100 protein-coding genes, 2 tRNA genes, 3 rRNA genes and 2 pseudogenes (1 of these 107 only partly in view) are annotated in these 112032 nt (G+C 69.0%); 57 read left to right on the plus strand and 50 right to left on the minus strand.

Annotated elements, in window-relative coordinates:
* The first annotated feature begins 135 nt into the window (after positions 1–135).
* The 10 genes from dnaA to E5843_RS00050 all read left to right on the plus strand — a co-directional run bounded on the left by dnaA (position 136) and on the right by E5843_RS00050 (position 11357).
* A complete protein-coding gene (gene dnaA, locus E5843_RS00005; RefSeq protein ID WP_136411447.1) occupies positions 136–1464 on the plus strand; it encodes a chromosomal replication initiator protein DnaA in 1329 nt (442 codons plus the stop codon).
* A gap of 243 nt (positions 1465–1707) precedes the next feature.
* Positions 1708–2808: a DNA polymerase III subunit beta gene (gene dnaN / locus E5843_RS00010; RefSeq protein ID WP_134674529.1), complete on the plus strand. Its 1101-nt coding sequence runs from the start codon at positions 1708–1710 to the stop codon at positions 2806–2808.
* 126 nt (positions 2809–2934) lie between these two features.
* Complete coding sequence (gene recF, locus E5843_RS00015; protein ID WP_141065530.1) at positions 2935–4065, plus strand: DNA replication/repair protein RecF; 1131 nt, start codon at positions 2935–2937, stop codon at positions 4063–4065.
* 79 nt (positions 4066–4144) lie between these two features.
* Complete coding sequence (gyrB, locus tag E5843_RS00020) at positions 4145–6592, plus strand: DNA topoisomerase (ATP-hydrolyzing) subunit B (protein WP_134674531.1); 2448 nt, start codon at positions 4145–4147, stop codon at positions 6590–6592.
* A 143-nt stretch (positions 6593–6735) separates the two neighbouring features.
* Positions 6736–7545, plus strand: a complete 810-nt coding sequence (locus E5843_RS00025) for a M48 family metallopeptidase (RefSeq protein ID WP_136411449.1) — start codon at positions 6736–6738, stop codon at positions 7543–7545.
* Between the two features lie 77 nt (positions 7546–7622).
* Positions 7623–8819 carry a tetratricopeptide repeat protein gene (locus tag E5843_RS00030; RefSeq protein ID WP_136411450.1) on the plus strand — a complete coding sequence of 399 codons (1197 nt, stop codon included), beginning with the start codon at positions 7623–7625 and terminating at the stop codon, positions 8817–8819.
* A gap of 164 nt (positions 8820–8983) precedes the next feature.
* Positions 8984–9646 carry an energy transducer TonB gene (locus E5843_RS00035; RefSeq protein ID WP_134674534.1) on the plus strand — a complete coding sequence of 221 codons (663 nt, stop codon included), beginning with the start codon at positions 8984–8986 and terminating at the stop codon, positions 9644–9646.
* A gap of 77 nt (positions 9647–9723) precedes the next feature.
* Entirely contained in the window at positions 9724–10482 is a 759-nt protein-coding gene (locus E5843_RS00040) for a MotA/TolQ/ExbB proton channel family protein (protein ID WP_134674535.1), read from the plus strand.
* Between the two features lie 29 nt (positions 10483–10511).
* Positions 10512–10931: an ExbD/TolR family protein gene (locus E5843_RS00045; protein WP_134674536.1), complete on the plus strand. Its 420-nt coding sequence runs from the start codon at positions 10512–10514 to the stop codon at positions 10929–10931.
* 12 nt (positions 10932–10943) lie between these two features.
* Entirely contained in the window at positions 10944–11357 is a 414-nt protein-coding gene (locus tag E5843_RS00050) for an ExbD/TolR family protein (RefSeq protein WP_134674537.1), read from the plus strand.
* A 131-nt stretch (positions 11358–11488) separates the two neighbouring features.
* Here E5843_RS00050 and E5843_RS00055 read toward each other — a convergent pair whose 3' ends face one another.
* The 3 genes from E5843_RS00055 to cls all read right to left on the minus strand — a co-directional run bounded on the left by E5843_RS00055 (position 11489) and on the right by cls (position 14072).
* A complete protein-coding gene (locus tag E5843_RS00055; protein ID WP_136411451.1) occupies positions 11489–12232 on the minus strand; it encodes a pyridoxine 5'-phosphate synthase in 744 nt (247 codons plus the stop codon).
* A gap of 14 nt (positions 12233–12246) precedes the next feature.
* Positions 12247–12519, minus strand: a complete 273-nt coding sequence (locus E5843_RS00060) for a hypothetical protein (RefSeq protein WP_134674539.1) — start codon at positions 12517–12519, stop codon at positions 12247–12249.
* A gap of 107 nt (positions 12520–12626) precedes the next feature.
* Positions 12627–14072, minus strand: coding sequence for a cardiolipin synthase (cls, locus tag E5843_RS00065; RefSeq protein WP_136411452.1), 1446 nt, complete (start codon positions 14070–14072; stop codon positions 12627–12629).
* Between the two features lie 285 nt (positions 14073–14357).
* On the opposite strand from cls, the gene E5843_RS00070 reads away from it, so the two are divergent.
* The 6 genes from E5843_RS00070 (at position 14358) to E5843_RS00095 (ending at position 20292) form a co-directional block, all read left to right on the plus strand.
* Positions 14358–14861 carry a hypothetical protein gene (locus E5843_RS00070; protein ID WP_134674541.1) on the plus strand — a complete coding sequence of 168 codons (504 nt, stop codon included), beginning with the start codon at positions 14358–14360 and terminating at the stop codon, positions 14859–14861.
* A gap of 65 nt (positions 14862–14926) precedes the next feature.
* A complete protein-coding gene (locus E5843_RS00075) occupies positions 14927–15511 on the plus strand; it encodes a hypothetical protein (protein ID WP_134674801.1) in 585 nt (194 codons plus the stop codon).
* Between the two features lie 35 nt (positions 15512–15546).
* On the plus strand, positions 15547–17295 hold the full coding sequence (locus E5843_RS00080; protein WP_134674542.1) for an adhesin: 1749 nt from the start codon (positions 15547–15549) through the stop codon (positions 17293–17295).
* A gap of 181 nt (positions 17296–17476) precedes the next feature.
* The gene (locus E5843_RS00085) at positions 17477–18127 is read left to right on the plus strand and encodes a C39 family peptidase (RefSeq protein WP_425480751.1); all 651 of its coding nucleotides are present in this window, start codon (positions 17477–17479) and stop codon (positions 18125–18127) included.
* 12 nt (positions 18128–18139) lie between these two features.
* Positions 18140–18892 (plus strand): hypothetical protein, encoded by a 753-nt coding sequence (locus E5843_RS00090; RefSeq protein WP_243733087.1) that lies wholly within the window; start codon positions 18140–18142, stop codon positions 18890–18892.
* 128 nt (positions 18893–19020) lie between these two features.
* Positions 19021–20292, plus strand: a complete 1272-nt coding sequence (locus E5843_RS00095) for a transporter family protein (protein ID WP_243733142.1) — start codon at positions 19021–19023, stop codon at positions 20290–20292.
* 78 nt (positions 20293–20370) lie between these two features.
* On the opposite strand, the gene E5843_RS00100 is transcribed toward E5843_RS00095, so the two are convergent.
* Positions 20371–21642, minus strand: a complete 1272-nt coding sequence (locus E5843_RS00100) for a sigma-54 interaction domain-containing protein (protein ID WP_243733143.1) — start codon at positions 21640–21642, stop codon at positions 20371–20373.
* Between the two features lie 230 nt (positions 21643–21872).
* On the opposite strand from E5843_RS00100, the gene E5843_RS00105 reads away from it, so the two are divergent.
* From E5843_RS00105 to E5843_RS00115, 3 genes are all read left to right on the plus strand, one after another.
* A complete protein-coding gene (locus E5843_RS00105; RefSeq protein ID WP_141065531.1) occupies positions 21873–22988 on the plus strand; it encodes a PA0069 family radical SAM protein in 1116 nt (371 codons plus the stop codon).
* 100 nt (positions 22989–23088) lie between these two features.
* Entirely contained in the window at positions 23089–23871 is a 783-nt protein-coding gene (locus E5843_RS00110) for a sensor histidine kinase (protein WP_166432779.1), read from the plus strand.
* Complete coding sequence (locus E5843_RS00115; RefSeq protein WP_134674547.1) at positions 23864–24301, plus strand: response regulator; 438 nt, start codon at positions 23864–23866, stop codon at positions 24299–24301. Before E5843_RS00110 ends, E5843_RS00115 begins: the two co-directional genes overlap by 8 nt.
* Before the next feature lie 27 nt (positions 24302–24328).
* Here the strand turns inward: E5843_RS00115 and E5843_RS00120 are convergent, their stop codons facing one another.
* The 4 genes from E5843_RS00120 to E5843_RS00135 form a co-directional block, all read right to left on the minus strand.
* Positions 24329–25045 (minus strand): 2OG-Fe(II) oxygenase, encoded by a 717-nt coding sequence (locus E5843_RS00120; protein WP_136411456.1) that lies wholly within the window; start codon positions 25043–25045, stop codon positions 24329–24331.
* A 61-nt stretch (positions 25046–25106) separates the two neighbouring features.
* Positions 25107–26135 carry a class 1 fructose-bisphosphatase gene (locus E5843_RS00125; protein ID WP_136411457.1) on the minus strand — a complete coding sequence of 343 codons (1029 nt, stop codon included), beginning with the start codon at positions 26133–26135 and terminating at the stop codon, positions 25107–25109.
* A 90-nt stretch (positions 26136–26225) separates the two neighbouring features.
* Positions 26226–26858: a response regulator transcription factor gene (locus E5843_RS00130; protein WP_141065532.1), complete on the minus strand. Its 633-nt coding sequence runs from the start codon at positions 26856–26858 to the stop codon at positions 26226–26228.
* A complete protein-coding gene (locus tag E5843_RS00135) occupies positions 26855–28051 on the minus strand; it encodes a sensor histidine kinase (protein ID WP_244240800.1) in 1197 nt (398 codons plus the stop codon). The genes E5843_RS00130 and E5843_RS00135 overlap by 4 nt, the downstream gene beginning before the upstream one ends.
* Positions 28052–28107: 56 nt before the next feature.
* Here E5843_RS00135 and E5843_RS00140 point away from each other — a divergent pair, with 56 nt between their 5' ends.
* The gene (locus E5843_RS00140; RefSeq protein ID WP_136411459.1) at positions 28108–28365 is read left to right on the plus strand and encodes a hypothetical protein; all 258 of its coding nucleotides are present in this window, start codon (positions 28108–28110) and stop codon (positions 28363–28365) included.
* On the opposite strand, the gene E5843_RS00145 is transcribed toward E5843_RS00140, so the two are convergent.
* The 3 genes from E5843_RS00145 to phhA all read right to left on the minus strand — a co-directional run bounded on the left by E5843_RS00145 (position 28362) and on the right by phhA (position 32826).
* Complete coding sequence (locus E5843_RS00145; protein WP_136411460.1) at positions 28362–29561, minus strand: amino acid aminotransferase; 1200 nt, start codon at positions 29559–29561, stop codon at positions 28362–28364. The two genes, E5843_RS00140 and E5843_RS00145, sit on opposite strands and share 4 nt — an antisense overlap.
* Before the next feature lie 120 nt (positions 29562–29681).
* A complete protein-coding gene (locus tag E5843_RS00150) occupies positions 29682–31814 on the minus strand; it encodes a TonB-dependent receptor family protein (RefSeq protein WP_134674553.1) in 2133 nt (710 codons plus the stop codon).
* 112 nt (positions 31815–31926) lie between these two features.
* Positions 31927–32826 (minus strand): phenylalanine 4-monooxygenase, encoded by a 900-nt coding sequence (phhA, locus tag E5843_RS00155; protein ID WP_134674554.1) that lies wholly within the window; start codon positions 32824–32826, stop codon positions 31927–31929.
* Between the two features lie 128 nt (positions 32827–32954).
* Between phhA and E5843_RS00160 the strand changes: the two genes are divergently transcribed.
* Positions 32955–33431 carry an Lrp/AsnC family transcriptional regulator gene (locus E5843_RS00160; RefSeq protein ID WP_134674555.1) on the plus strand — a complete coding sequence of 159 codons (477 nt, stop codon included), beginning with the start codon at positions 32955–32957 and terminating at the stop codon, positions 33429–33431.
* Here the strand turns inward: E5843_RS00160 and E5843_RS00165 are convergent.
* The 7 genes from E5843_RS00165 to E5843_RS00195 form a co-directional block, all read right to left on the minus strand.
* Positions 33403–34269, minus strand: a complete 867-nt coding sequence (locus tag E5843_RS00165; protein ID WP_134674556.1) for a calcium-binding protein — start codon at positions 34267–34269, stop codon at positions 33403–33405. The two genes, E5843_RS00160 and E5843_RS00165, sit on opposite strands and share 29 nt — an antisense overlap.
* A gap of 67 nt (positions 34270–34336) precedes the next feature.
* On the minus strand, positions 34337–35431 hold the full coding sequence (locus tag E5843_RS00170; protein ID WP_425478403.1) for a patatin-like phospholipase family protein: 1095 nt from the start codon (positions 35429–35431) through the stop codon (positions 34337–34339).
* Positions 35432–35495: 64 nt separating this feature from the next.
* Complete coding sequence (locus E5843_RS00175) at positions 35496–35807, minus strand: AzlD domain-containing protein (RefSeq protein WP_134674558.1); 312 nt, start codon at positions 35805–35807, stop codon at positions 35496–35498.
* Complete coding sequence (locus E5843_RS00180) at positions 35807–36511, minus strand: AzlC family ABC transporter permease (RefSeq protein WP_134674559.1); 705 nt, start codon at positions 36509–36511, stop codon at positions 35807–35809. The genes E5843_RS00175 and E5843_RS00180 overlap by 1 nt, the downstream gene beginning before the upstream one ends.
* 34 nt (positions 36512–36545) lie before the next feature.
* A complete protein-coding gene (locus tag E5843_RS00185; protein ID WP_136411461.1) occupies positions 36546–38255 on the minus strand; it encodes a M28 family peptidase in 1710 nt (569 codons plus the stop codon).
* Positions 38252–39334 (minus strand): serine hydrolase domain-containing protein, encoded by a 1083-nt coding sequence (locus tag E5843_RS00190; RefSeq protein WP_136411462.1) that lies wholly within the window; start codon positions 39332–39334, stop codon positions 38252–38254. Before E5843_RS00190 ends, E5843_RS00185 begins: the two co-directional genes overlap by 4 nt.
* Before the next feature lie 56 nt (positions 39335–39390).
* Positions 39391–40158: a rhomboid family intramembrane serine protease gene (locus E5843_RS00195; protein WP_243733089.1), complete on the minus strand. Its 768-nt coding sequence runs from the start codon at positions 40156–40158 to the stop codon at positions 39391–39393.
* Positions 40159–40290: 132 nt separating this feature from the next.
* Between E5843_RS00195 and E5843_RS00200 the strand changes: the two genes are divergently transcribed.
* The 7 genes from E5843_RS00200 (at position 40291) to E5843_RS00230 (ending at position 48780) form a co-directional block, all read left to right on the plus strand.
* On the plus strand, positions 40291–41463 hold the full coding sequence (locus E5843_RS00200; RefSeq protein WP_134674563.1) for a class I SAM-dependent rRNA methyltransferase: 1173 nt from the start codon (positions 40291–40293) through the stop codon (positions 41461–41463).
* A 484-nt stretch (positions 41464–41947) separates the two neighbouring features.
* A 16S ribosomal RNA gene (locus tag E5843_RS00205) occupies positions 41948–43494 on the plus strand.
* Positions 43495–43583: 89 nt separating this feature from the next.
* Positions 43584–43659: transfer RNA gene (locus tag E5843_RS00210), tRNA-Ala, on the plus strand.
* A gap of 20 nt (positions 43660–43679) precedes the next feature.
* Positions 43680–43756 (plus strand) — tRNA-Ile (locus E5843_RS00215).
* A gap of 230 nt (positions 43757–43986) precedes the next feature.
* Positions 43987–46863: ribosomal RNA gene (locus E5843_RS00220) — 23S ribosomal RNA — on the plus strand.
* Between the two features lie 159 nt (positions 46864–47022).
* A 5S ribosomal RNA gene (gene rrf / locus E5843_RS00225) occupies positions 47023–47136 on the plus strand.
* Together the 16S, 23S and 5S rRNA genes with 2 tRNA genes alongside form the textbook arrangement of a ribosomal RNA operon.
* A gap of 87 nt (positions 47137–47223) precedes the next feature.
* Positions 47224–48780: a DNA recombination protein RmuC gene (locus E5843_RS00230; protein ID WP_136411464.1), complete on the plus strand. Its 1557-nt coding sequence runs from the start codon at positions 47224–47226 to the stop codon at positions 48778–48780.
* Positions 48781–48806: 26 nt separating this feature from the next.
* On the opposite strand, the gene E5843_RS00235 is transcribed toward E5843_RS00230, so the two are convergent.
* The 6 genes from E5843_RS00235 to E5843_RS00260 all read right to left on the minus strand — a co-directional run bounded on the left by E5843_RS00235 (position 48807) and on the right by E5843_RS00260 (position 52984).
* Entirely contained in the window at positions 48807–49868 is a 1062-nt protein-coding gene (locus E5843_RS00235) for an MlaA family lipoprotein (protein ID WP_136411465.1), read from the minus strand.
* Positions 49869–49908: 40 nt separating this feature from the next.
* A complete protein-coding gene (locus E5843_RS00240) occupies positions 49909–50205 on the minus strand; it encodes an STAS domain-containing protein (RefSeq protein WP_134675367.1) in 297 nt (98 codons plus the stop codon).
* Positions 50189–50845: an MlaC/ttg2D family ABC transporter substrate-binding protein gene (locus E5843_RS00245; RefSeq protein ID WP_136411466.1), complete on the minus strand. Its 657-nt coding sequence runs from the start codon at positions 50843–50845 to the stop codon at positions 50189–50191. Before E5843_RS00245 ends, E5843_RS00240 begins: the two co-directional genes overlap by 17 nt.
* A complete protein-coding gene (gene mlaD, locus E5843_RS00250; protein WP_134675365.1) occupies positions 50842–51360 on the minus strand; it encodes an outer membrane lipid asymmetry maintenance protein MlaD in 519 nt (172 codons plus the stop codon). The genes E5843_RS00245 and mlaD overlap by 4 nt, the downstream gene beginning before the upstream one ends.
* An 89-nt stretch (positions 51361–51449) precedes the next feature.
* Positions 51450–52199 carry an MlaE family lipid ABC transporter permease subunit gene (locus E5843_RS00255; protein ID WP_134675364.1) on the minus strand — a complete coding sequence of 250 codons (750 nt, stop codon included), beginning with the start codon at positions 52197–52199 and terminating at the stop codon, positions 51450–51452.
* Positions 52199–52984, minus strand: coding sequence for an ABC transporter ATP-binding protein (locus E5843_RS00260; protein ID WP_134675363.1), 786 nt, complete (start codon positions 52982–52984; stop codon positions 52199–52201). Before E5843_RS00260 ends, E5843_RS00255 begins: the two co-directional genes overlap by 1 nt.
* Positions 52985–53189: 205 nt before the next feature.
* Here E5843_RS00260 and recC point away from each other — a divergent pair, with 205 nt between their 5' ends.
* From recC to mgtE, 4 genes and pseudogenes are all read left to right on the plus strand, one after another.
* Positions 53190–56561 carry an exodeoxyribonuclease V subunit gamma gene (gene recC, locus E5843_RS00265; RefSeq protein ID WP_141065533.1) on the plus strand — a complete coding sequence of 1124 codons (3372 nt, stop codon included), beginning with the start codon at positions 53190–53192 and terminating at the stop codon, positions 56559–56561.
* Between the two features lie 17 nt (positions 56562–56578).
* Positions 56579–60387, plus strand: a pseudogene (locus tag E5843_RS00270) (UvrD-helicase domain-containing protein).
* A 41-nt stretch (positions 60388–60428) separates the two neighbouring features.
* Entirely contained in the window at positions 60429–62573 is a 2145-nt protein-coding gene (gene recD / locus E5843_RS00275) for an exodeoxyribonuclease V subunit alpha (protein WP_136412978.1), read from the plus strand.
* Between the two features lie 70 nt (positions 62574–62643).
* Positions 62644–64011 carry a magnesium transporter gene (gene mgtE, locus E5843_RS00280; protein ID WP_208542757.1) on the plus strand — a complete coding sequence of 456 codons (1368 nt, stop codon included), beginning with the start codon at positions 62644–62646 and terminating at the stop codon, positions 64009–64011.
* Between the two features lie 183 nt (positions 64012–64194).
* Here the strand turns inward: mgtE and E5843_RS00285 are convergent, their stop codons facing one another.
* The 3 genes from E5843_RS00285 to E5843_RS00295 all read right to left on the minus strand — a co-directional run bounded on the left by E5843_RS00285 (position 64195) and on the right by E5843_RS00295 (position 65921).
* Positions 64195–64707, minus strand: a complete 513-nt coding sequence (locus tag E5843_RS00285) for an SRPBCC family protein (protein ID WP_136411468.1) — start codon at positions 64705–64707, stop codon at positions 64195–64197.
* A gap of 220 nt (positions 64708–64927) precedes the next feature.
* Positions 64928–65329, minus strand: a complete 402-nt coding sequence (locus E5843_RS00290; RefSeq protein ID WP_141065534.1) for a hypothetical protein — start codon at positions 65327–65329, stop codon at positions 64928–64930.
* Positions 65330–65369: 40 nt separating this feature from the next.
* Positions 65370–65921, minus strand: coding sequence for a DUF6630 family protein (locus E5843_RS00295; RefSeq protein ID WP_136411470.1), 552 nt, complete (start codon positions 65919–65921; stop codon positions 65370–65372).
* Between the two features lie 230 nt (positions 65922–66151).
* Here E5843_RS00295 and E5843_RS00300 point away from each other — a divergent pair, with 230 nt between their 5' ends.
* From E5843_RS00300 to E5843_RS00335, 8 genes are all read left to right on the plus strand, one after another.
* The gene (locus E5843_RS00300; RefSeq protein WP_134675358.1) at positions 66152–66370 is read left to right on the plus strand and encodes a polyprenyl synthetase; all 219 of its coding nucleotides are present in this window, start codon (positions 66152–66154) and stop codon (positions 66368–66370) included.
* A gap of 206 nt (positions 66371–66576) precedes the next feature.
* Complete coding sequence (locus E5843_RS00305) at positions 66577–66858, plus strand: type II toxin-antitoxin system RelE/ParE family toxin (protein ID WP_141066112.1); 282 nt, start codon at positions 66577–66579, stop codon at positions 66856–66858.
* Positions 66859–66876: 18 nt separating this feature from the next.
* Complete coding sequence (locus E5843_RS00310; protein WP_134675356.1) at positions 66877–67167, plus strand: HigA family addiction module antitoxin; 291 nt, start codon at positions 66877–66879, stop codon at positions 67165–67167.
* 33 nt (positions 67168–67200) lie between these two features.
* A complete protein-coding gene (locus E5843_RS00315; RefSeq protein ID WP_136411471.1) occupies positions 67201–68112 on the plus strand; it encodes a restriction endonuclease in 912 nt (303 codons plus the stop codon).
* Between the two features lie 235 nt (positions 68113–68347).
* On the plus strand, positions 68348–69565 hold the full coding sequence (locus E5843_RS00320; protein WP_136411472.1) for an RtcB family protein: 1218 nt from the start codon (positions 68348–68350) through the stop codon (positions 69563–69565).
* A gap of 158 nt (positions 69566–69723) precedes the next feature.
* On the plus strand, positions 69724–70734 hold the full coding sequence (locus E5843_RS00325) for a zinc-dependent alcohol dehydrogenase family protein (RefSeq protein WP_136411473.1): 1011 nt from the start codon (positions 69724–69726) through the stop codon (positions 70732–70734).
* 64 nt (positions 70735–70798) lie between these two features.
* Positions 70799–71371: a YdeI/OmpD-associated family protein gene (locus E5843_RS00330; RefSeq protein ID WP_244240801.1), complete on the plus strand. Its 573-nt coding sequence runs from the start codon at positions 70799–70801 to the stop codon at positions 71369–71371.
* A 104-nt stretch (positions 71372–71475) separates the two neighbouring features.
* On the plus strand, positions 71476–71799 hold the full coding sequence (locus E5843_RS00335; RefSeq protein ID WP_141065535.1) for a hypothetical protein: 324 nt from the start codon (positions 71476–71478) through the stop codon (positions 71797–71799).
* Positions 71800–71835: 36 nt separating this feature from the next.
* Here the strand turns inward: E5843_RS00335 and E5843_RS00340 are convergent, their stop codons facing one another.
* The 7 genes from E5843_RS00340 to E5843_RS00370 form a co-directional block, all read right to left on the minus strand.
* Positions 71836–72312: a hypothetical protein gene (locus E5843_RS00340; RefSeq protein WP_136411475.1), complete on the minus strand. Its 477-nt coding sequence runs from the start codon at positions 72310–72312 to the stop codon at positions 71836–71838.
* A 2-nt stretch (positions 72313–72314) separates the two neighbouring features.
* Entirely contained in the window at positions 72315–72893 is a 579-nt protein-coding gene (locus E5843_RS00345; RefSeq protein WP_136411476.1) for a hypothetical protein, read from the minus strand.
* Positions 72890–73408, minus strand: a complete 519-nt coding sequence (locus E5843_RS00350; protein WP_141065536.1) for a PAAR domain-containing protein — start codon at positions 73406–73408, stop codon at positions 72890–72892. Before E5843_RS00350 ends, E5843_RS00345 begins: the two co-directional genes overlap by 4 nt.
* 134 nt (positions 73409–73542) lie before the next feature.
* The gene (locus E5843_RS00355; protein ID WP_141065537.1) at positions 73543–74403 is read right to left on the minus strand and encodes a type II toxin-antitoxin system RelE/ParE family toxin; all 861 of its coding nucleotides are present in this window, start codon (positions 74401–74403) and stop codon (positions 73543–73545) included.
* 218 nt (positions 74404–74621) lie between these two features.
* Positions 74622–76775 (minus strand): peptidyl-dipeptidase Dcp, encoded by a 2154-nt coding sequence (gene dcp, locus E5843_RS00360; protein ID WP_136411479.1) that lies wholly within the window; start codon positions 76773–76775, stop codon positions 74622–74624.
* A 280-nt stretch (positions 76776–77055) separates the two neighbouring features.
* Positions 77056–77283 (minus strand): DUF378 domain-containing protein, encoded by a 228-nt coding sequence (locus E5843_RS00365; protein ID WP_134675351.1) that lies wholly within the window; start codon positions 77281–77283, stop codon positions 77056–77058.
* A gap of 37 nt (positions 77284–77320) precedes the next feature.
* Positions 77321–77854 (minus strand): fasciclin domain-containing protein, encoded by a 534-nt coding sequence (locus E5843_RS00370; protein WP_136411480.1) that lies wholly within the window; start codon positions 77852–77854, stop codon positions 77321–77323.
* An 80-nt stretch (positions 77855–77934) separates the two neighbouring features.
* Between E5843_RS00370 and E5843_RS00375 the strand changes: the two genes are divergently transcribed.
* Positions 77935–78849 carry a MerR family transcriptional regulator gene (locus E5843_RS00375; RefSeq protein ID WP_136411481.1) on the plus strand — a complete coding sequence of 305 codons (915 nt, stop codon included), beginning with the start codon at positions 77935–77937 and terminating at the stop codon, positions 78847–78849.
* Positions 78850–79099: 250 nt separating this feature from the next.
* Positions 79100–79528: a hypothetical protein gene (locus E5843_RS00380; RefSeq protein ID WP_136411482.1), complete on the plus strand. Its 429-nt coding sequence runs from the start codon at positions 79100–79102 to the stop codon at positions 79526–79528.
* Between the two features lie 128 nt (positions 79529–79656).
* Here the strand turns inward: E5843_RS00380 and E5843_RS00385 are convergent, their stop codons facing one another.
* The 3 genes from E5843_RS00385 to E5843_RS00395 all read right to left on the minus strand — a co-directional run bounded on the left by E5843_RS00385 (position 79657) and on the right by E5843_RS00395 (position 82611).
* The gene (locus E5843_RS00385) at positions 79657–80418 is read right to left on the minus strand and encodes a porin family protein (RefSeq protein WP_136411483.1); all 762 of its coding nucleotides are present in this window, start codon (positions 80416–80418) and stop codon (positions 79657–79659) included.
* Positions 80419–80843: 425 nt separating this feature from the next.
* Entirely contained in the window at positions 80844–82043 is a 1200-nt protein-coding gene (locus E5843_RS00390) for a glycosyltransferase (RefSeq protein ID WP_136411484.1), read from the minus strand.
* Between the two features lie 76 nt (positions 82044–82119).
* A complete protein-coding gene (locus E5843_RS00395; RefSeq protein ID WP_134675345.1) occupies positions 82120–82611 on the minus strand; it encodes a DUF421 domain-containing protein in 492 nt (163 codons plus the stop codon).
* 132 nt (positions 82612–82743) lie between these two features.
* Between E5843_RS00395 and E5843_RS00400 the strand changes: the two genes are divergently transcribed.
* Positions 82744–86175, plus strand: coding sequence for an amidohydrolase family protein (locus E5843_RS00400; protein WP_244240802.1), 3432 nt, complete (start codon positions 82744–82746; stop codon positions 86173–86175).
* 213 nt (positions 86176–86388) lie between these two features.
* Here E5843_RS00400 and E5843_RS00405 read toward each other — a convergent pair whose 3' ends face one another.
* The 3 genes from E5843_RS00405 to E5843_RS00415 are packed head-to-tail and all read right to left on the minus strand — an operon-like array spanning position 86389 to position 88382.
* A complete protein-coding gene (locus E5843_RS00405; protein ID WP_136411487.1) occupies positions 86389–86880 on the minus strand; it encodes a VOC family protein in 492 nt (163 codons plus the stop codon).
* Positions 86877–87680 (minus strand): VOC family protein, encoded by an 804-nt coding sequence (locus tag E5843_RS00410; protein WP_136411488.1) that lies wholly within the window; start codon positions 87678–87680, stop codon positions 86877–86879. The genes E5843_RS00405 and E5843_RS00410 overlap by 4 nt, the downstream gene beginning before the upstream one ends.
* 33 nt (positions 87681–87713) lie before the next feature.
* A complete protein-coding gene (locus E5843_RS00415; RefSeq protein WP_136411489.1) occupies positions 87714–88382 on the minus strand; it encodes a glutathione S-transferase family protein in 669 nt (222 codons plus the stop codon).
* 117 nt (positions 88383–88499) lie between these two features.
* Between E5843_RS00415 and E5843_RS00420 the strand changes: the two genes are divergently transcribed.
* Positions 88500–89201: a winged helix-turn-helix transcriptional regulator gene (locus E5843_RS00420; protein ID WP_136411490.1), complete on the plus strand. Its 702-nt coding sequence runs from the start codon at positions 88500–88502 to the stop codon at positions 89199–89201.
* Positions 89202–89270: 69 nt separating this feature from the next.
* Positions 89271–90938, plus strand: coding sequence for a M28 family metallopeptidase (locus E5843_RS00425; protein WP_141065538.1), 1668 nt, complete (start codon positions 89271–89273; stop codon positions 90936–90938).
* 147 nt (positions 90939–91085) lie between these two features.
* Here E5843_RS00425 and E5843_RS00430 read toward each other — a convergent pair whose 3' ends face one another.
* The 3 genes from E5843_RS00430 to E5843_RS14280 are packed head-to-tail and all read right to left on the minus strand — an operon-like array spanning position 91086 to position 91889.
* Complete coding sequence (locus tag E5843_RS00430) at positions 91086–91295, minus strand: hypothetical protein (RefSeq protein ID WP_134675339.1); 210 nt, start codon at positions 91293–91295, stop codon at positions 91086–91088.
* Positions 91296–91310: 15 nt separating this feature from the next.
* Positions 91311–91556: a hypothetical protein gene (locus E5843_RS00435; protein WP_134675338.1), complete on the minus strand. Its 246-nt coding sequence runs from the start codon at positions 91554–91556 to the stop codon at positions 91311–91313.
* A 12-nt stretch (positions 91557–91568) separates the two neighbouring features.
* Positions 91569–91889 carry a YkgJ family cysteine cluster protein gene (locus E5843_RS14280; protein ID WP_243733172.1) on the minus strand — a complete coding sequence of 107 codons (321 nt, stop codon included), beginning with the start codon at positions 91887–91889 and terminating at the stop codon, positions 91569–91571.
* A gap of 235 nt (positions 91890–92124) precedes the next feature.
* Between E5843_RS14280 and E5843_RS00445 the strand changes: the two genes are divergently transcribed.
* Positions 92125–92670, plus strand: a complete 546-nt coding sequence (locus tag E5843_RS00445) for a YaeQ family protein (protein WP_134675336.1) — start codon at positions 92125–92127, stop codon at positions 92668–92670.
* Between the two features lie 51 nt (positions 92671–92721).
* On the opposite strand, the gene E5843_RS00450 is transcribed toward E5843_RS00445, so the two are convergent.
* Positions 92722–94587: a DUF885 domain-containing protein gene (locus E5843_RS00450; protein ID WP_136411492.1), complete on the minus strand. Its 1866-nt coding sequence runs from the start codon at positions 94585–94587 to the stop codon at positions 92722–92724.
* A gap of 216 nt (positions 94588–94803) precedes the next feature.
* On the opposite strand from E5843_RS00450, the gene E5843_RS00455 reads away from it, so the two are divergent.
* The 8 genes from E5843_RS00455 to E5843_RS00490 all read left to right on the plus strand — a co-directional run bounded on the left by E5843_RS00455 (position 94804) and on the right by E5843_RS00490 (position 101171).
* A complete protein-coding gene (locus E5843_RS00455; RefSeq protein ID WP_134675334.1) occupies positions 94804–95172 on the plus strand; it encodes a hypothetical protein in 369 nt (122 codons plus the stop codon).
* Positions 95169–95645: a hypothetical protein gene (locus tag E5843_RS00460; protein ID WP_136411493.1), complete on the plus strand. Its 477-nt coding sequence runs from the start codon at positions 95169–95171 to the stop codon at positions 95643–95645. The genes E5843_RS00455 and E5843_RS00460 overlap by 4 nt, the downstream gene beginning before the upstream one ends.
* 47 nt (positions 95646–95692) lie before the next feature.
* Positions 95693–96298 carry a GTP cyclohydrolase I FolE gene (folE, locus tag E5843_RS00465; RefSeq protein ID WP_134675332.1) on the plus strand — a complete coding sequence of 202 codons (606 nt, stop codon included), beginning with the start codon at positions 95693–95695 and terminating at the stop codon, positions 96296–96298.
* A complete protein-coding gene (locus E5843_RS00470) occupies positions 96298–96675 on the plus strand; it encodes a YchJ family metal-binding protein (protein ID WP_134675331.1) in 378 nt (125 codons plus the stop codon). The genes folE and E5843_RS00470 overlap by 1 nt, the downstream gene beginning before the upstream one ends.
* A 53-nt stretch (positions 96676–96728) precedes the next feature.
* Positions 96729–98009 carry an ergothioneine biosynthesis protein EgtB gene (gene egtB / locus E5843_RS00475; RefSeq protein WP_134675330.1) on the plus strand — a complete coding sequence of 427 codons (1281 nt, stop codon included), beginning with the start codon at positions 96729–96731 and terminating at the stop codon, positions 98007–98009.
* Positions 98010–98012: 3 nt separating this feature from the next.
* Positions 98013–98975 carry an L-histidine N(alpha)-methyltransferase gene (gene egtD, locus E5843_RS00480; protein WP_141065539.1) on the plus strand — a complete coding sequence of 321 codons (963 nt, stop codon included), beginning with the start codon at positions 98013–98015 and terminating at the stop codon, positions 98973–98975.
* Positions 98976–99051: 76 nt separating this feature from the next.
* Positions 99052–100278: a lytic murein transglycosylase gene (locus E5843_RS00485; protein ID WP_136411494.1), complete on the plus strand. Its 1227-nt coding sequence runs from the start codon at positions 99052–99054 to the stop codon at positions 100276–100278.
* Positions 100275–101171: a D-hexose-6-phosphate mutarotase gene (locus tag E5843_RS00490; RefSeq protein ID WP_244240803.1), complete on the plus strand. Its 897-nt coding sequence runs from the start codon at positions 100275–100277 to the stop codon at positions 101169–101171. The genes E5843_RS00485 and E5843_RS00490 overlap by 4 nt, the downstream gene beginning before the upstream one ends.
* A gap of 120 nt (positions 101172–101291) precedes the next feature.
* Here E5843_RS00490 and E5843_RS00495 read toward each other — a convergent pair whose 3' ends face one another.
* Positions 101292–101621 (minus strand): RodZ family helix-turn-helix domain-containing protein, encoded by a 330-nt coding sequence (locus E5843_RS00495; RefSeq protein ID WP_134675327.1) that lies wholly within the window; start codon positions 101619–101621, stop codon positions 101292–101294.
* Positions 101622–101710: 89 nt separating this feature from the next.
* Positions 101711–102028 (minus strand): I78 family peptidase inhibitor, encoded by a 318-nt coding sequence (locus E5843_RS00500; RefSeq protein ID WP_136411496.1) that lies wholly within the window; start codon positions 102026–102028, stop codon positions 101711–101713.
* Between the two features lie 63 nt (positions 102029–102091).
* On the opposite strand from E5843_RS00500, the gene E5843_RS00505 reads away from it, so the two are divergent.
* Both E5843_RS00505 and E5843_RS00510 read left to right on the plus strand, forming a co-directional pair.
* On the plus strand, positions 102092–103291 hold the full coding sequence (locus tag E5843_RS00505; RefSeq protein ID WP_208542758.1) for a DNA topoisomerase IB: 1200 nt from the start codon (positions 102092–102094) through the stop codon (positions 103289–103291).
* A gap of 64 nt (positions 103292–103355) precedes the next feature.
* Positions 103356–104834, plus strand: a complete 1479-nt coding sequence (locus E5843_RS00510) for an alpha/beta hydrolase family protein (RefSeq protein WP_134675324.1) — start codon at positions 103356–103358, stop codon at positions 104832–104834.
* Here the strand turns inward: E5843_RS00510 and E5843_RS00515 are convergent.
* Both E5843_RS00515 and E5843_RS00520 read right to left on the minus strand, forming a co-directional pair.
* The gene (locus E5843_RS00515; protein WP_136411500.1) at positions 104778–105314 is read right to left on the minus strand and encodes a methyltransferase family protein; all 537 of its coding nucleotides are present in this window, start codon (positions 105312–105314) and stop codon (positions 104778–104780) included. The two genes, E5843_RS00510 and E5843_RS00515, sit on opposite strands and share 57 nt — an antisense overlap.
* Positions 105315–105391: 77 nt before the next feature.
* Positions 105392–109216 (minus strand): annotated as a pseudogene (locus E5843_RS00520) (indolepyruvate ferredoxin oxidoreductase family protein).
* A 224-nt stretch (positions 109217–109440) separates the two neighbouring features.
* Between E5843_RS00520 and E5843_RS00525 the strand changes: the two are divergent.
* Positions 109441–110079, plus strand: coding sequence for a tetratricopeptide repeat protein (locus E5843_RS00525; protein ID WP_134675321.1), 639 nt, complete (start codon positions 109441–109443; stop codon positions 110077–110079).
* A gap of 274 nt (positions 110080–110353) precedes the next feature.
* Here the strand turns inward: E5843_RS00525 and E5843_RS00530 are convergent, their stop codons facing one another.
* Together E5843_RS00530 and E5843_RS00535 are read right to left on the minus strand one after the other, a co-directional pair.
* Positions 110354–111016, minus strand: a complete 663-nt coding sequence (locus E5843_RS00530; protein WP_166815800.1) for an ankyrin repeat domain-containing protein — start codon at positions 111014–111016, stop codon at positions 110354–110356.
* Positions 111017–111134: 118 nt separating this feature from the next.
* Positions 111135–112032: the 3' portion of a Tle-like phospholipase domain-containing protein gene (locus E5843_RS00535; RefSeq protein ID WP_166815803.1), read on the minus strand. It continues 704 nt past the right edge of the window; only the last 898 of its 1602 coding nucleotides appear in the window; the start codon falls outside the window, past its right edge; the stop codon is at positions 111135–111137.

A 112032-nucleotide genomic window follows, 5' to 3' on the forward strand; every position in this document is an offset into this window, starting at 1 on the left:
ACGTAGGGGCCCCGCCCCGTGCGCGGATGTTTCCCGGGGGGCGCGGTGGTAGTCTGCCGGCCCACTCCCGCGCATCGTGCGCGCTGCCCGTGACCGGCGGCGCGCGGGTCGCCTGCTGAAAAAAGTTCACACCCGATGGATGTCTGGCCCCGCTGTCTCGAACGCCTCGAAGCCGAATTCCCGCTCGAGGACGTGCATACCTGGCTGAAGCCCCTGCAGGCCGCGCGGCGCGAGGACATCACGGTGCTGTACGCACCCAACGCGTTCGTCCGCGACGAGGTGCGTGCACGCTACCTGGCGCGCATCCGCGAGCTGCTGGCGCATTTCGCCGGTAACGGCGAGGTCTCGCTGGAGATCGGCTCGCTGCCGCGCGCGGCGCCGGAGACGATGGCCGAAACCCCCATCAGCGTGGTGCCGCCGCAGGCGCCGAGCGAGCCGTTCGCCGGCAACCTCGACAGCCACTACACCTTCGAGAACTTCGTCGAGGGCCGCAGCAACCAGCTCGGCCGCGCCGCGGCCCTGCAGGCCGCGCAGAAGCCAGGCGACCGGTCGCACAACCCGCTGTTGCTCTACGGCAGCACCGGCCTGGGCAAGACCCACCTGATGTTCGCCGCCGGCAATGCCATGCGCGCCGCCAACCCGTCGATGCGGGTGCTGTACCTGCGCTCGGAGCAGTTCTTCAGCGCGATGATGAAGGCGCTGCAGGAAAAGGCGATGGAGGGCTTCAAGCGCCAGTTCCAGCGCGTCGACGCGCTGCTGATCGACGACATCCAGTTCTTCGCCGGCAAGGACCGCACGCAGGAGGAGTTCTTCCACACCTTCAATGCGCTGTTCGACAGCCGCCAGCAGATCATCATGACCTGCGACCGTTTCCCGCGCGAAGTCGAAGGGCTGGAGCCGCGGCTCAAGTCGCGGCTGGCCTGGGGCCTGTCGGTGGCCATCGATCCGCCCGATTTCGAGACCCGCGCGCAGATCGTGCTATCGAAGGCGCGCGAGCGCGGGGCACAGATCCCCGAGGATGTCGCCTTCCTGATCGCCAAGAAGATGCGCTCCAACGTGCGCGACCTCGAAGGCGCGCTCAACACGCTGGCGGCGCGTGCCAACTTCACCGGCCGCGCCATCACCCAGGAGTTCGCCCAGGAGACCCTGCGCGATCTGCTGCGCGCGCAGATGCACAGCGTCGGCATCCCCAACATCCAGAAGACCGTGGCAGACTACTACGGCCTGCAGATCAAGGACTTGCTGTCGAAACGGCGTACCCGTTCGCTGGCCCGCCCGCGCCAGATGGCGATGGCACTTGCGAAGGAACTCACCGAACACAGCCTGCCCGAGATCGGGGACGCTTTTGCGGGGCGCGACCATACCACCGTGCTGCATGCCTGCCGGCAGATCCGGACCCTGATGGAGACCGACGGCAAGCTGCGCGAGGACTGGGACAAGCTGCTGCGCAAGCTCAGCGAGTAGCCCGCGGAGCCGGTGTACGGAACGGGTACAAGATGTGGATAAGTCGGACGCCGATCCGCGGCGCCAAAGTTGTCCACAGGTTGTCTCCATCCCGCAGCGACTTGTCCACCCGCTTCACCGGTCAGATTTCTTCATAGAATTCAATGGGTTGACCCACTAGCCCACCGATTTCCGCGACACCATCACCACCGCTTTTGATATTTATCCAATCCTTGATACATGGGCATGGGGGTTAGCGCAGGCATGCGATTCAGTCTTCAACGAGAGGTATTCCTGCGACCGCTGGCCCAGGTGGTCAACGTCGTCGAACGTCGGCAGACGTTGCCGGTACTGGCCAACCTGCTGGTGCAGGTGCAGGACGGGCGGGTGTCGCTGACCGGCACCGATCTCGAGGTCGAGATGGTCGCGCGCTCGGCAGTCGACGACGCCGTCGATGGCGAAACCACGATCCCGGCACGCAAGCTGTTCGAGATCGTCCGTGCCCTGCCCGACGGCAGCAAGGTCACGGTGTCGCAGACCGGCGACAAGATCACCGTGCAGGCCGGCCGCAGCCGCTTCACCCTGGCCAGCCTGCCGGCGAACGACTTCCCGTCGATCGACGACGTCGAGACCACCGAGCGCGTGCAGGTGCCAGAAGCGACGCTCAAGGAGCTGATCGAGCGCACCGCGTTCGCGATGGCCCAGCAGGACGTCCGCTACTACCTCAACGGGCTGCTGTTCGACCTGGGTGAGAGCCGGCTCCGCTGCGTGGCCACCGATGGCCACCGCCTGGCGCTGTGCGAAGCCGAGCTGGAGACGCCGGTCGTGACCAAGCGGCAGATCATCGTGCCGCGCAAGGGCGTGCAGGAGCTGCAGCGGCTGCTCGAGGGCGGCGACCGTGCGCTGGAACTCGAGATGGACCGCAGCCACCTGCGGGTCAAGCGCGACGATGTCACGTTCACCTCGAAGCTCATCGACGGCAAGTTCCCGGATTACGCCGCGGTGATCCCGATCGGCGCCGACCGCGAGGTGCGCGTGGATCGAGAGGTGCTGCGCGCCGCCCTGCAGCGGGCGGCGATCCTGTCCAACGAGAAGTACCGCGGCGTGCGGGTCGAGGTCTCCCCGGGCCAGCTGAAGATCAGCGCGCACAACCCCGAGCAGGAAGAGGCGCAGGAAGAGATCGAGGCGCTGACCACCGTCGACGACCTCGCGATCGGCTTCAACGTCAATTACCTGATGGATGCGCTCAGCGCCCTGCGCGACGAGGAAGTCGTGCTGCAGCTGCGCGACGCCAACTCGTCAGCGCTGGTACGCGAGGCCGGTAGCGAGAAATCGCGCCATGTGGTGATGCCGCTGCGTCTCTGACGGCGCACGATGTTCCACGTGAAACAGTACCCGGCTCCGGCCGGGTATTTTCTTTCCGGGATGATGGCGGGTAAGCCAGTCCCGGGCTCGCCCTGACTTCACCCTCCAATCCGGAACGCCACTGCTGTGCGCATCACCCGTCTCCTGATCCGAGATTTCCGTCGCCTGCATGAGGTCGACGTCCTGCCGGCCGGCGGGATCAATCTGCTGGTCGGGCCCAACGGTGCCGGCAAGACCAGCGTGCTGGAAGCGGTTCACCTGATGGCGTATGGGCGCAGCTTTCGCGGACGGGTGCGCGACGGCCTGATCCGCACCGGCGCGCCGGCGGTGGAAGTCTTCGTGGAATGGGAGCAGGGCGATCGGACGCGTCGCGCCGGCCTGCGCCACGCCGGGGACCGCTGGGAGGGCCGCCTGGATGGTGCGCCGGTGGCCCAGCTGGGTGACCTGTGTGCCGCGCTCGCGGTGGTCAGCTTTGAACCCGGCAGCCATGCGCTGGTGGCCGGAGGTGGTGAGCCAAGACGGCGCTTCCTGGATTGGGGCCTGTTCCACGTGGAACATGAATTCCTGCCCGCCTGGCGCCGCTATGCACGCGCGTTGCGGCAGCGCAACGCCCTGCTGAAAGCGCAGCGCGGCGATGCCGAGCTTGACGGGTGGGAGCAGGAGATGGCGACGACGGGGGAAACGATGACCCGGTTGCGTGCGGACTATGTCGAGACTCTTCAGGCCTCGCTGACGCAGGTGGTGCCGGGGATCGCGCCGGCACTGGGCGCTGCCAGCGTCGAGTTCCTCCCCGGATGGAAGCGGACCGAACTGAGCCTGCGCGACGCGTTGCTGCTGGCGCGCGATCGTGACCGGCTGTCCGGGCACACCACGGTGGGACCGCATCGGGCGGACTGGCGTGTCGGGGTCGCCGCAGCCCCGCAGGGCGAGGCGCTGTCGCGCGGGCAGGCCAAGCTGGTCGCGCTGGCGTGCCTGCTGGCCCAGGCGCAGGACCTCGCCCGCGAGCACGGCCACTGGCCAGTCGTGGTCTTGGACGACCTCGCCTCCGAATTAGATGCCGGCCACCGGGAACGTGTGCTGGCAATGCTGGGCAGCACCGGTGCACAGGTGTTCGTCACCGGGACCGACCTGCAGCCGCTGGCCAGCGTGCTGGACGCCGGCGCCACCGTGTTCCACGTGGAACATGGGGCTGTACGCATCGCGGCTCCCGCGTCGGCCGCCATGGCGCGGCCGGTCGACCCCCCCGAAATGCTATAATTCGTCGATTGTCGAGCCTGCTTCTTGCCCCTTCCGGCCGCCTTGGCCTGGCGCAGGCCGCGTCCGTACAGAGGAACGCATGACCGAGCAGACCCCCGAGTCCACCGCTGCCGGTGGCACCAGTGCCTACGACTCCAGCAAGATCACCGTCCTGCGCGGCCTCGAGGCCGTGCGCAAGCGGCCGGGCATGTATATCGGTGACGTCCACGACGGCACCGGCCTGCACCACATGGTGTTCGAGGTGGTCGACAACGCGGTCGATGAGGCCCTCGCCGGTCACGCCAACGACATCGTGGTGACGATCCACGTCGACGGCTCGGTGTCGGTGTCCGACAACGGCCGCGGCATCCCGGTCGACATCCACAAGGAAGAAGGCGTGTCGGCGGCCGAGGTGATCCTCACCGTGCTCCACGCCGGCGGCAAGTTCGACGACAACAGCTACAAGGTGTCCGGCGGCCTGCATGGTGTCGGCGTGTCGGTGGTCAATGCGCTGTCCGAGCATCTGTGGCTCGACATCTGGCGCGACGGCCACCACCACCGCCAGGAGTACTCGCTCGGCGTGCCGCTCTACCCGTTGAAGGAACTCGGGCCCGACGACCGCCGCGGCACGCTGCTGCGTTTCAAGCCGGCCACCGAGATCTTTTCCGACACCGAGTTCCATTACGACATCCTGGCGCGGCGCCTGCGCGAGCTCTCGTTCCTCAACTCCGGCGTGCGCATCACCCTCGCCGACGAGCGCGAGGATCGGCGCGATACCTACGAATACGAAGGCGGCATCGCGTCGTTCGTCGCGCACCTGGCCCAGCTCAAGACTCCGCTGCATCCGCACGTCATCGCGGTGTCGGGCGAGCACAACGGGATCAGCGTCGAGGTCGCGCTGCAGTGGACCGACGCCTACCAGGAAACGATGTACTGCTTCACCAACAACATCCCGCAGAAGGACGGCGGTACCCACCTGCAGGGTTTCCGCGCCGCGCTGACGCGCACGCTGACCAACTACATCGAGCAGAACGGCATCGCCAGGCAGGCCAAGGTGGCGCTGTCGGGCGACGACATGCGCGAAGGCATGATCGCGGTGCTGTCGGTGAAGGTGCCGGACCCGAGCTTTTCCTCGCAGACCAAAGAAAAGCTCGTCTCATCCGATGTGAGACCTGCCGTTGAAAGCACGTTCGGCGCACGTTTGGAGGAGTTCCTCCAGGAACACCCGAACGAAGCCAAGGTGATCGCAGGCAAGATCATCGATGCCGCGCGCGCCCGCGAGGCCGCGCGCAAGGCCCGCGACCTGACCCGCCGCAAGGGCGCGCTGGATATCGCCGGTCTCCCCGGCAAGCTCGCCGACTGCCAGGAAAAGGATCCGGCGCTGTCGGAACTGTTCATCGTCGAGGGCGACTCCGCCGGCGGTTCCGCCAAGCAAGGCCGCAACCGCAAGAACCAGGCGGTGCTGCCGTTGCGCGGCAAGATCCTCAACGTCGAGCGCGCGCGCTTCGACCGCATGCTGGCCTCGGCCGAGGTCGGCACGCTGATCACCGCGCTGGGCACCGGCATCGGCAAGGACGAGTACAACCCGGACAAGCTGCGCTACCACAAGATCATCGTGATGACCGACGCCGACGTCGACGGCTCGCATATCCGCACGCTGCTGCTGACGTTCTTCTACCGGCAGATGCCGGAGCTGATCGAGCGCGGGCACATCTATATCGGCCTGCCGCCTCTGTACAAGATCAAGCAGGGCAAGACCGAGCTGTACCTGAAGGACGATGCCGCGCTCGACGCCTACCTCGCCGGCAGCGCGGTGGAAGGCGCGTCGCTGACGCCTGCCGAAGGCGAACCGGCCATCGAGGGCGTGCAGCTGGAGAAGCTGCTGCTGTCCTACGCGCGCGCCCGGGAGGCCATCGCCCGCAACGCGCACCGCTACGACCCGGCGCTGATCGAGGCGCTGATCGACTTCACCCCGGTCGACCCGGAACGCCTGCGCGCCAACATCGACGAGCGCCACGAACTGGATGCGCTCGAGAAGCGCCTGAACCGTGGTGGCCTCGGCCGGCCGCTGTACCGCCTGAGCCTGCAGGCCGATGCCGACGGCCAACCGGCGGCGCTGCTGTCCACCCGTCGCCACATGGGCGTGGAAATGCAGCAGGTGCTGCCGCTGGCGGCGCTGGAGAGCGGTGAACTGCGCGCGGTGCGCGAGGCCGCCGAGCTGTTGCACGGCCTGATCCGCGAGGGCGCGGTGATCGTGCGCGGCAACCGCCAGCAGTCGGTGGGCAGCTTCGCCGAGGCGCAGGCATGGCTGCTCGAGGAGGCCAAGAAGGGTCGCCAGATCCAGCGCTTCAAGGGCCTGGGTGAAATGAACCCCGAGCAGCTGTGGGAAACCACGGTGAACCCGGATTCGCGCCGCCTGCTGCAGGTGCGCGTCGAGGACGCGGTGGCTGCCGACCAGATCTTCAGCACGCTGATGGGCGACGTGGTCGAGCCGCGACGGGAGTTCATCGAGGACAACGCGCTGAAGGTGTCCAACCTCGACGTCTGAGGACGGTTCGCGTTCGCCGCCCCGGGCCGGATGGTGTGCCGGGTCGGTCGGTGTCCGGTGCATCCGGAGGAAAAGGGCTTGACGAATTGTTAAGCCCTGCCCGATTACAAGTCGAATCCTCTCCCTTGCGGAAATCCCCACGCATGAAGCCGATCCTGACAGCGCTGGCCGCGGCCGTGCTCGTGACTGCCTGCGCGACCACCGTGTCGCCCACCGGACGCACCCAGTACGTGGGCGCGGTCTCCCAGTCCCAGCTCGACCAGCTTGGCGAGCAGTCGTTCGCGCAGATGAAGGCACAGCAGCGGGTGTCCACCGATGCGCGCCAGAACGCGTACGTCAACTGCGTGGTGAGCGCCATCGTCCAGCAACTGCCGGCCAACGAGCAGCGCATCCGCTGGGAATCGGCGGTGTTCGTCGACGACAACCCCAACGCGTTCGCCCTGCCGGGCGGCAAGGTCGGCGTGTACACCGGCATCTTCAAGGTCGCGCAGGACCAGGACCAGCTGGCGGCGGTGATCGCGCACGAGATCGGCCACGTCATCGCCCGCCACCATGACGAACGCATCACCCGCCAGGCGGGCGCAAGCGGCGCGCTGCAGGTGGTCGGTGCGGTGCTCGGCTCGCGCTACGGCGAGGGGGTTGGCAATGCAGCGGTGCAAGGTGGCAGTATTGCCGCCCAGGCGGGGTTCCTGTTGCCCGGTTCGCGGGACCAGGAAAGCGAGGCCGACGTGGTCGGCCAGCAATTGATGGCGTCGGCGGGCTTCGACCCGCGGGCCGCGGTCAACCTCTGGCAGAACATGATCGCGGCGAGCGGTGGCAACCGTCCCGCGCAGTGGCTGTCGACCCACCCGGATCCGCAGAGCCGGATCGGCGAACTCCAGTCCCGTGCCCAGGGCCTGGTGCCGAGCTGGCAGCAGGCGCGGGCGGCGGGCCGGCAACCCAGGTGTGGCTGACAGGACGTTGGCAGATCGAACCAACGCAACCGAACGCACCGGTCCGGTGCTCCAATGTCCACGCTACAGGTGATTGCATGAAAGCCACTACCCACGCACCGGCCCTTGTCGCCCTCGCGGTTGCCGCCGTCCTCGGCACCGGTACCGCCAATGCCACCGTGGCGCCCGACACCCAGGCCCACGAGCAGCAGTGCCAGCGCGAACGTGGTTCGCGCAGCAGTCGCCCGCAGGAGCTCTATCCGGAATCGACCCGCACGGCGCCGACCGAACGTGCCTCGCAGCGCATGGGTGGCCAGCTCAACAAGCTCGGCACCGCCCTCGACAAGGAAGACAACGCGCAGGTGCGGCAGATCGCCGACGAGGTGATCGCCAACGAGCGCGCCAACAACTACGACAAGGCCTACGCCGCGCAGCTGGCGGCCAACGCCGCCTACAACGCCGACGACATGGCCGCCGCCAAGGCGTACCTGACCCGGGCGGTCGAACTCGACGCGCTCGACAACAACGCGCACTTCCAGTCGCTGATGATGCTGGCGCAGTTGCAGGCGCAGGACGAGGAATACGACCAGGCACTGGCGACGCTCGACCGGTACCTGGAAGGCAGCCAGAGCAAGAAGCCCGACGACCTCGCGCTGAAGGGCCAGATCCTGGTGCAGGCCGAGCGTCCGCAGGACGCCATCCCGGTGCTGCGCCAGGCGATCGACAGCGCCGAGACGCCGAACATGGGCTGGACGCAGGCGCTGATGGCCGCCTACCTCGAGACCGAGAACACCGCCGAGGCCACCCGCCTCGCCGAGCAGATCGCCTCGCAGTCGCCGGGCGACAAGCGTTCGCAGCTCAACCTCGCGTCGATGTACATCCAGGCCGACAACACCGCCAAGGCCATCGAGATCATGGAGAAGCTGCGCGCCGAAGGGCAGCTGTCGGAGGATCGCGAGTACCGCAACCTGTTCGCGCTCTACCTCAACACCGAAGGCGGCGAGGCCAAGGCGATCGAGGTCATCAACGACGGCCTGCAGAAGGGGGTGCTCGAGGGCAACCACCAGACCTACCTGGCGCTGGGCCAGGCGTACTACTTCTCCGAACAGGTGGCGCCTGCGATCGAGGCCTACCAGAAGGCCGCGCCGCTCGCCGAGAACGGCGAGACCTATCTCAACCTGGCACGCATCCTCTTCAACGAGGACCGCATCCCCGAGGCCAAGCAGGCCGCACAGCAGGCGCTCGACAAGGGCGTGCGCAACACGGACGAAGCGCGCAGGCTGCTGGCGCGCTGATCGGCGCATCGTCGCCACCCGGGTAAAAACGTTTTCCTGCGGTGGTGACGACGATTCTTTTTGTTATAGACTTGGGAATTCGCGTCTGCACCCGGTGAAGACGCGCTCCAAAGCCACCGACTAAGGGGCGCCCCGGCGTCCAGCCAGACTTGAGTTCCCCCCGCATGACGCAACGCTTGCACAACCAACCGCGCGAAGACGAAGGCCTCAACTGGGCACGTATCGCTGGCTTCACGATGGTGATCGCAGTCCACGCGGCCGCGATCATGTTGCTGATGGCGCCGGTGAATCCGCCGGGCGCGGGACCGGAGGAAGAAGAGGTGACCCAGGTGGTCATCATCGAGCCGCCACCGCCGCCGCCCCCGCCGCCGCCGCCGCCGCCGGAACCGCCGAAGCCGCAGCCGATCAAGGAGCTGTCGCCGCCGCGTCCGACCCCGGTGCCGCCGCCGCCGGAAGATCCGCCGGTCGTGTTCGACACCCCGTCGCCGGTCGATACGCCGGCGCCGCCGCCAGCACCGCCGTCACCGCCGGCTCCGGTCGCCGACATCGGCGCCAGCGTCGATATCTCGTCGAAGAACATGAACCCGCCGAAGTACCCGCCGGCCGCCATGCGCGCAGGCATCGAGGGTACGGTGGTCCTGATCATCGACGTCGACGCCAACGGCAACGTCACCAACGTCAGCGTCGAGACCTCCAGCCGCAACCGTGATCTCGACCGTGCCGCCATGCAGGCAGCACGTGGCTGGCGCTTCAACGCGGCGACCGCCAACGGCAAGCCTGCCGCCGGCAGGGTTCGCGTGCCGGTCGACTTCAACCTCGGCGGCTGACGCCTCCGCGGGTCGCAACACCCGTTTCATACCGCACCATCCATAACTCCAATCTTCATCATTCAAAGGTAAGCGTCATGCTGCAGGAATCCACCAACGCCCCTGTCACCGGAGCCACCGACAACGCCGCGGCAATGAGCCAGATGGGCTTCGCGGACATGCTCCAGCACATGGATGCGGTGAACTGGACGGTGCTGATCGTCCTGGTCGCCATGTCGGCCATGTCGATCTACTGGATCATCTTCAACTTCATCAAGAACCTGCGCCTGCGTGCGTCGGCCGACCGCGTCGTGACCACGTTCTGGGAAACCCCGAACGCCCAGGACGCCATCCGCTACATGGAAGAGCAGCCGGCCAGCGAGCCGTTCTCCAAGGTTGCCCTCGACGCCGCCCAGGCGGCTGCGCACCACCAGCGTCATGAAGGCTCGCGTCTGGTCGAGTCGCTCAACCGCTCCGAGTTCGTCGACCGCGCCCTGCGCCAGGCCGTGATCCGCGAATCGCTGCGTCTCGAGTCCGGTCTGACCGTGCTCGCCACCGTGGGTTCGACGGCTCCGTTCGTCGGTCTGCTCGGTACGGTGTGGGGCATCTACCGCGCCCTGATCCGCATCGGTGCCAGCGGCCAGGCCGACATGGGTGCCGTGGCCGGTCCGGTCGGCGAGGCGCTGATCATGACCGCGATCGGTCTGGGTGTTGCGATCCCGGCGGTGCTGGGCTTCAACTTCTTCACCCGCTCCAACCGCATCACCAACAACAAGCTCGACACGTTCGCGCACGACCTGCACGACTTCTTCGCCACCGGTTCCCGCGTGGGCGACGCGCCGCCGGCCCAGCGCTGATCTCGTCGACGTATTGACGGAGTCCGGATATGGCTTTCAGTTCCAATGACGGTGGCGGCAAGCCGATGGCAGCTATCAACGTCGTCCCCCTGGTCGACGTGATGCTGGTGCTGCTGATCATCTTCATGGTGACGGCACCGCTGATGACCCACCGCGTCCAGGTGGACCTGCCAGAAGCCGATCTGGTCGAAAGGCCCGAGGCAGGCCCTGCACCGCCGATCACCATCGCGATCACCGAGCAGGGCAACGTGTTCCTCAACGATCAGCCCGTCTCTCTGGCCCAGCTGGAGAGCGCGCTGTCGGTGGAGGCACAGAAGACGCCACAGCCGCCGGTCAATGTCCGCGGCGACCGCACCACGAAATACCGCATCGTCAACGAGGTGGTGACCATCGCGCAGACCCAGGGGATGCGCAAGGTCGGTTTCGTGGCCACGGTCGAAAGCAATTGAGGAAGAGCCCCCATGGCATTCAGTAGTGGTGACGGCAACGGCCCAATGGCCGAGATCAACATCATTCCGCTTGCGGACGTGATGCTGGTGCTGCTGATCATCTTCATGGTGACCGCCCTGAAGACGCAGTACCCGATCGACATCGATCTGCCCCAGCGTTCGACGACGCCGCCGGACAATCCGGTGGAGCCGCCGGAGCCGATCCGTCTGCGCATCGACGGTGCCAACCAGGTGTTCTGGAACGACAGCCCGACTCCGGTCAGCGCGTTGCGGAACATGATGGAGGCCGAAGTGCAGCGTGATCCGGCCAACCAGCCGACGCTGGAGATCGACGCCAGCCAGGATTCGGATTACGGCGTGCTCGCCAAGGTCCTGGCCGAGGCGAAGAACTCGCAGATGCTCAAGATCGGTTTCATCAAGAAGTAACCGCAGGACCCGGCCGGTCGTCGCCTGCAGCGCGCCGGCCGCCCGCTTACCTTTGAACGCCGCCCCACCGGGCGGCGTTTTTTTATGCCCGCGTTACGTCGTGCGGCGACGCATGGGTGGGGACCGGACGATCAGCCGCCGACGATGCGCACGTAGCGCGCAACCGTTGTGGCGAGGCCGTCGTAGAGCGCCTCGCCGATCAGTGCGTGGCCGATCGACACCTCCAGCACCGCGGGCACGGCCGCAAGGAACGGGCCGAGGTTGTCCTGGTTGAGGTCGTGGCCGGCGTTGACGCCGAGACCCGCGCTGCGGGCACGCTCGGCGGAATCGACGAACGGCGCCAGTGCGGCGGCATCCCCGCGCGCGTGGCCTTCCGCATAGGGCCCGGTGTAGAGCTCGATGCGCTCCGCGCCGATCGCCGCCGCATGTTCCACGTCGGCGCCGGCGTCGGCGAACAGGCTCACCCTGCAGCCCAGTTCGCGCAGCGTGGTGACCGGTGCGCGCAGGCGTGCGGCGTCGCGGGCGAAGTCGAAGCCGTGGTCGGACGTCAGCTGGGTATCGTCGTCGGGCACCAGCGTGGCCTGGTCGGGTCGCGCCAGTTCGCACAGCGCCAGGAAGCCGGGATAGCCGTCGCGTGGCGGTGCGAAGGGATTGCCTTCGAGGTTGAACTCCACCCCGCGTCGTCGGCACAGCGCGGCCAGCACGAGGACGTCATCGGTGCGCGCATGGCGTGCGTCGGGACGCGGATGCACGGTCAGGCCGTGCGCGCCGGCGTCCAGGCAGACTTCGGCGGCGCGGATGACGTCCGGTTCGCCGCCGCCGCGCGAGTTGCGCAACAGGGCCACCTTGTTGAGGTTGACGCTGAGCCGGGTCATGCGATGCGGTGCACTCAACGTGCGACGTCGCGATCACCGAGCGTGGCCGCGGCCGCCGCGGCGCGGCGTGCCTCGGCCTCTTCGCGCAGCCGGCGCAGCTCCTGCGGGTCGATCATCATGGTGTCGTCGCGGCTGCGGGTACCGACGCGCTGCGCCAGCAGTGACAGCACCCAGATCGCCAGGAACACCAGTGCGGCGAGTACGCAGACGACCGCGAGCGCCATCGACGTGGTCGACATCGAAATGGCGAACGCTGCGATCGCCAGCAACAGGAACAGCCAGGGCATGGGCGCTCTCCTTGAGCCTCGTCCGGACGAAGTCTACCCGCTGCAGCGCACCGCGGCCGCCGCCCGCGACCCCCATCGCGCCGCCCGTCCCGAGTCCACCGTCCCGGTCACAGCAGTGGCGACAGCAACCGCGCCATCGCTTCCGGCAGCCGGTAAGTGAACAGCGGCCGCTTGCTGGCGGGCTGGACTTCGGGCGCATCCGCGAACTCCCCCCGCAGGTGTTCCTCGAGGCGGGCAGCGACACCGTGGTCGTCGAACATCACCGCGACCTCGAAGTTGAGGCGGAAGCTGCGATGGTCGAAGTTGGCGCTGCCGAAGATCGCGATGGCGTCGTCGACCAGCAGGGCCTTGGTATGCAGCATGCGCGGGCCGTATTCGTGGACGTGCACGCCGGCAGCGATCAGTTCGTCGAAGTACGAACGTGCGGCGTGGGTGACCAGCACCGAATCGCTGCGCTTGGGCAGCAGTACCCGCACGTCGAGACCGGCGAGTGCGGCCGAGGTCAGCGCCATGCGCGCGGCCTCGCCGGGCACGAAATAGGGCGTGGCCAACCACACCCGCTTGCGCGAGGCGTGGATCGCGCCGACCTGCACGCGGTGGATGGCCTCCCAGTCGGAATCCGGGCCGGACGCCACCACCTGCGCGGCAATGTCGCCCGGCGGCTCCGCGTGTGGGGTCTGGGCGGCGATCTCCTTCAGGCAGTCGCGCTGGCCGGTGGCATAGATCCAGTCCTCGGTGAAGACGCGCTGCAGGGGGCGGACCACGTCGCCCTCCAGACGCACATGCAGGTCTCGGAATGCGTCGTCGCGATTGCGGTCGTCGTGGTCGTCGCTGATGTTGATGCCGCCGGTGTAGGCGATGCGGCCATCGATCACCACGATCTTGCGGTGGGTGCGCAGGTTGATCCACGGTCGCTGCCAGACGCGGCCGAAGCGGGTCGGGTGGAACCACCCGAGTTCGCCGCCGGCGTCCAGCAGCGGGCGGAACATGCGCCGCGCGCGGACCGCACCCACCGCGTCGACCAGCAGGCGCACGCGCACGCCGGCCTTCGCGCGCTCCGTCAGCGCTTCGCACAGCGCGGTGCCGATCTCGTCGCAGTGGTAGATGTAGTACTCGAGGTGGATGTGCTGCGTCGCCGAGCGCACGTCCTCGAGCAGCGCTGCGTACTTCTCGCCACCGTCCACCAGCAGCCGTACCTCGCGCGCCACCGAGGGCGCGAGGCCACTGGCGGCCTGCCCCAGCCGCGCCAGTTCCCGCGCATCCGCGTGCCCGCCGAAGGCGTCGTGGCTCGCATCGAGCTGGCTGCGGCTGCTCGCGCGTCGCAGCCGGTGGCGCTTGATCTTCTGCGGCCCGAACACGTGGTAGATGAGGAAGCCGATGTACGGGAGCAGGGCCAGCCCCAGCAGCCAGCTCAGCGTGGCGACCGGCTCGCGCTTCTGCAGCACGATCCAGCCACCCAGCACGACCAGATAGAGCAGCCAGCCGGCGACCAGCAGGGTGGTGAGATCGGGCATGCCGGCGGCGACGGGCAGCGACTCGGGCAGATCCGGCATCGGGCGACTCCTTGGAGGACACAACACGATAGCGGCTTGCACGGTCGTGCCACAGCGTGAGCACGCGGTGTAAACCTCCGGCCGCGGGTGTTGCACGGATGAAACACCCCGCAAACGGCGTGCTGCCGCGCCCGTAGCCGGCTAGCCCTGCGGATGGTGATCCAGCGGTGTTACTGGCAGGACCGGCCACCGGCTGCCAGCAAAACGATAACTGATTGATCCCAAACAGAAAATCAGGATGGCACGCGGTATGCGTTGGCAGTGGGACCCGAAAGGAGTTCCGCCATGCAGCGCACATCCACCCTCGCGATCGCCGCCGGCCTGCTGCTCATGGTGCCCGGCCTGGCGTCGGCCGCCGGCGCCAGGCGCGCCGTGGACGCGCGACCGGGCGAGATCACCCTGCTGCGCGACGTGCATGCCCGCCCGGCCTACCGGCCAATGCCGCCGGGCATGGCGATCATCGCCGACCCCACGCCCAATCGGGAACTCGGCAACGCGCTCGGCACCGGTGAGCTCAGCGACGCCGATTTCGCCGGGCTGGCGGCCGATGCCCCTGCCACGTCCAGCGGCGCCTCGGTGCCGCTCGCCCAGCGCATCGAGGATCCGCTGCAGGCCACGCTCGGCGGCAGCGGCCCCGGCGGCAACGCCAATGGCACCGGCAATGCCCTCGGGGGTGCGCTCGGAGTGCCGATGAGCGCGGTGGGTAACACCACCCGCGGCATCGGCGACCACGTGCAGGGCGCACTGGCGCAGTTCCCGATGCTGGGCGGCAAGGCGGGCGGCCCGTGAGCGCGTCGCGCCACACCCGCACCCTGTACCGCGGCACCGTCGCCGTGCTGCTCGGCGCGGCCGGCATGCCGCACCTGGCGGCCGCCGACGAGTACACCGCAATGCTCGGCTACCTGGCCGAGAGCCGCATCGAAGAGCGCGCCTTCGCCGGCGCCCAGGGCGCGATGGCGATCAACCAGGCCGCCGGCGACCACAACCTGCAGGCCAACCTGCACAGCTTCGCCGAGGGCGACCGCGCCCATGCATCGGCCACGGCGCGCCAGTACAGCAACGACTTCCACACCCGCGGTTCGCGACCCGACGAGGCTCGGGCAGTGATCGGTGGCGACGCATTCCGCGGCGCCGGCGGGCTTGTTTCGATCAACCAGGCCAGCGGCGCGGCGAACGCCGAGCTCAACGTCGTCACCGCGACGCTGGCCAACCAGGGCATACGCGAGGCCGGGGATGCGTGGTTGGCATCCGCGGACTACGCGTCGGCAGGGCAGCGGGCCCCGACCCCGCAGGACGACAGCGACCCGGCGAAGCGACATGTCGCCGTGGAGCGCACCGCCCTGCAAGGGTTCGAAGGGGTCCTGCAGCTCAACCAGATCGCGGGGGCAGGCAACACCACGGACAACGCGCTGGTGATTTCCGTGCAGGCCGGACCGTGAATTCACTTCGCAGGAACACACAGAGGAACACCCAGATGAATACCAACCTGAAGCGGACCGCGCTTGCACTGGCTGTTGCATCCTTCGCATTCGCAGCGAACGCCGCCGAGCCGCAACTCCCATGGGCCGACGTCAACACCGCTGTCGACACCGACATCTCCATCAGCGGGGATATCGAAGCAACCGGCGAAGTCGACGTCAGTGGTGAACTGGTCGTCGGTGGCGCAATCGACATCAACCAGACCTATGACTACACCGACACCTACGTCCGCGACGTCAACATCGATGAGAACATCGTCCACGATCACACGGTGACGACCAACGACGATATTTCGAACACGGTCGACAACACCTGGACGAATGACATCAGCAACACCGTCGACAACACCATGACGAATGACGTCAGCAATACGGTCGACAACACCTGGACCAACGATGTCACCAACAGCTACACCAACACCACCGACCTGAGCACCACCGTCGACATCGCGCTGAGCGACGATCGCAGCTATGAAGAGGATCGCTCCTACGTCGAAGACCGCACCTATACCGAAGACCGCAGCTACGACGAGTCAATCAGCCGCGAGGACAACCGTTCGTACGACGAGAACGTGAGTCTGGATGTATCGCAGGAGCTCGATGTCTACCAGCGCGTGCACCAGGAAGAAGAGAACGTCAACGTCGACTCCAACATCCGTCGCGAGCGCAACGAGCACGGTCGTACGGTCTACCTGTCGAAGAACCTCTCGCTGGATTCCGACATCAGCTTCAGTGGCGACATCGCGTTGAGCGGTGACCTGGAAGTCGACTCCGCGGCGATCGCCGTGGTGGACGGCCGCCAGACCATCGTCAACAACGAAGGCAACAACGACATGCTGGCCAACGACGCGTCGATCTCCGATGACGCAGCGTCGGGCGCTTCGGGCAACCTCGGCTTCAACGTGGCCGCGGGCGACAACAACGCCCAGGACAACGCCGCCGCGCTGTCGGCTGCCGACGCCGCGTTCAGCTTCGGCATGTCCGACGCCGAGATCTTCAACAACCAGCTCGGTGCCAACAACGCCACCGACAACGAAGGCGTGACCAACGACGCCAACATGGGCGGCAACGCTTTCAACGGCGCCAGCGGCAACATCGCAGTCAACATCGCCGCCGGCAACAACAACGCCCAGCGCAATTCGCTGGCAGCGTCGGTGTCCGTCGCCGGTTATGCGCAGGCCTCGGTGGCGTCCGACCAGGTGTCGACCGGCAACGTGACCAACAACATGGGCATGACCGAGACCCGCGAAGTCGATTCGGACTTCAGCCTGAACGGCACGATCTCGGCCGGTGATGGCGCCGAGCTCGCGTACGCCGGCCGCGGCAACGCCTACCAGCAGGCCAACATGTATCCGGACTCCTGGGGTGCCGACGAGAACGACGGCAACCATGAGAGTGGTCCGCGCCTGGGTCACATCGATCTCGACAGCGAGATGCAGGGTGCAGTCGACAACCCGTACCGCGACGGCGTCGGCGGTCTTGCCTTCGACACCGACGAGGAGGGGATCATCGACCTGTCCGAGCTCGAGCTCGATGCCAGCCTGAGCGGCGCCGGCACGTTGCTGTACGAGGTTGACGTGCAGTCCACCAATACCGCCAGCCTCGATGGTTCGGCCTTCAGCGGTGCCTCCGGCAACATCGGGGTCAACATCGCCGCGGGCACCGGCAACCTGCAGTCCAACAGCCTCGCGCTCGCGGTTGCACAGCCGGGTGGCAACGGTGGCGGCGGCGGTGGCGGCGAGTAACCGCATCGCCTCCTGAGTTTCCCCACGGAGCAAGTGCGTCAAGCCCGGCGTCCCCTGTAGCCGGGTTCCCGAAAGCCCCGCTCCACTCCCCCCGGAGCGGGGCTTTCCCTTCCAGGAGTCGTCGATGTCAGCCCGCACACGGATCCGCGTGCTCGCAGCCAGTGCCATCCTCGTCGCCGGCATGGGCCAGGCGCCGGCCGCGGAGATCGCCTTCAGCGGCGTGTTGCCCAACGGCGCGATCTACCGGGCACCGGTGGAGAGCATGCTCGAGGCGCGCTATCGGCACCTCGTGCGGCAGCAGACGGACTACAGCTGCGGCGCCGCCGCACTCGCAACGCTGCTACGTCACGCCTACGGCCTCGATGCCAACGAGGCGACCGTCATCGAAGGAATGATGCGCGTGGCCGACCCGGTGGTGGTGCAGCAACGCGGGTTCTCGCTGCTCGACATCAAGCGTTACGTGGAAGCCCTGGGCATGCGGGGGCGCGGCTACCGGATCGATGAATCCCGCCTGCGCTCGTTGCGTGTTCCCGGCATCGTGCTGGTGGACGTGCGTGGCTTCCGCCACTTCGTCGTGCTCAAGCAGGTGGTGGGCGACAACGTCGAGGTGGGCGATCCCATCCTCGGCAACCGCAGTGTGCCAATGGGGGAATTCCTGGAGTCGTGGCCGTCACGCGCCGTGTTTGTCGTGATAGGGAGCGACTTCGACCGCAACACCGTGCTGCTGGAGCCGATGTCGCGCCCCAGCGCGCGAACCCTGTACGCACGGCAGGGGCCGATCACCGACGCCGAGCTCATCGACTTCGGTTTCAGTCACGCCGACCTGTTCTGATGGAGTAACGCCATGAACACCGCCACCTGGTGCCTCGCCCTGCTGCTTGCAGGCGCCCCCGCCGTGGCTGCGCCGCCGGAACCCGTTCCCGCGCGCGCTCCGCTGTCCGAAATATCCGATGCCGAGCTCGGTGACATGCGCGGCCGCTACGTCGTCGGCAACGACCTGGTGGCCTGGTTCGGCGTCACCATGACCTCGGTCTGGCAAACCACGTCCGGCCAGACCCTGCAGGGCGCCCTGCAACTGGGCATGGATTTTTCCGCCGGCGGTACGCCGACGCTGAGCTTCGAGCCAACCGTCAGCATCACCGCTGCCGATGCCCCGTTGCCGGTCGCCGCCAGTGGCGCGACCGTGGATGCGGCCGGCCTGGCCAACGTGTCCGGACTGGTGCAGAGCGTGCAGGTGGCCGGCGACCACAACGCGGTCAGCAACGTCACCGCGCTGCGGGTCCGCGAAGGCGAGGCGCCCGCACCTTCGGCGCCGCAGGAGGCCGCCACCCGCACCGCGTCCGCGTCCGGCATGCAGGTCAGCGCCGGCGTGGCCGATGGCATGGCACAGGTGCTGTTGCAGGTGGATGGCCAGGGGCTGGCCATGCAATGGCTGCGCTCCGGCAGCGCCGGCCAGAGCGTGCAGCTCGCCGCCAGCGGCCAGCAGATCCACAACCAGCTGCAGATCGACCTGGTCCGGCAGAGCCTGCCGGCGACAGCCAACCTGCAGCGCGACGTGGCGCAGGCCATCGGCCTGAACCGCGGCGTCGGCATCTGAGTACGGTCCCGGGGGGGAGCGCAGTGAACAACAATCGGAACGTCCATGGCGCCGGCCGCATCGCCGCCGGCCTCGCCCTGGTGCTGGCGGCCTCCACGGCAGCCGCGCAGGTGCCACCACCGGCCACGATGGCCAGCGATGCCGACCGCGCAGAGATGCGCCGGCTGATGGAACAGCTCACCCAGATGCGCTCGGCCTATGCCCAGGAAGTCCGGCGCCTGCGCGAACTCGACATGCAGATGCAGGCCCTGCAGGCCCGGATCGAGGGACGCGTGCCGCCGGCGGCGCCGATCGCCGCGCAGCCCGCGGCCAGTGCCCCCGCGCCGCAGCCGTCGCCCCCGCGTGCCGCGCCCGTCGCTCCGGCCGCGCCCGCCGTCGCTGAGGAGGGCTACGCCGGCACCGCCGAGGACGCACGGCGCGCGCAGGAAGAAGGACGCGAGACCCGCAGCGTCGCCGACGTGAAGCAGCAGAACCAGGCCCTGTTCGACCGCCGCCTGGTGCTGGAAAACAGCCTTGCCTACACCCGGTACGACCGCAAGCAGCTGACGCTCAACGGCTTCCTTGCCCTGGACGCGATCTTCCTCGGCAACATCGCGATCGAGAACGTCGAGTCCGACACGCTCAACTACAACTTCGCCGCGCGCTGGGGCCTCAACCCCCGGTTGACCCTGAACCTGGACGTGCCCTACCTCGCACGGCGCACGGTCTACCAGAAAGGCGGCGCCGGTGGCGCCGCGGCCAGCATCGCCCAGGAACGCACCAGCGGGCACGGCATCGGCGATGTGTCGCTGAGTGCCAACTACAAGCTGTTCAACGAACGCGGCATCTGGCCCGACACCGTGCTCAACCTCGGCGTGACCGCGCCGACCGGACGCGAACCCTACGGCATCAACTGGCGCATCCTCGAGCGTGACGACGACGACTTCATCCGCTTCGCGGTGCCGGAGGAACAGCCCACCGGCAACGGCCTGTGGGCAGCCACGGTGGGCCTGTCGGCGGTGAAGACCACCGACCCGGCGATCCTGTTCGGCAACGTCGGCTACACGCGCACGTTCTCCGGCTCGTTCGACGACCTCGACAACAATCCGGAGACGGTCAATCCGGGCCATGTGCGGCTGGGCGATGCGTACTTCTTCGGTGCCGGCGTCGCCTTCGCCTTCAACGAACGCACCAGCCTGAGCATTTCCTTCAGCGACCGCCTCGCCGCGCGCGCACGCACCCGCTACGAAGGCGATGTGTGGCGCAAGGTGATCGGCAGCGATGGCAACGCGGCGATGTTCAACCTCGGCGTCACCCACGCCCTGAACCCGAACACCACCCTGGTCGGCATCCTCGGTATCGGCCTGACGCCCGACGCGCCGGACTTCTCGCTGACCTTCAAGCTGCCGTACATGCTGTAGCACCTCGGCCGAGGCCCGGGTGCGACATCCGCGCCCGGCCCTCGCACCGGTGCGGGGACCATCCCCGTTTGCGAGCGCTCAGCGCAGCGCCGCCAACTGCAGCTGGTGCTTGCGGCACAGCCGGTACACCGTCACCCGCGACACCCGCAGCCGCCGCGCGCACTCGCTGACGTTGTAGCCGCACGCGCGCAGCGCATCCAGCACCGCCTGGCGCTCGGCGTGTTCGCGCCGGTCGTCGAGGCAGATCGCCGGCTGCAGCGTCGGGTCGGCCAGGTGCAGGTCGGCGGCGCGGATCAGCTCCTGCTCGGTGACCACCGCCGCGCGGCGCACCCTGTTGAGCAGCTCGCGCACGTTGCCGGGCCAGGCATGCGCACGCATGGCGCGGCGCGCATCGGGGTCGAACCCACGCGCACGTACCTGGTGGAGTTCGCGGAATTCATCCAGCGCACGTCGTGCCAGCAGCTCGATGTCGTCGCCGCGCACGCGCAGCGGTGGCATGTCCAGGCGCAGCACGTCGAGCCGGTAATAGAGGTCCTGACGGAAGCGGCCCTGCTCGACGGCCTGCTCGAGGTCAACGTGCGTGGCGGCGAGCACGCGCACGTCGACGAGCACCGACTGGTTGCTGCCGACCCGCTCCAGCGTGCCCTCCTGCAGCACCCGCAGCAGACTGGTCTGGGCATCGGCGGGAAGATCGCCGACCTCGTCGAGGAATACGGTGCCGCCGTTGCCGGTCTCGAACAGGCCCAGCCGGCGCGCGTTGGCGCCGGTGAAGGCGCCGCGCTCGTGGCCGAACAGCTCCGACTGCACCAGCGATGGTGACAACGCCCCGCAGTTCACCGCGACGAACGGCCGCCAGCGCCGCGCGGAAAGATCGTGCAGCGCGCGCGCGGCGAGTTCCTTGCCGGTACCGGTTTCGCCGGTGATCAGCACCGGCAGGTCCACCCGCGCATAACGGTGCACGGTGGCGCGGACCTCGAGCATCGGGCGGCTGGCACCCACCAGGCGTTCGATGTCGCCGGCATTGTCGGCCCGGTTGCGCTCGCACGCCGCGAGCGCCTGTGCCAGCTGCGCCGGGTTCACCGGCGACACCAGGCGTTCGCCACAGCGGGCGAGGATCCGCTCGAGCGCGGGATGGTGTTCCACCGCACGGCTGCCATCCAGGGCGATCAACGGCAGTTCGGAATGCGCCTCGAGCAGCCGCGCCAGCGGCGCCACCTGCTCGTCGGTGAGCGCGCGCAGGTCGACCAGGCCGATTACCCGGTCCCCGCCACGCAGCCCGATCCGTGCCGGCGCATCGCCGGCCACCACCCGCAACTGCCAGCCGCCAGCGGCCAGCGTGCTGCGCTCCATGCTGCCCGGCTGGCCGAACCAGACCACGCAGCAGCGTCCCACCTCGTTGTTGCTCACATCCATTTCCCCCGCAGACGCCGGTCCGCATCGCGTCGCCCGGGCGCGACCGTTCGGACGCGTACCGGCAGGGGAACCAACGCCGCCCACGGCTGCAGCCGGCCATCCTCGATCCCGGAGCGCATTCAGCGCCGTCGCATGGGCTGAGACGCCGCCCGGGCACAATCGCCGCCATGACCACACTGGGACCCCACGGCAAGCTGCGCATTCCAGGCAGCGGCCCGATCAAGGGCCGTGGCGCCGCCTCGTGGGTCGAGGGGCGGTTCGAACGCCGCAGCGCACAGGCCTGCGATGACGGCTGGGACAGCCTGCGCGAGGACGATCCGACCTTCCAGCCGGCACCGCTGCGCACCCACGTCACCGAGGAGACCGCGCGCAGCATCATCAGTCGCAACCAGTCGCCGGACGTCGGCTTCAGCCAGTCGGTGAACCCGTATCGGGGCTGCGAGCACGGCTGCGTGTACTGCTTCGCACGTCCCTCGCATGCGTACCTGGACCTTTCGCCGGGACTCGATTTCGAAACCCGCCTGTTCGCCAAGGTCAACGCTCCCGAACGCCTGCGCGCCGAGCTGGGAAAACCCGGCTACGTGTGTTCGCCGATCGCGCTGGGCATCAACACCGACGGCTATCAGCCGATCGAGCGCGAGCGCAACATCACCCGCGCCTGCCTCGAGATCTGCGCGCAGGCCGGGCAGCCGGTGCATATCGTCACCAAGAGCGCGCTGGTGTTGCGCGATCTCGACCTGCTGGCACCGATGGCCGCGCGTGGACTGGTCGAGGTGCACCTGTCGGTGACCACGCTCGACAACCGGCTGTCCGCGCGGATGGAACCACGCGCCGCCGCACCGCATGCACGCCTGCGTGCGATCCGCGGGCTGGCGGAGGCCGGCGTACCCGCCGGCGTGCTGGTGGCGCCGGTGATCCCGATGATCAGCGATCATGAGCTCGAGGCCATCCTCGAAGCCACGCGCGATGCCGGCGCGATGTCCGCCGGATACGTGCTGCTGCGATTGCCGCACGAGCTCAAGCAGCTCTGGCGCGAATGGCTCGAACTGCACTATCCACAGCGCGCCGCACACGTGATGAGCCTGGTGCAGCAGATGCGGGGCGGGCGCGACTACGACAGCGGCTACGGCACCCGCATGCGCGGCGAAGGTCCGTTCGCCGACCTGATCCGTGCGCGGTTCAATCGTGCGCGGCGCGCGCTGGGCTTCGCGGGCCTGCCACCGCTGCGCACCGACCTGTTCGTGCCACCACGCGAGGCATCGCCACAGGGCGAGCTGTTCTGATTGATCCGACCGTTCCGCCCGTGGCCCACCATGTGCGTCCACGCCGCGGTGACCCGGCATCGGTACACTCGCGGCTTTCCGCGTCAACGGAATGCGTCCCATGTCTCCCGGCCCCGGTGCCCCGCAGTCCGATGAGTTGTCCGAGCTGCTCGCGCGCAGCGAGGCCGCGATCGCGCGCATGCGCAAGCGCGAGGAGCATCTCGCGCATGGCATCTCGCACGACCTGCGTGCGCCGCTGCGCGCGATCACCGGCTACGCGCAGGTGCTGGTCAACCAGTACGAGGGCGCGCTGGACGCGCAGGCACGCGATTACCTGGGGCGCATCCACGACGCCGCCGGGCGCATGGAGGGCCTGATCGAGAAGCTGCTGCAGCTGTCCTACGTCGACCGTGCACCGCTGCGCCTGGAGCGCGTGGACCTCGGGATGCTCGCCGAATGGAGCCTGGCGGAACTGCAGGACCTGCAGCCGGGCCCGCAGGCCGACATCGACGTGCAGTCCGACCTCTGGGTGCAGGGCGACGAGCGCCAGCTCAAGCAGCTGATGGACCGGTTGCTGCACAACGCCTGGACGTTCTCGCGTTCGCGCGATGACATCCGCATCGGCGTGCGCGGGCATCGCGAAGGCGGGCGCCTGCTGGTGGCGGTGGAGGACACCGGCAGCGGTTTCGACATGCGTTACGCTGACCGCGTATTCGTACCGTTCCAGCGCCTGCACGGCAGCGAACAGGGCGGCGGTGACGGCCTTGGGCTGGCGATCGCGCAGGCCATCGTCGAACGCCACGACGGCCGCATCTGGGCCGAGTCGACACCGGGCGTCGGCAGCGTGTTCCACATCGACCTGCCGGCCGCCCACGACAGCGAGGACGACGACGCGCATGACTGAGAAGGAAATCCTGCTGGTCGAGGACAACCCCGACGACGTTGAACTCACCCGCATCGCCTTCGCCGAGGCGAAGATCGCCAACCCGCTGGTGGTGGTGCGCGATGGCGTGGAGGCGCTCGATTACCTGTTCGCCCGCGGCGCCCATGCGCATCGCGACGCCGATGACCTGCCCTCGATCGTGCTGCTCGACCTCAACCTGCCCAAAGTGGATGGCCGCGAGGTGCTGCAGGCGATCCGTGCCGACCCGCGCACCCGCACCCTGCCGGTGGTGGTGCTGACCACCAGCAGCGAACCGTTCGACATCGAGGCAGCGTATGCGCTCGGCGTCAACAGCTATATCCGCAAGCCGATCGATTTCAAGCAGTTCGTCGGCGCGGTGAAGCAGGTCGGCCTGTACTGGCTGGTGCTCAACCACCCGAGCCCGGCCTGAGGCCGCACAGTACGCTTCCGCAGGCGCTCAACCGCCGTAGAGCTGCTCGGCGCGCTGGAACAGGATCCAGCTGGTGGCGATGAACTTGTCGCCGCCCTGTGGGCGGTTGCCGCGATGGGTATGGGTGAACGCGGTCGGCGCGATCAGCAGGTCGCCGGCATGCGGCGACACCTTGCGACGCTGGAACATGAACTCGGTTTCGCCGGCGTCGAAGCCGTCGTTGAGGTAGATCGTCCACAACAGGTGCCGGTGCAGCGTTTCGCACTGCGCATCGCGCGGATACAGCTCGCAGTGCCAGTACGGATATCCGCCCTCGCCATCGCGATACCACTGCAGGTTCACCGCCCCGGGACGCAGGCAGGTGCGCACGAGTGCGCCCAGTGCGGTGTCGTCCATCGCCGCGAGGTCGTCGGCGGACAGCCGGCGCAAACCACCGCGGCCATCCGGCTGCTGCAGCATCAGCGGTGCGATCAACGCTTGCGGATAACGGCGCACGTAGGCCAGCAAGCCGGCATACACGGCGACATTGAGCGCCTGGTCGACATCGGCCCAGTCCGCGCGCCCGGCGAGCGACAGATCACGGCTGTGCTTGAGGTCCGGGAACACGCCACCGCCGACCTGCCCCGGCGACAGCGCGTCGCTCGCGCGCATGCGCTCGACGATCGCGACGCAGCTGGCCGCGTCCAGCGCGGCGGGCACAACCTCGATGAAGTCGTCGACGGCAGAGGCGTGGCGGTCGTCCATGCGGGCTGCGTGTGCGGGGCGGGCCGCCAGCATCGCCGACGGCCCGACCCCGTGCAACGCGTCAGCCGCGCGCGTCGTGCTCGAGGTGGTAGCGCGTCGCGGCTTCCACTTCCTCGCGCGAGCCGAGGAACACCGGCACGCGCTGGTGCAGTTCGCCCGGTTCGATGTCGAGGATGCGGCGACGGCCGTCGGTGGCGGCGCCACCGGCCTGCTCGATCAGCATCGCCATCGGGTTGGCCTCGTACATCAGCCGCAGCTTGCCCGGCTTGGACGGATCCTTGCGGTCCCACGGATAGATGAAGATGCCGCCACGGGTGAGGATGCGATGCACGTCGGCCACCATCGATGCGACCCAGCGCATGTTGAAGTCCTTGCCACGCGGGCCCTCCCTGCCGGCCAGCAGGTCGCTGACGTAGGCCTGCATCGGCGCGTCCCAGTGGCGCTGGTTGGACATGTTGATGGCGAATTCCTTCGTCGCCACCGGCACCTGGATGTCGCGCCGGGTCAGCACGAACGAGCCCTGCTCGCGGTCGAGGGTGAACGCATGGGTGCCGTGGCCGACGGTCAGCACCAGCATCGTGCTCGGCCCGTAGATGCAGTAGCCCGCGGCGACTTGCTCGCTCCCGGCCTGCAGGAAGTGCGCGTCCTCGGCCGGGCCATCGTCGCGTGCGCGCAGCACCGAGAAGATCGTGCCGACCGAGACGTTGACGTCGATGTTGCTGCTGCCGTCGAGCGGGTCGAACACCAGCAGGTAGTTGCCGCGCGGGAACGCATCGGGAATCGGCTGGCAGTGGTCCATCTCCTCCGACGCGCAGGCCGCGAGGTGTCCGCCCCAGGCATTGGCCTCGAGCAGGATCTCGTTGGACAGCACGTCGAGCTTCTTCTGCGCCTCGCCCTGCACGTTGATGCTGTCGCCACCGTCGCCGGCGACCGCATCGCCGAGCACGCCGCCCAGCGCGCCCTTGCCCACCGCGACCGAGATCCGCTTGCAGGCGCGGGCGACGACCTCGATGAGCAGCCGCAGCTCCGGGTTGAGCTGGCCGGCGCGCTGCGCCTCGATCAGGAAACGGGTCAACGAGGTCTGGGACATGACGCACTCCACGGCGGCGGGGCCGGCATTATCGCCCGCATCCTTGCGGCCGCCACCCGGCACGCCTCCGCGCATGCGTGCGCAGGCTGCTCAGATCACCCGCAGGGTGATCGCCTTCAGCACCGCGCGCGTGCGGTCGCGGGTGCCGAGCTTGTCCAGGATCACCGACACGTAGTTCTTCACCGTGCCTTCGGCGAGGAACAGGCTGCGCGCGATCTCGCGGTTGGAGTAGCCACCGGCCAGCAGGCGCAGGATGGCCACCTCGCGCGGGTTGAAGCTGTCGACCGGCGCGCGGTCGTCGCGGAAGTGGAAGCGCGCCCGCACCGGGTCGGTGCTGACCGGCTGCAGCAGGGTCTCGCCTGCGGCCACGCGGGTGATCGCATCGAACAGGTCTTCGGGCGCCGCGTCCTTGAGCAGGAAGCCCTGCGCGCCGGCCTCGGCCGCACGCAGCAGCAATTCGCTGTCGTCGAAGGTGGTCAACAGCAGCACCGGCGTGGCATCGCCACGTGCGCGCAGTGCCTGCAGGGCGTGGATGCCGTCGACGCCAGGCATGCGGATGTCGCTGAGCACCACGTCGACCGGCGTGTCCGCCAACTGCGCGAGCAGCGCCGCACCGTCGTCGGCCTCGAGGGCGATCAAGATGCCCAGCCGCTCCAGCAACGCACGCAGTCCGGCGCGCACCAGCGCCTGGTCATCGGCCAGCGCGACCCGCAGCGCACTCATGCCGGCAGCTCCGCCTCGATGCGCAGCGCACCGCGTGCTCCCGTTGCCAGCGCCAGGTGGCCACCAAGCGCGTCAATCCGTTCGCGCATCCCGGCCAGGCCGTTGCCCTCGCGCACCACGCCATGGAGGTGGCCGTCGTCCTCGATCGCCACCCGCAGGCAGGCCTCGCGCTGCACGAGGCTGACGTTGAGCGTCGTCGCATCGGCGTGGCGGGCGCTGTTGGTCAACGCCTCCTGCACCATCCGCAGCACCGCCTCCGCCAATGCCGGATCACGGATGCGCAGGTCCGGTGCGATCTCCAGTGCCAGCCGCGGGCGCGGGAACGGCGCCGCCAGCGCGTGCAGTGCATTGGTGAGATCGAGCCCGCCGCCATCGCGCATCGCCTGCACCACCCCGCGGATATCGCCCATCAGCTCACCGCACAGCTGCTGCGCGACCTTGAGCTCCGCGCGTCCGCCCAGCTGCGGGTCGCTGGCCAGCGCGCGCAGGTTGAGGGTGAGCGCGGTCAGCGTGTGGCCGGCGACATCGTGCAGCTCGCGCGCCACCCGCACCCGTTCGCTGTCGCGCGCGCTGTCGGCCAGCAGTGCGCGGGTGGCCAGCAGGTCGGCATTGACCCGCACCAGCGCGTCACGGCTGTTCTCGGCGTTGCGCAATGCGCACGCGGTCACCGCGGCAAAGCCCTGGAAGCCGGTGTAGAGCAGGGTCACGGTCAACGGCGCGGAGTGTCCGTAGTCGAGCATCAGCAGGTACTGCCCCACGCCGCTCAGCACGATCGCCGCCAGCAGCGCGCGTGCCGACCAGTGCGAGGCGACCACCGCGGTCCAGATCACCAGCAGCACCTGGGCGGTGCCCACGCGCGGGTTGATCCAGAGCAGCAGCAAGGCGAGCACCGGCATCAGCAGCAACAGGGCATCGGCCGCGCGCGGCGAACGCCGCCTGACCGCATCGTGCGAGAGCTGGGCGATCGCGAACGCGCCCAGCAGCGTCCATGCAAGCGCCGGATGCGCACCGGCGATCCAGCGCAGCGACATAGCCACCGCTGCCAGCGTGCACAGCCCGGCCAGGTGCAGCGGATGCAGCAGGGAGCGCAGGGTCTCGGGCATGTCGCCATGCTGCGACGCCGGCGCAGCGCCGGCAATGCCATCGCCGCCGAAAGTGACTTCCGGCAGGTCGAGGCGATGACCTCCGGCCATGGGCGGCGTTGACGCGGAACGCGAGGCTGGCGGCATTCCCGTTGCAGGAGCCGGCAATGTCACCCGGAGCGCGCCGTCGCAGGCTGGCGCTGTATGTCGTGCTGGCGCTGGTGCTGCCGGCCTGCCTGTGGGTGGGCTGGCGCGACCATGATCCGTGGATCGACCAGGCACTGGTCCGCCAGCGGATCCGGGAATGGATCCGCGGCAGCCTGCAGCTGCTGGTGCAGTACGCGATCCCCGGCGGGATCGCGCTGTTCTTCATCCGCCGGGCGTGCGGCGCCGGGCGACGGCGCCACCGCCTGCAGGATCGCTAGTCGGCGACCTTTGCGATGGCCTCGGCCACGTACTCGAGGTTGCGGTCGTTGAGCGCGGCCACGCAGATGCGCCCGGTGCCCACCGCATAGATCGCGAACTCGTCGCGCAGGCGGTCCACCTGTGCGCGGCTCAGGCCCGAGTACGAGAACATGCCGGCCTGGTCGTTGATGAAGGCGAAGCGCCCGGCGCCCTGCGCGTCGAGACGTGCCACCAGCCCGGCGCGCAGCGCGTGGATGCGCGTGCGCATCTCGCCCAGCTCCTGCTCCCACATCAGCTTCAGTTCCGGATCGTTGAGCACGCCCGACACCAGCATCGCGCCGTGCGAGGGCGGGCTGGAATAGTTGGCGCGGATCAGCCGCTTGACCTGCGACTGCACCCGGCGCGCCTCGTCGGCATCGGCGCACACGACCGACAGCGCGCCGGTGCGTTCGCCATACAGCGAGAACGACTTCGAGTACGAGCTCGCCACCATGAAGTTGCTGATGCCCGATTCCGCCAGCAGGTGGATCGCCGCGGAGTCCTCGTCGATGCCCTTGTCGAAGCCCTGGTAGGCGATGTCGATGAAGGGCACCAGCGCGCGCTCGGCGAGCACGGCGATGACCTGCCGCCACTGCCCGACATCGAGATCGGCGCCGGTCGGGTTGTGGCAGCAGGCGTGCAGCAGCACCACGGTGCCGGCCTCGAGCCTGCGCAGGTCGGCGAGCATGCCGTCGAAGTCGAGCCCATGGCGCTCGGCGTCGAAGTAGGTGTAGTCGAGCACCTCGAAGCCGACCGCACCGAACACCGCGCGGTGGTTTTCCCAGCTCGGGTTGCTGATGGCGATGCGCGCGGTCGGCAGCGAATGCTTCAGCAGTTCGGCGCCGGTGCGCAGCGCACCGCTGCCGCCCACGGTCTGCGCGGTGGTGACGCGCCCGGCGGCGAGCAGCGGCGAGTCCACGCCGAACAGCAGCTCACGGGTGGCGCGGGTGTAGGCGGGCAGGCCGTCGATCGGCAGATAGCCGCGCGCAGCGCCCTCCTCGGCCAGCCGACGCTGCACGGCATCAACTGCACGCAGCAGCGGGATGCGGCCGGCCTCGTCGTAATAGATGCCCACGCCGAGGTTGACCTTTCCGGGTCGGGCATCGGCATTGAAGGCCTCGGTCAGGCCCAGGATCGGATCGCCTGGAACCTGTTCAAGATGTGCGAAAACGGACACGGCGCGACTCGCTGTCAGGAAGACGGAAGGCCCGCAGCGCCTGCGCCGCGGGGCCGGCCATGATACCCCGCCGGTCCGATACGGCCCGGCGGGTGGAGGGTCTTTGACCGGCCCGAGCCCTCAGCGCATCCGGTCCCAGTTCCACTGCAGGCCGACCGTCAGCTGGCGGCCGACGCCGGGCTCATAGAAGCGGCCGTTGCCTTCGTTGACGATCACCGAACCGATGTGCTGGCGGTCGAACACGTTGTCGAGGCGCGCGAACGCACGCAGCGTGCCGGTCGCGGTGCGCCAGTCGCGGCCACCGGACAGGTGCAGCAGGCCGTAGCCCGACGCGCCTTCGCTGCCGAGGTCGTTGACGGTGACATCGCCGAGCGCCTCGCCCTCGATCGCCGCCGACCACGGCCCGTGCCGCCAGTTGAGCCGTGCATACAACTGCTGCTCGGCGACGCCGGGGATGCGGGTGCCGGCCGGCACCAGCGTATTGGGCACCGTGCAGCCGGCGCCCTGGCAGATCAGGTAATCGCTGCGGAAGGTCGCATCCAGCCAGGTCCAGGCCAGCTGCAGGTCGAACGCCTCGCCGAGCGGCATCGCGAACGCGGCTTCCGCGCCCTGCCGGCGTGCCTGGCCGACGTTGCGGAAGCTGCTGCGGCCACCGGCGTTGCGGGCCACGGCGAGCTCGTTGTCGGTGTCGGCGCGGAACAGCGCGGCTTCCGCCGACCAGCCCGGCGCGCCGCGCCACTTCACTCCGGCCTCGAGGTTGTCGCTGACCGCAGGCTGCAGGCCGAACGCCAGTCCGGCGCCACCGTCGGCGCGGTACGACAGCTCGTTGAAGGTCGGCGTCTCGAAGCCACGGCCGGCGGAGACATAGAAGCGCAGCGCGTCGGCGGGCGCGAATACCAGCCCGGCCACCGGCGCGGTCTGCCGGTAACGCACGCGGCCGCTGTCGTCGGGGTTGGCACCGGTCACGTAGCGGTCGTCGGATTCGAACTGCACCTCGCTGTGGCGCACCCCGGCCAGCAGCGACCATTGCGGCGCGAACCGCCACCACGTCTGCGCGTAGCCGTCGGCGTTTTCCAGCGTGTTGCGCTCGTCGCGACGCAGGCCGCCGCGCACGCCGACCTGGTCACCGACGAAGTTCTCGAAACCACGGCGATGCTGGCGCTGGCGGTCCAGGTTCGCGCCCACGGTGACCTCCAGCGGTGCACCGGCCAGCGCGCCCTCCCAGGTCCAGCGCGCATCGATGCCGTCGTAGCGGTTGTCGAGGTCGATCACGCCGCCCGCGTGCAGGGCGCTGTTGTTCTGCGGCGCCGGCGGGATCGGCAGGAACTGCACCACGTTGCGGTCGCCGCCGTAGGCGCGCACGCGCACGGTCTGCGCATCGCCGAGGCCATGCTCGTAGGTCGCGCCGAGCTGCTGCTGGCGGATGGTCTTGCGGGTGTCGTACTGGTGGGCGACGCCGACCGCCTGGCGCGGGTTCTCGCGCGCCTGCTCGGCGGTGAGCCCGAGCGGATCCTGCGCGTCGACATCGATCCAGTTGGCGACCACGTCCAGTCGGCGGCGTTCGCCCAGGTCCTTGTGCAGCTTGAGGTTGGCGATGTCGCGGCGCGCGGCGCTGTGGTCGCGCCAGCCGTCGGTGTCGTAGCGCGACAGCGCGAAGTTGTAGCCGATGCCGCCCGCCCCTTCGCCCAGCAGCTGCGCCGCCAGCGTGTGGCTGTCGTTGCGGCCGACGCTGGCGCGCACGCGCCAGGGGTCGCCGGCCTGGCCGTCCTCGCTGAACATCTCGACCACGCCGCCCGACGAGTTGCCGTGGAGTGCGGAGAACGGCCCGCGGATCACGTCGATGCGGTCACCGCCGGCGAGGCTGAAGTGCGACAACTGGCCCTGTCCGTCCGGCATCGACGCGGGGATGCCGTCGACGTACAGGCGCACGCCGCGCACGCCGAACGTGGCCCGCGAGCCGAAGCCGCGGATCGACAGCTGGGTGTCCTGGGCGAGGTTCTGGCGGTTGCGCGCCAGCAGGCCGGGCACGCCACGCAGCACTTCGGAAACGTCGGCACCGGTACCTTCGGCGCCGTCGCGCAGGTCGATGGTCGCGGTGGACGCGGGCGTATCGAACGCGCTCACGCCACGCAGGCGGGTGCCTTCCACCACCACGCGGTCCAGCGTGCGGACATCGGTGGCGGGAACGTCCGGATCGAGGGGGGCGACGGAACTTGCCTGCGCAAGCGCGCAGGCCAGACAGGTGGCAAGCATGGCATCCGGCTATCGCGGGGCGCACCAGTGTGCCCGCTGGCGCATGCACGGCCCATCAACACCCGGGGTGGACAACCGCGCGCGGACGTGGACACGTTCCGCGCGCGAGGCCTCAGATGTCGCCGTCGGTGGCCCAGCCTTCCCCGCTGCCGCGCTGGAACACGCGGTCGCCGGCCTGCACTTCACCGGCAGGCAGCGATGGCTGCGTGGCCAGGCGCGCGTAGATCGGGGTGAAGTCCGGCCGCGTCGCGTCCATCAGCTGTTCGAAGCTGTCGATGACGAAATAGGTCTTCTGGTAGGTGTCGATGCGGTAGCGCGTGCGCATGATCCGCTCGAGGTCGAAGCCGATGCGGTTGGGCGCGGCGCTGTCGAGGGCGTGGATGCTCTCGCCTTTCGACGACACGATGCCGGCGCCGAAGATGCGCAGGCCTTCCGGAGTGGCGATCAGGCCGAACTCCACCGTGTACCAGTACAGCCGGGTGAGGTTCTGCAGCGCGTCGGCGCCGATGCCATGCGCCTTCACCCCGCCGCGTCCGTACGCCTCCATGTAGTCGGCGAACACCGGGTTCATCAGCAGCGGCACGTGGCCGAACAGGTCGTGGAAGAGGTCGGGCTCCTCGATGTAGTCGATCTGGTCGGGGCGGCGGATCCACCAGGTCACCGGGAAGCGGCGGTTGGCCAGGTGGTCGAAGAAGTCGAGTTCCGGCAGCAGGCCTTCGACGCCGATCAGCGTCCAGCCGGTGGCGGCTTCGAGCGCGATGTTGAGTTCGGCGAACTTCGGCACCCGGTCGGGCGTCATCCCCATCGCATCCTGCGCATCGAGGAACTCGTTGCAGGCGCGGCCGACCAGCAGCTCGCGCTGGCGTGCGTACAGCGTCGCCCAGGTGGCGTGGTCGTCGTCGCTGTAGCCCTCCCAGGGCTGTTCGACGATGCCGGTGGCATAGACCGGCACCTTGCCCTTGTCGGTATGCAGGTTCTCGACCCGGCGCGGTGCGGTGGTGACGGCATTCATGGCGCGCTCCCCTTCGAAGGCGTAGACCGCCAGACTACCGCCACCGCCACGCAACAGGATTGCGAAGTTGCGCGCGGCGCACGGGGAAGCGCACGATCGTTGCGTCAACTGCCGGGAACACGCAACGGATGTCCACCACGCCGCTCGACCGCATCGACCTCCACCTCCTCGCCGAACTCCAGCGCGGCGGACGGCTCACCAACGCCGAACTCGCCGAGCGCGTGCACCTGTCGGCGTCGGCCTGCCTGCGCCGGGTGCAGCGGCTGGAACGCGATGGCGTCATCAGCGGTTACCGCGCCGAGGTCGATGCAGAACGCATCGGCCTGGGCCTGCAGGCATTCGTGCGCGTGCAGCTGGAAAAGCACGGCTCGGCGCCGGTGGAACGCTTCGCCGCGGCCGTCGACGGCTGGGACGAAGTGGTGGCCTGCCATGCGCTCACCGGCGACATGGATTACCTGCTGCACGTGGTGGTCGAGGACCTCGACCATTTCTCGCGTTTCCTGCTCGACCGCCTGCTCAACGAGAACGGCGTGGCCGACGTCAACTCCAGCTTCGTGCTGCGAACGGTGAAGCGCTTCAGCGGGCTGCCGCTGCCGCGCGAGTAGGCTCGACGCGCTCCAGCAGGGCGCTGGCGGTGAGCCGCGGCAGCATCAGCCCCTGGTCGTACTGACGCGTGGAATCGCCGGGGTCGCTCATCCTGCTGCCTGGCGTGGCGCCCGCGTACCGCCCTTCGCGTCGCCCGCAGGGCTCCGTCATCGATGTGCAGGCCTGGAACGCCCACTCCACCCCCATCACATTGACGCTGTGCAGCGGCAGGTCGAGCAGGTAGCCCGCGGCGGAGTCGAGTCCGGCGGCGCCGGAATCCGACGGCACCACGCGCATTGCGTGACGGTTGCCGGTGAGCACCAGCATGCGGCCGGTGTCGGGGAGTGCTTCGAAGCCGGCGCGCAGGATCGTCGCCATGCCGCGGTCGCGGCTTGGATGGGCTTTGCCGGACCGGGCCGGGTCGAACGGCACCACCGCGATGCTGTGGCCTTCGCCATGCAGCCGGCGCGCGGTGTCGATCAGGTCGAGCATCGCCCGGGTGCGCCGGCCGTCGTTGCGTTCGATGGACACGCTCCAGAACGGGCCTTCGCGCAGCGCGTGCAGCGCTTCATCGCCGCCATCCGAGCCCAGGTAGGCGCGGATCCGTGCGTGCTCCGTGGCATGGACTTCCAGCGCGACCAGCACCGGCCCGCCGCGCACGTAATGCCGCGCCAGGGCCTGCACCAGCGCGGGCACCTCGACCGTGCCGTGCAATTCGCCGATCACGATAAGGCGCCGGTCGCCGGCAGCCTGGATCACCGCATCGGCGGCGGTATCGACATCGGTGATCGGGGTGGGGGCGGCGTCAGCCGCAAGCGCGACGGCAAGCAACAACAGCGCGGCGATGATCCTGCGCATCGGCAATCCTTCCGTGGTGGAACCGTGGACCTTGCGCGCGGCCCGGCCGCCGCTGCAACCCGACGCGTCAGCCGCAGACTTCCGCCTGATCGCCGCGGCGGAACGGGTTGAGCCGGCGCACCCAGGTATTGCCGCAGTCGACCTCGTCCGCCGCCGGTGCCGGCTTTGCCGGCGCCGGGCGCGGCGCGAGTGCGGCCGCGCGCTGGCGCTGGCGCGCTGCCATCGCGGTGCGGATCTGCGGCATTGCCGCCAGTGCCGCGCGCTCCCCCTGCAGGATCGCGTGCGCGCGCTGTTCGAAGCTGGCGGGGCCGATGTCGTCCACCTGTGGGCGGATCACCACCTCGGCGCGCGCGCGCTCCTCCGCGCCGAGGCGCTGGCCCATGATCGCGATCGACTGGTTGACGATCCCCAGCAGGTGCTGCGGCGTGCTGCCGCTGGCGCGGGTGGAGATGTCCACTGCGATGACGAGGTCCGCGCCGAGCTGGCGCGCGGCATCCACCGGCACCGGGCTCACCACGCCGCCATCCACATAGGCGTGCTCGCCGATGCGCGCGGGTTCGAACACGCCCGGCACGCTGCTCGATGCGCGCACCGCCTGGCCGGTATTGCCGCGCACGAACACCACGCGGTCGCCGGTATCCAGCCGTGTGGCCACCGCGGCGAACGGCTTGCCGAGGCGCTCGATCGGGCGGCGCTCGACCTGCGCGTTGACGTAGTCCTGCAGCTTCTGGCCCTGGATCAGGCCACCGGAGAACAGGCGCACGTCGCGGATGCTGGCCTCGTCCAGCGCCACCGCGCGCTCCTGCATCGCGAACGCATCCAGGCCACTGGCATACAGCGCACCGACCACGCTCCCGGCGCTGGTGCCGGCGACGACGTCGGCATGGATGCCGTTGGCCTCGAGGATCTTGATCACGCCGATATGGGCGAAGCCCTTCGCTGCACCGCCGCCCAGCGCCAGGCCGATGCGCAATGGCGGCGGTGGCGGCGCTGGTGGGGTCGCCGCCTGCGTTAGAGGAGGCGTGTCACGGACTGCATCGGTGCCACCACCGCAGGCGGCGAACAGCAGCATGCAGGCCGCGATCGCGCCGGTGCGGAGGGAACGGACGAACGGAATCGGCAGGAACATCGGAACAGGCCAGTGGACGAAGCGCGCCAGCATACGCAGCGCCGCCGGCTGTGGCCTGAAGTTCGGAGTCCCTGTTGTGCCACGCGGCGTGATGCCCTTAAGGCAATCCTGCCAGCCGCAGCAGCGCGGTGGCCGCGGCGCCGATCACCACCACGCCCAGGAACGGCACCCGCAGCGCCAGTGCGCCGGCCGCCGCCAGCAGGGCGCCGACACGCGCATCGATGACCAGTCCGGTGCCGGCCACGAAGGTGTTCATGGCGGTCAATGACGCCAGCAACCCGATCGTCAGTGCGGCGGCCATGCGCGTCGCCCGCGGCCGCTCCAGCCACGCTGCGGGTACCAGGTAGCCGGCGAGCTTGGTCGCGAACGCCACCGCGCTCGCCAGCAGGATCCAGCCCCACAGCGACATCAGCGCGCGGCCCCGTCGTCAGTCGCGTCAACGGCGACCGCAGGTGCATGGTCGCGCGCACCCCAGGCAGCCGCCACCGCGGCCGCGACCAGGATCGGCAACCCCGGTGGCGTGAGTGGCACCGCCAGCAGGGTCACCAGTGCGCAGGCGACCGCGATCGCCACCGGCTCGCGTCCACGCAGGCGCGGCCACAGCAGGCCGAGGAAGGCCGCCACGGCCGCCCCATCGAGGCCCCAGCGTTTTGGATCCCCGAGTGCATCGCCGAGCAGCGCACCCAGGGCGGTGAACAGCCCCCACAGCACGAACACGCCGAAGCCCGCGGCCCAGAAGCCACGCCGCTGCTCGGCCGGATCCAGCTGGCCGGAGGCGGTGGCGGTCGACTCGTCGATGGTCAACTGCGCCGCGCCCAGGCGCCGCCAGCCGCGCGGTTGCAGCATGCGGTTGATCTGCATGCCATAGACCGCGTTGCGTACGCCGAGCAGCGTGGCCGCGCCAAACGCTCCGGCGCCGCTGCCGCCACCCGCGATCACGCCGATGAAGGCGAACTGCGATCCGCCGGTGAACATCAGCAGGCTCAATGCGATCGCCTGCCACGGTGACAGCCCGGCCGCGACGGCCAGCGCGCCGAACGAAATTCCGTACAGGCCGGTGGCCACGGCGACCGACAGGCCGATCTTCTCGGCGGGCGTGGGCGTGCGGAACATCAGCCTGCGGGGCGTGGCGTGCGCCGGCTGCTGCTCATCGGCCCGCAGCGGCGCCGAACCGCTCGCCGAAGAAGTCACCGTCGCGCCAGCGCGGACGCGCGTCGTCGTTGCCGATGCGGCTCGCCAGGGCGGCGGAGACACGCGCCAGCCGCGCGGCGTCGTCGTACTGGATCGGTTGGGTGGCGTCGTCGCAGGGCTGGTGGTAGCAATTGCGCAGGTAGTAGGCGAGCGCGCGCTTCGGATCGCGCTCGCCATCGGCGGAAACGATCCCGCCGTCCAGGTAGATCGCGGGGATGCCGGCGCGCACGAAGGCGTAGTGGTCGCTGCGCACGAAGGTGACTTCCTCCGGGAACGGATCGGCCGAGACCTCGACGCCAAGCTCCTGCGCCGCTGCGTCGAGGGCGTCGCCGAGGCTTGAATGCTCGCGTCCGACCGCGACGATGTCGGTGGTCGGCGCCAGCAGCACCGGCATGTCGATATTGATGTTGGCCACCGGCATGCCGGCATCACCGGCGCGGGCAACGAACCACTGCGCGCCGAGCAGCCCCTGCTCCTCACCGGTCAGCGCCACGAACAGCTGCGAGCGCCGGGTCGGCGCCGTGGCCAGCGTGCGTGCGGCTTCCAGCATGATCGACACGCCCAGCGCATTGTCGAGCGCGCCGTTGTGGATGCGATCGCCTTCCCCCGCGGCACCTGTGCCGACATGGTCGAGATGGGCGGTGTGCACCACCTGCTCCCCGGCCAGGGCATCGGTACCCGGCAGGCGCGCGACCACGTTGCGCGAGGACATCTGCTCGATCGCGGTACGCCCCGCCAGCACCAGCGTGCCCGGCAGCTCGAAACCGCGCAGGCGACCGGCGCGCGCAGCGTCGAACAGCTCCGCCGCAGGACGTTCGCCATCGGCAAACACGAAATCGGCGGCAGCGACGCCGACCGCGGCCACCGCCTGCAGGGTCGGGAAGCCGTCCATCGCGCCTCCGTCCTCGCCGCGCAGGCGCATCGCGGCGTTCTGCCAGCTCGCGCGCTGCCGTGCCCATGGCAGCCGCGCCTCGGATTCCGGCGTCGATACCACCACCGCGCCGATCGCGCCGCGCGCGGCAATGGCGGCAAGCTTTTCCTGCAGTGCCGAGTGGTACGCACGATGCTCGTCATCGAAGCCCGAGGGCACGCCGGGCAGCAGCACGGCGATGCGGCCGCCCAGTTCGAGGCCGGCGAAGTCGTCATGGCCGATGTCGGGCGCATGGATGGCATGGCCGACGAACACCGCGGGCGCTTCCACCTGGTGCGATGGCGCGTTGAAGTTCGCCCACGGCAGGAAGTGCTCGCCGAGACGCAGTTCGATCGTGCGGCCACCGCGCGTCACCGCAAGGCGCGCGCCATCGGCCTGCGGCACCGCGCGCAGCAACGGCACGGACTGGAAGAATCCGCCGTCGTCACCGGCCGGCTCGAGGCCGGCGTCGGCGAATTGCGCGGCAACATGGGCGGCGGCCCTGTCATGGCCGGCGCTGCCGGTCTCGCGGCCCTGCATGTCGTCATCGGCAAGCCGACGCAGGTCCGCGGCGATGCGCTGCGCTGCGGGGTCGTCGGACGCAGGCGCGGCGTCGGCGGCTTCGGCGAGCTGCGCGCTCGGGGACTCTTCGAACCTTTCGGTGGATGGGCGCAGGACCTGCCAGCCAAGCAGCAGCAATACGGCAACGACGATGGCGGCGATCAGCAGGCGCAGCATGCGCGGCACGGTGGTCATCGGGTCGGGGCACCAGGCGTGGCCCACAGCGCGGCGATCGCGCGTGCCAGCGGATAGGGAGGCGGGCTGTTGCGGTTGCTCAGCACCACGACGGCCAGGCGTTCGCGCGGCAGGCGCAACACGACATTGCGGAAGCCGACGGTCTCGCCGGAATGCCACTGCATGTCGCCATGCAGGCGCCAGCCGTAACCGTAGGCGTCGACATCCTCCTCGCCGGTGGGCGTGCTGGTGTGGGCGGCGAACATCGCCTGCCGCGAGGCATCGGAGAGGATCGCGCCCGCGTCGAGCGCCGCCAGCCATCGCCCCAGCTCGTCGATCGAGGCGTAGATCCCACCGTCGCCAAGGGTCGCGCTGGTCGGGCTCTGGTCGGTGCGTTGCCAGCGGCCGTCGCGCAGGCTGTAGCCCCAGGCACGCGCCCTCACCGGCGCGCCATCTGCAGTCCAGGCGACGGCGCCGTCCATGCCCAGCGGCGTGAACAGCCGCGTGCGCAGCACCTCGGGGAACGACTGTCCGCTTGCGCGCGCTGCCACCAGCCCCAGCAGTACGTAACCGCTGTTGCTGTAGGCATACGCGGTGCCGGGCGCGAAGCGCAGGCGATCGGCGCGGGCGAGCAGCGCCAGCACGTCGGCGTCCTGCACCTGGCCCGCCGGCGCGGCCTCCATCAGGTCCTCGTAATCCACGAGGCCCGAGGTGTGGGCGAGAAGGTGGTGCAGGGTCACCGGCGCGGTGGCCGGCGGCAGCTCCGGCAGCCAGCGTCGCACCGGATCATCCAGCCGCAGCAGACCTTCTTCGGCCATGCGCAGGATCGCCGCCGCAGTGAACTGCTTGCTCACCGATGCCAGCCGGTAGCGTGTCTCCGGCGTGGCCGGCGTCACGGCTTCGAGATCGGCCAACCCATGGCTGCGACGCAGCACCGGCCTGCCCTCATGGAGGACCAGCACCGAGACTCCCGGCACGTCGCCGGTGTAGTCGTGCAGCAGCGCATCGACGGCCGCGATGCGCGCGCTGTCATCGGCGTGCACGGGTCCGGCGGCGACGCCACCAAGCAGCAGCAGGGCGAACAGGGCGGATGCATTCATCCGTCGATTCTAAGCGCCAGCGTTACGCCCTGCCCTCGCCACCGCGCGCCGGGCAATCAGCCTTCGCGGTCGCGACGGGGGAACTCCAGCAGCACCCCGCGCGGTGGCGGTTCGCGCTTCCACAGCACCGGTACCCCGTGCGGCGATGGCGGCTCGAAGGTGTCGGGATCGAGCGCCGCCGCGCGTGCCGCCTCTTCTTCCTCGATCTCCCAGCTGTAGCGTCGGCGCGGGTGCGCAGGATCGGCATGCCGGAACAGCACCGCCGCGACCACGCCGCCCAGCGCGCCGCCCAGGTGCGACTGCCAGGACACACCGGGATCGTGCGGCAGCACCGTCAGCAGCATGCCGCCATAGAAGAAGAAGGCGATCATCCCCGCGGCGATCGCCGGCCGGTCGCGCCGCAACAGGCCGAGCACGAACACCAGGAACATCAGGCCATGGGTCAGGCCGCTGGCGCCGAGGTGGCGCGAGCCGGGTTCGCCGAGCCACCAGGCACACAGCCCGCTGCCCAGCCAGATCAGCGGCAACGCGCGCCAGGTGGCGCGCGGGTAGACGGTCAGCGCCAGCATGCCCAGCAACAGCAGCGCGAACGCATTGGCGAGCAGATGCGACGGCGAGCCGTGCAGCAACGGCGCGGTCAGCACCCCGAGCAGGCCGGCCGGCACCTGCGGCCTTACCGCGAACAGCGTCCAGTCGACCATCGCCTGCACGCCGAACATCACTCCCAGCAGCGCCACGAAGGCGAGGCTGGTCCTGGCCGCCGCGGCGAGCCGGCGACGGTCGGCCACGCGCTGGGCGGCGGGGTCGACGGGGTGGTCGGGCATGTCCAGGTGCATGGCACGAGGATGGCGACGCCGCGCCGCGATGCAAGGGCACGGTGCGTGGGACATTGCGGTCCGCGTCCCCACCCTGCCCCGCACGGCGGCCGTTGGGGTGCGCTCGCTTAGAATCCCCCGATGACCAATACCCCCCTGCAGACCGTCCACCTCAAGAATGCGTGGCGGTCCAACCATCCGTGGATCTTCCAGCGCCTGGTCGAGAAGCCCGCGCAGCGGCCCAAGCCGGGCGCTATCGTCGAGGTCGCCGGCGTCGATGGCACCTGGATCGGACGCGGCTTCTACAACGGCCATTCGCGCATCGCCCTGCGCATCCTCGAAACCGATCCCGACGTACCGGTGGACGCGGCCTGGTTCGCGCGGCGCATCAGCGAAGCGGTGCGCCTGCGCCGGGACGAACTCGGCCTCGATGCGGTGTCCGACGCCTGGCGCGTGGTCCACAGCGAAGGCGACGGCCTGTCCGGCCTGGTCGTGGACCGCTACGGCGACCTGCTGGTGGTGGAGTTCTTCAGCGCCGGCATGTTCCGCCACCGCGAATGGATCTACGACGCCCTGCGCGCCGAATTCCCCGGCTGCCGCTTCTACAGCTTCGCCGACGAGCACGTGCAGAAGCAGGAGTCGTTCGACTTCCGCGGCACCGAGCCGGTGTCGCCGTCGGTGATCACCGAACACGGCATCCGCTTCCGTGCGGACCCTGCCGGCGCGCACAAGACCGGCTTCTTCGCCGACCAGCGCGAGAACCGTGAATGGCTGTCGCACCGCGTCGCCGGCAAGCGCGTGCTCGACCTGTGCTGCAACACCGGCGGCTTTGGCGTGTATGCCGCGGTGCGCGGTGCGTCCGAGGTGGTCGGCGTCGACATCGACGACGCGGTGCTGGAGATCGCCCGCGGCAATGCGAAGTTGAACGACGCGCGCGTGCGTTTCGTGCAGGCCGACATCTTCCCGTGGCTGCGCGACGCCGCGATCGCCGGCGAGCAGTTCGACGTGGTGGTGCTCGATCCCGCGAAGATGACCCGCGACCGCGAACAGGTGATCCCGGCGCTGAAGAAGTACCTCGACATGAACAAGCTCGCGCTGGGCGTGGTGAAGCCGGGCGGGTTGCTGGCGACGTTCTCGTGCACCGGCCTGGTGAGCGAGGAGCAGTTCCTCGACATGCTGCGCCGTGCCGCGTTCTATGCCGGCCGCACCGTGCAGGTGCTGAAGGTGTCGGGCGCCGGCGCCGACCATCCCTACCTCGCCCATGTGCAGGAATCGCGCTATCTCAAGGCGGTGTTCTGCCGCGTGCTCGACTGACGCTGAGCGTGCGCTGAGCACGCGCGGAAATATTTGCAGGAAAGGGCTGGCGCTTTTCGGAAGGGCGCAGCACAATGCGCGCCCTTCCGGTGCTGGCCGTAACGCGGCCTTCACCCTCCCGGGCAGAGAGCGGGTTCGACCCGCACGATGAACGGGAGACGGCGAAAGCCGGGGCAGCGGAAGTCGACGCGAAAAAAGGTGTTGACGGAAACAGAATCCGCGCTAAGATGGGCGGCTCACCTCGACGGAAACGACGGGGTACGGCAAGAAGGGGTTCGCGGCGCTGAGGCCGGTTCCCGGAGTTCTTTGACAGTGTACGCAGGAGACTTGTGCGGACGTCTGGCGGCTGGATGACCATCCACAACGCAGACGTTCGAAAGAGCACAGAGTCGATTCCAAGCATGCAAATGCGAGTGATTGAATTCGAGCTCCGGACAGCATCTGCACTCAAGCATTAAATGGGACTTCGGTCCCGTGCAAGACTTAAGTGAAGAGTTTGATCCTGGCTCAGAGTGAACGCTGGCGGCAGGCCTAACACATGCAAGTCGAACGGCAGCACAGTAAGAGCTTGCTCTTACGGGTGGCGAGTGGCGGACGGGTGAGGAATACATCGGAATCTGCCTATTTGTGGGGGATAACCTCGGGAAACCGGGACTAATACCGCATACGACCTCCGGGTGAAAGCAGGGGACCTTCGGGCCTTGCGCAGATAGATGAGCCGATGTCGGATTAGCTAGTTGGCGGGGTAAAGGCCCACCAAGGCGACGATCCGTAGCTGGTCTGAGAGGATGATCAGCCACACTGGAACTGAGACACGGTCCAGACTCCTACGGGAGGCAGCAGTGGGGAATATTGGACAATGGGCGCAAGCCTGATCCAGCCATGCCGCGTGGGTGAAGAAGGCCTTCGGGTTGTAAAGCCCTTTTGTTGGGAAAGAAAAGCATCCGGCCAATACCCGGGTGTTCTGACGGTACCCAAAGAATAAGCACCGGCTAACTTCGTGCCAGCAGCCGCGGTAATACGAAGGGTGCAAGCGTTACTCGGAATTACTGGGCGTAAAGCGTGCGTAGGTGGTTTGTTAAGTCTGATGTGAAAGCCCTGGGCTCAACCTGGGAATTGCATTGGATACTGGCAGGCTAGAGTGCGGTAGAGGATGGCGGAATTCCTGGTGTAGCAGTGAAATGCGTAGAGATCAGGAGGAACATCCGTGGCGAAGGCGGCCATCTGGACCAGCACTGACACTGAGGCACGAAAGCGTGGGGAGCAAACAGGATTAGATACCCTGGTAGTCCACGCCCTAAACGATGCGAACTGGATGTTGGGTGCAATTTGGCACTCAGTATCGAAGCTAACGCGTTAAGTTCGCCGCCTGGGGAGTACGGTCGCAAGACTGAAACTCAAAGGAATTGACGGGGGCCCGCACAAGCGGTGGAGTATGTGGTTTAATTCGATGCAACGCGAAGAACCTTACCTGGCCTTGACATGTCCGGAACCCCTGAGAGATCGGGGGGTGCCTTCGGGAACCGGAACACAGGTGCTGCATGGCTGTCGTCAGCTCGTGTCGTGAGATGTTGGGTTAAGTCCCGCAACGAGCGCAACCCTTGTCCTTAGTTGCCAGCACGTAATGGTGGGAACTCTAAGGAGACCGCCGGTGACAAACCGGAGGAAGGTGGGGATGACGTCAAGTCATCATGGCCCTTACGGCCAGGGCTACACACGTACTACAATGGGAAGGACAGAGGGCTGCAAACCCGCGAGGGCAAGCCAATCCCAGAAACCTTCTCTCAGTCCGGATCGGAGTCTGCAACTCGACTCCGTGAAGTCGGAATCGCTAGTAATCGCAGATCAGCATTGCTGCGGTGAATACGTTCCCGGGCCTTGTACACACCGCCCGTCACACCATGGGAGTTTGTTGCACCAGAAGCAGGTAGCCTAACCTTCGGGAGGGCGCTTGCCACGGTGTGGCAGATGACTGGGGTGAAGTCGTAACAAGGTAGCCGTATCGGAAGGTGCGGCTGGATCACCTCCTTTAGAGACCGGACGGCTTCCACCGTCCAGGCGTCCGCACAAGTCACCTGCATCCAGAAAGTTCCGGCAACGGCCGGAACAGTCCCTTACATGGGGCCATAGCTCAGCTGGGAGAGCACCTGCTTTGCAAGCAGGGGGTCGTCGGTTCGATCCCGACTGGCTCCACCAGGGTTGAGCCCAAGCGATTTGGGTCTGTAGCTCAGGTGGTTAGAGCGCACCCCTGATAAGGGTGAGGTCGGTGGTTCGAGTCCTCCCAGACCCACCAGTCTTTCTGGATGACGGCGTACACGAAAGAATTAGATGGGTTCCGCGTTGAGGCGGAGCCATGATCTTTGAAAATTGGGATGTAGCGAGCGTTTTGGAACGAAATGTCCAGACGTGTCGTAGAGGCTAAGGCGGGGGAGCAAATCCCCTGAAAACTTGATGTCGTTGAAATTCGCGTCTGCGGTTTGTACCCGCGGACACATTCAATCCCGAGGCGACTTGGGGTTATATGGTCAAGCGAATAAGCGCACACGGTGGATGCCTTGGCGGTCAGAGGCGATGAAGGACGTGGCAGCCTGCGAAAAGTGTCGGGGAGCTGGCAACAAGCTTTGATCCGGCAATGTCCGAATGGGGAAACCCACCTCGCAAGAGGTATTGCATGGTGAATACATAGCCATGCAAGGCGAACGCGGTGAACTGAAATATCTAAGTAACCGCAGGAAAAGAAATCAACCGAGATTCCCTGAGTAGTGACGAGCGAACGGGGAACAGCCCAAAAGTCGATGTGGTTCTAGCGGAACAGTCTGGAAAGACTGGCCATAGACGGTGACAGCCCTGTACGTGAAAGGGCCATGTCGATGAAATTGAGTAGGGCGGGGCACGTGAAACCCTGTCTGAACATGGGGGGACCATCCTCCAAGGCTAAATACTCCTGACCGACCGATAGTGAACCAGTACCGTGAGGGAAAGGCGAAAAGAACCCCGGTGAGGGGAGTGAAATAGACCCTGAAACCGTGTGCGTACAAGCAGTCGGAGCTCCGCAAGGAGTGACGGCGTACCTTTTGTATAATGGGTCAGCGACTTATTGTTCGTGGCAAGCTTAACCGTATAGGGGAGGCGAAGGGAAACCGAGTCTGATAAGGGCGCATAGTCGCGGGCAATAGACCCGAAACCGGGTGATCTAGTCATGCCCAGGGTGAAGGTACCGTAACAGGTACTGGAGGCCCGAACCCACTCCCGTTGCAAAGGTAGGGGATGAGGTGTGATTAGGAGTGAAAAGCTAATCGAACCCGGAGATAGCTGGTTCTCCTCGAAAGCTATTTAGGTAGCGCCTCATGTGAATCCTCTCGGGGGTAGAGCACTGTTATGGCTAGGGGGTCATCGCGACTTACCAAACCATGGCAAACTCCGAATACCGAGACGGACTGCATGGGAGACACACGGCGGGTGCTAACGTCCGTCGTGAAAAGGGAAACAACCCAGACCCACAGCTAAGGTCCCCAATTCAGTGCTAAGTGGGAAACGATGTGGAAAGGCACAGACAGCCAGGAGGTTGGCTTAGAAGCAGCCATCCTTTAAAGAAAGCGTAATAGCTCACTGGTCGAGTCGGTCTGCGCGGAAGATTTAACGGGGCTAAAGCACTGAACCGAAGCTTGGGGTGCATAGCAATATGCGCGGTAGAGGAGCGTTCCGTACGCCTGTGAAGGTGGATTGAGAAGTCCGCTGGAGGTATCGGAAGTGCGAATGCTGACATGAGTAACGATAATGCGGGTGAAAAGCCCGCACGCCGAAAGCCTAAGGTTTCCTTGCGCAACGTTAATCGGCGCAGGGTGAGTCGGCCCCTAAGGCGAGGCAGAAATGCGTAGTCGATGGGAAGCTGGTTAATATTCCAGCACCTCGCGTGAGTGCGATGGGGGGACGGAGAAGGGTAGGTGTACCGGGCGTTGGTTGTCCCGGGGAAAGGCGGTAGGTTTGGGGCTTAGGCAAATCCGGGCCCCTTCAAGACCGAGCACCGAGACCAGGTCATTAGACTGAAGTCACTGATCCCACGCTTCCAGGAAAAGCCCCTAAGCTTCAGCTCACGCAGACCGTACCGTAAACCGACACAGGTGGGCAGGATGAGAATTCTAAGGCGCTTGAGAGAACTCGGGTGAAGGAACTAGGCAACATAGCACCGTAACTTCGGGAGAAGGTGCGCCCTTGGTCGTGGCCCATGCGGGCTATAGCGATCGGGGGCCGCAGTGACCAGGCCGCTGCGACTGTTTATCAAAAACACAGGACTCTGCAAACACGAAAGTGGACGTATAGGGTCTGACGCCTGCCCGGTGCCGGAAGGTTAATTGATGGGGTCAGCCGCAAGGCGAAGCTCTTGATCGAAGCCCGGTAAACGGCGGCCGTAACTATAACGGTCCTAAGGTAGCGAAATTCCTTGTCGGGTAAGTTCCGACCTGCACGAATGGCGTAACGATGGCGGCGCTGTCTCCACCCGAGACTCAGTGAAATTGAAATCGCTGTGAAGATGCAGCGTTCCCGTGGCAAGACGGAAAGACCCCGTGAACCTTTACTATAGCTTTACACTGAACGTTGAGTTCGTCTGTGTAGGATAGGTGGGAGGCTGTGAAACCATGGCGCTAGCTGTGGTGGAGCCATCCTTGAAATACCACCTGTCGTGCTTGACGTTCTAACCTGGGCCCGTAATCCGGGTCGGGGACCGTGTTGGTGGGTAGTTTGACTGGGGCGGTCTCCTCCCAAAGAGTAACGGAGGAGCTCGAAGGTACGCTCAGCGCGGTCGGACATCGCGCACTGTGTGCAAAGGCATAAGCGTGCTTGACTGCAAGATCGACGGATCAAGCAGGTAGGAAACTAGGACTTAGTGATCCGGTGGTTCTGTATGGAAGGGCCATCGCTCAACGGATAAAAGGTACTCCGGGGATAACAGGCTGATACCGCCCAAGAGTTCATATCGACGGCGGTGTTTGGCACCTCGATGTCGGCTCATCACATCCTGGGGCTGTAGTCGGTCCCAAGGGTATGGCTGTTCGCCATTTAAAGTGGTACGCGAGCTGGGTTCAGAACGTCGTGAGACAGTTCGGTCCCTATCTGCCATGGGCGTTGGAGATTTGAGAGGGGCTGCTCCTAGTACGAGAGGACCGGAGTGGACGAACCTCTGGTGTTCCGGTTGTCACGCCAGTGGCACTGCCGGGTAGCTACGTTCGGAAACGATAACCGCTGAAAGCATCTAAGCGGGAAGCGTGCCTCAAGATGAGATCTCCCGGGAGCTCGACTCCCCTGAAGGAACCATCAAGACCAGGTGGTTGATAGGCTGGGTGTGTAAGCACAGCAATGTGTTGAGCTAACCAGTACTAATGATCCGTGTGGCTTGACCATATAACCTCAAGTGGCTTCGCCGGATAACACCGCGAAGACCGAGGCCTCGACAACACGTCGACGACACGATTTCAAAATGCTCGCTACAATCCCACCCCTCGAGAGCGTGAGCGCTGTCGTACCGCAGCCGCGGTGCGTCCGGCGACCCTCCACCCTCTCCCTGGTGACAATAGCTGTGTGGAACCACCCGATCCCATTCCGAACTCGGAAGTGAAACGCATATGCGCCGATGGTAGTGTGCACTCAGCATGCGAGAGTAGGTCATCGCCAGGGTCTTTACCCAAAACCCCCGCCGGATCCCGGCGGGGGTTTTTCTTTTTCATTCGCAGGCAGTGCGACCGCGCCGGATACACTGGTGCGATGAATGACGTCTCCCTGCTGCTGGTCCTGATCCTGCTCGCGGTAAGTGCCGCGGTGATCCTGTTGATAGTCCTGGTCCTGCGCCGCCCCGGTGCCGGCATGGACGCCATGCGTGAACGACTCGAGGCTGCCCTGCGTGAGGAGCAGCGCGAATCGCGGCTGGAGCTGCGTGCGCTGCTCGATGGCCTTTCCAGTGCACAGGAGCAGCGCATCGATGCGTTCGGATTGCGGCTCGATGCGCTGACCGAGCGGACCGAGTCGCGCCTTGGCGCCATGCGCGAAGCGATCAGTGAGGATGCGCGCAATGCGCGCGCGGAGTCGGCGCAGGCCCAGCAGCGCTTCGGTGCGCAGCTGTCGGAACGCATGGCCGACCTGACCGCACGTACCGACCAGCGCCTGGAGGGTTTCGGGCAGCGCCTCGAGGTCCTGCGGGCCACCCTTGGCGAGGACGCGCGCAAGGCGCGGCAGGAGAGTGGCGAGGCGCAACAGCGCATGGCCGAGGCGCTGGCCCAACGGTTGGCGGAGTCCGCACAGCGCAGCGAGCAGCGCCTGGTCGAGATGCGCTCGACGCTGGACCAGCAGCTGCAGCGCCTGCAGGCCGACAACGCCGACAAGCTCGAGCAGATGCGCGCCACCGTCGACGAGAAGTTGCAGACCACGCTGGAGACGCGCCTGGGTGCGTCGTTCAAGCTGGTGTCGGAACGGCTGGAACAGGTGCAGCGCGGACTGGGCGAGATGCAGCAGCTGGCCACCGGCGTCGGCGATCTGAAGCGCGTGCTGACCAACGTCAAGAACCGCGGCAGCTGGGGTGAGGTGCAGCTGGAAGGCATCCTCGAACAGACGCTGATCGCCGAACAGTACGCGCGCAGCGTGCGGGTGCGGCCGGAATCCGCCGAAGCCGTGGATTTCGCCATCCGCCTGCCCGGTCGCCAGGATGGCGATACGCCGGTGTGGCTGCCGATCGACTGCAAGTTCCCGCGCGAGGATTACGAGCGCCTGCTCGATGCGCAGGAACTCGGCGACGCCGAGGCGGTGCGCGTCTGCGGGGCGCAGCTGGAACGCGCGATCCGGATCCAGGCCAAGTCGATCTGCGAAAAGTACGTCTGCCCGCCGCACACCACCGATTTCGCGGTGATGTTCCTGCCGACCGAAGGGTTGTATGCGGAAACCATCCGCCGTCCCGGACTCACCGACGCACTGCAGCGCGACCACCGCATCGTGGTGGCGGGACCGACCACGGTGACCGCATTGCTCAACAGCCTGCAGATGGGCTTCCGCACGCTGGCGATCGAACACCGCTCGAGCGAGGTCTGGAAGCTGCTCGGCGCGGTGAAGAGCGAATTCGGCAAGTTCGCCGGCATCCTCGAAAAGGCCGAGAAGCAGATCAACACCGTCGGCAAGAGCCTCGGCGAAGCGAGCCGCAAGACCCGCACCATCGAGCGCCGCCTGCGCGGCGTCGAAACGCTGTCGCAGGACGAGTCGGAGGCGTTGCTGGTGGATGCCGGCATCGGGATCGACGCTGAAGAGCCCGACGATAGCGATGACGCCAGCAGCTGAGGCTGGCGTCATCCGCCACGCGTGCGTCAGTTGAGGGGGACGCCCGGGATGACCGGGATCGCGTCCGCCGGCACCGTCGGCAGTGCCTCGTCGTCGAGCAGATAGTCTGGGAGCGCGTCGTCGCCCTCCTGCGAGTCGCCGAAGATCTGGTACTGGCGGCGCTGCATCCAGGCATCGCGAATCAGCGCGTAATCATCGGCGGCGCCTTCGCGCATGCGATCGACGACGAACAGCTGCGTGCGCAGGTCGACCAGCTGCAGGCCCTGCAGCGCCCAGCGGGTCTGGTCGTCATTGAGTTGCCGGGTCGGCGACAGGGGCGCATCGCCGACGATGCCGAACGCATCGCGCAGCGTGCGCGGGCCGAACAGCGGCAGTTCGAGATAGCGCGAGTTCTGCCAGCCCCACACGCCCAGGGTCTGGCCGAAATCCTCGCTGCGGAATGGAATCTCGGCGTCGCTGGCCGGATCGAAGATGCCGCCGATGCCGAGCGTCGCGTTGACCACGAAGCGCCCCAGCGCCTGGCCGGCCTGCACCGGCTTGCCCTGCAGCAGCGCGTTGACCGCGCTCACCGGCTGGCCGAGGTTGTTGAAGAAGTTCGACACGCCAAGACGCATCGGGCGCGGCACCACCTTCATGTAGGCGGTGGCCAGCGGACGCGCGACCGTGCGGTCGATGGCATCGTTGACGCGGTGCATGCGGCGGTTGAAGGGCTCCCACGGGTCATAGCCGACCTGCATCTGCGCCGGGTCGGGCAGGGTGGGGTCGGCCACCGGGTCGTAGGGTTCCTCGCCGTAGAGCACGGCGTAATCGAGCTCGGCTTCGGTCGGCGCAAGCACCGGTTCGCCGCCGGTGTCGTCGCGGTACGCGCCCTCCTGCAGCGCGACATCGGCGGTCTCAGCATCCAGCATGCCGTCGTCGACCACCGGTGACGCTTGGGTGCCGGTGGCAGCGTCGACCGGTGCGGCCAGACCAGCAGGAAGCGCCACCGGTCGAGCGGAAGGTGCGGGCGCACGTGTGGTCTGTTGCCCACCCGCACAGGCGGCGAGCGACAACAGCAGGCAGGGAAGGAGAATGCGGGAGGGGGACATGGGGAATCCGTGCGTAACGCACCGCGGCGCCGGGGGAGGCTCAGGTGCGGCTGAAATCGAGATCCATCTGCATGCGATACGCGGCGCGCAACTCGGACAGGCCGTCCGGCGCGCCGTCGACCACCACGTCGCCACCGGTGCGCGCCGCGAGCTCCGACAGCAGCGCAAGTCCGGCACTGTCGATGCGCGTCACCGCGGCGAGGTCGAAGCGGCGCGCGCCATCGACCACGCGCAACGCCGCCGGCCACAGCCGCGCGACGTCGGCACGCAGCAACGGGCCAGCGAAAGCGAGGGCATCGCCTTCGCGACGCACGTGGGCGTCAGTCGACTGCGGCATCGGCCTGCAGCCGGCCGGCGCGCAGCTCGTTGGCGACCTGGCGGATCGACTTGTTCTGCAGCTCGCCGTCGAACTGGCGACGGAAGGTGCTGATGAAGCTCACGCCTTCGACCTGCACGTCGAACACCTTCCAGTTGCCGCCGGACTGGCGCATCAGGTAATCGACCGGGATCGGGTCGCCGCCCTGGCGCAGCAGTTCGCTCGACACCTTGACGCCCAGCCCGCGCGGCAGCGCCGACTCCGACTTGATGCGCACGCGCAGGCGGGTGTTGAAGTCGAGCAGCGAGTTGCCGTAACGGCGCAGCAGGTTTTCGGCCAGCGCATCGGCGAACAGCTTCACGTCGGCATCGTCGGCGCCACGGCCATGGCGGCCCAGCACCTGGCGCGCCGCGTAATCGCGGTCGAACATGGTGTCGAACTCGCGCTGGACGAACGCTTCGAGCTTGGAACGGTCGCGGCCGAACTCGGCGCGGCGGCTCTCGAGCTCGCCGAGGATGCGCGTGGTGTTGTCGAGCACCAGGCGGCTCGGCGTGCCCTGTGCCTGCGCTGCAGCGGCGGGAGCCTGCTGTGCGTGGACAAGTGCAGGGGTGCCGGCCAGCAGGCCGGCGGCAAGGGCGATTGCGATCAACGAACGGGTCATGGGGTGTCCTCGCTGGGGGCGGGCGGGGTTGCGTCTTCGGCGGCGGCGTCGCCGCCGGGTCCACTGAACATGTAGCGTCCGACCATCTGCATCAGGTCGACGGCGGGCGACGTGAAGGCGATCTCCTCGCCCGGCTGCAGGCTTTCCATGTCGCCGCCCGGCTGCAGGTCGACATAGGCCTCGCCGAGCAGGCCGCCGGTGAGGATCGAGGCGGACGTGTCCACCGGCATCTCGTGGTAGCGGCGGTCGATGGCCAGGGTGGCGACGGAATCGAACCGCAACGGGTCGAGTTCGATCTTCGCCACCCGGCCGATGGTCACGCCGCCCACCCGCACCGGCGCCTGCGTGCGCAGCTGGCCGATGTTGCTGAAGCGCGCGGTCAGCTCGTAGGTGTTGGTGGTGAAGCCGAAGCGGTTGTTGGTGGACGCGATCGCCAGCACCAGCAGCGATGCCAGCGCCAGCAGCAGGAACGCACCGACCGCGAATTCGAGACGTGGACCACGTGTGCTGCTCATCGGCGGCTACCCATCTGCATGCTTCCCATGTGGATGCTTCTCATCTCGGTGTCACCTTGTGCATTGCGCGTCATGGTTCCCGCCGTCGCTCAACGGAACAGGAACGCGGACAGGACGAAGTTGAACATCAGCACCAGCAGCGAGGCGTTCACCACCGCGCGGGTGGTCGCCACCGAGGTGCCTTCGATGGTCGGCTCGGCGTGGTAGCCGACGTACGAGGCCACCAGCGCCGCCGTACCGCCGAACACCGCGGACTTCAGGAAGGCGTTGAGGAAGTCGTCGCGGAAATCCACCGCGTCGCGCATCGCCTGCCAGAAGGTGCCGTTGTCGATGCCGAGGATCTGCACGCCCTGGAACCAGCTCGCCGCCAGCGCGAACGTGCAGAAGAAACCGGTCAGCAGCGGCACCGTCAGCACCGCCGCCCAGAACCGCGGCGACACCGTCTTGGCCACCGGATCGATCGCCATCAGCCCGAGCGCGGTGATCTGGTCGGTGGCGCGCATCAGGCCCAGTTCGGCTGCGATCGACGAACCGGCACGGCCGACGAACAGCAGCGCGGTCAGCACCGGCGCCAGCTCCCGGTACAGGCCCAGGCCGATGAGGATGCTCACCTGGTCCGACGCGCCATAGGTTTCGAGCGCGCGATGGCCGAGCAGGGTCAGCGACAGCCCGACAAAGGCGCCACCGACCGCGATGATCGGCAGCGTGCGCGCACCGATCTTGTAGATCTCGCGCAGCAGCTCGGCGAAGAAGTCGGCGGTCGGTTTCGATGCACGCAGCACCGACAGCGAGAACAGCCCGGCGCGGCCGAGCGAGCGGATCGAGGCGACCACGGGCATCACGCCACCTCCCGTTGCGGCGCGTCGAAGGCGATCGGGCCATCCGGGCGGCCGTCCAGGAACTGGCGCACCAGCGGATCGGTGGTCTGCTGCAGTTCCGCGGGCGTGCCGCTGAAGACGATGCGGCCGTCGGCGATCACCAGCGCGCGGTCGGCCACCGGCAGCGTCTCGTGCACGTGGTGGGTGACGATGATGCTGGTCAGGCCGAGGCTGGCGTTGAGGCGCGCGATCAGGGACATGATCACGCCCGAGGCGATCGGATCGAGCCCGGTCAGCGGCTCGTCGTAGATCATCAGCGGCGGGTCGAGTGCCAGCGCACGCGCCAGCGCCACGCGCCGCGCCATGCCGCCCGACAGCTCGCGTGGATAGAGATCGGCCGCCGCGCGCAGGCCCACCGCATGCAGCTTCATCTCGACCAGCCGCGCGATCACCGGCGCCGGCAGCTTCGTGTGCATGCGCAGGGGCAGCGCGACGTTTTCGGCCGCGGTGAGGTCGGTCAGCAGGCCGTTGCCCTGCAGCAGCACGCCGATCGACTTGCGTGTTTCCAGCAGCTCGCGCTGGCGCTGCGGCAACGGGCGGCCGAAGACATCGACGCTGCCCTGCGATGCACGCAACTCACCGGTCAGCGCCGCCAGCAGCGTCGACTTGCCGGAGCCCGACGGCCCCAGCACCGCGGTGACCGAACCGGTCGGCACCAGCAGGTCGATGCCGGACAGGATCGTGCGCCCGCCCCGTTGGAGACGGACGTCGCGCAGGTGCACGGCGGGGGCGTTGGGTTCGGGCATGCGTCGACCGGGAATGGCGCAAGCGCCGGGCAGCAAAACCCCGGCAGCTTCACGCAGAAGGGCTGAATCTTAACCGATCGACTGAACTGGTGAGTTCAGAAACTGCTCCATCGCTGTACGGGTCAATGCCATCCATTCATACGCACGTGCGCACCCTCGACCGCCTGTCGCGCCGCTCGCGACAGGCGTCCGGCATCATGGCGCGATGACCGGCCAGCACGGCGATATCCGCCTCTATCATTCCAACGCGCTCGAGATCCTGGCCGGCATCCTTGCGCGGATCCTGCGCGACCCCGCACCCGGGCAATCGCTGCTCACACCCGACGTGGTGCTGATCCCGCAGGTGGCCATGCGGCGCTGGCTGCAGGCGACACTGGCCGCCGAACACGGCGTCGCTGCGAACATCGAGTTCCTGACGCCGGGCGAATTCGTTGGCCGCGCGCTCGCGGCCAATCCGCCGGCCCGCAGCGACGACGGCGGCAGCCGCGACGAACTCGATGCCGCGGCGCTGCGCTGGCACCTGTATGCCGCACTGACCGATCGCACGTTCCTGGCGGCGCCGGCGCTGGCGACGATCGCCGCGCATGTCGCCGGGCCGGATCCATTACGGGCCTGGGCGCTGGCCGGCGAACTGGCCTCGGTGTTCGAGAAGTACCAGGCGTGGCGTCGCGACTGGCTGCTGCGCTGGGAAGCCGGTGCCGATGCCGACGATCCGCAGGCGATCCTGTGGCGCCGTGTCGCCGGCGGCCGCCAGCACCGCGCACGCCGTATCCAGCATTACCTCGACCGCTTCGGTGCTGCCGATGGCGCATTGCCGGCCGGCCTGCCGACGCGGCTGTCGGCATTCGCCACCCTCAATGTCTCGCCGGATGTGCTGCGGGTGATCGCCACCCAGGCGCGGGTCGGCACGCTGCACATGTTCGTGCCGTCACCGGCAAAGGATTACTGGGGCGACCTGCAGCGCGTGCGTGCCGGCCAGGCGGTCGACGACAGCGAGAATCCGCTGCTGCAGCGCTGGGGTGCCGCCGGCGTCGACTTCATGCGGGTGATCGGCGGCTACGAGGTCGTGCACGCCTCGGCCGATTTCGACGTGCATGTGGACCCGGGCGAGGGTGGCGGTGGCCTGCAGGGCAGCCTGCTGCGGCGGTTGCAGTCGGACCTGTTCCATCGTCGTGGCGCACCGCTTGCGCCGCTGCGTGACGCCGTGGACCGTGCCGACCCTAGCCTGCAGCTGCACGCCTGCCACACCCGCCTGCGCGAGCTGCAGGTGCTGCACGACCAGCTGCGCGGCCTGTTCGACGACCTCCGTTTCGATCCGCCGCTGCAGCCGCGCGAGGTCGCGGTGCTGGCGCCGGACATCGATCCCTACCTGCCCTACCTCGAGGCGGTGTTCGGCAATCGCGGCCAGGCCGATGCGATTCCGTATGCGCTGGCCGATGCCAGCCCGCTGGCCAACGAGCCCCTGGCCGAGGTGTTCCTGCGCCTGCTGGCGCTGCCGGTGTCGCGCTTCGGCCTGCACGAGATGCTGGACCTGCTGGCCAGCCCGGCACTGGCCGATGCCAACGGGCTGGATGCACCGGCGTTCGAACGGCTGCAGGTCTGGCTGTCGGATGCGGGCGCGCGCTGGGGCATCGACGCCGCGCATCGCGCGACCCTCGATGCACCCGCCGACGACGCCTACACCTGGGCGTTCGCGCTCGACCGGCTGCTGCTGGGCCATGCCACCGGCGACGATGCGCCGGTCGCCATGGCCGATGGCCGGATGGTCGCGCCGCTGCCGGAACTGGAAGGCAGCGCACTGGATGCGCTCGATACCCTGTTGCGGCTGCTGCGCGTGCTGGCACGCAACGCCACCGTGCTGGCTGCGGCGATGCCGCCGGCGCAATGGCGCGAACGCCTGATCGAACTGCTCGGCGCGCTGCTGCCGCGGCCACCGTCGAATCCGGCCACGCAACGTGCGCTCGATCGCCTGCGCAGCCTCGTCGATGCGTTCGCCAGCGATGCACGGCGCGCGGGCTTCGATGCGCCGGTGCCGGCGGAAGCGGTGCGCGCGCATTTCGCCGCGGCGCTGGCCGAGGCCGACATCCGCGCGCCGTTGCTGACCGGTGGCATCAGCGTCGCGCGCATGGTGCCGATGCGCCTGCTGCCGTTCCGGGTGATCTGCGTGCTCGGCATGAACGATGGCGATTTCCCGCGACGCGATCCCGCCGCCGGCCTCAATCGCCTGACCGCCGACCTCGGCAGCGGGCAGCGCCGCATCGGTGACCGCTCCACCCGCGAGGACGACCGCTTCCTGTTCCTGCAGCTGTTCGCCGCCGCGCAGGATGTGTTCTATGTCAGCTGGCAGGGTGCCGACCCGCGCGATGGCAGCGCACGCGAGCCCTCGGTGCTGGTGTCCGAACTCATCGATGTCGCACGTGCCCAGCACGTGGACGATGCCGATGCCGGGGCGCTGGTGGTGCGACATCCGCTGCAGCCGTTCGCGTCGTCCGCGTTTGGCAGCGCCGACGAGCCGCGGCGTTTCTCGTACCACGCATCGTGGTGGCCGGCAGCCGCGCAGCCCACGCAGAAGCGCACGCCGCTGCCGGTGTGGTTCGACACGTCCGCGCTGGAGGCCATCGGCGACGCGGATCCCGGCACGCTGTCGCTCGACGAACTGCGGCGCTTCCTGCAGGCACCTGCGGAAGCCTTCCTGCGCCAGCGCCTCGGCCTGCGCCTGGCCGAGGTGGAGGCGCTCGACGACGACGTCGAGCCGCTGCTGGCGCCGGGCCGCGGATACCCGCGCCAGCTGTTGCAGAAAGCGGTGTTCGACGCGGTGCTGCGCGGTGACGACGACAGCCGTACCCATGCGCTGCTGCGTGCACGCGGACTGCTGCCGTCGGGCGCGCTGGGACGGCGTACGCTGGAGCAGGTGCGGGCGCAGGTGGATGCCTATGCCGCGGCGTTCCGCGACTGGCGCGGCGCCGCCACGCCGGATGCGCCGCGGCTGGAGGCCGCGATCGACGGCGTCACCCTGCACGGCCGCATCGCCGAGGTGTATCCGCATGGCATCGCACGCGTGCGCTTCGATCCGCCGGCCGGACAGTCGGCGATCCGCAACGGCCTCGACTGGCTGCTGGCCAGCGCCGCCGGGCAGTCGGCGCCGCTGGTGGAGTTCCACGACGGCGGCGAGCTCGGCGTCGGCCCGCACCAGCGTGCGCCACTCGATCCCGAGCAGGCGCGCGACGTGCTGCACACGCTGACGGCCCTGCGCAGCGCCGGCCTGCGTCGTCCGCTGCCGTTCGCGCCGTACAGCGGCTGGGAGCTGTACCGCGCCGGCAATCTCGAACGCGGCCTGGACCTCGCGGCAAAGCGCTGGCACGGCAGCGACCGCAGCTGGGGCGAAGGCACCGGCGAAGCGCTGCGGCTGGCGTTGCGCGGCCGCGATCCCTTCACCGATGACGCCACCCAGGTCGCCTTCGTCGACCTCGCGATGGCGATCTATTCCGCGGTGGTCGCTGGCGAGGTCTACGGCGGCACCGACCTTGCTGCGTTGCGCGACATCGCCGCAAAACTCGACCTGGAGGATGCGGAATGACGGAGGCCAGTGGCGCCATGCACGCATCGCCGCGCGATCCCTACCTCGACCTCGCGCTGGATGGCGTGCATGCCATCGAGGCCTCGGCCGGTACCGGCAAGACCTTCACCCTGGCCACGCTGGTGGTGCGCCTGGTGGTGGAGCGCGGCCTGCGCGTGGGCCAGGTGCTGGCGGTCACCTTCACCGAGGCCGCCACCCAGGAACTGCGCAGCCGCATCCGTGCGCGCCTGCTGCTGGCCGGCGAACTCGTCGGTACGTCGCCAGCGGCGGATGCGTCTGCGGATGCACTGCTGACCCACGCCGTGCTCGCGTCGCACCTCGAACGCGGCAGCGAAAGTGCCGATGCCCTGCGCCGGCGGCTGCAGATCGCGGCCAACGACATCGACCTCGCGGCGATCTTCACCATCCACGGCTTCTGCACCCGGGTGCTGCGTGACCATGCGCTCGAGGTCGGCCAGGCCTTCGATGCACCGGGACTGCTTACCAGCGACGTACCGCTGTACGAGGCGATCGCCGCTGATCTCTGGCGTGCGCATGGTCGCGATGCCGACAGCGCCGATGACCTGCTGGCGCTGTGGCCAGGCGGCCCGCAGGCGCTTGCGTGCGACCTGCCGCCGCTGGTGCGCGAAGCGGTGCTGCGTCCTGCGTTGGCCGAGCTGCCGGACGACCCCGCGCCGCGCCTGCAGACCAGCGGCGAAGCCCTGGCGGCCGCGTTCCGCGCCCACGGCGACGATTTCCGTGCCTCGCTGGTGGCGGCGGTGGAAGGCAAGGTGCTGCACGGCGGCAGCTACAGGGCCGCGTGGATCGCCGAACTGTTCGATGGCCTGAAGCAGTGGTGCGATGCCGGCACGCGCGATGCACCGTTCGAGCACGCGAAGCTGCCGCAGCTCACGCGCGACACCCTGCAGCTGCGCACCAGCGTCAAGCACGCGGGTCGTACGCCCGATTCGCCGGTCTGCGACGCGGTGCCGGCCTACCTCGATGCGCTCACCGCGATGGCGGAGTGGAAGGACGCACGTCGCGTCGAGCTGCTGCACCGCCTGCGCGACGATGCCCGCGTGCGCGTGGCGCGCGCCAAGCAGCAGCAGCGCGTGCAGACCTACGACGACCTGATCGACCACGTTGCCGATGCCATCGACGGCCCGCAGGCCGGTGCGCTGGTCGGGCGCCTGCGCGCGCAGTATGCGGTGGCGCTGGTCGACGAGTTCCAGGACACCGATGCGCGCCAATGGCGCATCTTCGACCATGTGTTCGGTGCTGCCAGCGCGACCCTGCATGGACAGCCGCCGGCACTGTTCGTGATCGGTGATCCCAAGCAGGCGATCTACGGTTTTCGCGGTGGCGATGTCGAAACCTATCTCGCCGCGCGCGCGACCGCGGCGGAGGCGCCGCCGCTGGCGCAGAACTTCCGCTCGCGCCCTTCGGTGCTGCGCGCGGTGTCGGCGCTGTATGCGCAGGCGCAGGCGGCGGCCGGCGCGGACGCGAAGGTCGCGCCGCCCTTCATCGACGCGCGCATCTGTTTCCGCGAGGTCGCACCGGGCGGCGTGCGCGCCGATGCCGACTTCCAGCGCCATGGCAGCGATGCGCCCGCACTCACCCTGTGGCGCGCGCCACTACCGTCGCCCGACGACAAGGGCAGGGTGAAGCCGTACAACGCCAGCCATTCGCGCGAGCTCGCCACCCACGCCTGCGTGGCCGCCATCCACCGCGTGCTCTGTGATGCACGCGACGGCAACGCCAGCATCGAGGGCCGCCCGGTGCAGCCCGGCGACATCGTGGTGCTGGTGCGTTTGCACCACGAGGCCACGCGCATCCGCCAAGCACTGGCGATGGCCGGCATCCCCGCCGTCGCCGCCGGCAAGCAGAGCCTGTTCGCCACGCCCGAAGCGCGCGACCTGCATGCGCTGCTGCTCGCCCTGCTGCATGGTGCCGACGACGGCCGCCTGCGCATGGCGCTGTCGACGGTTCTGTTGGGTCTCGACGCCGGTGCGATCGCCGCCCTCGACGAGGACGGCGACGCACTGCGTGGTTGGCAGATGGCCGCACTGGCCTGGCGCGACCGCCTGCAGCGCGGTGGCCCGCTCGCGCTGGTCACCGCCCTGTGCGCCGAATACGCCGCGCGCCTGCTCGGCCTGCTCGACGGCGAGCGCCGGCTCACCAACTACCTGCAGCTCGCCGAGCTGCTGCAGGACGCGCAGTCGCGTGCGCTCGGCCTGCATGGGCTGGTCGACTGGTTGGCGAACGCCATCGCCGATGCCAACGCCAACGACGAAAGCCAGCTGCTGCGGCTGGAATCCGATGCGAAGCGCGTGCAGGTGGTCACCCTGCACAAGAGCAAGGGCCTGGAATACCCGCTGGTGTTCATGCCGTTCGCGGCCATCGGCTCGCCGGCGCGCAGCCCCGGTTGCCGCGCCGTGGTGAACGGCGAGGGCGGACGCGCGCTGCACTGGAAGCTGCTGCCAGCGCATTCCGGCTGGGAAGTCGCGAAGGACGCCTGGGCCGTTGCGCAGCGCGCCGAGGATGCGCGCCTGCTGTATGTCGGCCTCACCCGCGCGCGGCACGCGCTGTGGCTGGCCATTGGCATGTTCTGCAACCACGACAGGTCGCCGTTGCTGCAGATGGTGGCGAAGCCGGACGCGCTTGCCGCCGCACTGGGTGATGCGGTCGCCATCGACGACAGCACGCCGCCGACATCGCTGCCATGGTTGCCACCCGCATCCCCCGATGCGGTACCGCCCGCGCGCATCGCCACGCGCACGCTGGCCAGCGACTGGTGGGTCTACAGCTTCACCCAGCTCGCCAACGCCGAAGGGCAGGGTGATGCCACGGCAAGCGCCACCCAGCCCGCCGCCGGCGGCCTGGACGAACCGGTCGCCGATGTCGACGTCGACGCAACCACCGACGTCTTCGACCCGCGCTTTGCCGGCCCGCGTTTCGGCGTGGTGCTGCACGACGTGCTGGAGCGCACCGACTTCGCGTGCTGGTCTGCATGGAAGCATGGCGCGCCGGCACCCACTCCGGACGACGCCGCGCTGATCGCCGAGCGGCTGCGCGCCGGTGGCTACCCGGGCGAGGACATCGACGACGGCATCAACCTGCTCACCCCGCTGGTCGGCCACACCCTCACGGTGGCGCTGCCCGAAGGCGTGCGCCTGGCCGACGTGCCGACGGAGCAGCGTCGCCCGGAGATCGAGTTCCAGTTCGCGCTTGCGCCCACGCGCGTCGATGCGCTGCTGGTGCTGCTGCATCGCCATGGCCTGCTCACCGCACGCCAGGGCTTCGGCGCGCGTCGGCGGCTGGAAGGCCTGATGACCGGCCTGATCGACCTCACCTACGTGCACGACGGCCGCTGGTACGTGCTCGACTACAAGAGCAACCGCCTGCCCGGGTACGGCCGCGCGCAGCTCGACGAGGCGATGGCGCACAGCGAGTACGACCTGCAGGCGCTGATCTACACCCTGGCCCTGCACCGCTGGCTGCGCTTCCGCCTCGGCGACGAATACGACTACGCGCGCGACTTCGGCGGCGTGCGCTACCTGTTCTGTCGCGGGTTGGATGCCACCTGCGCAACGACGGGCAGGGCGTGCAGGCCTGGCGCTTCGAAGCGGAACTGGTGCACGCGCTCGATGCGTTGTTCGCCGGCCAGGTGCATCCAGAGCAAGCCGCACTGGAAGCCATCTCCCGCCCACGGGGCGAAGCGGCGCGGTTGCGAGCCACCGGCGCGCGCGCCGATGACCGCCCGGGCAGCGACGCGCGGGCCGGGGCGCGGAGCAGCGGCAGGAGTGAGGGCACGCGGGAGCCGCGCCAGGACAGGACGCGCACATGACCACCACCCTGCCGTTGCTTACGGAACGCCAGCCGACCGACATGACCACCGCCCCCGCCGCGGCGCCATCGCAGGCAGCGCGGGCCGCCGGCCTGCTGCAGCAACTGACCAGAGCCGGGGCCCTGCGCACGCTCGACCATGCCCTGGCGCAGAGCCTGCGCCGGCTCGATCCGGACACGCCCGATACCGTGCTTGCCGCCGCCGCCCTCGCCTCGCTGGCCGTCGCCTCCGGCCATGCCGGCTTCGATCCCAGCGAACCGCAGCGCCTGGTCGACGCAGCGGTCGGCTGGCCCGCGCCCGACGCCTGGCGCGATGCGCTGCAGACCTCGCGCTGGGTCGCGACGCCGGCCGCGGGCGACGCCGCGTCCGCCGCCGACGCCCCGCTGGTGTACGAACACGGCCTGGTCTATCTGCGCCGCTACCGCGAATACGAACGCCGCCTCGCCGATGGCCTGCGCCGTATCGGCCGCGCATCGCCCGCAGGTACGGCGGACCGCTCCGATCGCCGTGGTATCGCGGCGACCCCCGGGGTTCCCGCCGGGCTGGCACCGCTGTTCGCCTGCCTGTTCCCTGCCGTCCCTTCTCCCGCCGAGCGGGAGAAGGTGCCCCCGACGGGGGCGGATGAGGGCGCTCCCATCGACCACCAGTCCCGCGCCGCCGCCGCCGCGCTCGGCCACAACCTGCTGCTGGTCACCGGCGGCCCCGGCACCGGCAAGACCACCACCATCACCCGCATGCTGGTGCTGCTGGTCGCGCAGGCGCAGGAAGCCGGCAAGGCGACGCCGCGCATCGCTCTCGCAGCGCCCACCGGACGCGCGGCCGAACGCATGGCCGAAAGCGTGCGCACTGCCGTACAGGCGCTGCCCGCGCTCGGCGTGGAACCTGACCTGTGCGCGCAACTGCCCACCACCGGCACCACGCTGCACCGCCTGCTCGGCACCATCCCGGACTCGCCGCGCTTCCGCCACCACGCCGACAACCCGTTGCCGTTCGACGTGGTGGTGGTGGACGAAGCCTCGATGATCGACCTGCCGCTGATGGCCAAACTGGTCGAGGCCGTGCCCGACGGTGCGCGCCTGGTGTTGCTGGGCGATCCCGACCAGCTGCCCTCGGTGGAAGCAGGCGACGTGCTCGCCGGCATCCTCTCCGCCGCGCGCAGTGCGACCGATGACGCTGCCCCCGACCCGGCTGCCGCTGCACTTGTTGCCATCTCCGCCGCCGCTGCGCCGGTCGGCCCCTCTGCCGCCGCTGCACATGCCGACACCTCTCCCGCCCGCGGGAGAGGTCGCGCCGAAGGCGCGGGTGAGGGCGCTCTGCCATCAGCCGCCACGGCACCCAACTTCCCCGCTCGCCATATCCACCTCACCCGTGGCTACCGCCAGAGCGCCTCCCTCGACCTCGCCCCGCTCGCCGCCGCCGTGCGCGAAGGCGACAGCGCCACCGCGCTGTCACTGCTGCGCAGCGGCGAGCTGTCCGGCGTGCATCTCCACGAAGGCGACACCGATCCGCTGCAGTCGCACCGCGACCATCTGCTCGAACACTGGACCGCGCTTGCCGACGGCAACGACCCCGCCAACGCGCTCGCCCGCGCCGGCCGACTGCGCATCCTTACCGCCGTACGCGAAGGCCCGCAGGGCGCGCGCGGGCTCAACGCCCGTATCGAGGACCTGCTGGCCGGCACCCGCCGCGGCGCTGGCCCTGCATCCACCGCCAGCCGCTACTTCCATGGCCGCCTGCTGCTGGTCACCGAGAACAGCTACCGGCACCGGCTGTTCAACGGCGACATCGGCATCTGTCTGCGCGATGACGGCGGCACGTTGATGGCGTGGTTCCCCGGCGACGATCCGCACAACCCGCGGCCGTTCCATCCGGCGGCGCTGCCCGCGCACGACAGCGCCTTCGCGATGACCGTGCACAAGGCGCAGGGCAGCGAGTTCGACGCGGTGTGGCTGGTGCTGCCGGAACGCTTCAACCGCGTGCTGTCGCGGGAGCTGGTCTACACGGGGATGACGCGGGCGCGCAGCGTGTTGCACGTGGCCGGCAGTGCCGACGTCATCACCGAAGCACTGGCGCGGCATGCCGGGCGGTGGTCGGGGCTTGGCTGGCGACTGGGGGCGAACGCAGATGCGTCCGTGCATGACACGCCCGCCACTGTCGACGGCACCATGCAGGGCAGCCTGTTCTGATCCGTTCCGGTAGCCCTGCCTCCGGGACGCATCGATGATCGAAACTCGCAATCCGCTCCTCGGGCCCCGCTTGGCCCACACCGACAGGCCCTTCGACCCCGAGCAGGCGGCTCGCGAGATCCGCCGCTGCCTCGACCGCGATGACTGCGGCCTGCTGGAAACCTGGCTTGCCGATGCCTTGGCCGCGGACGTGGCCGAAGCCTTCGCCCACCTCGAGCCAGCGCACGCGGCGCGCGCGCTGCAACTGATCGCGCCCGCCGAGCGCGCCTTCGTGTTCGGCTACCTGCCGCTGTCGGCACAGTCGGAGCTCATCGCCGAGCTGCCGCGCGCCGCGCTGACCGAACTGCTCGAGCGCATGCCGGCCGACGTGCGCGCCGATCTCTTCAACCACCTGCCGCCTGCCGTGCGCGACCAGGTGCTGCCGGCGCTGGCCCAGGCCGAACGCGAGGACATCCGCCGCCTGAGTGCCTACGGCGCCGACACCGCCGGCGCGATCATGACCTCCGACTACGCCGCGCTGCCGCCGGGGTTGACCGCGCGCGAGGCGGTGGAGGAACTGCGCCGCGTCGCGCCCGATACCGAGACGATCTACACCGCCTACGTGATCGATGCCGGGCGCCGGCTGATCGGCGTCACCACGCTGCGGCGGCTGATCACCGCCGCACCCGACGCCCTGGTCTCGGAACTGATGCAGGCCAACCCGATCGTTGCCCACGTCGACGACGACCAGGAAACCGTGGCCACGCTGATCGGCCGCTACGACTTCATCGCCCTACCGATCCTCGACGGCGAAGGCCGGCTGGTCGGCATCGTCACCGCCGACGACGCGATGGACGTGGTCCGTGACGAGGCCACCGAGGACGCACTGCTGGCCGGCGGTACCGCGGGCCGGTTGGCCGGCACGGTGCGCGGCGCGTCGATCCGCCAGCTCTACCGGCTGCGCGTGTTCTGGCTGGTGCTGCTGGTGTTCGGCAACATCTTTTCCGGTGCCGGCATCGCCCATTTCGAGGACACCATCGCCGCGCACCTCGCGTTGCTGTTCTTCCTGCCGTTGCTGATCGCAAGCGCCGGCAATGCGGGTTCGCAGTCGGCGATGCTGATGGTGCGCGCGCTGGCTACCGGCGACGTGCGCGCGCAGGACTGGAGCCGCATGCTCGGCCGCGAAGTGCTGGTGGCCGGCCTGCTGGGGCTGACGATGTCGGTGGCGATCTCGCTGATCGGCGCGTGGCGCGGCGGGCCGGACATCGCGGTAGTGGTGGCGATCACGATGCTGATCGTGGTGCTGGTGGGCAGCCTGATCGGCATGTCGCTGCCGTTCCTGCTGTCGAAGCTGCGGCTGGATCCCGCCACCGCCAGCGGCCCGCTGGTCACCTCCATCGCGGACGTCGCCGGCGTGCTCGTGTACTTCGGCATCGCGAGCGCGTTGCTGGGGCCGTGAGCGTTGCGGCCTACCCGCATCCGCAGCCTGCCGGAAATGTGACGCTTTCCACATCGCGCGGCCCGCGCCAAGGTGCGGCAGGGGACGGGGAAACGCATGGGACGCGGCCGCAAGACCACGATGGATGATCTTTCCGGCATGCCGTGGCCGGTCCGCAAGAGGATGAGCATTCGTCGTAACCGCTCAACGGTTGTCACTGCCCTCCACCAGCATCTCCGCCATCCGCGCCTCCGCCTCCGCATGCAGCGCCCAGAAGTCCGCCACGCCTTCGCCGCGGATGCGTCGTTCCAGAACGGCCAGGTGCGCATGCCAGCCGCCGCCGAAGTTGAGCGCGTCGCTGCGGCCGCGCAGGCCGGTGTGGGTCAGCACCAGACGCGTCCTGCCGTTGCCGGCGTCGTCGAGTTCGATAGTGACTTCACCGGCGTCACCGTTCTCCCAGGTGAAGGCGAGCACGTGGGGCGGTTCGCAGCGGGTGATGCGTTCGCTCCAGCTGTGGCCGACGTAGGGGCGGTAGCGCTCCGGCGTGGGCACGTCGCGGTCGGAGAGCCGGTCGTGGTCCATGGTGAGGCCGATGCTGCCGCCCACCCTGGCATCGGTGGGCCCGGCCATGAACCAGCGCGCGCGCAGCTCGGGGTCCACCAGGTACTGCCAGACCCTGTCCACGGGCGCGTCCAGCAGCCGCTCGAAGCGCAGCATGGCAGGGGTGACCTGGTCGGTGTGCCGGGTGTCAGTCGTGGGTGTCCTCCTTGCGGGGTTTGCGTGGCGCGCGTGCACGGGGGGCGCGGCGTTGTCCGTTCCGCGAGGCGCTCAATTGGCGGACCGGGGTGACTTCGGCGACACGCCTGGCGCCATTCGCCGATGAACGGGGAGCACGACCCGGCGGCGTGGCACCGTGCGGTCGCGGGCAGAGCCGGGCTCAGCGCGGCCGCGCTCGCGTCGCGCAGCGACGCCCGGCCACGCCGGCCCAGAACACGTAGCCATGGAGCACCGCGCCACTCAACGCCAAGAGCGTCCAGAACAGGTCGAGCGCCAGCACGACGTTCGCGGCGCCATCCAGGGGCGGCCAGCCGGAGCGCTGGAACCAGGCGCTTCCCGGGCCGAACAGCCGGTGCGCGGCCTGGTCGGTCGATAACGAATCCCAGTCGCCAGACCGGAACACGCCGGCGAAACCCCAGGCGATGCGGGTCGCCGCGCCCACGGCCAGCGCGCCGCCGATCCACAGCAACGCCTCGCCGACCCAGCGCTTACGCAACCACAGCTGCAGCGCGCCGAGCCACCAGGCCAGCGCGATCAGCAGCAGGAGGAACAGCAGCCCCATCAGCCGGGCCCGTCATCGAGGCCTCGGCCGCACGGCGGAATCACACGCCGGCCCGCCGGGCATCGATCCCCAGCGCCGGCGCGATCACCCGCACCGCCTCGTCATCAGCCGCCAGCGTCATCCAACCCGCCACCGCATCGGTCCCGGTCTCCCAGGTCCACAACGTGTAGCCATCGAGCCGCAGCTGGTCGTGTGCAGTCACCAGCAGTTCGGTCGCTGACACGCTCCCGAGGAAAGCATCGTCAGTCGGATCCTCGACACCCCAGTCGATCGCCAGGTTGAATCGCGCGGCCAGCTCGTTGATGCAATCGATCAGCGCGCCGGTCTCACTCTCGTCGAGATGGAACCCCGACTTCCAGTCGATCACATCCTTCAGCAGCCATGGCACGTCGACGTCACCGGCATCGCCACCACCCAGTGCATCCTGGAACGCCTCGAACTGCCGCATCGCGGCATCCTCGTCGCCGGGATTGATCACCAGCAGCAGTTGCCAGACCAGCGCCTCGGCGCCGGCCGCGTCCTCGCTCTCCGCGCCCTCGGCCTCCTGCGCGTAGTTGTCGTCGGGATCGAAATCGTCGTCGGGTAGGGTCATCGCGGGCGCGCCATGGGCATGGGCGCGACAGTGTGCCGCATGTCGCGTGGTGGCCACGGGGGCGAACGCCAGCCGCCATCGAAGTTCCAACGCGTCGCTGCGGCCGCGCAGCCCGGTGCGGGTCGGCACCAGGCGCGTAGCGCGCCTTGAAACGTACCCGTCGGCCGGGGAGCGGCTTCCCGCGTGGCGCGTGCGCCACAATGCACGGCCCCGCACGATCAGGACGTCGCATGGACGTTGAAGCTCTCCTCCGCGCAGCCCTTCGCGAAGCCGGCTACGGCCCCGACGCGATCGGCTCGGCGCTTCCCCGCATCATGCGCATCCTGCAGGCGGAGGACGTACGCATCGAAGCCGGTCGCGCCCTCTCGCGCAAGGAGCGCGAGTACGTGCGCGTGCAGCTCGAGATGGGCGTCGACGTGTCCGAGATCGTGGCAGGCCTCAAGCGCTGAAAGCCAGGCCTGCCATCTGGTCGGGTGTTGACCGGCGACTGGTCTGACCCCCGGACCGGCGAGCTTGAATGCTCTCCGGAGCCCTGCCGTCAGCCCGGGGCAATGCCCTATTCCCAGACACCACGGCCGATCGCAGCACGTACGCCGCCATGTCGGCAGGGCGTAACGGATTGCGTCATATAACGGCATCCGTTATGATCACCGCCGTGATACGGAGTTTCGCCGACAGGGAAGCGGAGAAGATCTGGCGCGGCGAACGCTCGCGCAGGTTGCCTATGGATATCCAGCAGACTGCCCGGCGCAAGCTGCGCATGCTCAATGCCGCCGCGGTGCTCGACGACCTGCGTATCCCCCCGGCGAACCGGCTTGAAGCGCTCAAGGGCGAGCGCAAGGGCCAGCACAGCATCCGGATCAACGATCAATGGCGCATCTGCTTCAGATGGACGGAAGGCGGGGCCAGCGACGTCCAGATCGTCGATTACCACTAGTCCGAAGAGGATCGGCCCATGGCTGCCTTGTCCAATGTCCACCCAGGCGAAGTGCTGCAGGAAGAGTTCCTGATGCCGCTGGGTATCAGCCAGAATGCGCTGGCCCGCGCCATGGCCGTGCCTCCGCGTCGTATCAACGAGATCGTGCTGGGCAAGCGCGGCGTTACCGCCGACACCGCCGTGCGCCTGGCTGCGGCCCTGGGCACCAGCGAGCGCTTCTGGCTCGGTCTGCAGGCTGACTACGATCTGGAAGAAGCGCGCCGCGCGCTGGGCAGCCTGCCCGGCAGGATCAAGCGACTGGCAGCGTAATCGGCCAGCCGAGCACTCCGATGCCTCTGCATCATGTTGTATCGCCACGTCCCGGGCAGTGCGCAGGAGGTCGTGCATGCGACCTCCTTGGAAACGTATAGATCCAGGTTCGAATCGGAAACGATTCACTGCGTGCATTGCGGTGAGAGCGCGTACGGCTATTACGATCTGGACGACTGGCCATACGGCCTCACGGACTTCGAGCTGGCCTACAAGGAGGTGGCCGAACACACGTTTGAAGTCCACGGCCTGGACGCGGACCATCCGCACGTACGTCTGCGCGGCGACGTCTGCGAGCGTCAGGCATCCTTGCATATCTGCCAGATGTGCGGTTGGTGGGCGGCGGTCGACAGCGCGGTCCTTCCTGCCGTCGGAAGCCAGCTCTGGCTCCTTAACCTGGTTGCGCCCGCCGTCCTGATGGAACTGGACGTGGGTGACCTGTCGGCACCGCTGGGCGAAGTGCGCAACTTCCTGCGTCGGCGCTACGACGCCAGGCACCATATCGCGCCGCGGCTGTTCGAGCGGGTTGTTGCCAGCGTCTTCAGGGACAGCGGATACGAGGCGGAAGCGACCGCCTACTCGAACGATGGCGGGATCGACATAGTGCTGTGCGATCGCGCAGGCCGGCATGCCGGCGTACAAGTAAAGCGTTGGGGTCGCGCCGTCGAGGTCGAGCAGATTCGAGCGTTCCTCGGTGCATTGATGCTGGGCGGCTACGCGCGGGGCGTGTTCGTATCCACGAGTGGGTTCCAGCGCGGGGCGGCACGCGCCGCGACGGCGTGTCGTCCGTGGGCGTCCATAGAGCTTGTCGATGCGCAACGCTTCTTCGATATGTTGGGTATCGCCCAGCTACAGACCGGGATCGACCCTGAGAAGTGCGGCTTCTACGCAGCGGGCAAGCCGCCCGTACTCCTGCACTCTGCGTTTCATTTGAATTCGATCTAGGCCTGCTCTCTTTGGGTTGGAACGAAGCACCGCGACAGACGCCGCCTCTACGCCACGCAGCCGAGACTCCGGTGCTGAGGCATTTCGAGGCGCTGGCGCTTGGCGAAGCTGGCGGGTAGATCGTCAGGCCGACCGTGTTCGGCGGCCCGGATGGCGACGCCGTCAGCTGGTCAGGTGACGTAGATACCTCGTGCAGCACGGGCGCAGTTACAGAACTTCCTAGCGAATCAACGGGATGGACACTTCGAACCACCAATGGCTGCATCACGAGGGCGAGACCCCCATCAAGGGCTGGGTGCGCGGCGTGCCGCTTGAAGACCAGGCGCGCGCGCAGCTGCGCAACATCGCGAGCCTGCCTTTTGTCGGGCCGTGGGTGGCGGTGATGCCGGACGTGCATCTCGGCATCGGCGCCACGGTGGGCTCGGTGGTGCCGACGCAGGGCGCGATCATTCCGGCCGCGGTCGGCGTCGACATCGGCTGCGGCATGGCGGCGGTGCGCACCACGCTCAACGCGCGGGACCTGCCCGATTCGCTGGCGCGGCTGCGCTCGGCGATCGAGCGGGCGATCCCGGTCGGCAACGGCCCGCATGGCGAGCACCGCACGACGCCCGACAGCATCGAAACGGCGCTGGGCGGGTCCGGACTGTGGCAGCGGCTGCAGCGCATCAAGGCGAGGCACCCGAAAATCCGTCTCGACAAGGTGGACAAACAACTCGGCACGCTCGGCGGTGGCAACCACTTCATCGAGGTCTGCCTGGACGAGAGCGAGGCGGTGTGGGTGATGCTGCATTCGGGTTCGCGCGGCACCGGCAACCTGATCGGCAGCTACTTCATCCAGCGTGCGCGCGAGGAGCTCGGCAAGCGCGTGCTCGGCTACCACGTGCCCGACAAGGACCTGGCGTTCTTCATGGAAGGCGAGCCGCTGTTCGACGACTACGTCGAGGCGGTGGGCTGGGCGCAGGACTACGCGCGCGCCAATCGCGAGGCGCTGATGCAGCGCGTGCTGCACGCCATGCGCGCGGAATTGCCGAAGTTCAGATTGCAGGCGATGGCGGTCAACTGTCACCACAACTACGTGCAGAAGGAAACGCACGGCGGGCAGGAGATGTTCGTTACCCGCAAGGGCGCCGTGCGCGCCGGCAAGGACGAGTTCGGCATCATCCCCGGCAGCATGGGCGCGAAGAGCTTCATCGTGCGCGGGCTGGGCAATGGCGACAGCTTCGAGAGCTGCAGCCACGGCGCCGGCCGGGTGATGAGCCGCACCGCGGCGCGCAACAGCATCACGCTGAAGCAGCACCGCGAGGCCACCGCTCACGTCGAATGCCGCAAGGACCAGGCGGTGATCGACGAGTCGCCGGCGGCCTACAAGGACATCGACGCGGTGATGGCGGCGCAGGCGGACCTGGTGGAAGTGGTGCACACCTTGCGACAGGTGGTGTGCGTCAAGGGCTAGGCGGAAAGCATCGGGCCGTCCTGGCCCAGGCACTGCGGTGGAGCGGCTCGGCGGCCCGGCACACCGTCGTTTTCGAGGCCTTACATCCGGGCAGGCATGCTGGGCGCCAGACACGTACCGCGCCCGTTGTGCGGCGCACGCCCAAAGGAGTTCCCCGCATGACCATCAGGACCCTCCACATCCCCGCCGGTGGCGGCTTCGAGCATGTGACCGTCGGCAGCACGCAACCGGTCGAACCGCGCCCGGGCGAGATCACCGTGCGCCTGCGCGCGAGCTCGCTGAACTTCCACGATTACATGGTGGTGAAGGGCGTCACCGGGCCGACCGAGCAGCGCATTCCGATGTCCGACGGTGCCGGCGAGGTCATCGCGGTGGGCGATGGCGTCAGCGGGTTCGACGTCGGCGACCACGTGGTCAGCACGTTCTTCCCGGACTGGCTCGACGGCGAGCCGCAGGTGGAAGGCTTCGCCCGTACCCCGGGTGACGGCATCGATGGCTATGCGCGCGAGCAGGTGAGCGCGCCGGCCACGTCATTCACCCGCGCGCCGCGCGGCTGGAGCCACGCCGAGGCCGCGACGCTCACCACCGCAGGGCTGACCGCGTGGCGGGCGCTGATGGACGACGGCGCGCTCAAGCCCGGTGAGGTGGTGCTGGTGCAGGGCACCGGCGGGGTGTCGATCTTCGCGCTGCAGTTCGCGAAGCTGGCCGGTGCGCGGGTGATCGCGACCTCGTCGAGCGATGCCAAGCTCGAGCGCCTGCGCGAACTGGGCGCCGACGAGGTGATCAACTACCGCGAGGATCCGGACTGGGGCCTTACCGCACGGCGAATGACCGGCGGCAACGGCGTCGACCACGTGCTCGACGTCGGCGGCCCGGCGACGTTGGCGCAATCCATGCTGGCCTCGCGCGTGGGCGGGCACGTGGCGCTGATCGGCGTGCTCACCGGTGTCGACGGCCAGCTGCCGCTGGGCCTGGCGCTGGGGCGGCAGCTGCGCCTGCAGGCACTGGTGGTCGGCAGCCGCCGCCAGCAGCAGGACATGGTGCGCGCGCTGGAAGCCGGCACGCTGCGGCCGGTGATCGACCGGCACTTTGCGCTGGATGATCTGGTGGCGGCGTTCCGGCATCAGGAAAGCGGCAGCCACTTCGGCAAGATCGTCCTCGACATCTGAGTCACCGCACCGATCCGGAAGTCGGGGTCGGGGTCACGAGGTCCGGCTAGTTCGCACAGCGCCCATGGCGGTACGCTGCGGCATGGCCAACCGCACGCCGACCCGGGTCCGATTCGATGCACGCCTGCAGCGGCCTGCGCAGCCGGCGGATGCCGACTGGGCCTTCCTCGTCCTGCCCGCGGCGGCCAGCGCGAAGCTGCCGACGCGCAGCCAGGTGACCGTGGACGGCACGCTCGCGGGGACGCCGTTCCAGGCCACGCTGGAGCCGGACGGGCAGGGCAGCCACTGGCTCAGGGTCGGTCACGAATTGCTCGCCGCCGCCGATGTGCGGACCGGTGACACCGTGACCCTGGAGATCGCGCCAGTAACGGAGGAACCGGAACCCGAAGTGCCGCCGGACCTCCAGGCCGCGCTCGCCGCGAACACCGCCGCCAAGGCCACCTGGGACGACGTCACACCTGTCGCCCGCCGCGACTGGATCCAGTGGGTGACCTCCGGCAAGAAGGCCGAGACGCGCGCGAAGCGCATCGCCACCGCCTGCGACAAGCTGGCCTCGGGCCAGCGCCGTGCCTGCTGCTTCGACCGCTCCGGCATGTACAGCCGCGGCAACCTCGGCCCGCCGGAAGCGGCGGAGTGATTCACCTGCATTTCGTTCTGATCCGTCGGCAGTGCCAGTCTTCGGGTGTGAATTTCGATCGGCCGAAACCGGTCTGACCTGCTCGCGCAGCAATGGGAGGAACCATGAGAGCTGTTGCTTTGATTCTTCTGCTCTCCATCACCGGATGCTCGAGTCATCAGGGTCCGCCGGAGGCTCTTCCGGATGACGTGAAACGGTTTATCGAACGACGGGACAACTGCGATTATTTCCGCGGCGAGCTTCCCGATCCCCGCGATACCGTGCGGATGACCGAGGTGATCTCCGGCATTGGCCGGTTCTGTACAGGGACGGATCGATCGCTCGCCGCCTTGAAGCGCAAGTACTCGGGGCGCAGCGAAATCGCTGACAGGCTCTCGAAGTACGACGAGATACTAGAGACGACCAAGGAGGCCAGTGGAGGATTCTGAGACGCGCGATCACCTGTGCGCCGGCCCATCCGATCATCAGTGATAGGCGTACGTGATTGTGACCAGCGTGCCCAGGGTTAGACGCACTACCTCGACCTCGATTGAAACATCCTCGGGCGTCAGGATCCGAGCGATCAAGCCGGTCGCGGTGTCTTCAGCCACGAAGCTCGACTGCGCCAACGCCTGGGCCAACAACGCGTGGACGTCGTCGGGGAAGACCAGCCGTGAGAGCTCTTCCGCAACATGTTGCCATCGCGGGTGCGAATCCTGGGGTCGTTCTGGAAACAGCCATAGCACAGCCGACATCCCGGAGTGCAGGCACCCCATTGCAGCAACCCGTAGCAAGCGCCCGTCTTTCAGCAGTACCGAAGCCCGGCCGCGATCTTGGTCGATGGTCGTCGCGATAACGTCCCTGCTCTGCTGCAGCCTCTCGATCGGCAGCGAAGGCGGCTGCATGGTGCAGGTATCGGCCCCGCCTATGGCGAGTCCCGCCGCGATGAGAACGCTGAGCATCGTCAGATCTCCAGGTGGTACGCGGGGTCGCGCGGGGGTTGGAGGAAATGTCGCACGGCATTGTGGGCCTGAACCGCTGCCACGAATCGGGCCCGGGCACCAGCCGGTATCGAGCTAGGAGCGACATCGAACACGCAGATGCCATCCTGTGCGATGTGCCGGGAGACGTTCTCGGGACCGACCTCGCGAATACGGGCCGCCATGGCCGCGCGTATCCCGTGTTCGTCAAGACCTGCGCGAGCGCCTTCCTCGTAGGCGCTGACAACGGCCTGACCGGGAGCACGGTAGAGCGAGCGAACGGCGGCCGCACCTTGTCGCCGGATGTTTCCGTACATGATGCGAGCCTGATCTTCCACGGCGCGCGCGGTGCTTGTGATGGTCACCGAGCGGATGCAGGCGTTCGAGCAGATCTGGCGGAGAGCCGAGAGTGCTTCATCTGTCATCGCTTCACGTCGTGCATTGGGACCGTACTTGATCCGGACCTGCTCTGGGGCTGGGCACGATACGACCACATGCCGAGGAGACGTGTCGGATGCCGGTGTCAGCTTGCTCGCTTCGCTATGCACCATGTTCGGATTCATGCCAGCACCTCGATCACCGCATCCAGCGCAGTGGCACCCGTGACTCGCACAGTGGACCCGCGTTCGTCAGACACGCCCCCGATCGAACGGCCGTCCGAGAGCTTGATGCGATAAGGCGTGTTGGGCAGGGGCTGACCGGATGCGCTGTTGCACAGCACGAAGGTGCGGTCGAATGCCATGGATGCCAACGAGGCGGATGCGGCTCGCGGGCCTGCTGCGCATGAGCGCGAGGAATCTCTGTCGCTCTGTGGATTCTGCTCGACGAAGGCGTGCACCTGGGACGAAATCAGCATCGCTCCGCAAGCTGCTCTGTCGCCATGTCTGGCGATTGGCTGACCGTCCACGATCAGTGTGGAATCACCGGATACGATTGCGGTGGGGCCATGGCGGCTACACACCACGCGGTCTCCAACGCGCGCCACGGGCCTGCCGTCGATATCGGTAAAAGGCGATCCCGATACGACGCTACCTCCATGGTCCAGCGCATCACCCACACAAACAATGGGCTTCGCCATTCGAGCGCTCCTTGCTCGTCCTGTGTGCTGCGAGCGTAGCAGCGTCCAGCGGTCTGACGTGATGTCTTAGCTGACCCGAGGGATCCAGAGAGCATCCGTGACTGCCGCCACACTCCAGTCGGGGGTACCAGCACTCACCGATACGCCCCCGGCCCGCGCCACAGCATTTCGCCGCGCCGGTAGACGCCGTGCATGGTGATGACCTCGCGGGCGTCGCCGATGCTGGCGAGTTCGGGGTCGTCGGGTTCGAGCAGGCGGCAGGGGCCGGATTCGCGGCGCAGCGCGGTTTCCAGCGGGCAGACCATGCGCTGGCGGGTGCCGGGAAGGGGGAAGAAGACCTCGGTCATGCCGGCGTCGCGCCAGGCGCGCAGGCGGGTTTCGCTGCGCAGGTCGTAGATCACCTGGTAGCCGCCGGCCTCCATGCTGGGGCCGCTGGAGGAATCGCGGCCGCGGCCACGGCCTGCCGTGATGTTGCGCCCGGTGCCGGCGTTCACCGGCGAGGTCGCCTGCGGCAGCATGCCCGGCGGTTGGCCCCAGGTGCGCGTGCGCTGCGCGGTGGGCGGGCTGGTGGCGGCGCCGGCGACCGGCGCGGGTGATGGCGGTGGCGGATGCGGGACAGGTGGCTGCGGAAGCAGCTCGGTAATCGCCGGGGTCTGCGCGTCGGATTCCTGCGGACGCGCCTCGTCGGCGCGGATGACCTCGGTGGTGCGCACGCGCGAGGGCGCGGCCCGGGTCGGCGTGCGTGGGCGCGGGGGCGGCGGGCTGGCGTGTGGTGCCTGCACCGGTTGCGGCGGGGTGAGGCCGACGAAATCGACCACCATCGGGCTGCCGGCCTCGGCGCCCTGCGGGTCGTTGGGCGTCATCGGCGTGGTGGACAGCAGCAGCCACGCAAGCCACAGGTGCAGCAGCACGCTGACCAGCACCGCGGTCGCGCGCTGCACGCCTTCGATGCGGGGTGCGTGGCCGGAAGCGGTCCGCGTCGACGCCTTGCTCATGCGGCCGGGGTGGCGTCGGGATTGCGGACCTTCATGCAGTGGGAAGCGTGCGTTCGACGGAGCCGCATCCTACCGCGCGCGATGGCGCTTTCCGTACGTGCACGCCGCCGCGTGATGCAGCCACCCGTGTGCAGCGCGCGGTCGGTACTCCGGCATACCCCACCACGACGAAGGCCCGCTTGCCCGGGCCTCCGGTGTGGCGACACTGCGGCGTGCGCTTACTTCAGCCCGCGGTGCTCCAGCAGCGGCTCCACGCTCGGATCCTTGCCGCGGAACTCGCGATACGCCTGGGCAAGATCGCGCGAGTGGCCGATCGACAGCACCTTGTCGCGGAAGACCTGCCCGTTCTCGCGGGTCAGCCCGCCGTTCTCGCGGAACCACTGGAAGGCGTCGTGGTCGAGCACCTCGGCACCGAAGTAGGCGTAGTAGCCCGCCGCGTAGCCGCCGCCCCAGATGTGGCTGAAGTAGTTGGTGCGGTAGCGCGGCGGCACCGCGGCCATGTCGACCTTGTAGCGCGCCAGCGCCTCGCGTTCGAACGTGTCCACGTCCTTCTGCGCATCACCGGCGGGCAGCGTGTGCCAGGCCATGTCCAGCAGCGCCGCCGACAGGTACTCGGTGGTCGCGTAGCCCTGGTTGAAGGTGCGCGCACGCACGATCCTGTCCACCAGCTCCTGCGGCATCGGCTCGCCGGTCTGGTAGTGCTTGGCATAGTTCGCGAACACCTTCGGGTCCAGCGCCCAGTGCTCGTTGAACTGCGACGGGAACTCGACGAAGTCGCGAGGAACATTCGTGCCGGCCACGCTCGGATACGCCGTCTTCGAAAAGATGCCGTGCAGTGCATGGCCGAACTCGTGGAACAGGGTGGTGGTGTCGTCCCAGCTCAACAGCGCGGGCTGGCCTTCGACCGGCCTGGTGTAGTTCTCGACGTTGTAGATCACCGGGATGGTGCCGGTCAGGCCGTTCTGCTCGACGAAGTTGCCCATCCACGCGCCGCCCTGCTTGCTCTCGCGCTGGAACGGGTCGAGATAGAACAGCGCGAGCTGGGTGCCGTCGGCATCGAAGATGTCGAACACGCGCACGTCCGGATGGTAGACGGGCAGGTCGGTGCGCTCCTTCGCGGTGATGCCGTACAGCTGCCCGGCGGCGAAGAACACGCCGTCCTTGAGCACGCGGTCGAGCTCGAAGTAGGGCTTGATCTGCGCCTCGTCGAGGTCGTATTCGGCCTTGCGTACCTGCTCGGCGTAGTGGTCCCAGTCGGCGGCGCCGACCTGGAAACCGCCACCCTGTGCATCCACCACCGCCTGGATCTTGGCGAGCTCGGAGCGCGCGCGTGCGGTCGCCGCGGGCACCGTGTCGGTCAGCAGCTTGAGTGCGACCTCCGGCGTGCCGGCCATCTGGTCGGCGATGCTGTAGGCGGCGTAGTTCGGGTAGCCCAGCAGCTCGGCCTTGCGCGCGCGCAGTTCGGCCAGGCGCTGGATGGTGGCGCGGGTGTCGTTGTCGTCGCCCTTCTGCGCCCGCTCCAGCGATGCGGCCATCACCTGCTCGCGCAGTTCGCGGTTCGTCAGCGACGCCAGCACCGGCTGCTGGGTGGTGTTCTGCAGCACCAGCAGCCACTGGCCTTCGTGGCCGTCGGTCTTCGCGGCTTCGGCGGCAGCGGCGATGGTGGCTTCGTCGAGACCATCGAGCTTCGCCACGTCGTCCACCAGCACGCCGCCGGCCTTGGTCGCGGCCAGCAGCTTGTTGGAGAAGGCGGTGGTCAGCGAGGACTCCTCGCTGTTGAGCTTGCGCAGCTCGGCTTTCTGCGCCTCGTCGAGCTGCGCGCCGGCGCGCACGAAGTTGTCGTAGGTGTGCTCGAGCACCGTCGCCTGTTCGCCGGTGAGCCCAAGGCTGTCGCGCTGGTCGTACAGCGACTTCACCCGCGCGAACAGCGCCGGGTCGAGGTGGATGGCGTCCGAATGCTCGGCGAGCTTCGGTGCCAGCGCTTCCTCGGCGGCCTGCAGCGCGGGGTTGGTGTTGGCCGAGGTCATCGCGAAGAACACCGAAGCGCTGCGGGTCAGCAGCTCGCCGCTGCGCTCCAGTGCTTCGATGGTGTTGGCAAAAGACGGCGCTTCGGCGTTGTCGGCGATCGTGCGCACCTCGGCGAGGTGCTGGCGCATGCCTTCCTCGATCGCCGGCTGGTAGTGCGCATCCTGGATGCGGTCGAACGGTGGCGCCTGGAACGCCAGCGTGCTGGCGACGAGCAGCGGGTTCTCGCCCTGCGCGGGCGTGGTCTGTTGGGCAGCGTTGGTGGGCATCGGGGACTCGGTGGCGGAGCGGTCGCAGGCCGACAGGGCCAGCGCAATCGCGGAAGACAGCAACAGCGTGCGCAACATGGATGTGCTCCGGGCAGGAAGATTGCAAGGGTGCCGGCGCGCGGCCGGCCGCATAGCGTGCGCCTGTGCGCGGCGCCGGCATAGGGTGCCGGACGGCATGGTCGCGGATACCGCCGGGGGCGCCAGCGCAGGGCCCGAGCCGGCAAACCGTGACGCGCACAGCACGAAGCCGCCATCAGGCGGCTTCGCAGTGGGTAGGTGCCAGCCCTGCGGGGGAGCAGACCGCAGGGCTGGCGGTTGACCGCCGGCCGGCACGGAGGCGCCGGTCGACGGGTGGGGCTCAGCGGCGCGCCTGGGCGTGCACTTCGCCGGTGCTGCCTGCGCGCATCAGCGGCATGATCTGCCACAGCGCCGACAGGCCGACCAGGGTGTAGACCACCCGGGCGAGCAGGGCGTCCTGGCCGCCGAAGATCGCGGCTACGAGATCGAACTGGGCCACGCCGACCAGGCCCCAGTTGATGCCACCGATGATCACCAGCGCCAGCGTCACGAGATTGAGCGTTTTCATGGGGGTGTCTCCGTATGCGGTTGGGAAGACGCCGCGCTCAGCGCGGCATCAGCACCTTGTCGATGACGTGGATGACGCCGTTGCTGGCCATCACGTCGGCGGTGACGACATTGGCGTTGCCGACCATCACCTTGCCGGCGTTGGCGCGGATCCCGACGGGGGCGCCGTTGACGGTGGTGGCGGAATCCATCGTGGCGACGCGTGCGGCCGGCACCCGGCCCTGCACCACGTGGTAGGTCAGCAATGCGACCAGCTGGTCCTTGTTCTCGGGCTTGAGCAGGTTGTCCACGGTGCCCGCCGGCAACGCGGCAAAGGCGGCATCGGTCGGTGCGAACACGGTGAACGGACCTGCGCCCTTCAGCGTGTCGACAAGGCCGGCTGCAGTGAGGGCGGCAGCGAGGGTCTTGAACTGGCCGGCGGCCACGGCGGTGTCGACGATGTCGGCCGAGGCGCGCGTGGCCGGTGCGGCGGTGGCGGTCGACGGCTGGGCGGCGAACGCCAACGGTGCGGAAAGGCCCAGCGCGAGGGCGAGGGCAAGCGAGCGGACGGGGGATCGGGTGATGCGGTTCATGGGAAAGCTCCTGTGGGATGACAGGTGCAGCTTCCGCCCCGCGCCGTTAATCGGCTGTCCAATACAAGATTGTACGAAACATGTACATTGCGACCATGTTTCCGGTCAAGGCCACTGCCGAACTCACCGGGCTCACCCCGGAGACGCTGCGCGCCTGGGAACGGCGCCATGCGGCCGTGGTGCCGCATCGCGACGAGGCCGGGCGGCGCCTGTATGACGCCGCGATGGTGGATCGCCTGTGCCACCTGCATCGGCTGACTGCCCGCGGCCATCCGATCCGCGACCTCGCCGCGCTCGATTCCGCGGCGCTGGAACGTCTTGCCGCGGAAAGCCGCGACACCGGCTACGGCGGGCTCGATGCGTTGCCCGGGCGCATGCTGGATGCGATCGCCGACTACCGCATCGACGAGTTCGACCGCGACCTGTCGGTGTCCATCGCGACGCTGCCGGTGACCGTGCTGGTGTCGCGCGTGGTGTCGCCGCTGCTGCGCGAAGTGGGAGTGCGCTGGGCGGACGGGCGGCTGGCGATCGCACAGGAACGCCTGGTCAGCAGCCTGCTGCGGGCGCGGCTGATGTCGGTGCTCACCCAGCACCCGGGGGCGGCGCGTCCGCGGGTGCTGTTCGCGACCCTGCCCGGCGAACCGCACGAGCTCGGCCTGCTCGGCGCGGCGCTGCATGCGCACGAGGCCGGCGCGTCGGTGCTGTACCTGGGCACCGGCCTGCCGGCGGAAGAGCTGGCCACGGTGGCGGGCCGCCTCGATGCGGCGGCGGTGGCGGTGAGCTCGATCGACCCCGGCCAGGCCATTCCTGCCGTGGCCGAACTGCGCGCGCTGGATGCCGCGCTCGCCGCCGAGGTGCCGGTGTGGCTCGGCGGCGCCAATGCGCGTTACCTCGCCGAGGCGGTGGGGTCGGTGCGGATGCAGGCGGTGGTCGATCCGGCAGCGTTGACCGGACTGATCCGGCGTCGTGCGGCGGCGAGGCGTCCTTCGCGATAGCGGCCATGGGTACGACGCCGCTCACGCAATGACGCAGCACGCGTAGGTGCCAGGTTGTCACCCCGGCGCAGGCAACGTGGGCCGTGTAGACCACGCATCCCGAGTGGCGGTGGAATCCACGCGACACGTCTTGGCGATGACGTGCATGTCCGGGCGGCCCGAGCGCTGACGGCGGGAGCTATGGAGGGCGTCCCTGTGTTCCGGCATGCCTGCATGCGAGGATGCCAACCTGTCCAGTCGACGCCGTTGCATGCGTAAAGACACTGCATCTCCATTGCGGTTCCAGCCGCGACTGGCGGCTACGGCTTTCCATCTTCTGTTGCTTGCCGCCGTGCTCGCCCTGTTCGCCGGCCGCAAGCCGGGCCTGTTTCGTTCCCGGGCCATCCTCGATCTGCTACCCGGTTTCTACAGCCATGTTTCCAACTTCGCGCTGTCGTACCTGTTCTTCACCGGCGTGGGCTTCGCGTGGCTGATGACCGGCGTGCGCGTGCATGCGTTGGTGCTGGCCGCGCTGGTGCTGTGCGGCGCCAATGTCGCCTACGAACTGCTGCTGCCGCTGTTGAACACCCGCGATCCCATGGATGCGGTCCATGGCGTGGCAGGCACGCTGCTCGGGCTGGCGTGGCTGCTGGTCCTGCGTCGTTTCGGGCTGCGGCGCGCACCCGATTCGGCCGCCTGAGCAAGGCACGCGCACGTCCGTCGGACAACACCGCGTTTGCAGGCATGACGGAAGAGCCACCCGCACCGCCTGCGACACGGCACGTGACCACCAGCCCGGGGACCCTCCGGGCTGGTGTGGAGCATGGATCAGAAGCGGACTTCAGCGCCCAGCATCAGCGTGTCGGCACGGTTGACGTCGTAGTCGTTCCAGTAGTTGTAGTTCTCGAAATACACGTGGTTGGTGTAGACCAGGCTCATGTTGAAATGGCGGCCGAAATCCGCGCCGACGCCGACGCCCACATAGGCGCCGTCGATGTCGGCGGACCACTGGTTGTCGATGCTTGCTTCCGCAGCCCAGTAGCCGGCGCGGACCAGCGCATACACGGGGTTGTTCCGGCCGAAGTTGAAGCGCGCATTGGCGCCGATGCTGGCGTAGTCGACCTCGTCGTAGCGGAACCAGGTGTCGCGTTTTTCCGCGAGCTGGCCGCGTGCCACTTCGATCCCGACCAGGGTGACCGCGCCGGCCTGCCAGCGGTAGCCGGCACTGAGCATGCGCGCGGTCTGCTCGACATCCGCGTACACCTCGCCCTTGCCGCCATGCACGCCGACGAAGAAGCCGCCGCGGTTGGCGTAGGGTGCCGGCCTGTCGGGCGTGGCGTATGTGGCCGGTGCGACGGGCGCGGCCTGTGCGGCAGTGGTGTCGACCACGGGCAGCGCGTCGGCGGTGCGGGTGGCGCCGGTCGTCGTGGCCGGCACGCGCTTGGCCGGATCCATTTCCTGCGGCTGGGCCTGCGGCTGCGGCGTCCAGGTCTGCAGCGGCTGGTTCTGTGCCTGCGCGGTGGTCGCCACGACCAGGCACGCACCGATGACGAGGGCGCCCATCGCGGGCCCCGGATTACTGTACTTCATGCTGTCCCCTGTTCCGTTGTGTCCACGCGTCGCGGATGCGGGCGTGTTGCACGGAGGGGCATCGCAACGTCGACGGCGCTGCCGTCTGCTGTCCATGCGCCGGGGCGTCGTGTGCGCCGGCCTCCACCTCCGTGTCGGCGCGCAGAGTGGAGAGCGCCCTGCGAAGTGTCAATACCGTCACATTTTTGGCGCGATCGCGGCTCCAGGCCGACGCACTCACCGTCACCCCCGCGAAGGCGGGGTCCATGGACGTCGAACGCAACGGTACGAAACGTCCATGGATGCCCGCCTGCGCGGGCATGACGGGTGGATGGCTGTGGGTGGCGGGCTCGCAGGACGGGAAATAGAGGTCCGCGGAGGCCGTCCCCATGTGTGCGAGGGATCAGCGCACACATGCCAGCCCACGCCGGGCATGACGGACCCGGCTAACGGTCGCCCGCGTAATGTTCGACCAGTGCCACGGCCGCCGCGGTGCCGTCCCCGTCGCGCATCCGCATGCCCAGTGCCGCTGCGCGCCGGCGGGCATCGGCGCCTCCGGCATGGTCGATGGCCGCTGCAAGCCGGGCGGCGGTGATGGTGCTGCCGCGCAGCGTGTGACGCATCACTCCGAGCGCACGCAGGCGGGTGTTCCAGAAGAACTGGTCGCCGGCGAACGGCACGATCACCGATGGAATGCCGGCGCGGCAGGCGGAGTGCGTGGTGCCGGAGCCGCCGTGGTGGATCGCCAGTGCGCAGCGCGGCAGCAGCCAGTCGTGCGGCACATGGCCGACCGGATGGAAGTTGGCCGGCAGGCTGTGCGCATCGATGCCGCTCCAGCCGGCGGAGAACAGCGCGCGTCGCGCGCCGATCGCGCCCACCACCGCACGCAGCAGGCGTGCGTTGTCGAAGCCGGCCATGCTGCCGAAGCCGACATAGACCGGTGGTTCGCCCGCATCGAGGAAGTCGACGAGTTCGCGCGGCGGCGTCCACGCCGGTGCCGGCGCGATCCATTGCCCGCACAGATGGGTGGTCGCCGGCCAGTCGTGCGGGCGCGGCAGCAACACCGGCGAGATGCCGTAGAGCATCGGATGGTCGGTCCGCAGCGCCCACTGCGGCGGCAGGCCCACGTGCCGGCGTGCGCGGTTGGTGGCGGGGCGGAACAGCCGCCAGCTGGCATGGCCGAACAGCCAGTGGCTGGCGCGGTTGAACGCGCGTGGCGCCGGCCCCGGGACGAATGGCGATGCGAATGCGGCGGTGGGCGTGATCGGGATCAGCATCGCGCCGATCGCCGGCACCTGCAGTGCGTCGGCTGCCGCCTGGCCGACGAAGGCGGCCAGCCCCGACACGACCACCGCGTCGCAGCCGCGCCCGGCGGCGATCGCCTGCTGCAGCCAGTCCTGCGTGTGCGCGATCGTCAGGCGTGCGAGGTTGGAGGTGATGCGGCGCATCGCGCCCTCGGCGGCAATGGTGGCGCGGATGTCGCCGGCCAGCGCCGTGCAGGGCACGCCGAGCGCTTGCGCAGTGCCGAGCGTGGCGGCATCGGCGAGCAGGTGCACATCGTGTCCGCCGCGCATCAGTGCATGGCCCAGTGCCGCCAGCGGACGGGTATCGCCTTCGGTGCCGCAGGTGATGATCAGCAGGCGCATGCGTCGTCAGCCGGCCTGGGCCATCGCCCGGGACAAGGCGGCGGCACAGACGCGGCGCAGTGGCAACGGCAAACGGCTACGACCTGGTGACGAAAGTGATCTGCCCCTCGCTTTCCACGTAGGCGCATTTGACCTTGGCGATGTCGTCGATGTCGTTCTGGCGCAGATGGCTCTGCAGTTCGTCCTCGGTGACGAACTCGCGGCGCATGTTGCGGCGCTGGATGTGGCCGTCGATCACGATCGGGATCGGCGGCGAGGACACCAGCCGCTCCAGCCACTTCACCCGGTAGCTGAGCGCATTGACCAGGAAGTTGAGCAGCATCACGGTGACGATGAGCAGCAGCCCGTCGCCGAGCGAGGAGTAGTCGCCGAGTGCGTGCGCCGCCGCTTCGGTCATCAGCAGGATCAGCACCAGGTCCATCGTCGCCAGCTCGCCGCCGGTGCGCCGCGGCATGATCCGCAGCAGGAACAGGATGCCGAAATAGAGCACGCCGGCGCGCGCCAGCAGCTCCAGCAGCGGCATCTCGGGGGTCCAGATGCCGGCCCAGTCGTCGGGGAAGAAGTCCATGCCGCGGATGCTGTGCCGCGCGTTGCGTCGGCTGCGTGAAGCCGGCACGCCATGGGCACCGGGACTTTTGTCCCACGCATGCGGCCACCGCGGCCGCTATGGTCGACGGTTTGCCCCAGCCGGACCCGCCGCATGACCCGAAACGTCCTCGCCCTCGCGCTTGCCTGCGCGCTCGCCTCTGCTCCGGTGCTCGCGCAACAGCCGCAGCCCACGCCCGCGCCGGAGGCGCAGGCCGATGACCGCGACGACCGCCGCGACCCCAACGTCGAACTCGAGCAGGACGCGCTCGACGCCGCCGGCATGGACCACGCCGAGGCGCCGCTCGACAGTGCGCGCGGCCTGCGCGACGACGCGGAAGCGGAGGACGCGAAGCCGTGGAACGTCGACAGCGTGCAGGGCGCGGCGAAGACGGTGCGCTTCGAGACCGACGAAGGCACCTGGATGGATGTCGATGTCTCGCCCGACGGCCGCGAGCTGGTGTTCTCGCTGCTCGGAGACCTCTACCGCATGCCGGTCGCCGGCGGCAGCGCCACCCGCATCACCACCGGCCGCGCCTGGGACATCCAGCCGCGCTGGTCGCCCGACGGCGGGCGCATCGCGTTCACCTCCGACCGCAGCGGCGGCAACAACATCTGGACGATCGCCGCCGACGGCAGCGACCCGCGCCAGGTCAGCAACGAGACCTTCCGCCTGCTCAACAACCCGGCGTGGACGCCGGACGGGCAGTACCTGGTCGCGCGCAAGCACTTCACCGCGACGCGCTCGCTCGGTGCCGGCGAGTTGTGGCTGTTCCACGCCGCCGGCACCAGCACCGGCATGCAGCTCGTCGAGAAGCCCAACGAGCAGCAGGACATCGGCGAACCCGCGGTCTCGCCCGACGGCCACTACGTCTACTACTCGCAGGACGTCAGCCCCGGCCCGACGTTCGAATACAACCGCGATCCGCACGGGGTGATCTACGCGATCAAGCGCTTCGACCGCCACACCGGCAAGACCGAGAACGTGGTGGCGACGCCGGGCGGCGCGGTGCGCCCGCAGGTGTCGCCGGACGGCAGGACACTCGCCTTCGTCAAGCGCGTGCGCGATGCCAGCGTGCTGCACCGGCTCGACCTCGCCAGCGGCGAAGTGCGCCCAGTGTGGGACGGCCTCAGCCACGACCAGCAGGAGGCGTGGTCGATCTTCGGCCCGTATTCCGGCTTCGACTGGACGCCGGATTCGAAGCACGTGGCGATCTGGGCGCAGGGCGGGCTGTGGCGCGTCGACATGGCCAGCGGCGAAGCGGCGAAGATCCCGTTCACCGCACAGGTCGAACAGGTGGTGGCGGAGCCGCTGCGCTTCGCGCAGTCGCTGCCGGAAGGCAGCTTTGCGCCGCGGATGATCCGCGACGTCGCCACCTCCGCCGATGGCGGCACGCTGGTGTTCCATGCACTCGGCCAGCTGTGGCGGAAATCGCTCCCCGGCGGCACCCCGCAACAGCTGACCGGCAGCCGCGACGTGTACGAATACCAGCCGAGCTTCAGTGCCGACGGCCGCCAGCTGCTCTACACGACATGGTCCGACGCGGCACTCGGCGCGATCCACGTGCGCAGCGCCAGCGGGACCGGCAGCGGGCGCACGCTCACCCGCGAGCGCGGCTTCTACTACCACCCGCGCTTCTCGCCGGATGGCCGCCACGTGGTCTACGCGCGCAGCGGTGGCGGCGGGCTCACCGGCAGCCTGTGGTCGGGCGACCGCGGCATCTACGTGGTGCCGGTGGCCGGTGGTGCGCCGGTGCGCGTGGCCGAAACCGGCCAGGCCCCGCAGTTCAACCATGACGGCAGCCGCGTGCTCTACCTCACCGGTGGCGGCATGGAGAAGAAGCTGATGTCGGTCGGCCTGCACGGCGAGGATCCGCGCGAGGTGTTCGACCTCAAGTACGTCGATTCGGTGCAGATCAGCCCGGACGGCAAGTGGGTGGCGTTCACCGAACTGTTCAACGCCTACGTGGCGCCGATGCCGGAGACCGGTCGGGTGATCGCGCTGGATCGGCAGACGAAGGCTCTGCCGGTGCGCCAGGTCAGCGCCGATGTCGGCAGCTACCTGCACTGGGCGGCGGACTCGCACTCGTTGCACTGGATGGTCGGCGACCGTTACCACTCGCGCCGGCTCGACGAGACCTTCGCCTTCCTGCCGGGCGCGCCGCAGGAGATCGCCACGCCTGCACCGGGTGGCGGCATCCCGGTGGGCCTGGAGGCGCCGGTGCAGGCTCCGCGCGAGGTGGTGGCGTTCACCAATGCGCGCATCGTCACCATGCGCAATGCGGAAGAGCAACAGGAGGTGATCGAGAACGGCACGATCGTCCTCGACGGCAACACCATCCGCGCGGTCGGCGCGACCGGTGCGGTGCAGGTGCCGGCCGGTGCGCGGGTGATCGACGCCAGCGGCAAGACGATCATGCCCGGCATCATCGACGTGCACGCGCATGCCTCGCACTTCGGCCAGGGCGTGGTGCCGCAGCAGAACTGGGCGTACTACACCAACCTCGCCTTCGGCGTGACCACGCTGCACGATCCGTCGGCCACCACCGAGTTCGTGTTCTCGCAGGCGGAGCTGGTGCAGGCCGGGCGCATGGTGGGCCCGCGCATCTTCTCCACCGGCACGATCCTGTACGGCGCCGATGGCGGCTACAAGGCGGAGATCGATTCGCTCGATGACGCGCGCAGCCATCTGCGCCGCATGCAGGCACACGGCGCGTTCTCGGTGAAGAGCTACAACCAGCCGCGCCGCGACCAGCGCCAGCAGGTCAACCAGGCCGCGCGCGAGCTCGGCATGCTGGTGGTGGAGGAGGGCGGTTCCACCTTCCACCACAACATGACGATGATCCTCGACGGTGCCACCGGCATCGAGCACAACCTGCCGGTCGCACCGCTCTACAAGGACGTGGTCAACCTGTGGAAGGAAACCGACGTGCGCAACACGCCGACGCTGGTGGTGAGCTACGGCGGGCTGTCGGGCGAGTACTGGTTCTACGCGCGCGACAACGTGTGGGAGGACGCCAAGCTCAACCGCTTCTTCCCGCGCGAGACGCTGGACGCACGTGCGATCCGCCGCGAGATCGCGCCGGACTGGGACTACCACCACATCGAAGTGGCGAAGGCGCTCAAGGGCCTGCGCGATGCCGGGGTCAAGGTGCAGGTCGGCGGCCACGGCCAGCTGCAGGGCCTGGCCACCCACTGGGAGATCTGGATGTTGCCGCAGGGTGGCTTCAGCAACTTCGAGGCATTGCGCGCGGCGACCATCGACGGCGCCGACTACATCGGCTTCGGCTCGCAACTGGGCTCCCTGGAAGTCGGCAAGCGTGCCGACCTGGTGGTGCTCGACGGCAACCCGCTGGAGAACATCCGCCACACCGCGGATACCCGCTACGTGATGGTCGACGGCCGCCTGTTCGACGTCGCCGCCGACATGGCCGAGATCGGCAACCAGGCGGTGCCTGCACCGACGTTCTACTGGCAGCAACACCGCCAGGGCCAGACCTTCGGCGAAGCCTTCGGCCCGACCGCGGTCTGCCACGGCGTGCATTGAGCAAGCGTGCCCTCACCCGCCCCTTCGGGGCACCCTCTCCCGCAGGCGGGAGAGGGGTGTTGCAGAGACAGCGACTGCTCCCAGTCCCGTTTCGAAAGAAGGCCACCCGCCAGCAACCGCGGTCCCCCCTCTCCCGCCCGCGGGAGAGGGGCAGGGGTGAGGGCAACGCGCGTCGAGCCGGTCGCGATCCGGCTCGGCTGGAACGGTTCCCTCTCAGTGGCTCGCGTTGCCCGCGCGTGCCGCCTCGATGGTGGCGATGTCGATCTTCCGCATCGTCATCATCGCCTCCATCGCACGCCGGGCCGCGTTGCGGTCCGGGTCGGCCATCGCCTCCATCAGCGCGCGTGGAGTGATCTGCCACGAGAAGCCCCAGCGGTCCCGGCACCAGCCGCACTCGCTGGCCTCGCCGCCGTTGCCGATGATTGCGTCCCAGTAGCGGTCGGTCTGCGCCTGGTCGTCGGTCAGCACCTGGAAGCTCACCGCCTCGTTCGGCCTGAAGTGCGGCCCGCCGTTGAGACCGAGGAAGCGCCGGCCGAGCACGGTGAAGCCGACGGTGAGTTCGTCGCCTTCCTGGCCGTCCGGGTAGTCGGCGGGCGCGGCAAGGACGCTGTCGACATGGCTGTCGGGAAATACCGAGGCGTAGAACTCCGCGGCGGTGCGCGCCTGGCGCTGGTCGAACCACAGGCAGGGAACGAGTTCGGTCATGACGGATCCTCCGTGTGTGCGATGCGCGGGCCGACCAGGCCGAACCGCGCGCCCTGTGGATCGCGGGCAACCAGCGAATACTGGCCGCCGGGAATTTCCATCGGTTCCTGCAGCGCATCGCCGCCCGCGGCGAGCAGCCGGTCGCGCGCGCGGTCGATGTCGGCGACGTGGAAATAGAACAGCCAGCCGCGGTCGCTGCCCGGCACCGGGCCCATCACCGCACCGAAACAGTGGCCGGCCGCGTGCAGGAAGCGGTATTCACCGAGGTCGCCCATCGGCACGCCGCCTTCCTGGCGCCAGCCAAGACGGCCGGCATAGAAGCCGATCGCAGCGTCGGGATCGGGCGTGGTGAGTTCGCACCAGACCACATGGCCGAGCGCGTTGTCGTCGGCGGCGCCCATGCACTGCCTGAGCACGGTGCTGGTCTCGTCGCTGGCACCGCGCATGACATGGAGCGCGACGCCCTGCGGGTCGGTGACCATCGCCATGCGCCCGACGCCATCCAGCGTGGTCGGCGGCATGTGGATGGCACCGCCGGCGTCGGCGAAGGCGCGCGCGCTGGTATCGACATCGTCCACCGCGACGTAGCCCAGCCAGACCGGCCCGGTGTCCATGTCCGCCGGCATCCGCATCAGTCCGCCCACCTGCTCGCCGGCGGCATGCAGCAGGCGGTAGTCGATGCCCGGCATGCCGCTGGGCCGGGCGGTCCAGCCGAGCACTTCGCCATAGAAGGTCTGTGCGGCATCGGGATCGCTGGTCAGCAGTTCGAACCAGATCCATTCGCCGTGCGTATTGGCCATCGGTGCTTCCTCCTCGAGGGTGCGCGCTGCCGCTCAGGCGGCGGCGGGTGCGGGCTGGAAATCGGCCAGTTGCGCACGCAGGGCGGCGGCGAATGCCGGTCGCGCGATGCCGCGCTGCAGGTACGCGGCCAAGCCCGGGCGGCTGTCGAGCAGGCCGGTATCGCCGACGCCGCGCAGCACCGTGACCATGGCGATGTCGGCGATGCTGAAGTCGCCGGCCAGCCAGTCGCGCGTGCCCAGTGCGGCCTGCAGCCGGTCCAGGCGCTGACCCGCTTCGGCCAGCAGGCCCGGGCGGCGCAGCCGGGCCCAGGGTTCGTCCCTGCAGAAGATCTCGACGTTGCCGATCTCCATGAACACCGGCTCGACCGTGTTGTAGGCGGCGAACAGCCAGCTGGTCACCCGCGCGCGGGCTTCGCGGTCGCGCGGCAACAGGCGCTCGTCCTTCGCGCCCAGGTGCAGCAGGATCGCGCCGCTTTCGAAGAGGGTCAGTCCGTCGTCCTCGAGCACCGGGACCTGGCCCCAGGGCTGCTCGTCGAAGTACTCCGGCGGCCGTTCGACGGCGCTGATCAGGCGGGTGGCATAGGGCAGGCCGATCTCCTCGCAGGCCCAGCGCGGGCGCAGGTCGCGGACATGGCCACGGGCGAAGCGGGGCACCCACTCGAAGGCGGTGATCCGCAGCGGTGCGTTCTGGTCGACCGGCATCGTGTTCCTCCCTATGGTGTCCCCGGGCGGGGCATTGCCTGGCAGCACGGCGGGTGGAACGGACTGGGCCACCGGGCTACGGCCGATCCTATGCGCATTAGGTTATAAAAAACAATCATGAAGTCAGAAAAAACTACCGAAACTCGCGAGGACCTGGCGAAACGCTGGTACCAGGACGCCTGCGGCACCGCGCTGGCGCTGGAATTCGTGGGCGAACGCTGGGCCCTGCTGGTGATCCGCGAGCTGATGCTGGGCCCGCGCCGGTTCTCCGACCTGCGTGCCGACCTCGCCGGGATCAGCGCCAATGTGCTGACCCAGCGCCTCGCCGGGCTGGAGCGCTCGGGAGTGGTGCGGCGGCGCAGGCTGCCACCCCCGGCCGCGGTGCAGGTGTACGAACTCACCGCCTGGGGCCGCGAGGCCGAGCCGATCTTCCAGGCGATGGGTCGCTGGGCACTGCGTTCGCCGCGCCACGACCCCACCCTGCCGCTGTCGCCGGTGTCGGCGATGCTGTCGCTGCGCACGATGATCCGCGCCGACCGCGAGCCGCTGACGATGACGCTGCAGTTCCGTTTTCCCGGATCGACGTTCACCGGCCGGCTCTCGCCCACGGACCTCGGGATCGAACGTGGCGACGCTGCCGCGGCGGACGTCGTCTTCGAGACCGACCCCACCACCTTCGTCGGGCTGGTCTACGGCAAACGCCCGTTCGAACCGGCCGAGGCCGATGGCCGGCTGCGGCTGGAGGGCGATCGCACGCTGGCGCAGCGCTTCATCGACTGCTTCGCGCTGCCACCGAAGCTGCCGGCGACGGCCGACTGACGCGCGTACACCGCGTCGCACCGCGCGCGCTGGTGCACTATCGGGGCTCAACCCGACCGGATGAGCCCGATGCAGCGCGTACTGGGACCGATCCTGGCCAGCCTGGCACTGGCGGCGTGCGTGGCCACGCCTTCGACCGGGCGCGACGGCGCGCCTGCCGGTGCCATCAGCAGTGACAACCTCGCCGCGCATCTGCGCGTGCTCGCTTCGGACGAATTCGAAGGCCGCGCACCCGACACTCCGGGCGAGGAGAAGACCGTCGCCTGGATCAGCGAACGGTTCGCCGCCGCGGGGTTGCAGCCCGCCGGCGACGATGGCGGCTGGGCCCAGGCGGTGACGCTGGAACGCACCGCGATCGCCGGCCCGGTGCGGGCGGCGTTCGCGATCCGCGGCACCCGGCGCGGGCTTGCCAACGGCGACGACATCGCGCTGGAAACCCTGCATCCGGACGGCAACGTCGACCTGCGCGACGTGCCGCTGGTGTTCGCCGGCTACGGCATCACCGCGCCCGAGCTCGACTGGGACGACTACGCCGGCCTCGACGTGCGCGGCAAGGTGGTGGTGGTGCTGATCAACGATCCGGACTTCGAAACCGCGCCGGGCCGCTTTGGCGGTCGCGCGATGACCTGGTACGGGCGCTGGGCCTACAAGTACCTCGAGGCGGCGAAGCGTGGCGCGGCCGGCGTGCTGATCGTGCACGAGACCGCGCCCGCGGCGTATCCATGGGCGACGGTGCGCAACGGCCGTGCGGCGCCGCAGTTCGGCATCGTGCGCGCCGATGCCGCCAACCATCACCTGCCGGTGCGCGGCTGGATCCAGCGCGCCACCGCCGAGCGCCTGTTCGCCGATGCCGGGTTGTCGTTCGACGACGCGAAGCGCGCGGCGCAGCAGCATGGCTTCCGCGCCCACGCGCTAACCGATGCGACCTTCTCCACGGCCTTCGATGTGCAACGCAGCCGCATCACCAGCCGCAACGTGGCCGGCCTGCTGCCCGGATCCGGCCGCGCCGACGAGACGGTGATCGTCTCCGGGCACTGGGACAGCTTCGGTATCGGCGAACCCGATGCCAGCGGCGACGCGATCATCAACGGCGCGGTCGACAACGCCACCGCGATCGCTTCGATGATCGAGATCGCGCGGGTCATGGCCGCGGGCCCGCCGCCGGCGCGCAGCGTGCTGTTCATCGCGCTGACGGCGGAGGAAAGCGGGCTGCTCGGCGCCACCCACTACGCAGCGAACCCGCTACGGCCGCTGGCGACCACCGCGGCGGCGATCAACATGGAGATGTGGAGCCCGGACGGCCCCACCCGCGACATCTCCAGCTGGGGCGTGGGCCGGGTGTCGCTGGAGCGCGCGCTGCAGGATGCGGCCAAGGCCGAGGGCCGCACCTATTCCACCGATCCCAACCTGGAAGCCGGATTCTTCTACCGCGCCGACCATTTCGCGTTCGCGCAGGCCGGCGTGCCGGCGATTACCGTGGGGCCGGGCATGGACCAGATCGACGGCGGCGTGGCGGGCGGCATGGCCGCGCGCGCGGCGTACTTCGCCGAGCGCTACCACCAGCCCGGCGACGAGTTCAACGAGGATTGGGACATGCGCGGGCCGACCGCGGACACCACGGTGGTATTGCGGCTGGTGCGCGGGATCGCGGATTCGGCGCAGTGGCCGCAGTGGGATGCGGACAGCGAGTTCCGTGGGGTGCGCGAGGCCAGCGACAGCGAGCGCGTGCAGCGCTGAGCCGGCGGCGACGTGTCCGGGCCGCTACGTGAATTCACGCGTGCGGCGACTGGAAACCGGGCTTGCGCTGCGGCAGATGAACCCCCTCCCGTGGCGGGAGAGGGGCAGAAGCGCTGGTCCGCCCGGGGGCGGAGCCAACTGCTGCGCTTATTCGCTCGAACGCAGGTGGACGCGCGGCGCCGCGGGTGCGTTGGTGGTGCTGTCGTCGGCAGGTTCGGGCGCTGCCGGCTGCGGTTCGGTCGCGGTCTGCGCGGCGGCCTCGCGGGCCTCACGCTTCTTCGCGTCCTTGGCGTCCTGCTTGCGCTTCTTTGCCAGCTCGCGCTGGCGCTTCTCGAAGTTGTAGTTGGGTTTTGCCAATGTGCTCTCCGTATATCAGCGGCGGGTGCGCGTGGCCGGCGTTGCCGCAGGCTTCGCGGGGGTGGTGTCGAGTGCGGGGTCGATGCGCTGCAGCGTCCGGGTGACGCCCAGCACCTCGATGCGGCCTCCGGACTTGCGGAACGCGTCGAGGTCGGCGGCGATGCGCTCGTGGGTCATCGATGCGCCCTGGCCCTTGGCGGGCGAGGAGCGGGGGGCCTTGACGGCGGGGGTGGCGGAAGTGGCGCGGACGGGGCGGGACATGCGGGTCTCCGGTCAGTAAAGGCGCAGCGGAACGCGGCGGGCGGTGCGGTCGCTGTGGTCGGCACGCACGTCCTGGCAGTAGGGCCCGGACATGACGAACCGGCGGCAGACCTCGGGTCGGCTGTCGTAGATGGAGCAATGCATACGCGCGGCATCCACTGCCACGCACCAGCCTTCGTCATCGCGCGCCATCACTTCCAGGCCGGCATCGGTGAAGGTGGTGAGGTGCGCGGGCATGCGGTCTTCAGGCTGCACGACAACCGTCAGGCGGCAGCAGACCGCATCGCAGCGGGCGCACAGGGGGGTATCCGGGATGGCGCAGGTCGCGCTCAACTGCGCGTGGTCCGGCGGGAAGGGCGGGTCATGTAGCCCGGCATGGGCGCTCCGGTGAAGGCGTGGTGCCGAGCAGCACGACGCGGAGTGGAAAGCGCAGCGAGCGACGATGTTGGCGGTCGGACGGGACGCAAAAGATGAGCAAGACGCGGACCATCCTACGCCATTGGCGCCGGCGACGATGACCGCAGCGGGAACGTGCCTACAATTGCCCGCCCTGTGGACCGCACGGCCAATGGCTCCCAACGCAACCATCTACAAGGCCGAGCTGCAGGTCAGCGACATGGACCGGCAGTACTACGCCGAGCACAACCTGACCCTGGCGCAGCATCCGTCTGAGACCCCGCAGCGGCTGATGGCGCGGCTGATCGCGTTCGTGCTGTTCGCCGACGATCGGCTCGAGTTCGGCCGTGGGCTCAGCAACGAGGACGAGCCCGACCTCTGGCAGCGTGACTACACCGGCGACATCGAGCGCTGGATCGATCTCGGCCAGCCGACCGAGACGCGCATCCGCAAGGCCTGCGCCCGCGCGCGCCATGTCGGCGTGGTCAGCTACAGCGGTGGCAGCGCGGCGATCTGGTGGGGCAAGCAGGCCGGCGCGCTGTCGCGGCTGAAGAACCTGACCGTCATCGACCTCGACCCCGACGCGCTGGAGGCGGCGACCGCGCTGCTCGCGCGCGGCATGCGCCTGACCGCGCTGATCCAGGACGGCGAACTGCAACTGATGGGTGGCGAGGGCAGCGTCGCGCTGCTGCCACGGGTGCTGCAGAAGGCGGCCTGAGCGTCGCCGCGGCCCCCGGCCCTGCCATGCGGCGGAGCCGGGTGATCGTGATCAGCCCGCCTTGCGGCTGGCGATCCACGCATCCACGCGACGCTCCAGCAGGTCCAGCGGCATCGCGCCGCCGCCTAGCACGGTGTCGTGGAAGCCGCGGATGTCGAAGGCCTCGCCGAGCTCGCCTTCCGCCTTCGCACGCAGCTGCTGGATCCTGATCATGCCGACCTTATAGGCGGTGGCCTGGCCCGGCATGATCAGGTAGCGACGCACTTCCGAGCGGATCGCCGCCTCCGGCACCGAGGCGTTCTGGCGGAAATAGTCGACCGCCTGCTCCTCGGTCCAGCCCTTGGCGTGCATGCCGGTGTCGACCACCAGGCGGATCGCGCGCCACATCTCCGACATCAGCCGGCCGTATTCGGAGTACGGGTCGGTGTAGGTGTCGGGCATCTCCTTGGCCAGCCACTCCGAATACAGGCCCCAGCCTTCCGAATACGCGGTGCTCGAGTACTGGGTGCGGAAGGTCGGCACGCCCTCGAGTTCCTGCGCGATCGAGATCTGCATGTGGTGGCCGGGCAGGCCCTCGTGGTAGGCGATCACCTCGAGCTCGGTCTTCGGCATCGCGCCCATGTCCGACAGGTGCGCGTAGTAGATGCCGGGGCGGGCGCCGTCCGGGGTGCCGGGGAAGTAGTGCTGCGCGGCGCCGTCCTGCTCGCGGAACGCTTCCACGCGTTTCACCACCAGGTCGGCCTTCGGCAGCAGGCCGAAATAGGCCGGCAGGTGCTGCTTGATGTTGTCGATCGCCCTGGTGGCGTCGTCGATATAGGCCTGGCGGCCGGCGTCGGTATCCGGATAGCGGAACTGCGGGCTGGTGTTGATGTGCTGGAAGAACGCCTGCAGGTCGCCCTTGAAGCCGACCTGCGCCATCACCGCTTCCATCTCGCCGCGCAGGCGCGCGACCTCGTCGAGGCCGAGCTGGTGGATCTCGTCGGCACTCATCGCGGTGGTGGTGTTCTCGTGCAGCTGGAACGCGTAGTAGTCGGCACCGTCGGGATGGGTGGTGCCCACGCCGGCCGGATTCTCCAGTGCCTGCGCGAGTTCGCCCTCGCTCCAGGCGATGACGCGCTCGTAGGCCGGCTTGACCTGCTCCAGCAGCGCGCTGCGCGCCTGCGCCTTGAGTGCGTCGGCACGCGCGGCGTCGATCACGCCGTTCCTGACCAGCGCATCGGCCTTGGCGACCAGGTCCGCCCACAGCGCGCTGGGGTCGCCGTCGTCGAATGGCGCGCCGCCGATCACCTTGCGCGACTGCTCGATGACCCCCTCGTAGGCGAACTTCGGTGCGCGGATGCCCTTTGCCGCCGATGCCTGGCCCCGCGCGATCAGCTGGTCGAACAGCCGCGCGCTGGCGCCGAGGCGGCTGATATAGGCCTGGTAGTCCTGTTCGGTGTCGACCTTGTGGAAGTTGATCAGCAGCGTCGGCAGCATGCTGTGCATGCCGTTCATCTGGTCGAAGGCATAGCCGTGTTCGATGAACCGCTCGCCGTCGCGGGCGCTCTCGTAGCGGCGCTTCCACAGGTCCCAGGACAGCCGGGTCTCGGCGTCGAGCGCGTCGTAGTCGAACCGCGACTCCATGGTCTCCACCGAGGTCCTCATCCACGCCAGCTGCCTGCGCTGCGCTTCCGGCGAGACATCGTCGAGCTGGTCGTAGAGCTCCTTGCGGCCGAGGAAGGTCATCCGCAGCGGGCTGAACTGCAGCGCCTGCTCGTACTGTTCGTCGAACCAGGCGTTGAGTTGCGCGGACTGGTCGCCGGCGCGCTGCTGCGCATCGGTGGTCACCGCACCACTGGGGTGGGCGGCGGACGGCTGCGCGCAGGCGGCCAGGGCCAGTGCGACGGCAAGGGTGGTGCAGGCGAAGGCGGTGCGCACGGCGTTCTCCAGTGGCGGAAGGGCATTCGGCGATTGGCCATTCTGCGACCGTCGCGGCGCGGCCGCCCCCTGCTGGATGTCATGGGCGCGCACGGTGGCCAGTGACGATCTGAATGACAGGTATCGCGACGATACCGCTGCGCATGGATTTCACCGTCCGGCCACCGGGCGAACGCCTAAGGTCACCGCGTCCCCTCCGCATCGCCTCCCCTTTCCATGCACAAGCGCCCGTTCCATTCCACTGCCGCCTCCGTCTCCAGCGGGGTGGCCGTGGCCGGACAGCCGCGCCCGGGCGAGTCGGAGTACGAGTACTACCGGCGCATCTATCGCGACATGCCCTACTTCTCCAGCGGCCGCGCGTGGACCGATTACGCACCGGCCTATCGTTATGCGATGGAGCAGGTGGCAATGCTGGACATCGGCGGGGCCTCGTTCGAAGCGATCGAGGCCCGGCTGCAAGGCGGCTGGGACGACGCCCGCGACGGCTCGCGGTTGAGTTGGCCGGAGGCGCGGGGCGCGGTGCGCCATGTGTTCGAGGACGCGGACGCGCGGCGCCGCGCGCGCGCCCCGAGGAGGGAATCATGAGTCGGCTGCAGAAGGTGCACGTCGCCGGGGCGGGCATCGGCGCGATCGCCGCCGGTTTCGTCATGGGCGGCATCGGCTACCTGCCGTTCGGCGTGCCCGGGCTGGTGGTGGGGGTGGTGATCGGCGCGGCGATCGGCGCCATCGTCGGCCACCGCAGCATCGAGGCGATCGATCCACGGGGCGATCTGGGCCACTTCCAGCAGGTCTACCGCACCACCGGCTACTACGCCGACGGCATGGCCTGGGACGACTATGCGCCGGCCTACCAGCTGGGACTGGACACCTTCGAGCGCCGCCAGCGCGATCCCGACCTCACTGGCGCCGAACTGGAAGCGCGCTGGCCGGCGGTGCGGGGCGGCTCGCGGCTGGAGTTCGCGCAGGCGTACCCGGCCGTCCAGCATGTCTGGAGGGAGCTGGGCCAGCGCGAACGCGCGCTGCGCGACAGCGAAGCCGGCGCCCCGCGCGGCAGCTGACCCCGGGCGGCGCGGTACCATGGCGGGCCCCCGCCGCCGGAAGCGCCATGGCCGACCCCACCCCCCGCGATCCCGACGTCACCCGCGAACAGGCGGAGGACGCCGTACGCACGCTGTTGCGCTGGGCCGGTGACGACCCCCGGCGCGAGGGCCTGCTCGACACCCCGAAGCGCGTGGTCAAGGCCTACCGCGAATGGTTCAGCGGCTACGCGCTCGACGCCGATGAGTACCTCGCGCGTACCTTCGAGGAGGTCGAGGGCTACGACGAGATGATCGTGCTGCGCGACATCGACTACGAAAGCCACTGCGAACACCACATGGCGCCGATCATCGGCCGCGTGCACGTGGGTTACCTGCCGGCCGGCAAGGTGGTCGGCATCAGCAAGCTGGCGCGGGTGGTCGATGCCTACGCCAGGCGCTTCCAGGTGCAGGAGAAGATGACCGCGCAGATCGCCGGCTGCATCCAGCGCGCGCTCGCGCCGCTGGGCGTGGCGGTGGTGGTCGAGGGCGCGCACGAATGCATGACCACCCGCGGCGTGCACAAGCGCGGCGTGAGCATGGTGACGTCGACGATGCTCGGCAGCTTCCGCGAGGACGCGCGCACCCGCGCCGAATTCCTGCAGTTCATCGACGTCGCCAGCCCGCGGCGCTGATGGCCGACCTCTGCCCCTGCGGCAGCGGTCGCGGCTATGCGGCCTGCTGCGGTCCGGTGCATGCAGGCGCGCTCGCCGCCGATGCCGAAGCGCTGATGCGCTCGCGCTACAGCGCGTACGTGCGCGAGGACGCGGACTATCTGCTGCGCAGCTGGCATCCGTCGACGCGGCCGCCGGCGATCGCCTTCGACGACGGCGGCCGACCGGCCTGGCTCGGTCTCACCGTGTCGCGCCACGAGGCCCGCGGCGACACCGCCGAGGTCGAGTTCGTCGCCCGTTACCGGATCGGCGGCGGCAGCGCGGTGCGCATGCGCGAACACAGCCGCTTCGTCCGCGAAGACGGGCAGTGGTACTACCTCGACGCGATCAGCAGCTGAGGCGGGCATCGGCCATGACGCCGCCCTAATCCGCGCGCAATCAGACTTCGCGGATGCTGGCCAGCCCTGTCGAACCCGCCATCCCGGTGGATGCACCCGCCAACCTGTTCGCGCAGGTCCGCAACCGCACGTGCGTCCTCGCGGCACCGCTCTCGGCGGAGGACGCGATGGTGCAGAGCATGGCCGATGCCAGTCCGGCCAAGTGGCACCTCGCACACACCACCTGGTTCCTCGAACGCTTCGTCCTCGCCCCGCGGCCCGGCCATGTGCCGTTCGCGCCGCAATGGGACCGCCTGCTCAACAGCTACTACCACAGCGCCGGGCCGATGCATGCGAGGCCACAGCGTGGGCACCTGTCGCGGCCGTCGCTCGACGAGGTGCTGGCGTACCGGCACGCGGTCGACGCCTGCGTGCAGGCGCGCCTCGACGCCGGTGACCTGGATGACACCGCGCGGCGCAACCTGCTGCTGGCGCTGCAGCACGAGCAGCAGCACCAGGAGCTGCTGCTGACCGACATCAAGCACGCGTTCTGGTGCAATCCGCTGCGCCCCGCCTATCGCGAGGACCTGCCGGTGCCGGCGCCCGCGGAAGCACCACCGCTGCAGTGGATCGGGGTGGAGGAAACCCTCGCCTGGATCGGCGCACCGGCGTGGCCGGGCGCGGACGGATTCGCCTACGACAACGAGTCGCCACGCCATCGCGTGGTCGTGCCCGCGCACGCGCTGGCATCGCGGCCGGTGTCGAACGCGGAGTACCGCGCCTTCGTCGAGGATGGCGGTTATCGCCAGCCGTTGCTGTGGCTGAGCGACGGCTGGGCCACCGTGCAGGCGGAAGGGTGGACGCGACCGCTGTACTGGGACGAGGACCTCGAACACGCACACACGCTCGGTGGCCATCGGCGCCTCGATCCGGCCGCCCCGGTCTGCCATCTCGCCCATTACGAAGCCGACGCCTACGCGCGCTGGGCCGGCGCGCGCCTGCCGACCGAATCCGAATGGGAGCACGCGGCACAGGGCGTGGCGGGCGCCGGCAACTTCGCCGACGACGGCGTGCTCGAGCCGGTGGCGGCGCCGGCGGGTGCCGCCGGCGCGCCGGTGCAGCTGTTCGGCGATGTCTGGGAATGGACCTCCAGCGCGTACGGCGCGTATCCGGGCTACCGGCCGTGGACCGGTGGCATCGGCGAATACAACGGCAAGTTCATGGTCGGGCAATGGGTGCTGCGCGGCGGCAGCTGCGCCACGGCGCGCGGGCATGCGCGGGCGAGCTATCGCAACTTCTTCCCACCGGCGGCGCGCTGGCAGTTCGCCGGCGTGCGCCTGGCACGCGACTGCTGATCGATGGCGCCCGAGCACGCGCTGGTCGATCTCCAGCCCACCCCGGAACGCATCCTCGCCGAGGTGGTCGAGGGTCTCTCGCACTCGCCGCGCTGGCTGCCGTCGAAGTACTTCTACGATGCCGAGGGCTCGCGCCTGTTCGAGGCCATCACCCGGCAGCCGGAGTACACGCTCACGCGCACCGAGCTGACGCTGCTGGAGGCGGTGCTGCCGCAGATCGCCAGCGCGGTCGGGCCGGGCCTGCAGGTGGTCGAATACGGCAGTGGCAGCGGCCGCAAGACCGGACTGCTGCTGGCCGGGCTGGACGACGTGGTGGCCTACGCACCGGTGGAGATCTCGCGCAGCGCGCTGGAAGCCAGCGTGGCACGCCTGCGCGCGCAGTTCCCCGCGGTCGAGATGCTGCCGGTACTGGCCGACTTCACCCGTGCGGTCGAGCTGCCGGCGCCGCGCCGTCCGGCACGCGACGTGCTGGTGTTCTTCCCCGGGTCGACGCTGGGCAACTTCACCCATGCGCAGGCGGTGGGGCTGTTGGCCATCATGCGCGCGCTGCTCGGCCCGCAGGGACATGCGCTGGTCGGCTTCGACCTCGACAAGGATCCGCGCGTGCTCGAGGCCGCCTACAACGATGCCGCCGGAGTGACCGCGGCGTTCACCCTGAACCTGCTGCGCCGGCTCAACCGCGAGATCGGCAGCGATTTCGACCTCGACGGCTTCGCCCATCGCGCGGTCTATGCCGGTGAGCGCATGCGCATCGAGACCTCGCTGGTCAGCCTGCGCGCGCAGACGGTGCGTGTCGGCGGACACCGGTTCGCTTTCACGGCCGGCGAGGCGATCGCGGTGGAGATCAGCCAGAAGTACACCCGCGGCAGCGTCGCCGGGCTGGCCGCGGAAGCCGGGCTGCGGCTGGCTGGCTGGTGGACCGATGCCGACCACGGCTTCGCCCTCGGACTGCTGGCTCCGGACTGACGGCGCTGGCGCGCTGCATGCTGCCGATACACGGGGTGCTGGATATGCTGCCGCGCCCGGTCCCACGGTGCCACCCATGTTCCGAGCCGCTGTCCTCGCCTGCCTGTGTGCATTGCCTGCGCTGCAGGCGTCCGCGCAGGCGCCCGCATCCACCGCGTCGGCTGCCGATCCCGCGTTCGCGCGCTGCCTGTCCACGCTCAGGCAGGACGCCGCCGGCAAGGGCGTCGGCGCCGCCAGCTTCGACCGCTTCACCGCCGGCCTGGTGCCCGACCGCAGCGTGCTCGCGCTGCTCGACGCGCAGCCGGAGTTCACCACGCCGATCTGGGACTACCTGGCAGGCCTGGTCGACGACGAGCGCGTCGCCGATGGCCGCGCGCGGCTGGCCGAACACGCGGAGCTGCTGGCGCGCATCGAGGCGCGCTACGGCGTCGATCCCGCCACCGTGGTCGCGGTGTGGGGCGTGGAAAGCGACTACGGCCGCATCTTCGGCAAGCGCCCGCTGCTGGTGTCGCTGGCGACGCTGTCGTGCGAGGGCCGCCGGCAGCCGTTCTTCCGCGGCGAGTTCATCACCACGCTGCGCCTGCTGCAGGCCGGCGACATCCAGGCCGAAGGGCTGACCGGCTCGTGGGCCGGCGCGTTCGGCCACACCCAGTTCATGCCCAGCACCTACGAACGCATCGCGGTCGATTTCGATGGCGACGGCCGCCGCGACCTGGTCGGCAACATCCCCGACGCGCTCGCCTCCACCGCCAATTACCTGAAGCAGTCCGGCTGGCGCAGCGGCCAGCCGTGGGGCTTCGAGGTGCGCGTGCCGGAGGGCTTCGATGCATCGCTGGCCGGGCGCACCAGCCGCCGTCCGCTGTCCGAGTGGGCCGCCCGCGGCGTGCGCCGGTTCGACGGTTCGCCGCTGGTGGCGAACGGCATCGCCGCGGATACGCGTTCGGCCCTGCTGCTGCCGGCCGGACCACGCGGCCCGGCATTCGTGGTGCTCCGCAACTACGACGCGATCTACTCCTACAACGCCGCCGAGAGCTACGCGCTGGCGATCGCGTTCCTGGCCGAGCGCCTGCGCGGCGGCAACGTGCCGCGGGCCGCGTGGCCCACCGACGACCCCGGCCTGTCGCGCGCGTTGCGGCGCGAACTGCAGACGCTGCTGCTGGCGCGCGGGCACGACATCGGCGAGGTCGACGGCATGATCGGCAGCAATACCCGCCGCGCGATCCAGGCCGAGCAGCAGCGCCTCGACCTGCAGCCCGCCGACGGCCGCGCCGGCGTGCGCATCCTCGAGGCGTTGCGCCGGTGAGTGCGGTGCCGGCCACCGGCGATGCCGTCACCGCGGTGCGCGAAGGCGTGCACGCCGGCACCGCCTGCTGGATCGTGGACACCGCGCATGCGCATGCGGCGATCGCCATGCACGGGGGCCAGCTGCTGGCATGGCGCCCCGCCGATGCCGCGCACGACGTGCTGTGGCTGTCGCCACTGGCGAAGCGGCCGCCTGCACCGCTGCGTGGCGGCGTGCCGCTGTGCTGGCCGTGGTTCGGCAGTGGCGAGGGCGATCTTCCCGCGCACGGGCTGGCGCGCACGCGTGCCTGGGCGCTCGACGACTGGCGGCTGGACGACGACGGCAGCGTGGCGTTGATCCTGCGGCCCGAGACCCAGCCGGTGCCGGGGCTGGAGGTGATCGAACACCTGCGCATCGGCGGTGTGCTCGAGCAGACCCTGGAAACCCGCAACACCGGCGACGTACCGCTGGCCATCACCCAGGCGCTGCACAGCTACTTCCACGTCGGCGACGTCGCGCAGGTGGAGGTCGACGGGCTCGATGGCCACGACTACCTGGACAAGTACGAAGGCTATGCCGCCGCCCGCCACCAGCGCGGCGCCTGGCGGCTGGACGATCCCCGCGACCCCGGCCGCAGCGACCGCGTCTATCTGGGAACCGGCGGACGCTACCTGTTGCGCGACCCGGTGCTCGCACGCTCGCTGGCGATCACCTCCGCAGGCAGCCATTCGCTGGTGGTGTGGAATCCGGGCGCCACTGGTGGTCGCGCGATGGACGACGTCGGCGACGGCTGGCGTCACTACCTGTGCCTGGAAGTGGCCAACGCCGTCACCGACCGCGTGCAGCTCGCACCCGGCACCACCCACCGCCTGTCGCAGCGGGTGGAAGTGCAGGAAAGCCACGCCACCGGATAGCGCAAGCGCATCCTGATGGGAACCGGCCACGGCGGGTCAGGCATGGAGGTCCGAAAAGAAAATGCCACCCCGGAGGGTGGCAAGTCGTCGACCTTGGAGAGAGAGAGATGACGTCGTGCGTCAGCGGGTCGGCGGCTGTTCCGGGTCCTCGGGCGGGACCTGTGCATCAGTGGGATCGAGTGGTGGCGGATCCGTGACCGGATTGCCGGTCGGCGGAAGGTCCGCGGTCTGGCTGGGCGGCGTGGTGCCGTCGATGGGGTCCTGGGTGATCGGTGTTTCCACCGGCTCGGATCCGTACGGGCCGGCGCTGGTGTCGGCGGATGCGCTGGGCTCGGTTGCTGCGGCATTGGTCGCCGGTGGCACCACGTCGTTGTTGTTGGTGTTGGACGGGCTGCAGGCCGCCAGCCCGAATGCGAGCGCGGGCAGAAGTGCGATTGTCGGATGGCGCATGCGTGGACCCTCGCGATCGGAAGTCGCAGCCTCACCCACCACGCGTGTTGCGGGCGTCATGGAAACGCTAACGAAACGCGAAGGCGGCCTTATCCGCAGTCGATCGCGGTAACCACATCGCCTTCGTCCACGCGGATGTTGAGCCGGCCCTCGAGATACTCGAGCGTGACCATCTGGTCCGGCCTGAGGGTGCGTGCGGTGGCCGCGCCGGCCGCGGCACGCGCGCGTTCCACCAGCTCGGACGTCGCGGCCTGGCCGACGAAGGCCTGTGCCCGGCTCGCATCGCAGCGCTCGGTGACGACGGGCGTGGCCACGGTGTCTGCAACGACCGCATCGCGCGGGCCGGCACAGGCGGTCAGTGCCAGCAGGGCGGTGGTGCAGGCCACGGACGGAAGCGAACGGGTCATGGGCGAGTTCTCCTGGGCGGGTGCACAGGCTGCAGGCCACGGCGTTGCGGGCAGGTCAAGGCGATGCGTTGGCGTCGCGTTGACGCAGGGCTGCAGAAGCTGCCGTGCATGAGTCCATCTTCCGCTGCGGCCGCACCGCCGACCGCCGATCCCGTGCGCGACGCCCGCCAGGCGGGCCTGCTGTACGTCAGCGACACCGAGCCCGGCATCAGCCGTCGGCGCACCGGCACGGGCTTTTCCTACCGCCTGCCCGATGGCAGCGTGCTGCGCGACCGCGACGAACTGGCGCGCATCCGCGCGCTCGCGATCCCGCCGGCCTATACAGAGGTCTGGATCTGCAGCCATCCGCGCGGCCACCTGCAGGCGACCGGTCGCGACGCGCGCCGGCGCAAGCAGTACCGCTACCACCCGCAGTGGGCGGAGGCGCGCGGGCTCGGCAAATTCGACCGCGTGATCGCCTTCGGCCGCGCACTGCCACGGCTGCGCCGGCGGCTGCGGCGCGACCTGCGCCAGCCCGGCTTCCCGCGCGACAAGGTGCTGGCGGTGGTCGTGTCGCTGATGGCGGAAACGCTGGTGCGGGTCGGCAACGCCTGTTACGCCAGCAGCAACCGCTCGTACGGGCTGACCACGCTGCGCAACCGGCATATCGATTTCCTGCGCGGCGGCCGCGCGCGCCTGCGCTTCCGCGGCAAGGGCGGGCTCGATCACGACCTCGAGATCGACGACGCCCAGCTGGTGAAGCTGGTGCGCGCCTGCCAGGAACTGCCCGGGCAGGCGCTGTTCCAGTACCACGACGACGCCGGCACGCTGCAGCCGGTTGATTCCAGCGACGTCAACGCCTATCTGCGCGAAGCCACCGGCGAGCAGTTCACCGCCAAGGACTTCCGCACCTGGGGCGCCACGCTGGAAGCCTTCCGCATCCTCGCCACCACCCCGTTGCCGCCGCCGTCGCGCACCGGTGCGCCCAGCGAACGTGCGCTGGCGCAGGCGAAGAACGCGGTGGTCGCCGAGGTGGCATCGGTGCTGTGCAACACGCCCTCGGTATGTCGCAAGGCCTATATCGACCCGCGCGTGTTCGCCGGCTGGGAGGACGGCAGCCTGGCCCGCGCCGCGGCCACCGCACGCGGGGCGCGCCAGTGGGAACAGGCGGCGCTGAAGTTCCTTGCCGGCTGCGATCGGGCACGTGCCGCCGCGGCCAGGCGGGCGCCGAGGGCGCCGGCAGCGGCGCGTCGCGCACGACGCACGACAACAGCGCGCAATTGACTTCCGGCACCTGAAACCGCTGCGAGCGTCGCGCATCCTGCGGCCCTGCTTACGGAGTGCCGCCATGCGTCATGCCCGCCGCGTTGTGCCGTTGCTGTTGCTGGTCGCCCTGCTCGGCGGGTGTGGCCGCGACGACGCCGCGGCTGCGGACGCACCGCTGCCGCCGGAACTTGCCTGCCAGGCCGGCGCCTGGCGGCTGCCCGATGGCCAGGCCATGGCGCTGACGCCGGCAACCGGCGGCATGCGCTACCGGACGATGGATGGCCGCAGCGGCCTGTTCGCGGTCGCCGACCGTGGGCCGGACGGGACCTATCGCGCGCGCACCGGCTGGCGCGCGCAGGGCGGGTTCGACGCGCGCGCGGTGTTCGACGACTGCGCCGCGGGGCGGCTGGATTTCCGTCATGCGCAGGGTCCGGATGGCGAAGCGCGGCGCCTTGCGCTCGACATCCGCGAGACGCGGTTCGCCAGCGGCGACCTCGACCTGCAGGGCCGTCTGCTGATGCCGGCCGGTGCCCGCGCGCCGCTCCCGCTGGCGGTGCTGGTGCACGGTTCCGAACCCTATTCCGCGATCGTGCACCAGCCACTGCAGTACCTGCTGCCGGCCCAGGGCATCGCGGTGTTCGTCTATGACAAACGCGGCACCGGTGGATCCACCGGGCGTTACAGCCAGGATTTCCATGCGCTGGCCGGCGACGCGGTGGCGGCGCTGGCGGAGGCCCGGCGTCTGGCCCCGGGTGCGTTCGCGCATGCGGGGTTCGTCGGTGGCAGCCAGGGCGGCTGGATCGGGCCATTGGCGGCCTCGCGCAGCGATGCCGACTACGTCGTGGCGCTCTATGGCCTCGCCGATGGCGCGTTGGCCGAGGACCGCGAGCAGGTGCTCGACGGCCTGCGCGCGCGCGGCCATGGCGACGACGTGCTGGCGCAGGCGCGCGAGGTGACCGACGCCACGGGCCAGTTGATGGCGTCCGGCTTCACCCGGGGGTTCGATGCGTTGCGCGACGTACGCCGCCGCTACGGCGACGTGCCCTGGTTCGCCGAACTCGAAGGCGAGTTCACCGGCGAGCTGGTGCGCATCCCCGGCTGGCTTCCGCACTGGCTGGTGCGGCGGATCGCCATGCGCCGCGACGTCGCCACCTCGTGGGACTACGAGCCGCTGCCGGTGCTCGAAGCCCTGCGCATCCCGCAACTGTGGGTGATCGCCGCGCAGGACGAGGAAGCGCCCAACGCCGAAACGCTGCGGCGCATCGCCCACCTGCAGCGCCGTGGGCAACCGGTCGATCTCGCCCTGTTTCCGCGCACCGACCACGGCATCCTCGAGTTCGAGGAGGTCGACGGCGAGCGCACGCCGCTGCGCCACCCGCCCGGCTACTTCCCGTTGCTGGCGGAATGGATCGCCGGCACGGCGGTGGACGCGTCCGCCGACCACGGCACCGCGACGATCACTCCGCGCAGCGGCGCCACGCAGGTCGATCAGGCGCGCAACGGCCTACAGCCAGCGCCGCACCCGCGCCCGGTAGGCGAGATAGGCATCGCCGAACAGTGACTGCATGCGCGCTTCCTCGAACGGGATCATCACCCGCTGGAGTTGCAGCAGCGGCAGGGCCAGCAGCGGCAACGCCCAGGGCATGCGCAGCTGCAGTGCCAGGCCCACGTAGGCCGCGACCAGGCTCACGTACATCGGATTGCGGCTGAAGCGATAGGGGCCATGCACCACCAGCCGCGAGGCCGCGCCCGAGGGCAGGATGGTGGTGCGCTCGCGGGCGAACAGGCCGAGGCTCGCCAGCGACAGCAGCAATGCGGCCATCGCCAGCAGGCCGCCGGCGGTCTGCAGCGTGGCCACCCACGGCCCGGTGTAGACCGGCAAAGCGAGCACCCGCTGCAGCAGTGCGCCCGCAAGCAGGCAACCCGCGAATGTCAGAGGTGCCGGAAACGCCGCCAGCCATGGCGCGTGGGCGCCATCCCGGTCGGCCCGGGTGGCGCCCGCATGCAGCCCGGGCACGGCCCGGGCATCTCCATCGCTCATCGTGTCCGTCCCCTGCGCGTTGCGCGTCGTCCTGACGCCCGGCGCGCCCGCTCCCCGCGGGCGTGCCGGGTGGCGGCTCAGGCCGCCTGTACCTGCACCACCCGCAGTGGGTTGTCCCACTCGCGCAGCAGTTCGGCTTCGCGCGCCTTCGCTGCGTGCAGGTGCGCTTCCTTGACGTGGCCGAAGCCGCGGATGTGTTCCGGGATGCTGGCGATCTCGGCGGCGAGATCGACGTTGCCGCCGTCGAGCTTCGCCAGCAGGCCGCCGATGGTGCGCTCGTAGTCGGCGATCAGCTGGCGCTCCATCTTCCGTTCGGTGGTATGGCCGAACACGTCGAGCGGCGTACCGCGCAGGCCGCGCAGCTTCGCCAGCACGCCGAAGGCCTTGAACACCCACGGCCCGTACTCGCGCTTGACCAGTTCGCCCTTGGCGTTCTTCTTCGCCAGCAGCGGCGGCGCCAGGTGGAAGTGCAACCTGTAGTCACCCTCGAACTGCTGTTCCAGCCGGCGACGGAACTCGCCGCTGGTGTACAGGCGCGCGACCTCGTACTCGTCCTTGTAGGCCATCAGCTTGAACAGCGAGCGGGAGACGGCTTCGGTGAGGTCGGTCGAGCCGGGCGCCTTCGCGGCTTCGGCATTGCGCACGCGGGCGACGAAGTCGGCGTAGCGGCGTGCGTACTTCGCGTTCTGGTAGTCGGTGAGGAAGGCGGTGCGGCGGCTGACGAGCTCGTCGAGCGAGCGCGACAGGCGCAGGTCGTCTAGGGGGAGGAAGGCGACATCACCGTTGCCTTGTCCCCTCACCCCACCGTCGGCTCCGCCGACGGTTCCCCCCTCTCCTGTGGTACGGGAGAGGGACGCGTGCGCGCGGCCTGCGGCCGCGGGCGTCTTTTCGGGCAGATGGCGCAGGTCGTCCTCGTCGCGTGCCGGCTTCGGTGCCGCGGTGGCGCCGGCCTCGGTGCTTTCCCACTCGCCGGGCGGCAGCGCCTCCAGTGCGTGCGGCGTGGTTTCGGCCCGCGTGCGCAGCGTGGGCTCGAGGCCTGCAGCCTCGCGCACCGCATCCGGATCCACTGCGGCCAGTCGGCCCCAGGCGAACGCGGTCTTGTTCATCTCGACCGCGGCGCCGTTGAGTTCGATCGCGCGGGCCAGCGACTCGAACGACAGCGGCACCCAGCCGCGCTGCCAGGCATAGCCGAGCATGAACAGGTTCGCTGCGATCGCGTCGCCCATCAGCGCGGTGGCGAGCTGCGTGGCATCGACCACGTTCAACGCACCGGCCGGCGCGGCGTCGCCGCCCAGCGCGGTGCGCACCGCGCTGATGATGTCGGCGGCCGGGAATTCCATGTCCGGCCGGGTGGTGAAGCTGCCGGGCATCGCCTCGTAGCTGTTGAGCACCACGTGGCTGCGGCCCTCGCGGATCTTCGACAGCGCCCAGTAGTCGTTGACCACGACCATGTCGCAGCCGAGCACGAGGTCGGCCTCGCCGGCGGCGATGCGCACCGCGTGGATGTCGGCCGGGGTCTTTGCGAAGCGGATGTGGGTGGTGACCGCGCCGCCCTTCTGGGCGAGGCCGGTCTGGTCGAGCACGGTCGAGCCGCGGCCTTCCAGGTGCCCGGCCATGCCGAGCAGCGCGCCGATGGTGACCACACCGGTGCCGCCGACGCCGGTGATCAGGATGTTCCACGGCTGCGACAGGTCGCTGGCGAACACCGGCTGCGGCAGGCTGGCCAGCCGCTCGGCGGCGTTGACCTTGCGCCCCTTGCGTGGCTTGCCGCCATGCACGGTGACGAAGCTCGGGCAGAAGCCCTCGACGCAGCTGTAGTCCTTGTTGCAGGCGGACTGGTCGATCGCGCGCTTGCGGCCGAACTCGGTTTCCTGCGGCAGCACCGACACGCAGAAGCTCTTCTTGCCGCAATCGCCGCAGCCCTCGCAGACCAGGGTGTTGACGAACACGCGCTTGGCCGGATCCGGCAACTTGCCGCGCTTGCGGCGGCGGCGCTTCTCGGTGGCGCAGGTCTGGTCGTAGATCAGGATCGACACGCCCGGCACCTCGCGCAGGCGCTGCTGCACCGCGTCCAGTTCCTTGCGGTCGTGGAACTCGACGCCTGCGGGGAAGATTGTCGGATCCGACCACTTGGCGATGTCGTCGCTCACCAGCACGATCGCCTGCACGCCCTCGGCGCGCATCTGCTGGGCGATGTCGGGCACGGTCAGGGTGCCGTCCACCGGCTGGCCGCCGGTCATCGCCACCGCGTCGTTGTAGAGGATCTTGTAGGTGATGTTGACCTTGGCCGCGATCGCCTGGCGGATCGCCAGCGAGCCGGAATGGAAGTAGGTGCCGTCGCCGAGGTTCTGGAAGATGTGCGGGGTGTCGGTGAACGCGGCTTGGCCCGCCCAGGTGACGCCTTCGCCGCCCATGTGGGTGAAGGTGTCGGTGCTGCGGTCCATCCAGGTGACCATGTAGTGGCAGCCGATGCCACCCTGCGCGCGCGAGCCTGCCGGCACCTTTGTGGAGGTGTTGTGCGGGCAGCCCGAGCAGTAGTGCGGCACGCGCGGGAACTGCGCCCGCGGCAGCGCCAGTGCGCTTTCCTTCTGTTCCCATCCACGCAAGCGTCTGGCGGATGTGCTCGGAGTCATGGAAGCGCTGGATGCGGCGCGCGATCACGCCGGCAATCGTGGCCGGGGTGAGTTCGCCGGTCGACGGCAGGATCCAGTGGCCGTCCTCGTCGTACTTGCCGACGATCGACGGGCGACTGCCGTCACCGCGCGCGAAGTCGAAGTTGTAGAACATCTCCTTCATCTGGCTTTCGATGAAGGACAGCTTCTCCTCGACCACCAGGATGTCCTCGAGCCCGCGCGCGAACGCGCGGATGCCCATCGGCTCCAGCGGCCAGGTCATGCCGACCTTGTAGACGCGGATGCCGAGCTCGGCGCAGGCACGCGCGTCGAGGCCGAGGTATTCCAGCGCCTGCAGCACGTCGAGGTAGCTCTTGCCGGTGGTGACGATGCCCAGCCGCGCGTTCGGCGAATCGATCACCATGCGGTCGATGCGGTTGGCGCGCGCGAACGCCTGCGCGGCCTTCACCGCGTAGCGGTGCAGGCGCATCTCCTGCTCCATCGGCGGATCCGGCCAGCGGATGTTGAGGCCGCCCGGCGGCAGCTCGAAATCGTCCCGGGGTGGCGATCTCCAGCGCGAACGGGTTGACGTCGACCGAAGCCGACGATTCCACCGTCTCGGCGATCGTCTTGAAGCCCACCCAGCGGCCGGTGTAGCGGCTCATCGCCCAGCCGACCAGGCCCATGTCGAGGATGTCCTGCACGCCGGCCGGGTTGAGGATCGGCATCAGCGCGCTGGTGAATTCGCCCTCGCTGCCGTGCGGCAGGGTCGAGCTGCGGCAGGCATGGTCGTCGGCGGCCAGCGCCAGCACGCCGCCATGCGGGTTGGTGCCGGCGGCGTTGGCGTGCTTGAACACGTCGCCGCAGCGGTCCACGCCCCGGGCCCTTGCCGTACCACATCGCGTAGACGCCATCGACGTTGGCGCCCGGGAACAGCCCGGTCTGCTGGGTGCCCCAGACCATGGTCGCGCCAAGGTCCTCGTTGAGCCCGGGCTGGAACTTCACCCGCGCCTGCTCGAGGTGCTTGCGCGCGCGCCACAGCTCGAGGTCGAAGCCACCCAGCGGCGAGCCGCGATAGCCGGAAATGAAGCCGCCGGTGTTCAGGCCCGCCGCCTGGTCGCGCAGCCGCTGCATCAGCGGCAGCCGCACCAGCGCCTGCACGCCGGACAGGTAGATGCGCCCCTCGGTGCGGGTGTAACGGTGGTCGAGGGCGTAATCGGCATCCACCGCGCTCCGCGTGAGCGAGGTATTGGCGGACGCGGGAGACGACAGTTCGGCAGTGCTGGTCATGGCGGAGTCTTGGCTTGCGCGCGCGGCGCTGGCGGCCATGGCGGATGCCGGATGGCGCGACGGGTGGAGCCGGGAGGGCCCGGCCGGGAGGCGCGCGATTGTAGCAGCGGCCCTTGGACCGGCCGGCGGGCGATGCCGGGGCTGCGACACACGTCGGGCACGGTCCTTGGGGCTCGCCTTAGAATGTCCGCCGCGAGAACACGCATTACCTCAGGGGGAACACCATGAATCCACGCACCTTCGCCTGCCTGGCGCTGCTGTGGCTGTGCGTGCTGGCGCCGACGGCGCTGGCGCAGTCACTGCCCGCGGTCCGGGAGTTCTATTTCGACGACGACCAGGCGGCGCGGCCGATCCGGGTCGTCGAAGGCAGCGACGACGCGGCGGTGGATCAGTTGATGCGCACGATGGAGCGGCGCCAGCGCCATGCCGAACTGGCCACCGCGCAGCTGGCGCATATCGCACTGGCCGGGGGACGTGCCGAGACCGCGCATGCGCTGTACCGGCAGGCGCTCGACACCACCGCGCCGCGCAGCACGCAGCGCCAGCAGGTGCAGTGGAACTACGGTTGGGACCTGCTGCGCGCGGGCGATGCCGAGGGCGCGCTGGTGCAGTTCGCCGGGGTCATGGAAGGCCGCCGCCAGCAGCCGGAATGGCTGCCGCCGACCCTGGCGCTGGCACTGTGGCGGCTCGACCGCCGCGCCGAAGCCGTGGCCTGGTTTGCCGCCGCCGTGCGCACCCACCCCGATCGCTGGCCGTACGCCGCCAACCTGCCGGCCCTGCTGCCCGACTGGCGCGACGACGAGCGCGCCACGCTTGCGCAGGTGCAGGCCGCCTGGGTCGCCAATCCACCGGCCTGGCCCTGAGCGGACCGCTGACGGCTTGCCGTCATCCCTGCAGGCGTGGTCGAAGGCCGCCTACTTCCGGGCCAGGTCTCTGCATCCCCGCAAAGGGCGGGATCCCGGTGCCGTCATCCCGGCGGAGGCTGGCATCGAGATACCCGTCATCCCCGCGAAGGCGGGGATCCAGGGACTTTGCCTTCCCGTTGCGGCGGAGCAGCGCGCGCTGCACCTCGGACTCGCTGCAATAGGGCCACGCAGGGCACCGATCGACATCCCGCCTCGGCGGGAGCGCCCTCTCTCAGTCCGCGTCCTGCACGGCCGCTTCCAGCGGCACGCCATTGGCCTTGAGCCAGGCCACGACCTGGCGGCGCTCGTCGAGCGCGCGGTCGTTGAGGAGGTCGCGGCGGTAGCCGAAGTAATACGGCTGGAAGCTCCTGCCGCCGGAGTTGGTCGCCAGCGGTGATGCGCCGGCTGCCAGCAGGCGCAGGATCGCGGCACCGGCGTTGGTGCGTGCCGCGACGTGCAGGGGGGTGTCGCCATTGAGGTCGGCGACGTCGGCATCCGCGCCTGCGTCCAGCAGCACCTCGTACTGGCGGGCCTCCGGCGACAGCAGTGCCGACACCAGGGGCGTCGCGCCGGTGTTCGGATTGCGCACGTTGGGGTCGCCGCCGCCGGCGAGCACCGCCCTCAGCAGCGCGGCATTGCCGGAGAACGCCGCCGCATGCACCGCGGTGTCGCCGCGTGCGTTCGGGCGGTTGGGATCGGCACCGCCGGCCAGCAGCGCCTGCACGCTGGCGGCCTGGCCCTGGCGGATGGCCTCGATCAGCAGGGTGGAACCGTCGCTGCCCGGCGTGTTCGCATCGACCCGCTCCAGCTGGCGGCGGATCTCGGCGTCATCGCCACGGCGCACCGCGTCGGCCAGCGATGCGACCTCGGGGTTGGTGAAGGCATCGGTGCTCATGGACGGTTGGGCGCACCCCGGGGCGCAGGTAAGGGCCAGGGCGCCGGCGATCGACCGCAGGAAAAGGCGCATGGAAGCCATTTCAATCCCGATCGCCGCCAGGCGCAAGCGTCATCGCTCAACGTCCGAACAGGCCACCGACGAAGTCGGTCACGCCCTGTGCCACCTTGCCGGCGCCATCGGCGAGCACCTCGACCACCTGGCCGGTGCCGTCGGCGACGAACTCGACCGCGCTGCCGCCCACGTTGACCGCACCCGACAGCAGGTCGCCGGCCCAGCCGTCGACGCGGTCATCGATCTTCGCCGCCAGCGCATCGGCATAGCGGTCGACGGTGTCACCGGTGGAGTTGAAGAAGCCCTCGGCGAAATCACCGGCGATGCTGAAGCCGCCCGCCACGTACTGGCCGTTGGCGAACTGGTTGGCGACCACGCCGTCGATGTCGGTGGCGAAGTCATGGGTGTTGCGGGCGTAGTCATCCTTCAGCTCGCCCGGCAGCAGGTCCTGCAGTTCGCGGCCGAGGGAGGTGGGATTCTCGTAGCCGGCCTGCCAGGGCTGGTGTTCGATCATCCCCGCAGTCAGGGCGTTCGGGCTGTGGCTGATCCCGGCATAGCCCAGGGTGCCCGCCAGGTTGGCCGCGCCGGTGACCAGCCCGGTGACCGGGTTGAGCGGCAGGAACGGCGTGTGCCGCCCAACCTCGACGCCGGCGTTGATCAGGCGGCTCTGCTCCGGCGAGAAGCCTTCCATCGGCCCGTAATTGCTGAACATGTTGTGCTCGTCGGCGCTGGTCGGCGCCACCACGATCCGCGTGCCCACCGCATCCGGCGCGACCAGGCCGGTGGCCCAGCTGTCCTGCGCGCGCGTGAGTGCATCGCCCGACAGCGAGTAGGCGCGGATCTGCCCGCCCTCGGCGACGTCGCGTGCGCGCTGCGGGTCGATGCCGATGCGGTCGAAGGTATTGGGGTGGATGCCCGAGGCATCGAAGGTCACCGCGGGCACGCCGCTGGCCAGTGCGCCG

The organism is Luteimonas yindakuii (assembly GCF_004803715.2).
In the GTDB taxonomy this organism is placed as follows: domain Bacteria; phylum Pseudomonadota; class Gammaproteobacteria; order Xanthomonadales; family Xanthomonadaceae; genus Luteimonas; species Luteimonas yindakuii.

What these genes read in the sequence shown, in the direction of transcription:
- dnaA (WP_136411447.1), top strand. Translation starts at nt 136, where the DNA reads ATGGATGTCTGGCCCCGCTGTCTCGAACGCCTCGAAGCCGAATTCCCG.
- dnaN (WP_134674529.1), top strand. Translation starts at nt 1,708, where the DNA reads ATGCGATTCAGTCTTCAACGAGAGGTATTCCTGCGACCGCTGGCCCAG.
- gyrB (WP_134674531.1), top strand. Translation starts at nt 4,145, where the DNA reads ATGACCGAGCAGACCCCCGAGTCCACCGCTGCCGGTGGCACCAGTGCC.
- E5843_RS00025 (WP_136411449.1), top strand. Translation starts at nt 6,736, where the DNA reads ATGAAGCCGATCCTGACAGCGCTGGCCGCGGCCGTGCTCGTGACTGCC.
- E5843_RS00030 (WP_136411450.1), top strand. Translation starts at nt 7,623, where the DNA reads ATGAAAGCCACTACCCACGCACCGGCCCTTGTCGCCCTCGCGGTTGCC.
- E5843_RS00035 (WP_134674534.1), top strand. Translation starts at nt 8,984, where the DNA reads ATGACGCAACGCTTGCACAACCAACCGCGCGAAGACGAAGGCCTCAAC.
- E5843_RS00040 (WP_134674535.1), top strand. Translation starts at nt 9,724, where the DNA reads ATGCTGCAGGAATCCACCAACGCCCCTGTCACCGGAGCCACCGACAAC.
- E5843_RS00045 (WP_134674536.1), top strand. Translation starts at nt 10,512, where the DNA reads ATGGCTTTCAGTTCCAATGACGGTGGCGGCAAGCCGATGGCAGCTATC.
- E5843_RS00050 (WP_134674537.1), top strand. Translation starts at nt 10,944, where the DNA reads ATGGCATTCAGTAGTGGTGACGGCAACGGCCCAATGGCCGAGATCAAC.
- E5843_RS00055 (WP_136411451.1), bottom strand. Translation starts at nt 12,232, where the DNA reads ATGACCCGGCTCAGCGTCAACCTCAACAAGGTGGCCCTGTTGCGCAAC.
- E5843_RS00060 (WP_134674539.1), bottom strand. Translation starts at nt 12,519, where the DNA reads ATGCCCTGGCTGTTCCTGTTGCTGGCGATCGCAGCGTTCGCCATTTCG.
- cls (WP_136411452.1), bottom strand. Translation starts at nt 14,072, where the DNA reads ATGCCGGATCTGCCCGAGTCGCTGCCCGTCGCCGCCGGCATGCCCGAT.
- E5843_RS00070 (WP_134674541.1), top strand. Translation starts at nt 14,358, where the DNA reads ATGCAGCGCACATCCACCCTCGCGATCGCCGCCGGCCTGCTGCTCATG.
- E5843_RS00075 (WP_134674801.1), top strand. Translation starts at nt 14,927, where the DNA reads ATGCCGCACCTGGCGGCCGCCGACGAGTACACCGCAATGCTCGGCTAC.
- E5843_RS00080 (WP_134674542.1), top strand. Translation starts at nt 15,547, where the DNA reads ATGAATACCAACCTGAAGCGGACCGCGCTTGCACTGGCTGTTGCATCC.
- E5843_RS00085 (WP_425480751.1), top strand. Translation starts at nt 17,477, where the DNA reads ATGGGCCAGGCGCCGGCCGCGGAGATCGCCTTCAGCGGCGTGTTGCCC.
- E5843_RS00090 (WP_243733087.1), top strand. Translation starts at nt 18,140, where the DNA reads ATGAACACCGCCACCTGGTGCCTCGCCCTGCTGCTTGCAGGCGCCCCC.
- E5843_RS00095 (WP_243733142.1), top strand. Translation starts at nt 19,021, where the DNA reads ATGGCCAGCGATGCCGACCGCGCAGAGATGCGCCGGCTGATGGAACAG.
- E5843_RS00100 (WP_243733143.1), bottom strand. Translation starts at nt 21,642, where the DNA reads ATGGAGCGCAGCACGCTGGCCGCTGGCGGCTGGCAGTTGCGGGTGGTG.
- E5843_RS00105 (WP_141065531.1), top strand. Translation starts at nt 21,873, where the DNA reads ATGACCACACTGGGACCCCACGGCAAGCTGCGCATTCCAGGCAGCGGC.
- E5843_RS00110 (WP_166432779.1), top strand. Translation starts at nt 23,089, where the DNA reads ATGTCTCCCGGCCCCGGTGCCCCGCAGTCCGATGAGTTGTCCGAGCTG.
- E5843_RS00115 (WP_134674547.1), top strand. Translation starts at nt 23,864, where the DNA reads ATGACTGAGAAGGAAATCCTGCTGGTCGAGGACAACCCCGACGACGTT.
- E5843_RS00120 (WP_136411456.1), bottom strand. Translation starts at nt 25,045, where the DNA reads ATGGACGACCGCCACGCCTCTGCCGTCGACGACTTCATCGAGGTTGTG.
- E5843_RS00125 (WP_136411457.1), bottom strand. Translation starts at nt 26,135, where the DNA reads ATGTCCCAGACCTCGTTGACCCGTTTCCTGATCGAGGCGCAGCGCGCC.
- E5843_RS00130 (WP_141065532.1), bottom strand. Translation starts at nt 26,858, where the DNA reads ATGAGTGCGCTGCGGGTCGCGCTGGCCGATGACCAGGCGCTGGTGCGC.
- E5843_RS00135 (WP_244240800.1), bottom strand. Translation starts at nt 28,051, where the DNA reads ATGGCCGGAGGTCATCGCCTCGACCTGCCGGAAGTCACTTTCGGCGGC.
- E5843_RS00140 (WP_136411459.1), top strand. Translation starts at nt 28,108, where the DNA reads ATGTCACCCGGAGCGCGCCGTCGCAGGCTGGCGCTGTATGTCGTGCTG.
- E5843_RS00150 (WP_134674553.1), bottom strand. Translation starts at nt 31,814, where the DNA reads ATGCTTGCCACCTGTCTGGCCTGCGCGCTTGCGCAGGCAAGTTCCGTC.
- phhA (WP_134674554.1), bottom strand. Translation starts at nt 32,826, where the DNA reads ATGAATGCCGTCACCACCGCACCGCGCCGGGTCGAGAACCTGCATACC.
- E5843_RS00160 (WP_134674555.1), top strand. Translation starts at nt 32,955, where the DNA reads ATGTCCACCACGCCGCTCGACCGCATCGACCTCCACCTCCTCGCCGAA.
- E5843_RS00165 (WP_134674556.1), bottom strand. Translation starts at nt 34,269, where the DNA reads ATGCGCAGGATCATCGCCGCGCTGTTGTTGCTTGCCGTCGCGCTTGCG.
- E5843_RS00170 (WP_425478403.1), bottom strand. Translation starts at nt 35,431, where the DNA reads ATGCTGGCGCGCTTCGTCCACTGGCCTGTTCCGATGTTCCTGCCGATT.
- E5843_RS00175 (WP_134674558.1), bottom strand. Translation starts at nt 35,807, where the DNA reads ATGTCGCTGTGGGGCTGGATCCTGCTGGCGAGCGCGGTGGCGTTCGCG.
- E5843_RS00180 (WP_134674559.1), bottom strand. Translation starts at nt 36,511, where the DNA reads ATGTTCCGCACGCCCACGCCCGCCGAGAAGATCGGCCTGTCGGTCGCC.
- E5843_RS00185 (WP_136411461.1), bottom strand. Translation starts at nt 38,255, where the DNA reads ATGACCACCGTGCCGCGCATGCTGCGCCTGCTGATCGCCGCCATCGTC.
- E5843_RS00190 (WP_136411462.1), bottom strand. Translation starts at nt 39,334, where the DNA reads ATGAATGCATCCGCCCTGTTCGCCCTGCTGCTGCTTGGTGGCGTCGCC.
- E5843_RS00195 (WP_243733089.1), bottom strand. Translation starts at nt 40,158, where the DNA reads ATGCCCGACCACCCCGTCGACCCCGCCGCCCAGCGCGTGGCCGACCGT.
- E5843_RS00200 (WP_134674563.1), top strand. Translation starts at nt 40,291, where the DNA reads ATGACCAATACCCCCCTGCAGACCGTCCACCTCAAGAATGCGTGGCGG.
- E5843_RS00230 (WP_136411464.1), top strand. Translation starts at nt 47,224, where the DNA reads ATGAATGACGTCTCCCTGCTGCTGGTCCTGATCCTGCTCGCGGTAAGT.
- E5843_RS00235 (WP_136411465.1), bottom strand. Translation starts at nt 49,868, where the DNA reads ATGTCCCCCTCCCGCATTCTCCTTCCCTGCCTGCTGTTGTCGCTCGCC.
- E5843_RS00240 (WP_134675367.1), bottom strand. Translation starts at nt 50,205, where the DNA reads ATGCCGCAGTCGACTGACGCCCACGTGCGTCGCGAAGGCGATGCCCTC.
- E5843_RS00245 (WP_136411466.1), bottom strand. Translation starts at nt 50,845, where the DNA reads ATGACCCGTTCGTTGATCGCAATCGCCCTTGCCGCCGGCCTGCTGGCC.
- mlaD (WP_134675365.1), bottom strand. Translation starts at nt 51,360, where the DNA reads ATGAGCAGCACACGTGGTCCACGTCTCGAATTCGCGGTCGGTGCGTTC.
- E5843_RS00255 (WP_134675364.1), bottom strand. Translation starts at nt 52,199, where the DNA reads ATGCCCGTGGTCGCCTCGATCCGCTCGCTCGGCCGCGCCGGGCTGTTC.
- E5843_RS00260 (WP_134675363.1), bottom strand. Translation starts at nt 52,984, where the DNA reads ATGCCCGAACCCAACGCCCCCGCCGTGCACCTGCGCGACGTCCGTCTC.
- recC (WP_141065533.1), top strand. Translation starts at nt 53,190, where the DNA reads ATGACCGGCCAGCACGGCGATATCCGCCTCTATCATTCCAACGCGCTC.
- recD (WP_136412978.1), top strand. Translation starts at nt 60,429, where the DNA reads ATGACCACCGCCCCCGCCGCGGCGCCATCGCAGGCAGCGCGGGCCGCC.
- E5843_RS00285 (WP_136411468.1), bottom strand. Translation starts at nt 64,707, where the DNA reads ATGCTGCGCTTCGAGCGGCTGCTGGACGCGCCCGTGGACAGGGTCTGG.
- E5843_RS00290 (WP_141065534.1), bottom strand. Translation starts at nt 65,329, where the DNA reads ATGGGGCTGCTGTTCCTCCTGCTGCTGATCGCGCTGGCCTGGTGGCTC.
- E5843_RS00295 (WP_136411470.1), bottom strand. Translation starts at nt 65,921, where the DNA reads ATGACCCTACCCGACGACGATTTCGATCCCGACGACAACTACGCGCAG.
- E5843_RS00300 (WP_134675358.1), top strand. Translation starts at nt 66,152, where the DNA reads ATGGACGTTGAAGCTCTCCTCCGCGCAGCCCTTCGCGAAGCCGGCTAC.
- E5843_RS00310 (WP_134675356.1), top strand. Translation starts at nt 66,877, where the DNA reads ATGGCTGCCTTGTCCAATGTCCACCCAGGCGAAGTGCTGCAGGAAGAG.
- E5843_RS00315 (WP_136411471.1), top strand. Translation starts at nt 67,201, where the DNA reads ATGTTGTATCGCCACGTCCCGGGCAGTGCGCAGGAGGTCGTGCATGCG.
- E5843_RS00320 (WP_136411472.1), top strand. Translation starts at nt 68,348, where the DNA reads ATGGACACTTCGAACCACCAATGGCTGCATCACGAGGGCGAGACCCCC.
- E5843_RS00325 (WP_136411473.1), top strand. Translation starts at nt 69,724, where the DNA reads ATGACCATCAGGACCCTCCACATCCCCGCCGGTGGCGGCTTCGAGCAT.
- E5843_RS00330 (WP_244240801.1), top strand. Translation starts at nt 70,799, where the DNA reads ATGGCGGTACGCTGCGGCATGGCCAACCGCACGCCGACCCGGGTCCGA.
- E5843_RS00335 (WP_141065535.1), top strand. Translation starts at nt 71,476, where the DNA reads ATGAGAGCTGTTGCTTTGATTCTTCTGCTCTCCATCACCGGATGCTCG.
- E5843_RS00340 (WP_136411475.1), bottom strand. Translation starts at nt 72,312, where the DNA reads ATGCTCAGCGTTCTCATCGCGGCGGGACTCGCCATAGGCGGGGCCGAT.
- E5843_RS00345 (WP_136411476.1), bottom strand. Translation starts at nt 72,893, where the DNA reads ATGAATCCGAACATGGTGCATAGCGAAGCGAGCAAGCTGACACCGGCA.
- E5843_RS00350 (WP_141065536.1), bottom strand. Translation starts at nt 73,408, where the DNA reads ATGGCGAAGCCCATTGTTTGTGTGGGTGATGCGCTGGACCATGGAGGT.
- E5843_RS00355 (WP_141065537.1), bottom strand. Translation starts at nt 74,403, where the DNA reads ATGAGCAAGGCGTCGACGCGGACCGCTTCCGGCCACGCACCCCGCATC.
- dcp (WP_136411479.1), bottom strand. Translation starts at nt 76,775, where the DNA reads ATGTTGCGCACGCTGTTGCTGTCTTCCGCGATTGCGCTGGCCCTGTCG.
- E5843_RS00365 (WP_134675351.1), bottom strand. Translation starts at nt 77,283, where the DNA reads ATGAAAACGCTCAATCTCGTGACGCTGGCGCTGGTGATCATCGGTGGC.
- E5843_RS00370 (WP_136411480.1), bottom strand. Translation starts at nt 77,854, where the DNA reads ATGAACCGCATCACCCGATCCCCCGTCCGCTCGCTTGCCCTCGCCCTC.
- E5843_RS00375 (WP_136411481.1), top strand. Translation starts at nt 77,935, where the DNA reads ATGTACATTGCGACCATGTTTCCGGTCAAGGCCACTGCCGAACTCACC.
- E5843_RS00380 (WP_136411482.1), top strand. Translation starts at nt 79,100, where the DNA reads ATGCGTAAAGACACTGCATCTCCATTGCGGTTCCAGCCGCGACTGGCG.
- E5843_RS00385 (WP_136411483.1), bottom strand. Translation starts at nt 80,418, where the DNA reads ATGAAGTACAGTAATCCGGGGCCCGCGATGGGCGCCCTCGTCATCGGT.
- E5843_RS00390 (WP_136411484.1), bottom strand. Translation starts at nt 82,043, where the DNA reads ATGCGCCTGCTGATCATCACCTGCGGCACCGAAGGCGATACCCGTCCG.
- E5843_RS00395 (WP_134675345.1), bottom strand. Translation starts at nt 82,611, where the DNA reads ATGGACTTCTTCCCCGACGACTGGGCCGGCATCTGGACCCCCGAGATG.
- E5843_RS00400 (WP_244240802.1), top strand. Translation starts at nt 82,744, where the DNA reads ATGACCCGAAACGTCCTCGCCCTCGCGCTTGCCTGCGCGCTCGCCTCT.
- E5843_RS00405 (WP_136411487.1), bottom strand. Translation starts at nt 86,880, where the DNA reads ATGACCGAACTCGTTCCCTGCCTGTGGTTCGACCAGCGCCAGGCGCGC.
- E5843_RS00410 (WP_136411488.1), bottom strand. Translation starts at nt 87,680, where the DNA reads ATGGCCAATACGCACGGCGAATGGATCTGGTTCGAACTGCTGACCAGC.
- E5843_RS00415 (WP_136411489.1), bottom strand. Translation starts at nt 88,382, where the DNA reads ATGCCGGTCGACCAGAACGCACCGCTGCGGATCACCGCCTTCGAGTGG.
- E5843_RS00420 (WP_136411490.1), top strand. Translation starts at nt 88,500, where the DNA reads ATGAAGTCAGAAAAAACTACCGAAACTCGCGAGGACCTGGCGAAACGC.
- E5843_RS00425 (WP_141065538.1), top strand. Translation starts at nt 89,271, where the DNA reads ATGCAGCGCGTACTGGGACCGATCCTGGCCAGCCTGGCACTGGCGGCG.
- E5843_RS00435 (WP_134675338.1), bottom strand. Translation starts at nt 91,556, where the DNA reads ATGTCCCGCCCCGTCCGCGCCACTTCCGCCACCCCCGCCGTCAAGGCC.
- E5843_RS00445 (WP_134675336.1), top strand. Translation starts at nt 92,125, where the DNA reads ATGGCTCCCAACGCAACCATCTACAAGGCCGAGCTGCAGGTCAGCGAC.
- E5843_RS00455 (WP_134675334.1), top strand. Translation starts at nt 94,804, where the DNA reads ATGCACAAGCGCCCGTTCCATTCCACTGCCGCCTCCGTCTCCAGCGGG.
- E5843_RS00460 (WP_136411493.1), top strand. Translation starts at nt 95,169, where the DNA reads ATGAGTCGGCTGCAGAAGGTGCACGTCGCCGGGGCGGGCATCGGCGCG.
- folE (WP_134675332.1), top strand. Translation starts at nt 95,693, where the DNA reads ATGGCCGACCCCACCCCCCGCGATCCCGACGTCACCCGCGAACAGGCG.
- E5843_RS00470 (WP_134675331.1), top strand. Translation starts at nt 96,298, where the DNA reads ATGGCCGACCTCTGCCCCTGCGGCAGCGGTCGCGGCTATGCGGCCTGC.
- egtB (WP_134675330.1), top strand. Translation starts at nt 96,729, where the DNA reads ATGCTGGCCAGCCCTGTCGAACCCGCCATCCCGGTGGATGCACCCGCC.
- egtD (WP_141065539.1), top strand. Translation starts at nt 98,013, where the DNA reads ATGGCGCCCGAGCACGCGCTGGTCGATCTCCAGCCCACCCCGGAACGC.
- E5843_RS00485 (WP_136411494.1), top strand. Translation starts at nt 99,052, where the DNA reads ATGTTCCGAGCCGCTGTCCTCGCCTGCCTGTGTGCATTGCCTGCGCTG.
- E5843_RS00495 (WP_134675327.1), bottom strand. Translation starts at nt 101,621, where the DNA reads ATGCGCCATCCGACAATCGCACTTCTGCCCGCGCTCGCATTCGGGCTG.
- E5843_RS00500 (WP_136411496.1), bottom strand. Translation starts at nt 102,028, where the DNA reads ATGACCCGTTCGCTTCCGTCCGTGGCCTGCACCACCGCCCTGCTGGCA.
- E5843_RS00505 (WP_208542758.1), top strand. Translation starts at nt 102,092, where the DNA reads ATGCGTTGGCGTCGCGTTGACGCAGGGCTGCAGAAGCTGCCGTGCATG.
- E5843_RS00510 (WP_134675324.1), top strand. Translation starts at nt 103,356, where the DNA reads ATGCGTCATGCCCGCCGCGTTGTGCCGTTGCTGTTGCTGGTCGCCCTG.
- E5843_RS00515 (WP_136411500.1), bottom strand. Translation starts at nt 105,314, where the DNA reads ATGAGCGATGGAGATGCCCGGGCCGTGCCCGGGCTGCATGCGGGCGCC.
- E5843_RS00525 (WP_134675321.1), top strand. Translation starts at nt 109,441, where the DNA reads ATGAATCCACGCACCTTCGCCTGCCTGGCGCTGCTGTGGCTGTGCGTG.
- E5843_RS00530 (WP_166815800.1), bottom strand. Translation starts at nt 111,016, where the DNA reads ATGAGCACCGATGCCTTCACCAACCCCGAGGTCGCATCGCTGGCCGAC.